Here is a 101,353-nt window from a genome sequence, read left to right as displayed (position 1 = left end):
TCAATATGCCATCGGGTAATAATAGTTCGTAGCCTGTTTCCATAAAACAAAACTACTCCCTTTTTTCTAGCTCCACAACTTTACGGGGTGAGCCATGAAAATGGTGAGTGTTTCCAGAATTAGGGCAATAAAAAAAGGTCGCTTAAATAGCGACCTCTGTTGTTGCGGAAGCGGCGAGATTCGAACTCGCGGTACAGTTACCCGTACGTCAGTTTAGCAAACTGGTGGTTTCAGCCACTCACCCACACTTCCTTAAAAACCATAGCACTCATCGTTAGAATGCGCGGCAAAGATAGAGTTATATTTCTGAATAAACAAAGGTTTTTGGCTAATATTTCGCGAAAAAGATTGTACTTTTGTGGGCAATTCTGATTGTCAATGTGTTAAAAATATCATGAACAAACCGTTTCGTATTAAGCGTCTTTTGGGGATTATTGTTGTGTCTGTTTTGTTGCTATTAATGGCTCTGGCAGGTTACTGGGGGTATCGATTGGTCTATGCATCGAACTTTGAACCCAAAGAAACAGTCTACATTTATATAGATGAGAATAAAGATTTTGATAACTTATGCCGACAGTTGGCTGATTCGGCTAATTGTCAACATATTCAAAGTTTCAGACAGTTGGCGGAGATCTTGGATTATCCCTCTGCGATGTGGACAGGACGTTATGCGGTGAAGGGTGGAATGAATAATCGTATGTTATTAAATAACTTGCGTCGTGGGCAGCAGGAAGCCACCCGGGTGACGTTTAATAATATCCGTATTTTAGATGATTTGGCCGCCCGACTGGATGAGCAGCTTATGTTCGATCAAACGGATTTGTTGTCTTTGTTGAACGATCCGGCTTATTGTGACTCTTTAGGTTTTACCACAGAAACAGTCAAAGCGATGTTTATTCCGAATACCTATGAGGTTTATTGGAATATTTCGGCAGATCGTTTTATGCAACGGATGAAAAAGGAGTATGATGCATTCTGGACCGAGCAACGACAAAACAGCGCTAAATCAATCGGATTGACACCTTTGGATGTCTCTATACTGGCTTCTATCGTGGAAGAAGAAACAGCTGTTGCAGACGAATATCCGATTGTAGCTGGATTATATGTCAACCGTTTGCATCGAGGTATGCTGTTACAGGCTGATCCGACGGTGAAGTATGCTGTGGGTGATTTCACTTTACGACGTGTATTGTATGTCCATCTTGAAGTCGACTCTCCTTATAATACCTATATCTATGCAGGGCTTCCTCCGGCACCTATTCGTATTCCTACAATCCGGGGATTGGAGAGTGTATTGAATTATACCAAGCATAATTACCTCTATATGGTGGCGAAAGAGGACTTCTCCGGCCGGCATAATTTTGCCGTCTCATTGGCTGAGCATAATCGAAATGCTGACCGTTACCGGGCAGAGCTTAACCGGCGGAATATTCGTTAGTTTCATCTTTATTGCCGCAAAAAGCAGTATCTTTGCACGCCGGAGACATAGAGTCATTTGAAACAGATCATAATTAATAAACAAGATATGGAAAAACAGCTTTTTTTGGGGGATGAGGCTATTGCTCAAGCGGCTATTGACGCCGGACTTTCAGGGGTATATGCTTATCCCGGTACTCCTTCTACAGAGATTACTGAATATATTCAGGCTTCTCCGTTAGCACGGGAGAGGGGAATTCACAGTAAGTGGAGTTGCAATGAAAAAACAGCTATGGAGACGGCTTTAGGCATGAGTTATGCCGGAAAACGGACGCTTTGCTGCATGAAACATGTCGGGTTGAATGTTGCCGCCGATTGTTTTATGAATGCTGCTATGACCGGTATTAATGGCGGAATGATCATTATAACGGCTGATGACCCTTCTATGCACTCTTCCCAAAATGAACAAGATAACCGTGTGTATGGTAATTTTGCGATGATTCCTATATTTGAACCATCCAGTCAGCAAGAAGCTTATGATATGGTTTATGACGGTTTTGAACTGTCTGAGAAATTGGGCTATCCGATTTTGATGCGTATTACGACCCGTATGGCTCATTCGCGTGCAGGTGTGATCACTCGTCCGTTGAGAGATGAAAATAAAATGAATACTCCGGCAGATGGCCGTCAGCGTTTTGTTTTGCTTCCGGCATTGGCTCGGAAAAGATATAAAACGTTGTTGGATGCACAATCTGTTTTTACGATGGAATCGGAAAAATCAACGTTTAATCAATACATTGATGCTCCGGATAAATCGTTGGGTATTATTACTACTGGTATTGCCTTTAACTATCTTTCCGAGAACTATCTGGATGGTTTTGAACATCCTGTTTTAAAAATTACACAATATCCTCTTCCTCGCAAACAGGTGGAGAAATTGGTGAATGAATGTAAAGAGATTCTGGTCTTGGAAGAGGGTTTCCCTATCGTAGAGGAACAGTTAAAAGGTTTTCTTGGAAAAGGCTTGGTGGTTCACGGTCGATTGGACGGCACTCTTCAACGTGAAGGTGAATTAAATCCGGATAGGGTTAGTCAAGCTTTAGGTAAACAGGTAAATAGCTTTTATCCGATCCCCGAAGTGGTCGAACAACGTCCACCTGCCTTGTGTCAGGGATGTGGACATCGTGATGTGTATGAAGCATTAAACGAGGTGTTGCTTGAATACAACGGATCAGCAAAGGTGTTTAGTGATATCGGCTGTTATACTTTAGGGGCATTGCCTCCTTTCCGGGCGATAGATACCTGTGTAGATATGGGTGCTTCTATCACCATGGCAAAAGGAGCAGCTGATGCCGGACTATATCCGGCTGTAGCAGTGATCGGCGACTCTACGTTTACCCATTCGGGTATGACTGGGTTATTGGATTGTGTGAATGAGAATACACCTATTACAATTATCATTTCTGATAACGAGACAACGGCGATGACCGGTGGTCAGGATTCAGCAGGAACAGGTCGTTTGCATGCCATATGTGCGGGACTGGGAGTGGATCCGGCGCATATCCGTGAAATGGTTCCATTGAAGAAGAATTTTGAGGAGATGAAGAGTGTTATTCGTCAAGAGGTTGAATATAAAGGAGTTTCGGTGGTAATACCTTGTCGTGAATGTGTTCAAACATTAACAAGAAAGAAAAAAGCAAACAAAAAATGAGAACAGATATTATACTATCAGGAGTAGGAGGGCAGGGGATTTTATCCATTGCTGCTGTGATTGGAGAAGCTGCTCTGAAAGAAGGTTTGTATATGAAACAAGCTGAAGTTCATGGAATGAGTCAGCGTGGAGGAGATGTACAATCCAATCTTCGTTTATCCGATAAACCGGTTGCTTCAGACTTGATCGCATTGGGACAGGCTGATCTGATTATTTCTCTCGAACCGATGGAGAGTCTGCGCTATTTGCCTTATCTGAAAAAGGAGGGTTGGCTGGTGACTAACTCTCAACCTTTTATCAATATTCCCAATTATCCGGAAATTGAAAAAGTATATGCTGAATTAGATAAACTGCCGCATAAAGTTGTATTGGATGTTGATACGATAGCGAAAGAGATCGGTTCAGCGCGTGCCGCTAATATTGTCATGCTTGGAGCTGCTACTCCATTTGTCAATATTGAATATGAAAAGATCGAAGAAGGAGTCCGCCGGATATTCGAACGGAAAGGAGAGGATATTGTTAGTTTGAATTTGAAAGCATTGCGAGCTGGCTATGATATAGCCCTTCAAAATCAGGCAAGTAAGGGTTGAAATAGCTGTTTTAAAGTCTCTGAGAATTGAATATTTGAAAACAGTTTCAGAGTTGTCCGGAAATAGAATAAGGAAAAAGGGGGTTGTCCAAAGTCGGACAAACCCCCTTTTTTATGTAAAAATGGAAAATCAGACTGTATAGTCCTCAAATATCTTCTCTCTGGCTGTACCAAACCGGATCGTATTCCCTGTTTCGGTCTTTGAGTTATTTTCCGCTTTTCCGATAAAACCTGGGACAGGATATGATTTTCCTTCCCGGATCATTTTTATGGCTTCCAGCAGAGTTACATCATTTTGCAGGAATATCGGATAAAAGCCGGCATCATCGAAGAAATTGCGTACAATATAAGCATGTAACTGCTCTTCGATCAAGGAGGATGAAATCTCAATTAGCGTAGGTCGTTTACGTATGCCTTTTGATGCAGCAAAGTTGGTGAAGTTCTGTAACAGGGGTTGACTTTTCAGGTAAGTATACAACTCTTCCCATGATTTACAGGAAGACAATCTGTCCCTGTTGTGATCAGAATATTCTAACGCATATAAATAAAGTGTCCCGGTATTGATCACGGTTGAATAATAAGAGGTAATACCACTGGTATCACGTGGAATAAAAATATCAGGCATAATACCTCCGCCACCATATACCGTTCGTCCGTTTATTGTTTCATATTGTAAGGTTTCATCGAGTTTTATGCTATCGGCCGAGTCGAATTCACCATGCATATAACGGTTGTAAATATCCTGATCATACTCATCCGTTTTGCCTAATTCGTATAACTTCTGAATACTTCGGCCAGAAGGGGTATAATAACGTGCAATGGTCAGACGCAATTCAGATCCGTCACGCAAAGGAATAGGAGTTTGTACCAGACCTTTTCCGTAAGTACGTCGGCCGATAATCAATCCACGGTCATTATCCTGTATGGCTCCGGCAAAAATTTCACTGGCCGAGGCTGATCCTTCATCCGTCAGTACAACGATCGGAGACTCTTTACAAGTACCCGTTCCATTGGCATATACATCGGAACGAGGAAAGGCTTTTCCTTCGGTGTATACGATCAATTTGCCATCCGACATAAACTCATTGATCATATTAATCGCAGCATCCATATACCCGCCGGTATTTCCTCGCAGGTCAATGACAAAAGAGTCGCAACCGATTTGTTTGAGTTTTGCAATGGCTGTTAGAAACTCATTATACGTATTCCGAGCAAATTTACTGACTTTGATATAGCCGATACCTTTACTGGCTTCATAGGCGACATCGACCGAATTGACCGGTACTTCACCACGAGTTACATCAAAGTGAATTAATTGATCAGAAAGTCCACGTTTTATACCTAATTTCACGATACTGTTTTTGGCTCCGCGTAGAGTTTTCATAATCATATTCTGATTGGAATTATTCCCCGAATAGATCGAATCGTTAATCGTAATTATACGATCAAAAGGCAATAATCCGGCCTTTTCAGCAGGTCCTCCACTGATTACACTAATGACCAATATCGTGTCGGTTTGCATATTAAAAGTAACGCCAATGCCGCTGAAAGATCCTTCCAGGTCTTCGTTTGCCGCCGTTGCGTCTTCGGCTGTAATATAGACTGAATGGGGGTCTAATTCGTTGAAAATATGGGGTATTGTGGTTTCAACAAGCTGTTTCATGTCAACCGTATCCACATACTGTTTGTTGATAATATCCAGAACTGCATTGATCTTATTTCCGGCAGATGACGAGTAGGTCGGATTATTTCCTTTACTCTTGCCTATAGAAAGATAATAGTTTCCAATAAATATGCCCAAACCAATACTGATCGCAATAATTACCGGAAGCCATATGGCCAATCTCCTGTTTTTATCCATAATATTATGAAAATAGATGCTTTTATTCGTTTATCTCAATATAATCCACACAAATTTCAGCCCGTTTCAATAACTGGCAACCGTCGTCAATCCGATACTTTTCTGAATAGACTACTCTTTTTATGCCCGATTGAATGATTAATTTGGCACACTCTATGCAGGGGGCAGAGGTGACATATATTGTCGCTCCTTTACTGCTGTTAGACGAGGCGGCAACTTTGGTAATGGCATTTGCTTCAGCATGTAATACATAGGGTTTTGTTACATTGTTTTCATCTTCACACACATTTTCAAAACCTGAAGGAGTACCATTATAACCATCAGAAATAATCATTTGGTCTTTTACGATTAAGGCGCCCACTTGTCGCCGTTTGCAATATGAATTTTCTGCCCATACAGCAGCCATCCGTAAATATCGTTTATCCAATTCGTATTGCTTTTCCGAATTATCGTTCATTGTCGCTTAAATTCAATAGGGCAAAGGTAATATAAAACAATGGAAAATGGATTAAAGCCTATTTATAATTAAAATTAATTACTTGATACCATTTCTTTTTAGTAATGCCTCAATACTTGGTTCTTTTCCTCTGAATCGTTTATATAATACAGATGGATCTTCGGCTCCTCCCCGGGAAAGAATATGTTCGCGGAATAACCGGGCGATATCCTTATTGAAAATACCTGCTTCTTTGAAAGCCGCAAAAGCATCGGCATCCAAGACTTCCGCCCATTTGTATCCGTAATAACCGGCAGCATAACCTCCGGAGAAAATATGACTAAAACTACTGCTCATCAATGTTTCAGGCACATCTGGCAAGATAATCGCAGGTTCCCAGGCTTTTTTCTCGAATGTGATCACATCATCATTAAATGGTGAAGTGATGGTATGCCAGGCCATATCTAAAAATCCAAAACTTAATTGCCGACAACATAAATAACCTGTATTGAAATTAGAGGCATCCACCAGCTTACGCACAAGTTCTTCCGGTATTTTTTCACCCGTTTCGTAATGTACGGCAATCTGATCGAGAAACTCTTTTTCAGTCAGCCAGTTTTCCATGATTTGTGAAGGTAATTCAACAAAATCCCGATAAACATTTGTTCCGGAAAGACTACCGTATTTTCCTTTGGCCAGGATCCCATGCAGGGCATGTCCGAATTCATGCAGGAATGTATTTACTTCGTCGAATGTGAGTAAAGACGGTTTGTTTTCAGTCGGACGGGTAAAATTCATCACAATAATCACCTGTGGACGAATATCTTTCCCTTTTGCATCTCTATATTGTGAACGGATGTCATTCATCCAGGCTCCGGATTGTTTTCCATCCCGAGGGTGGAAGTCGGTATACAAAATAGACAAAAATTCTCCGTTTTCATCGTATATTTCGTATGTGTCAACTTCGGGATGATAGACTGGTATCTTTTTATTTGCTTTAAATGTAATACCATATAATTGGGTAGCCAGTCCGAAAACACCTTTTTTGACATTTTCCAGTTCAAAATAAGGACGGGTCATTTCGTCATTGACCTTAAACCGTATGTCTTTCAGTTTTTCCGAATAATAATTCCAATCCCATGGCATCACCTCTGTGTTTTCCTGCTCGATCCCTAAAGCAAAGCCTTTTACTGCATTATATTCGTTTATAGCAACAGGTTTATAGGCGACTAATAATTCATTCAATAGTTTGTAAACGTTAACAGGCGATTTTGCCATCGTATGTTCAAGCGCATAATCGGCATATGTCTTATGTCCCATTAATTGAGCAATTTGCAAACGTATATTGACAATGTTTTTAATGATCTCTTTGTTATCGAATTCATCTCCTTTGTTACCGACACTCATATACTCACGGTACATTTTTTCGCGAAGCGGGCGTAAGTCAGAATAACGTAAAAACGGCACATAACTCGGTGCAGAAAGATTGAATAGCCAACCGGTTTTTTCTTTGCTTTTGGCTAAAGTTGCAGCAGCTTCACGAATACTTTCAGGCAAACCGGCTAAATCGTCCTCATTCGTAATGAGCATTTCAAACCGTTTTTTATCCTTTAAATTATTCTGATCAAACTTTAAAGTGAGCATGCTCAATTGCGTACTTAATTGACGGTATGTCTCTTTATCATTCGGGTTAAGCGTCGCTCCTTTAATTTTAAACGATTCATACGTGTTTTCCAATAGTTTGGCATCTTCCGTTTGAAGTTTCAGTGTCTCTTTTTTATCGTATATCGCTTGAATACGTGAGAATAAGCGTTCATTCAGGTAGATATAATTGGAACTTTCGGATAATTTCGGTGAAATCCGTTCTGAGATATCCATCAACTCATCATTTGCTTCAGCGCTTAATACATTAAAAAAAGTGGAAGCAACCTTGTTTAATAGTTCCCCGCTACGTTCTAATGCGACTATCGTGTTTTCAAAAGTAGCCACATCGGTGTTGTTGGCTATCTGATCAACCTCTTTTCTGAATTGTTTGAACGCTTCCTCAAATGCAGGTTCGTAATGTTCCGCCTTGATTTTGTCAAAAGGAGGAGTTTCAAACGGAGTTTTATACTTCTGTAAAAATGGGTTGTTGGCTGCTTGTGTCATTAGAATGATATTTAAAGAAAAAACTATTACGTATACGAGTTTGTTCATGTGTCAATGCATTAAAAATTTATCAATCGAAATGCAAATGTAGGATAATCTGCGCATTTTTTTTGTATAGATTGGAACACTTTTCTGTTAGAGGTACGTCTAAAATGTTTTAGAGGTACCTCTAAATCGATTTACACGTACCTCTAAATTTGTTTAGACGTACCTCTAACAAAAAACAGACGTAGGTGTAATAAAAAAATGATCAGAATATTGTTGGAAAAGCACTTCATTCATGTATTTTTTTTGCCTCTATAAAAACGAAACATACTTTGAAGCGATTCGAAAAAAACGAGAGTTGTTGTTCTGTTTTTGATGTGTTTCATAACACATGATATACAAGGTGTGGTTTTAATATTGTGATTATCAGGCATACATTTGTAAGCGATCGCGTAAAATTCATATTAAAACGAAAACTCGACTTGTTTTTTTGTTAATTAAGTGATACATTTGATACTTATTAAAAAAATGGCATTTTGATACTAAAAAATCATAACTTAAAACCTATAGTCGTATATGAGTTATCTGAAGTTTGACAAAACAATAATGATTAACCTGGAAGAATCGCTAACTCGTGAAGTACTTCGAACCAACCAAAAAGGAGCCTATCACTGTACCACTGTTGTAGATTGTAATACTCGGAAATATCACGGTTTGCTTGTTATGCCGGTTCCCGAATTGGATGATGATAATCATGTCATTTTATCCTCTTTGGATGAGACAGTGATTCAACACAAGGCCGAATTTAATCTGGGGCTGCATAAATACGGAGGCGATAATTACAGTCCGAAAGGCCATAAATATATTCGTGAATATACATCAGACACTGTTCCACGAACGCTTTATAGGGTAGGAGGGGTTATTTTTTCAAAAGAAAAAGTATTCTCGACTTATGAGAATAGAATCATGATTAAATATACATTGGAAGAGGCTCATTCGGCTACTACACTTCGTTTTCGTCCTTTTCTGGCTTTTCGGAATGTGAATACCTTGACCTATGAAAATGGGAATGTGAATCGAAGTTATACGGAAATACCTAATGGAATAAAAACATGCATGTATCCCGGATATCCGGAATTGTATATGCAATTTAATAAAAAAGTCAATTTCGTATTTGACCCGCATTGGTATAAAGGGATAGAATATCCGAAAGAACAGGAGAGGGGATACCCTTATCAAGAAGATTTGTATGTACCGGGCTATTTTGAGGTGCCGATAAAAAAGGGAGAATCGATCTACTTTAGCGCCGGTGATACGCCGGCAACCACTACCAAGTTGAAGTTTTTGCATGAAGTAGAGATTGAATCCCGAACACCCCGAACCAGTTTTTATAACTGTCTGAAAAATTCGGCGAAACAATTTTATTTTCATCCAACGGAGAAAGGAGCCTATTTGTTGGCCGGTTATCCTTGGTTTAAGGTGAGAGCCCGCGATCTATTCCTGGCATTGCCCGGATGTACATTATCTATAGATGATCAGGCAAAATTCGAAGAAATAATGGATACGGCTATTCCGGCAGTTCGTAATTTTATGGAAAATGGAGCCTTAGACCGCATTATTCATGAAATAGAGGAGCCAGATGTGTTATTATGGGCCGTATGGACTATTCAGCAATATGCGCGGTCGGTCAATCTGGAACGTACCAAAGCGTTGTATCTGGATTTTGTTAAAGAGATCATTTATTATATCAAAGCGCAGAAACATCCGGATATGAAATTGATGGAGAATGGGTTGCTTTTTGCCAATGGAAAAGAAAAAGCGATCACTTGGATGAATTCTACGATAAACGGTAAACCTGTTGTGCCCCGTTCGGGTTATATAGTAGAATTTAATGCACTATGGTATAACATACTCTGTTTCTATACCGAATTGTCGGGAGGAGATCCCATTGAAGATATTGATCCGATAATCAAACAGATGGAGCAATCTTTTCAAGAGGTATTTGTGAATGGATATAATTATTTGTTTGATTCGTCGAGCGGATCAACGGTGGATTGGAGTGTAAGGCCTAATATGATATTGGCGGTCACATTGCCCTATTCCCCCCTGACCAAACAGCAGAAGAGAGCGGTATTGGATATTGTAACGAAAGAGTTGCTTATACCGAAAGGACTTCGTTCGTTAAGTCCTAAAAGTGAGGGATATCGAGCATATTATATAGGGGCTCAATATGATCGTGACCTGGCTTGCCATCAGGGAGTGGCTTGGCCCTGGTTGTTAGGACCCTACCTGGAAGCTTATTTGAATATCTACGGCAGGAGCGGAGTATCTTTTGTGGAAAGGATGTTGATTAGTATGGAAGAGGAGATGTCATTGCATTGTATTGGGACTATTTCCGAATTGTTTGATGGAAATCCTCCGTTCACAGGACGAGGGGCAATTTCCTTTGCATTAAGTGTTGCTGCTATTCTTCGGGTAGTGGAATTGTTGAAGAAGTATAATGGCGAATAAAAAGAGACGCTGATTATGAGAGCATTAATGTTTGGTTGGGAGTTCCCTCCGCATATTTTAGGAGGGCTGGGTACTGCCAGTTACGGACTGACAAGAGGAATGGCTATGCAACCTGATATGGACATCACATTTTGTATACCCAAACCATGGGGAGATGAAGATCAAAGTTTTCTTAATATCGTGGGAGTATGCAATGTGCCGGTTGTATGGCGGGATGTGTCGATGGATCATGTAAAAGGTGCACTATCAAAATTCAATACCAATCCTCAAAAGTATTTTGATTATCGAGATCATATATATGCCGATTTCACTTATCGGTATGTCAATGATTTGGGTTGTTTTGAATTTTCCGGACGTTATCCGAATAATCTGCTGGAGGAGATCAATAATTATTCGATTGTTGCTGGGGTTATTGCCCGGGCGGAGCAATTTGATGTGATTCATGCGCATGATTGGTTGACCTATCCGGCAGGTATTCATTCAAAGAATGTAACGGGAAAACCATTGGTTATCCACGTGCATGCAACCGATTATGACCGGAGTCGTGGGAATGTGAATCCGGATGTCTATAGTATTGAAAAGAACGGTATGGATAATGCCGATCATATAATTACGGTCAGTAATCTGACGCGCCAGACCGTCATAGAAAAATATCATCAGGATCCGGCGAAAGTAACTACCGTACATAATGCGGTGGAGCCTTTAAGTCCTGAGATTTTAGCCATTCAGGATAAAAAAGGGGTGAAGGATAAAATCATCACCTTCTTGGGACGTATCACTATGCAGAAAGGACCGGAATATTTTGTGGAAGCTGCTGCCAAAGTGTTGGCCAAAGCGCCTTATGCCCGTTTTGTCATGGCAGGAAGTGGTGATATGATGGATAAAATGATTCGTTTGGTGGCTTCAAGGGGAATGTCGGATCGTTTTCATTTTACCGGATTTATGAAAGGGAAACAGGTCTATGAGGTGCTTAAAGCAAGTGATGTATATGTGATGCCTTCTGTTTCCGAACCTTTTGGTATTTCACCATTGGAGGCGATGCAATGTGGTGTCCCTTCTATTATCTCCAAGCAATCGGGTTGTGCCGAAATCCTGGATTATGCGGTGAAAGTCGACTATTGGGATATTGAAGCTATGGCTGATGCCATGTATTCGATCATTAGTTATCCGGCCATGCACGAATTCCTGAAAGAGGAAGGAAAAAGGGAAGTGGATAATATTAAATGGGAATATGCCGGACAGAAAGTCCGTCATATTTATGATCAATTAGTAAATAAATAATGTAAGGAAAAACAATAAAAAAGATGATGAAGACAATATGCTTTTACTTTCAGATACATCAGCCGTTCCGGTTAAAGAGATATCGGTTTTTTGATATTGGGAACGAGCATTATTATTACGATGATTTTCAGAATGAGGAGATTATCCGGCGGATAGCCGAACGCTCGTATATTCCTGCTAATAGAGCGATATTAGAGATGATAAAATCGAGTGGAGGAAAATTTAAAGTAGCCTTTTCGATAACCGGTACGGCATTAGATCAGATGGAGATTTATACGCCGGAAGTTATCGACAGTTTTAAAGAATTGTTGGCAACCGGTAATGTTGAGTTTTTGTCGGAAACATATGCCCATTCGTTATCTTCTTTAGGTGACCCGGACGAATTTAAAAAGCAGGTCAAAGAGCATAGAGATAAGGTGTATAATATTTTCGGTGTTAAACCGAAAGTGTTCCGTAATACGGAATTGATCTATTCGGATGAGATCTCTGAATTGGTGTATGATATGGGGTATAAATATATGCTGACGGAAGGAGCCAAACATATACTTGGATGGAAAAGTCCGAATTATGTGTATACGTCGGATACGCAACCTCATTTGAAGTTATTATTGCGTAATAGTCGTTTTAGCGAAGATCTTTCGATGCGCTTCAATAATTACAGTTGGAATGAGTATCCTTTGACGGCGGATAAATATATCTCCTGGATTGCTTCAACTCCTGAATCTGAACAGGTCATCAACCTCTTTATGAATTATGAAGTGTTGGGCTCATTAAATGCGGCTGAGACAGGTATTTTTGACTTTTTTAAAGCATTGCCCCGTTTTGCGGCAGAGAAAGGGATCTCTTTTTCGACTCCGTCGGAAGTTTTTAGTTTGTTAAAACCGATTGATTCGATTTCCGTACCTTATCCCATGTCTTGGGCAGGAGAGGAAAAAGATTGTAATCTGTGGATGGGAAATGTGTTACAGCAAGAGGCATTCCGTAAAATCAACACGATCGGAGAACGTGTTCGTTTGGCCGAAGATCGCCGTTTGAAACAAGATTGGAACTATTTGCAAAGCAGTGATCATTTCTTTTATATGAGTACGCGAAACATCGGTAATTTCAGTCCATATGAAAATCCTTATGATGCATTTAATAACTATATGAATGTCTTATCTGACTTTATTGTGCGTGTCAATGCACAGTTCCCGGAAACAATCGAAAATGAAGAACTCAATTCGTTGTTGATGACTATTAAGAATCAGGGAGAGGAGATCGAAGATTTGCATAAAGAACTCAATAAATTAAAGAAAAAAGAAGTAAAAGCAAAACGCGTAAAAACTGAAGAAAAGCCGTTGAAATCGGTTAAATAGATAAAATAACTATTGTGCAAGATCTGTACCAACATAAAAAAGGCTTTCCAAACGGAAGGCCTTTTTTATGTTGGTACATTATATTTATTCGATTTAATTAGGATCGTTATATTCAGAAGAGGTCATGACAAACTTCATTAGATCTCCATCTTTACGGAATTTCCCTCCCCATGGGATAAAATAATTAAAAATACTTGTTGTATACGAACCATAATAATTTGATTCGGTTTTGCTGGTTATCGGAATAATGAGCATAGAGAGGTCTTTATCCGGAGCGTGTTCTTTCTGATATTTAATCAATTGGGAGATATTACCGAAATCATATTTAGATGTCAGGCTGTTGTATTGACTGACGTATGTCGTAATATTATCATCTACTTTATTATTTTCAAAAAATGTTTTAACAGAATCTTCCGGAATTAACAGTAGTTTGGGACGGGAAGATTTACTGATCGAATATTCCCACTCTTCTTGCGCCATAGCCGTTAACGAAAAAGGGAAAAGATTTATAATACGATTCTCGATAACCTGGTTCATTTTAGAAGTCGGGATGACTATCTTTGTTGTAACCCCTGCGGGAGACTTGATATACGTATGTTTATCACTTGGCTCTAACAGATTGTCTTCCTCTCCATTTTTAAACCGGATAAGCTGAATAACTTCTTTTGTGACATTGAATATTTCTGTTGCGTAAACCAACGAATCTTGTCCCAGTGTGTCTTTTTCAGCATAATTATAATGAATCGTTAATTCGGTATCATACACTCCAACCATTCCTCCTGTTCCAAAAGTATTTGTGATATACAGACCAGGGAAAAACTCATTGAATGCTTCCTGGCTGGCAAAAACGGACGGATCATGGAGTGTTTTATCATAAAATGTCTGTCCAAGTTCCTGAGGCAATCGTATCGTAATCCTATCATAATAAGGATCTAAGTCGTCATAACGTGCCGAGTCGGAAATGTTACGGTCATAGATGGTATACGTCTGTTGCCCCAATGAATTTTGCATGTCACAATATTCGGTCGGATCAATATTGGTATAGTAGTTTTTTTCCAGTGATTTAATCACAGGAAATGCTTCGGCTCGCATTGGAAGATATATATCTCCAATGTGGCTGTAGTGGAATATACGTAAGTCTATGGAGTCTATTTTCCCATCAATAGGGGTGTGTTTAAAAACAAATCCGGGTGGACATCTGAATTGGCAGATATAATCGGATTTCAATGTTCCGTAAACCGGGTCATAATATTCACCGAGTAAGGTCGTATCCGATTTCGCATATATCGCCTCCATCAAAACAGTAGACGCTTCAATCTTAAAAGTATCTTCGTATACTACGACTTTATCCCCCTCTGGTTGGATACTGGATCCAATGCTCGTCAAATCATCATTACAACTGCTCAGGAGTAGTGATCCTAAGCCAAGTCCAAGTATAAAAGGTCTGAATCTCATTTGATTGTTGTTAATTACTTGTATCTAATATTACATCATAAAATGCATTAAATTCATCAATATAACTGTCAGGCGCTTGATAGGGTAAAAACGGTAAATCCTTTTTTGTTTTTATATAATCCAGCAATTCCTGATCGATTGTTTCACTTCCCTGGATAACTCCATCCGCAAAATCAATGGCCAATTTAGTTAAACCGACAAAGCTTGTGTCAGATTTCAATGCTTTTATATCGCTTTCTTTGGCTCCATCCATTTTCAGTTTATTGGGAAACTCCTTTCTGAACGGGATTTGGAAGTTATCATTGTATATGGAGTATACAATTTTAGCATCTTTAAGACAAGGATCATCGACATACATTCTTTTGATATACAGAGCAGTTAATGCAGACATCCAACCGTGACAGTGAATTACATCCGGTATCCAACGCAGTTTTTTGACTGTTTCAAGGACTCCGCGCACATAAAAAATCGAACGATCATCATTGTCTTCATATTCGTTGCCACTTTCGTCTTTGATGGTCTGTTTGCGTTGAAAAAAATCTTCATTATCAATGAAATAGACCTGCATTCTTGCAGACTGGATAGAAGCCACCTTAATGATTAACGGATGATCGGTATCATCAATAATCAGGTTCATTCCAGATAAACGAATCACTTCGTGCAACTGGTTCCGTCGTTCGTTGATATTACCAAACTTAGGCATGAACGTTCTGATTTCTCGGCCACGTTCCTGAATTCCTTGTGGTAAATTTCTGGATATTGTTGCAATCTCTGATTCGGGGAGGTAAGGTGTAATTTCTTGAGCTATAAACAAGATCTTTTTCGCATCCATTCTACGCATTTGTTTTTTTAAGACGGTACAAAGATAATAAATTTCTTTCATTTATGGTAATTATTTATTTGCTTTGCACCTCCGTTAGCGCATGTAAAATGGAAATTTTAAGCAGTATTAAAGAAATAAAACAAACTCTTGATAAAGAGCGGCAAAAGAACAAGACGATAGGGTTTGTTCCGACAATGGGAGCCTTGCATCAAGGACATTTGAGTTTAGTCGACCAGTGTGTACGGGAAAATGAGGTCTGTGTAGTTAGCATTTTTGTTAATCCGACGCAGTTTAATGATCCGCGTGATTTGGACACGTATCCCCGGACATTGGAGGCCGATTATGCTCTGTTGGAGCGGGAAGGGTGTCATTATGTTTTTGTCCCTTCTGTCGAAGAAATCTATCCGGAACCGGATACCCGTGTGTTTGAGTTCGGTCGCTTGGCTGAGGTCATGGAGGGGAAGTACCGCCCCGGACATTTTAACGGAGTAGCCCAGGTTGTCAGTAAACTATTTGATATCGTTGAGCCAACCAATGCCTATTTTGGAGAAAAAGATTATCAGCAGGTTGCAATTATCCGTAAAATGGTCAGTCAATTACAATTGCCGGTGATTATTCATGCCTGTCCTATTCTTCGTGAATCCGACGGATTGGCGATGAGTAGTCGTAATGTGCGTTTGTCTGCCCTCCAGCGTCAAAAAGCACCCCTGATTGCACGTACATTAAAAGAAAGTACTAACTTTGTCTCCGCAAAAAGTGTTTCGGAAGTGATTGATTATGTCGTCCAAACCATTAACAAAGAGCCGGATATGCGGGTCGAATATTTTGAAATAGCAGATGCTTATACGCTGGAGCCAATCTCAAAGTGGTCGGATGCTGAAGCTGTTGTAGGTTGTATCACTGTTTATTGCGGTGAAGTTCGTTTAATTGATAATATAAGGTATCTTTAATTTGACTTATTAATTCTCAGGATTCCCATAAACCAGATAACATGTTCATAGAAGTTGTAAAATCAAAAATACATCGGGTGACGGTCACGGAGGCCAATCTGAATTATATCGGCAGTATCACGATTGATGCGGATTTACTGGATGCCGCCAATTTAATTCCGAATGAAAAAGTCTCCATCGTGAACAATAATAACGGCGAACGATTTGATACCTATATAATCAAAGGTGAGCGTGGTTCGGGAGTTGTCTGTTTAAATGGCGCTGCCGCCCGACGAGTCCAACCGGGTGATGTCATTATTGTCATGTCCTATTGTATGATGGATTTTGAGGAGGCGAAAACATTTAAACCTTCAGTGATATTTCCGGATACAGCAACAAATAAACTAATCTAAATGTAGCGGTTGAAGCTTAAAATATATCGTAAAAAGATACAAAAAGCTCACCTAACTCATTAGGTGGGCTTTTTTAGTAATAACCAGACAAAAAAGAACAATTATATATGTATACCAATAAACAGATATGGAACGTTAGTTATCCTATCTTTCTCAGCCTATTGGCACAAAATATTATTAATGTGACCGATACCGCTTTTCTGGGTCGGGTCGGAGAGGTAGAGTTGGGAGCCTCTGCCATGGGAGGACTCTATTATATTTGTGTTTTTACAATTGCTTTCGGATTTAGTACAGGTTCACAGATTGTTATGGCTCGCCGTAATGGTGAGCGTCACTATTCGGCTGTTGGTCCGGTCATGACTCAAGGGGTTTTCTTTCTATTGGGATTGGCTGTGTTTATGTTTCTGTTTTCCCGATTGTTTTCCGGTAGTTTGATGCGTGTCATGATCTCTTCCGATCAGATATGGAATGCCACCAATGATTTTCTGAATTGGCGGGTGTTTGGTTTCTTTTTCTCTTTTGTCAATGTGATGTTTCGTGCTTTGTTTATAGGAATCACACGAACGAAAGTATTGACAATTAATGCCGTATTAATGGCGATGACCAATGTGTTGCTTGATTATTTATTGATATTCGGTCATGGCGGTTTCCCTCAATTAGGTATTAAAGGAGCAGCAATTGCCTCAGTGATAGCCGAGGCTGTATCCATTGTTTTCTTTTTGATTTACACAAAGTTAACGGTTGATATCCGCAAATACGGGTTAAATCATTTTCGATCATTTGATTTTCAATTATTAAAAAGGGTGTTGGGCATTTCTGTTTATACCATGTTACAGTATTTTGTCTCCATGAGTACTTTTTTTATGTTTTTTGTGGTGGTCGAACGTTTGGGACAACGAGAACTGGCAATAGCCAATATCGTGCGGAGTGTTTATATAGTGATGTTTATTCCGGTCAATTCGTTATCTACAACAACAAACTCATTTGTCAGTAATGCCATTGGTGCAGGGTATGTCGATCAGGTTATACCAATCATACGGAAGATCTCCCAAATATCCTTTTTGATCATGGCTGTTTGTGTGATCGTTCTGATTTCTATGCCTCAAACAATTATCTCTATCTATACGAACGATCCTTCGTTGATTGCCGATTCAGTGCCTTCCGTTTATACGATCGGTATAGCAATGTTGTTGAGTGCAGTGAGTAATATTTATTTTAATGGAGTTTCGGGTACAGGGAATACCCGTTCTGCATTGGGGATGGAGTTGATCGTATTACTATTCTATTGTGTTTATCTCTATATTATGGGAGTCGTTTTGCGTATGCCCGTTCATCTTTGTTTCACGACGGAGATCGTCTATTATGCTTTCTTGTTGGCCTTTAGTGTGTTTTATATGAACAAAGCTGCTTGGCAAAGTAAAAAGATTTAGTTAGAATCAAGGACGGCAACTCCAATTATAACCATGGCTTTTGAAAATCATGGCAATAGGCTATTGTTTTAATCCAACTATTTAATCGTCTACCAGTTGGTGCACTATCGTCTACCAGTTGGGTCACTATCGTCTACCAACTGTGTCACTATCGTCTACCAATTGGTAGACGATTAATTGTTGCTCATAAAATCGGTTTTAGATTTTGAACAAAAAGATAAGGCTATTGGATAAAAGTCGAAATCGAATGAATAGATAGCGCGATAGAATAATGTCTGTTTTACAACATACTTAACGTATTTTTAGATATATCTCTTGCTTATTATCAGTAGCTTATTATATTTGATTCAAATCTGAACTATTATTTCAAATATGGAAAAGCAGATTCCAAATATGGAAAAACCAGAAGAGAATTACAAGGTACCTAATCTTGAAAAAGGTATTGCTGTACTTGAATATCTGTCTCTTCGTTCGGAGGGGAAGACATTGCAGGAAATAAAAACAGATTTATCTATTTCACAAACAACAGCTTATAGAATATTAAATACCTTGGTGCGTTTGGATTATCTGACGTATAAGGAGGATAATAAACGGTATAAATTGTCTCGGAAATTGTTGACGTTGGGTTTCAGATCTTTGAATGAACATAACCTGATGGAGACCGTTTTGCCCCATTTGCGTGACTTGCGGGATCAGGTGGAAGAGACGGCCTGTTTTGGTGTTTTAGGCGATGAAAAGGGTATTTTTATCGAACAGGCACAGGGGCATCATACATTCAGGTTTATACTTTCACCCGGTAAATCGTTTGAGTTGCATTGTTCAGCTCCGGGAAAAGCGATTATGGCTTATTTACCCAATACGGTCAGAGAACGTTACCTGTCGTACATGACATTCACACGTTATAATGAACGAACATTAACAAATAAAGAAGATTATCTGAAAGAATTGGAAAAAGTGCGTCAAAAAGGGTATGCGCTTGACAATGAAGAAGAGTTGAATGGCGTAATCTGTATCGGAGCGCCCGTTTTTAATTATACCGGTTATCCGTGTGGGTCGATATGGATTTCGGGTCCGAAGGATCGTTTGTCGCCAGCGATGATTACCTCTTCAGCAGAAGCTATCAAAGAGATAGCCGGGAAAATATCAGCCGAATTAGGCTATAGTCGAATCGCCAGTAGTACAAGAAAATAACCGAAACTATGAAAACACACATACACTCAATGAAAAGCAATTTGTTTATTTGTCTGCTATGCGGTTTGATTGGAACCGCATGGGCAGGCAATAAGCCGTTTTTCACGACAGGCATTGCCCGAACCGCTCAAGGTGAACTTCTGTTCGCTCAAAAAGAATTGAAACGAGTAGATCTGTTTTCTTCCGATGGAAAGGAATTTTTTAGATCTTTTTCATTGGATGAAACCCCGACAGGTCTTTTGACGGATGGACGGTATGTGTATGTGACCACCTTTGAGACTAAAGGGCGATTAGAGGTTTTGTCCTTGGAGTCGGGTAGGGTAAAAGCCTCTATTCCAGTAGGTTCTGGAGCGTGTGCACCTGTTTTCGGTCCCGATAAGCGTTATATCTATGTGTGTAATCAATTTTCCAATACGGTTAGTGAGGTCGATCCGGTTTCGCAAAAAGTTGTACGAACAGTAGAGGTATTGCGGGAACCCAAATCGGCAGTATTCAGTAAAGACGGTCGTTTTCTCTATGTAGCTAATTTTCTTCCGGCTCAACGGGCGGATCTGGATGTGGTGGCTGCTTGTGTTTCTGTGATAGAAGTCAATAGCTTCAAGAAAATAAAAGATATTCAGTTGGCCAATGGCAGTAATGCTTTGCGTGGTATTTGTGTGACTCCTGATGGGAAATATATCTATGTGTCTCATAACCTGGGGCGGTTCACTGTTCCTACCTCGCAGCTGCAGCAAGGCTGGATGAATACCAGTGCTTTCAGTGTTATTGATACGGAGACACAACGTTTTGTCGGAGCAATCGTTGTTGATGAACCCGAGAGGGGAGCAGCGGGAATTTGGGAAATGGCCTGTAATGAAAAAGAGATTTATGTGTTGCATTCGGGTACGCATGAAGTTAGTGTGATCGATCATCCGGCTATGCGTGAAAAATTTGAGAAATATCCCGATAAAACGACATTGGATTACGACCTCACCTTTTTATATGGTCTGCGTGAACGTATCCCTTTAGAGGGGAATGGTCCTCGTCATATCTTACTGACGAACGACAAACTGATCATACCGACCTATTTTGCGGATATATTGAATACCATGGATTTGAATACCCGTATGATCACATCGGTTCAGATGAATCCGGGACGGACGGAGACAAAAGAGCAGTCTGGCGAGAAGTATTTTAATGATGCGATGAACTGTTTTCAGAACTGGCAAAGTTGTAATGGTTGCCACCCGGGTGATGGCCGGATGGATGCGATGAACTGGGACTTGATGAATGACGGAGTAGGTAATTCTAAAAATTGTAAGAGCTTATTGTTCAGTCATGTGACCTCTCCCAATATGATATCGGGTATTCGGGCATCGGCTGAAGTGGCTGTTGATGCCGGTTTCAAGTTTATACAATTCTACGAAATGGATCAGGAACGTCTCGATTGTGTAAATGCCTATCTGAAAGCGCTTCGTCCGGTGCCAAGTCCTTATCTGGTGGATGGAGAACTATCGGAGAAAGCCAAAGCCGGGCGTCTTGTGTTTGAAAAATTCAACTGTGGGGCATGTCATAGTGGCCCATACTATACCGATCTGAAAATGCACCGTATTGGTGAAGCGGTTGAATTTGAAAAAGGATGGGATACTCCCACCTTACGGGAAGTATGGCGCACGGCTCCTTATCTTTTTGACGGACGGGCAGCAACCATGCAGGACGTATTTGATACCTATAAACATGGCATCGACCGGAAGATCTCCAAGAAAGAGATCGAAGTACTTACTGAATATGTCAATTCCTTATGAGTAAGTAGGGAAAAATCAATAAAATAACTAACAATAAACACTTACAACAGATGAAAAAGAAGGAATATCTTAAATCTATTGCTCTGGGAATCATCCTTTGCGGGATGGTTGCTTGCACGGAAAAAACAACACAGACGACTACTGAAGAGAATAATACTAACCTACAAAATATAAAAGAGATGAAGTATTCTAAAAAGTACACAAATGCCGATTTTTACACCGACGGAAAGTTCAATGAGGATGTAGCGATTCAAGCATATAAAGATATGTTTGAATTTTATGGTGTTCCTTTTACTCCGCTTATGGAGAAAGATATGTGGGTCGTCGATTTTGGACTGGGTGATTTCGAACATATCGGTATGGGTGGAATCTTTTGGGTCAATGATGCGGAACACAATTATTTTGCCCATGCAATTTATTTGTTGCCCGACCAGATGATTCCTGAACACGCCCATGTAAAGACAGCGTATGCACCTAAATTCGAATCGTGGATGGTTACGAAAGGGTGGGCTTATAATTTTTCTGAGATCGGAGAAGAAACGCCCAATCCACCGACTATTCCGGCTTTGCATGGACCGATAAAAAGTAAAAATTTCATCAAACAAGAGCTGGGAGAAGTTGTTCACTTGAAAAAAGAAGCCTCTTTTCATTTCTTAATGGCTGGTCCCGAAGGGGCGATTGTCGACGAATGGGCCTCTTATCATGATGGAGCCGGATTACGTTTCAGTAATTCAAAGGCCTCTTTATAATTATACAAAAGTCCTTATAAAACGGAATATACCATGCGATATACAATTATTTTATCCATTTTTTTAGTTGTTTCGGTTATTGTACAAGGGCAATCAAAGAGTAACTGGATTGATGCTTCAGTTAAGCTAAAATCAGCTATACGAACAGCTTATCCGGATAAAGAAATCCCTATTGATTCGATTCGGATCAACATCAAAGAGGATGTTGCACAATTGGTGAGCAGTTATCCCAAAGAATTGAGCCGCTTCAATACCTATCTGGATCGGTTGGATAACTGGTTGGCTACGACAGATGCAACTGTCGAGAAAGATGTCGTCAGTCGGTTAGTGTCGCTTTTAAACGATCCTTCGTTTTATACCCGTGAGATCGATAAAATAGAGCAGGAGAGTGATCTTGATCTCCGGATAAAAAACTATCTGGAGTTGTATGAAGAACTTCAATCTCTTTATGATCTTCAGCGCGAATTGGCTTGGTTGAATATGGAATCCATCCAGTTGGCTTATGGGGATATGAAAAAGATGAAAGGGTTTAATGCGTCTGAATATCAGCCTGTGATGGATGAATTGAATCAATTGGTAAAAAAAGGGTTTGCCGGTATTTACAAAAGAGAGAAAGAAGCTTTTTCCAATGCAGAAAAAGCCTTGAGAAATAAGCAGACCATTTTGTTGGCCAATCCGTTACTGGATGGTGATAAGATTGTTGCCACCCGCTTTAAACTTGGAATAAATGCACATAAAGCCATGGCTCCCGAGTTGGGAACACAGGCGAATAACTGGAGTAATCAGGAGTCGGCTCGACGGACAGGTTTTGATGCCGAGATTGTAGAACTCAGCCGTTTACGAGACAATGAACCGTCTCTACGTACTGTGTATAAACCAGACAATATGGCCTCTATTGCTGATCTGAAGATCCATTGGGAGGGAGATCGGGTGATGTTTACTTCTTTGATGCCCGATCAGCGCTGGAACTTGTTTGAGGCAAAATTAGACGGATCTGGTGCTCGTCCTTTGATGAATATGTTGGAGCCAGACCTTGAGTTTTATGATGGTACATATTTGCCGGATGGTCGTTTGATCGCGAATTCCAATATCGGTTATCATGGGGTACCTTGTGTCAGCGGATCTGATCCGGTAGGCAATATGGTGTTATATAATCCGAAAGAGAAAAATATGCGCCGATTGACATTCGATCAGGATGCCAATTGGAATCCTGTAATAATGAATAATGGTCGCGTAATGTATACCCGTTGGGAATATACGGATCTTACCCATTATTACTCGCGTATTGTGATGCATATGAACCCTGACGGAACAGAAAACAAAGCGTTGTTCGGCAGTGGCTCGATGTTTCCAAACAGTACGTTTGATATTCAGCCTTTGCCCGGACATTCATCAGCCTTTGTCGGGATTATTTCAGGGCATCATGGTATTGCTCGTTCCGGACGGCTGATATTGTTTGATCCGACGAAAGCTCGTAAAGGGGCTGCGGGAATGTTGCAAGAGATCCCTTTCCGTAACCGTCCCATCATCGAATTGGTCAAAGATGAACTTGTCAATGATGTTTGGCCGCAATTCGTCAAACCAACACCATTGAGCGATACCTATTTTCTGGTCTCTGCCAAACTGGATGAACATGATCTTTGGGGATTGTATTTAGTCGATATCTACGACAATGTCACTTGTTTGCAAAAGGTTGAAGGTGAAGGGTATATTAGTCCGATATTAGTTGGCAAGCGAAATACACCTCCGGCGATACCTGACCGGGTCAAGTTGGAAGAGAAGGATGCCACAGTCTTTATACAAGATGTCTATGAGGGAGAAGGATTACGTGGAGTACCTCGGGGTACGGTTAAAGCGCTTCGTATACATGCGTATGAATATGCGTATGTGAAAACGACTTCCGACCATAACTGGCATGGTATTCAGAGTGGTTGGGACATCAAACGTAACTTGGGTACTGTTCCGGTGGAAGAGGATGGTTCCGTAATTTTTAAGATTCCGGCCAATACTCCTGTATCCATACAGCCGTTGGATGAAGATGGTGCGGCTATTCAATGGATGCGTAGCTGGTTTACAGGTCAACCGGGTGAAATCGTTTCATGTGTCGGTTGTCATGAAGATCAAAATCAGATACCTATTCCCAAACGCGTCATAGCCTCTCAGAAAACTCCGGTAAAACTGACGCTTCCTGAAGGAGGAGTTCGTTCGTTTACTTTTGATCTGGAAGTTCAGCCTGTTTTGGATAGAGCTTGTATTGCCTGCCATACCGGAGAAGGCCGGGCTTTTGATCTGCGTGGCGGCAAAAAAGACGAAAAAGGGTATGGTACGGCTTACCTGAATTTGCATCCTTATGTGCATCGTCAAGGACCGGAAGCGGATATGATCGTGTTGCAACCTTATGAATATCATGCGAATACAAGCGAACTTATTCGTGTTCTGAAAAAGGGACATTACAACGTCACATTGACAGCCGATGAATGGAAAGTCCTCTATAACTGGATCGATTATAATGCTCCGGATAAAGGTTACTTCAATGCGGATACGATTACCAGTTTCCCCTATAAAGGTTATCCTCAGATAACCCGTCGTATTGACCTGACAAACAAATATGGGAATAATGCCGGGGTCGACTGGCAAAAAGAAATAGCAGATTATGCCGCGTACCTGAAAGGCAAAGGTGAAATTACCCCGGTGCGTCCGGAACGATCAACACCTGTTACACAGAAAGCAATTAAAGTAAAAAATTGGCCATTTAATAAAGAGGCCGTATCTGCTTTGCTGATCAAAGAAACAGAAACCCGCAAAGAGATCGAATTAATACCGGGTGTGAAGATGACATTTGTCCGTATCCCAGCAGGTGAGTTTGTGATGGGGAGTTATCAGGGAGAAGCTGATGTTCGTCCGACTTCTAAAGTAAAAATTAATAAGTCATTCTGGATGGCGGAAGTCGAGGTGACAAATGCTCAGTATGAGGTGATCAACCCCGACCACGACAGTAGGTATGTCGACCAGTTATGGAAAGATCATACCCGGCCGGGATACGAAGCGAATCTGCCGCATCAGCCGGTTATTCGGGTCAGTTATGAAGATGCCGTTAAGTATTGCCAAGCGTTGAGCCTTCTGACAGGACTTCATATGACTTTACCGACTGAAGCACAATGGGAATGGGCCTGCCGGGCAGGCAGTGATGAACCGTTCTGGTATGGTAATCTCCATACTGATTTTGGGAAATATGAGAATCTGGCTGATGCTTCAACAACTGATTTTGCGGTGAGTGGTATCGATCCGCAACCGATGAAAAAAGAGGCCTTCTGGTACACCTATTACAGCTATTTACCTAAAGCCGAAAACGTAGACGACGGGCATATGATTCAAACTGATTCGAAAGTATACGAAGCAAATCCTTTCGGATTGTACAGTATGCATGGAAATATAGCTGAATGGACACGTTCGGATTATCTTCCATACCCATATTCTGAAAAAGTTAAAACTTCTTCAGATTATAAAGTTGTCCGTGGAGGTTCGTATCTTGAACGCCCAAAATTTTCAACCGCTTATGCCCGTAAAGCCTACTATCCATGGCAACGGGTTCATAATGTCGGTTTCAGGGTTATTATAGAAGATTAATTGGTCATTGATCGTGGATGATTGCCAATTATGAGGTGAACATCCACGATCAACAAATAATGAAATGAAGACGAAAATAGAAAGACTTCTCTCTTCTTATGTGACTACAATTGTACTATTGATTGTATATGCATTTATCTTAGCATTAGCGACTTTTATAGAGAAATACCATGGTACGGTGGCAGCCAAAGCGATGGTCTATTATTCGCCGGTGTTTTTCTTACTGCAACTGTTGTTGGTCATTAATTTTCTGATGGTTGCAATCCAATATCAACTATTGAAGCAGCGTAAATGGGGATTTTTGTTTATTCACTTTGCCTTTATCATTATTTTGACGGGAGCGATGGTCTCTCATTTTTTTGGTCAGGAAGGGATCCTTCATCTCAGGGAGGGGGAGAGTAGTCATCAAATAGCTGTAAGAACCTCCAAAGAAACTTATTATCATACATTACCTTTTACCGTAGAATTAGTCAAATTCAGATTGACCCGTTATCCCGGTTCGACAAGTCCTTCTTCGTATGAAAGTGAACTGATCGTTCATCTGGAGAATGAAGTGCTTCACGAACGGGTTTATATGAACAATGTATTAGATGTAAAAGGATATCGTTTTTTTCAGGCTTCTTATGATCCGGACGAAAAAGGTACCGTTTTGTCGGTCAATAAAGATGTGGCCGGACGAAATATAACATATACCGGATATATCGTATTGATGATCGGTTTTGTGTTAAGTTTTATCGGAAAACATTCACGTTTCAGGCTATTAAGTCGGGAATTGAAAAAAATAAGAAGTGAAGCAGTTATTGGACTAATAGTTTTCACATTGATAGTACCGGTGACTCTTCATGGGAAAGAGCAACCATCTCCTCTACTGGAGGCTGTCTGGAAATATACGGTTAATGAAGTACATGCTGCACAATTTGGCGCTTTGCCTATTCAGGCAAATAACGGCAGAATGTTGCCAATAAATACGTTTTCATCGGAAATTTTGCGCAAATTTCATCAATCGGAGACATTTGGTAAACTTAATTCTGATCAATTCCTCCTGAGTCTTTTGGCGATGCCGGATATGTGGATGCAGATACCGTTTATCGTTGTCGGAAACGATGATCTGGCCGATTATTTTGAATTAACGCCTGGAGAATGTGCATTTATAGAAGTGTTCGACAATAATGGAGCGTACAAATTACAGGAACGGTTGGAAAAAGCTTATCAGAAAATGCCGGCAGAACGGAGCCGGTTTGATAAGGATTTGTTGAAATTCGATGAGAAGATCAACATCTTTCATCAACTCATCAATCATCAGTTATTGAATTTGTTCCCCAAGGAAGATGATCCGGATCATACCTGGTATGCAGCGGGAGATGATCTTTCTTCATTTGCAGGTAAAGACTCCTTGTTTGTTTCTAAAATCATGGGATGGTATTTAGGTGAGGTACAAGACGCTTTGAAAAGTAATGATTGGAATAAGGCAGATGAAGTCCTTGGTATGATCAAAACCTATCAGCAAGCTAAAAATACGACCTTGAAGATCAGTGATAAAAAAATACAAACTGAAATGAAGTATAATCAGCTGGATATTTTCCGGAAATGTAAAATAGGTTATCTCATTCTGGGGGGAGTTTTACTGCTCTTATCATTTCTTTCTTTATTTAAACAAACAAGTTGGAACAAATCGTTTGCTGTAATTTTAACAGTTTGCATAATACTTGTTTTCGCGTTTCATGTTTATGGCATGGGAATGCGTTGGTATATAGGTGGGTATGCTCCATGGAGTAATTCATATGAAACGATGGTTTATGTCTCTTGGGCAACCGTTTTGGCGGGATTACTTTTTGTACGCCGAAGTACGATTACTTTTGCTTTGGCGACTTTATTCGGTGGAATCATTCTTTTTGTTTCGGGACTGAATTGGATGGATCCTCAAATAAATCCGTTAGTACCTGTTCTGAAATCTCCCTGGCTGATGTTTCATGTAGCGGTAATTGTTGCAGCCTATGGCTTTTTTGGTATTAGTTGTCTAATAGGTTTGACCAATTTGTTGACAATCAGTTTGTCAAGAGAAAAAAATACCGCTTTTATGTTGACTCGGATACGCGAGTTATCGATCGTCAATGAGATGTCTTTACTGATCGGATTAGCATTGATGACCATTGGTACATTTCTGGGTGCCGTATGGGCCAATGAATCGTGGGGACGCTATTGGGGATGGGATCCGAAAGAAACATGGGCTTTGATTACAATGGTCGTGTATGTTATTGTTATTCACGTAAGGTTGGTGAAAAAATGGAATAACTTATGGTTATTTAATCTGATGGCTGTTCTTGCATTTGCCTCTGTTCTGATGACCTATTTCGGAGTCAACTATTTCCTGAGCGGGATGCATTCATACGGACAGAATGATCAGGTAAATGACCTTTTTCTTTATTTATATGCGGCCGGAGCCGTTATTCTTCTTTTAAGTATTATTTCGGCGAATAAGTATAAAAAACTATTAACATTTAATTCTGACAAATCATGAGAACATTTAATCATGTGGGAATCGTTACCACAGAAAAAAAAGAAGGAGCCATGTACAACGATGTGTTGAGTGTATGGCTAACGGATTTTAGTCAAAGTGCGCATAAAATCGAGTGGCTGAAATTTGAAGAAGGCAGTATTTTACCTGAATTGGTACAAACACAAACGCATATGGCGTATACTGTTCCCGATATAAACAGAGAATTGGAAGGAAAGAAAGTCATTTTTCCTCCATTGGTGTGTGATGAACATCTGACAATTGCCTTTATTGAAGAAGAAGGTATTCCGGTAGAGATCATGCAGATAAAATAAGAAAACCTTTATATACAAAAATACCATGACTGACATTAAAACAAAATTTATAAATGATCCGATGCAGGTAACTCCAGAGTTACTGGAAGGGTATGTATTGGCCTACGGAGATCAAGTAAAATTGGGCGGGGAGAATATCATTGTCCGGACAACTCCGAAAAGTGAAGATAAAGTAGCTATTGTGACATTGGGAGGATCAGGGCATGAACCGGCTTTGAGTGGTTTTGTCGGTGAAGGAATGCTCGATTGTTCGGTAGTCGGAGATGTTTTTGCTGCTCCCGGTGCTCAACGGTTATTTCAGGCATTGCAATTGATGAAACGTGAAGCCGGTATATTGTTGGTCGTGTTGAATCATGCCGGAGATGTTATGAGTGCCAATATGGCCTGTCAGTTGGCTGAACGTGAAGGAATTAAAGTGAAACGCATTCTGACACACGACGATATCAGTGCAGGATTGGATACTCCAGACGACGACCGCCGTGGATTGGCTGGATGTGTACCTTTGTTTAAAATTATCGGAGCAGCAGCAGAGGAAGGCAAGTCGTTGGATGAACTGATTGAAATCGGTAACCGTTTTAATGAACGTATAGCTACATTAGCTGTAGCGATGGGAAAATGTACGCATCCACAGAATAATGCCACGATTTCAGAACTTCCTCCCGGTATTATGGAAATCGGAATGGGGCAGCATGGTGAAGGCGGAGGGGGACAAACTCCATTAATCTCAGCGGATGATACTGCTACCCGGATGATAGATCAGCTTTGCCGCAAACTTAAACCTCAGAAGGATGCACAGATGATGCTTATTATAAATGGGGTGGGGGCTACGACGCAAATGGAGTTGAATATCGTTTTCCGTAAAGCATACAGAGAATTACAGGCCAGAGGTCTGAATATCGCTTTTTCCCGTATAGCGGAAATACTGACAGTGCAGGAACAATCAGGTTTTCAGATGTTATTAGCTATTTTGGATGACGACCATGTGAATTATTTGAAGAATAAACAAGCGGATACTCCTTATTGGACGACTATCGGTAAATAAGAATTATGAAAATATTGACTATAGAGGTTTTCAAAGCCATGCTGCAACATGCATTGGTTTGCCTCAAAGCCCGTGAAGATGAGTTCTCCCGGTTAGATGCTGTTATTGGAGACGGTGATCATGGTACAGCAATTGTCACAGCGTTTACGGTTATTACGAATGTGGCTCAACAGGGAGTCACATTCAAATCGATGCTGGGTGATATGGGAATGCGTGTCATGTTGGAAGTCAGTGGTTCAACCAGTACATTGTTGGGTGCTTTTTTCCTGGGGATGAGTGATCATGTTCAAGAGGATACGGTATTAGATGCCGCAGCGTTGAAGCGGATGTTTGCCGGAGGATTGGCTAATGTGCAACAGCAAACAAAGGCCACCATTGGTGATAAGACCATGATGGATGTACTTATTCCGGCAGTCAGAACGATGCAGGATGTTACTTCGGAAGAGATACATATCCTATTTTCAGAGGCTGCCAACGTTGCTAATGGAGGAGCGGAGCAAACGGTCCATATGCAGGCGAAGTTCGGTCGTGCCCGTAATTATGGGGAACGTTCGGTTGGAACAATGGATAGTGGAGCAGCTTCCTGGGCCTGTATGTTTTCCGCTTTTGCAGAAGAATTAAACAAAAATCAATAACACTATGGCAGATTTAGATGACTTAAAAGACGGATCAGATTTTGGTTTAGGTGTGGATGTTTCACATCAGGCGTTTCATGTAAAGGGTGCTTCCAATTTACCGTGGGGGATGAAAGACCGCTTGTCGCGTATTTTTCATCCTACAACCAGAAAGACGGTTATGCTCGCTTTTGATCATGGGTTTATTATGGGACCGACTTCAGGATTGGAGCGTATAGATCTCAGTATTCTTCCTCTGATTGAATACGCCGACTGTATCATGTGTACACGCGGTATTCTGCAAACGACAGTGCCTCCTCATATCAATAAACCGGTTTGTCTTCGTTCGGATGGGGGTACCTCTATCTTGACGGAGTTGAATGATAATGTGTTAATGGATATTGAAGATGCCATCCGTCTGAATGTTTCAGCCATGGCAGTGATGCTGGCTATTGGTGACCCCGCTTATGAGGCAAAAACTGTTGCCAATCTGTTTCAGGCAGTAGATAGAGCCAGTCGTTATCATATACCGGTAATGGGTGTGACTGCTGTTGGAAAAGAGATGATACGTGATGCACGCTATTTTGGCCTGGCCTCCCGTATCTGTGCCGAAAATGGAGCAAGTATAGTGAAAACGTATTATTGCGAAGGTTTTGAGAAAGTGGCAGCAGCATGTCCTGTTCCCGTCGTTATTGCTGGAGGGAAAAAACTACCGGAAAAAGAAGCGTTGGAGTTATGCTATTATGCGATCAATGATGGTGCAGCCGGTGTAGATATGGGTAGAAATGTCTTTCAGAGCAGTTCTCCTGCAGCGATGATTCAGGCTGTCCATGCTGTTGTTCATGAACGACTGACTCCCGTGCAGGCCTATGAGCTATTCATCGATTTATCCAATAAAGAGGAATAACCCAAGAAGGTTTTCCTTCGCTAACCTCTATACGCCAAAAACGTTATTTGGTTGAAGAAAAAAACTTCTTCATTGATCTTTTTTTTAGTTGGCTAATCTGGGAAATACATTTGTTCCCAGATTTAGTAAATTAGAATTAAACACTATGAAGTTGAAGTATTCTTTGATCAATGCTCTATGTATTTTCTCGTTTTTGATTATCCCATATGCTTTCGGCAGCTGTGATAAGGCTGAAACATCCGACTCTTCAGGTTCTTCATCCGGTAGTTCTTCAACACCGGATGATAAACAGGATCAAGTCGACAATTCGTATTTTTCAACTCTCGTAACCATATCATGGGATTCTACGCCAATCGTAAATAATCCATTAGAAAATAATGGCGTCGATATTCAGACCAATGGTGACGAGGTCGTCATTAAATCAACAGCAGAAGAAGTTGAGTATCTTTTAACTGGGACAACGACATCCGGTTTCGTTAAAATTTACAGTGATTATAAGTTTAAATTGACCATGAATGGGGTTGATATCACGAACCCTACAGGTCCGGCTATTAACATACAATCGCATAAACGTGTTTTTGTCGAAATAAAAGACGGGACGGTAAACAAACTGACAGACGGAATCTCGTATAAAACGGTGTCAGGAGAAGATATGAAAGCTGCTTTTTTTAGTGAAGGACAGTTGATTTTTAGCGGGGAAGGTCGTTTACAGGTAACAGGAAATTATAAACATGCGATATGCAGTGATGATTATATACGCATTTATAAAGGAAATATTACAGCAATAAGCAATGTCTCTGACGGAATTCATACCAATAGCGCATTTGTGATGGATGGCGGAACATTAGACATTGAGTCACAGACCGATGGTATTGAATGCGAAAAAGGTTATATCGAAATTTTTGATGGTACGATTACAATAACGAGTGGAGACGATGGCATTGCTGCATCTTACGAGGAAAATGACACCTCTATAGATCCCTATTTAGTGATTCATGGGGGTACAATCCAGGTGACCACTTCTGGTATTTCAGCAAAAGCAATAAAAAGTCGCAGCCATTTGACGATCCACAATGGAGACATAAAGGTTAAGACTTCCCAGCGCGAGGCAGAAGGGATTGAGAGTAAAAAAACATTGGTTATCAATAATGGAACCATAGTCGTAGAAGCTTATGATGATTGTCTGAATGCTGCGACACATATTGAAATTAACGGAGGTGATATCTATTGTTACAGTCAGGCCAATGACGGAGTAGATTCTAATGGGACACTGTTGATTACAGGGGGAAGGATTATTGCAGTAGGAACATCCTCACCGGAGGAGGGATTTGATTGTGACCACAATACATTTAAAATAACAGGTGGAACTATTCTGGGTATTGGAGGCTCAACAAGTACCCCGACATCCAATACCTGTACGCAGCGATCGGTTCTTTATGCAGGAAGTGGCACAGCAAATACATTGTTTCATATTGAAACATCAGAAGGTATTAATCTCCTGACATATGAACTTCCACGAACGCTCTCATCAATGACCGTTTTATATAGCAGTCTGGAAATAATAACAGGAAGTTATTCCATATACAGCGGCGGATCTGTATCCGGTGGATCTGATTTTTATGGCTTGTATGAAAATACATCGTATACCCAGGGCACTCAGCTAACGACCTTTCATGTAAACTCGATGGTCACTACCGTAGGGCGCACAGGTGGAGAAAATGGAGAGCCGAACGGAGGGCCGAACGGACCTGGTGGCTGGTGGTAATCTGAATCCGTTGTTTTATTACACGCACGATATGGAATACAAGGATATCTCATTTGTTTTGAATCAGTTTTCTCCCGTCTCATTGGATTAAATGGCTGCTGTCCGGTTGATGAATCGGATAGATACCAAATACCTTATTCGACGTGATGTTTTATATAAACTCCTCTGGGAAATGAAAGACCGGTATTATGTGCAGGAGATAAACGGTCATCGGGTAAGCCTGTATCATACCACTTATCTGGATACGGAAAATATAGCCATGTACCTGGCGCATCAGAGCGGGCGGAGGCCACGTGAAAAGATACGTCTACGTAGTTATATCGATACCGGTCAGACATTTCTGGAGATAAAAGATAAAAACAATAAAGGACGAACCCGGAAAACCCGTATTCCGATAGAAGATATAAACCAACTTCAGACAGCAGATGTACAAGGCTTCATCACAGAAAAGTCGCATTTCAGTCCCGGAGATATTTTCCCAAGGTTGAAAAATTCCTTTTATCGCATAACGTTGGTGAACGTGGAAATGACAGAGCGGCTGACGATTGATTTGGATATCCGTTTTCTGAACGTTTATACACAGCAAGCCTGTAAAATAGAAGAATTAGTGATTGTCGAACTGAAGCAAGACGGTAACTATACATCATATGCAAAAAAGATTTTATCGCAGCACCAGATACGTCCGGCCAGTATCAGTAAATATTGTTTAGGCTCAATTCTGACAGACGATACGATCAAATATAATCGATTTAAAAAGAAGATCAGATACATAAATAAATTAATAAACACTTAAGATGGATATGGATTTACTTGTTGATATGACAGGAGAGATGATGGCTATTGGAGCCTCTTTGGAAGAGACGGAACCACTTTTACAATTAATATTCCGTTTTCTCTTCAATTTTGTGGTAGTCGGTATTATTATACATTTCTTTTATTACCCGAAAAGCCGTAGACGCGACTATTATTTTACGTTTTCTCTGATCAATGTTAGTGTCTTTTTATTGATTATGCTGATGGGAAGTGTCAAATTAAAGATCGGATTTGCATTGGGGATATTTGCGATCTTTGGAATCATACGCTATCGAACGGAATCGGTACCTATCCGGGAAATGACTTATCTTTTCTTGATTATAGCTATTTCCGTGATCAATGCATTATCCACGCAGATTACATATGCAGAAATGCTGGTGACCAACCTGCTGTTTGTGTTATGTACCTGGCTGTTGGAAAGTGAACGGTGGTTGAAACACACTTCCTGCAAACTTATTTTGTATGACAAAATACAGTTGATCGTACCGGACAAACGGGCGGATTTATTGGCTGATTTGCGTTTGCGTACCGGACTTGATATAAACAAGGTAGAGGTAGGGCATATCGATTTTTTGCGTGATGCCGCTTTTATTAAAATCTATTACGAATCGGATAGCCGGGAGATTAATGGGGTTGATCAACTGACCCGTTTCCCCAAAGAAGGAGAGTGAAAAGTGATGAAGAATTATCTGTTTATAGGGGTTGTAGCTTGTCTTATGTTGTCTGTTCGATCTTTTGCACAGGATGATTTCGGATCATCGATGTCTGTGGAACTGACAAAGAAGATACTTCCAGATTTTCATATTTCATTGGAAGAAGATTTCCGTATGCGTGATAACTTGCAGACAGTCGACCGTTTTTCAACAACAGTCGAATTATCTTATCGTTTTAATTCTTTGCTAAAAGTAGGCGGAGCATATAATCTGATCAATTACAATCATCCCAAAAAATCGTGGGAGGTCAGACATCGTTATTACTTTTACGCAACAGCAGCTTATCGTATTGAACGTTTTACACTATCTTTACGTGAACGTTTTCAAAGCACATATCGTGTAGGTATATCGGAGACTGAAAAACGGGCTAATCCGAAACATTATCTCCGCAGTCGATTGCAGATTACATACGATATCCGTAAATCGAAATTTGAACCGTTTGCTTCGATCGAACTATATCATACATTGAATGACCCAACCGGTAATGGATTGGATCGTGTACGTTATACAGGAGGGAGCGCATATAAACTAAACAAACAAAATGAGTTAAGTCTCTATTATCGCTATGTTAGTTATGCGGATGACGAAGAGAATTCCCGGCACATGATAGGGTTAGGTTACTCTTTTAAATTCTGAAGACAATGAAAAGAGCAGAACGAAAACAAGTTATACTCGAAAATCTGATATATCTTATTATCTGGTTGACGGTCTTTATTACTCCATTGTTAGACTATTGGTCAGGTAACAACCATGAACAGATCCAATGGAGTGATGTTTTTCGTGTCTGGAAGATGATCTTACCCTTTTTTGTCTTATTCTTGGTCAATAATTATTTCCTGGTTCCGTATTTATTGATCCGCAAAAAATACTGGCCTTATCTTCTTCTGTTGATCACAGCAATCGGACTGGTGATGATGTTGAGTCCGGAACGTATGAGTTTCAATCCAAGATCGGAGAGAGCCCCTTTCTCCGAACACCATATGGAGAGGGATAAAATGGAAAATACCCCCCAAAGAGTCCCTCCACAGAATAATGGTTTTCCCAATAAACCTCCACGAAATGAGACCTTACGGAATCAGCCTCCTCGTCCTCCCATAGGCGAGTTTCCGGAGGAGAGACGTCCGCCTATGTTCCGTTTTCCGGTGATGATGGCACCTGTTTTCAACTTTGTATTGTTAGCAATTCTTGTCATAGGGATAAATATCGCGATTAAATTGCTGTTTAAATCACTGCGTGATGATCAGAAAATGAAAGAATTAGAAAAACACAATCTACAGACTGAGTTGGAATACCTGAAACATCAGATCAATCCGCATTTTTTTATGAATACGTTGAACAACATTCATGCTTTGGTCGATATTGATACGGAAAAGGCGAAAGAAACGGTGCTTGAACTATCCAAAATGATGCGTTATATCCTGTATGATGCTGCACAGGCCTCTTTACCATTGATACATGAGATACAGTTTCTGACCAACTACATCGAACTGATGCGGATCCGATATACCGATCAATTGGATATCCACTTTCATGTACCGGAAGAAATTCCAACGGTTAAAATACCTCCTTTGTTATTTATATCGTTTATTGAAAATGCTTTTAAGCATGGAGTTAGTTACCAGCAAAAATCGTTTATCCATATCTCCATGGAGATTAAAGAAGAAGAACTTCACTGTCTGATTATCAACAGTAGCTTTAATGATGTTCAGGGAAAACAACAGGGGATCGGATTGGAAAATGTCAGAAAACGGTTACATTTGTTGTATGGAGAGCGGTATACGCTGACAATCCGCAATGAAGAAAACGAATACAAAGTTCTACTTATTATACCGTTAGGCACATGATACGCTGTATTGCTTTGGATGATGAGCCGTTAGCGCTTGCACAGATTACATCATACATTAACAAGGTTCCGTTTCTTGTATTGGTCAAGGCCTGTTCAAGTCCCTTTGAGGCTATGTCGGTCTTATCCTCGAATTCGGTTGATCTCATTTTTGCGGATATCAATATGCCCGATTTAAATGGGATGGATTTTGTTAAATCTTTAGTTCACAAGCCGATGGTGGTCTTTACTACCGCTTATTCCGAATATGCGGTAGAGGGGTTTAAGATTGATGCATTGGATTATTTACTTAAACCGTTTGGATTCAATGACTTTCTTAAAGCGGCTAATAAAGCGCTTCGACAGGTTGAACAAAGCCAATCTCTTCTGCCGGAAAAAGAGGAAGAAACGAATAACCTTTTTATTAAGACCGATTACAAAATGTTGCGACTCGATATCGATCGGATTCTCTATATCGAGAGTCAGAGCGAATATGTCCGGATATTTATGGAAGATTCAAAACCGATCATGACATTACTCAGTATGAAGTCGCTGGAAGAAAAACTTCCGGAGGATAAATTTATGCGTATTCACCGATCTTATATCGTCCATTTACAAAAAATATATGCGGTCGCTCATAACCGGGTAGTCTTTCATAAAGAGGTTTATATCCCCATTGGCAATCAGTATAAAGACCGTTTTAACAGTTATATTGAGAAACATTTTTTGGGGAAGATCTAATCCCAATGATCAGTACGGAACGGTATAACTGCCAAATTACGATGATTCCTCAGATTCCCGGGTTGAAAGTTTTTAAAACAATAACGCACGGCTACCGGTACAGATACACTCTCTGATGAAACCGTTATTGTACGTTCCGATTGATTGATAACCGCCTTGGCCGGATGGAACACCTTATCTTCACCGGAAATCTCGAATCCCTCGATGCCAGTCCATGGACTGAATCCCTCGTTGGCATGGTCGAATGTGAGAATGATTTCATGCGCTTTTATCTCCATACTTTTATAAGCCGGAGATTCGGCAACAATAGAGCGATAACCATACGTTTTGTTTAATGCCTGATAAGCCAGGCGGTCACCGATCTCTTTCTTATTCCACGGGTGAATCTGATCACTTTCGTAAGGCTCCACCAGATCGTTCGTGGTTATCATTGCGCTATGAGGGATTAGCTTTTGTGCTTTGAATTGTGCTTCACGAAGAAGTGCCCCGCTAATTCCTTCGCTGTTGTTCTCATAGTTGTAGGGAGCAATTTCCACATAATAGAAAGGAATTTCTCCCAGATTCCATAATGTTCGCCAATGGTCTACCATCGTTGCCAATCGTTCGGCATAGGTATCGGCATGGCCGACATTACTGCATCCCTGATACCAAAGGAAACCTTTAATGGTATAATTGACACAGGGATACAACAAGCCATTATACATAATCATCGGCTGTAGATATTCCGGACTTTTATCCTTGTTGCCAACCTTACTGAGGTCTTCATCTTCATAAGTTTGGAGTATCTCTTTGGGCAACCATCCTTCGACTCTTGAGCCTCCCCAGGCACAGGATATAATCCCTACCGGTACCTGCAATGTCCGCTGAAGTGCTAAGGCATAAAAATAGGCCGTTGCACTGAAAGAAGGAGCATTTTCAGGGTTAGACACTTTCCACGTACCATTGGCATAACGCTGTGGAGTCGATGCACCTTTGCGTTCGATGGTAGCCATCCGTATACCCGGATGATTCCCGGCATCAGCGATGGTGTGATTGGCCTCTTTTATCGGAGAGTTCCAGAACCCGTTAAGTGGCATTTCCATATTGGACTGTCCTGAACAGAACCAGACTTCTCCGATTAAAATATCGTGAAGGGTTACCGGCTCGCCGTCACTGATCGTCAGGGTATATGTCTGAAAACCGGCACTCGGTGTATTTATTTCTGTTTGCCAGTACCCGTTTACATCGGCTTGGGTCTCTGTGGCATCATTAGACCAGGATGGTTGGATTGTCACGGTGGCGTTAGGGGTGGCTTCACCCCATAACCGCACATATTCTTGTTGTTGCATGACCATATGGTCGCTGATCAATTGCGGTAGTTTTATTTTTGCAGAACCATTGACGGCAAAAAAGCACAGGATACACCAATAAATCAATTTTTTCATGATGATCTGACGGGTTAAAGTGATTGATATCTTATTTAAATGAAGTAAAAATATAGCTGTTTGGCGCATGCGTAGTGATCTGTCCCATTCCGGTTTCCGGAATATGCATTCCTGCAACAGGAATCTTGTTTTTAGTCACAAACTCAAGGATCTTTTTTCTGTATACGACCGCCGTTTCCGGATCGACATCATAGGTTACGGCGACATCCGGATAGGGCATCTGGATCGCCATAGCATGTGTCAGGTCTCCCCAGATAAGTAGTTGCTGATTGGTTGATTTCAGTAAGAAACCGCTATGCCCCGGTGTGTGTCCATAGGCGGCTATTCCTTGAATACCAGGAAGTATTGTCTGTGTGTTTGTTCCTATTTCTTGTGGCTGAAATAGATGGATCTGACCTTTATAGGCGTCGATCATTTTTTGTGCATTCAGAAATCCGCCCCGACGGTTTTCCGGTTGTTTATTCATTTCAGCCTCACTGGTCCAGTAGTCGTATTCCGGTTGGGCAATATAAATTTCGGCATGGGGAAACGAACGTTTATCCTCGCGAAGCATACCACCGATATGATCGCCATGCATATGGGTGATTAATACGATATCTATTTGCTCGGCAGATACTCCAAGTGTTTTTAGGTGGTCAAACAGATGTGTACCGTATCCGGCATCCACCAGGATGTTTTTTTCAGGGGTACGGATGAAAAAAGCATTGACGGCATTGGGAAAGGTGCCGTTCGGTATTGTTTCTTGTTTCATTTCCGGAGTTGCTCCGATCAGAATTGTACTGGATCCGTCACGCAGCACTTCATTGAGCCGGCTGATCTCGGCGGTTCCTATTTTATAGGTGAACACTTGTGCCGTCTCTTGTGCCGATAAAAACAGAGGAAGAGCAATACAACAAAGGATAGAAAGGATGAACTTTTTCATACGATATTTTTTTACAGCATAAAACTTCATAAACAGCAAATATAGTGATAATTCGGTAACATATCAACACGCTATTTTGAAACAATCAGCACAAAAAATAAAAACGATCCATCGGTTTATTTACACCTCTTCGATCACTTTTCTGTTAGAGGTACCTCTAAATGATTTTAGAGGTACCTCTAAACAGATTTAGACGTACCTCTAAATTGTTTTAGACGTACCTCTAACAAAAAAGAGAGGTAGGTGTTACAGAAAAACAGTCTGCATATTGCAAAAAAAGGAGTAGTATGCTTTTTTATTTTCATCGCATGAAGTAGAAAAATAACAGCTGGATTTTTCAAAAAACGGCCGATGGGCAGAACATAGGTGAAACAGAACCTCAAAATAGATGTTTGATAAACTCATACAATTTGACTCATTCTGACAAGTGAAAATGGTGTATCTCACAAAAGCAACACAAAAAGAAAATTATCGATTATAGGACTAGTCAATTTTACTTTTTATGTCAATAATAATGCGCGAAAGGGGAGGTAATATCTGTTTTTAGTTTTCGATTGGCTATCTTTTTTACTTAAAATAAGGAACAATGTATCGTATCTTTGAAATGCCTAAAATGATGAGTTGAAACACCGTTTTACAGACAACAGAAAAAGAAAAGGGATTCTTTTTATCGTTTAATGATTGTATATATATAAATGTACTTAAAGTGCGTCTTAGTTGGGAGATATTGACATGATATTAGTCGAAAAAAAATTAGTACAGTTCAAATTCATCTTATTTATTCATTTGATAATAGGAGTAAGTAGTTGTTCCGTTCTTGGAGACGATCTGGGATCATGTGACGGAAAAGTGCGTATCCTTTTAGATTGGGAAACAGAAAGATGTTATGATGACATTTATTACTGCTTTTATCAGGAAGGTCAATCGACTCCGATAATTCATACTGGCAGCCATATGGGGTATGAGGGCTATTTGCCAACGGGGAATTACCAATTGGCGATCGTAAATGCCAATCATAAGAATATAGATGTGCAGATGGATAAAGGATTTAGGAATATATATGCTTTTGCTCAAACAGACACTCGGGGGACGGATTTACGTATTCTAGGTCCCGAAAATTTTTATGGAACCGGTTTAACCGATTTGGTCGTGAAACATGGAGAAGATGTCAATTATGAAGTGAAACCGAAGAAGTTGGTAAAGAATATCCGTATTAATCTGCATCTGAACAATATCTTTAATATCTCATCTATTTCCGGTGAGTTGAGAGGTATTGCTCATGGGGTGCATATACCGACAGGGAAAGTGTTGTTCGACCAACCCTCTTCAGTGGTATGTGTATTCGATCAGGTCAAAGAAAATCAATACAATACATCATTGAATCTTTTTGGATTATGTTCAGCGGATAAAATCGTACCTGTCACTTTACAATTGACGGTCGACCGGTTATCCGGACCTACTATTCGATCTTCCTTGGAAATAACAGAAGAGATCCATGACGCTTTTATTAACGATCGGATCGGATATGTCGAACTCGATCTGGAAGCGTCGATCGGAGAGATAGACGGATTGACCATAAAGATAACAGACTGGCGTGAGGGCACAGGAGAGGCTTGATAATCATAAATTGACCAAAACCTTAATTATGAATTAAGATGAAAGTAGAGCGTTTAATAGTGTGTGCATTTTTTATATTCTTCTCTTGTTCACCGGAACAAGAGGAGCAACCCTCTCCTTCACACCAGGAAATCAGATTATATACACAAGCTGCTATCTTTGAGAAAACGGATCAGGCCGTAGATTTAGAAGAGTATGTGGTCTATTTTGCAAAAGGTACGGAAAGTGGCTGGTACGACGATCGGTGGAGTGCAAACGTACAGCCTGGTGGCTTAGCCGTTTTTTCCGAACGCCATTATTATCCGGAAGACAACAGCGCTGTTTATTTAAGGGGGTATTCACCGAAAGCAGCAATAAATGAGAATAAAATAAGCTATCAGCTTGATGGCTCTCAGGATATTATCCTCACAGCAGAGAGAGAGGGGAGTTTAGATGATACGTTTGAAAGTAAGGATAAAATATTTGTATTCAATCATTTGTTGTGCCAGCTTCGTTTTCGTATCCTTTCAGATCCGACCTTCCCGCAACAGGTAAAATTGAAGTCTCTGATGGTAAACGGAAGCCGAACGGCAGCACAAATGAATTTAGCCGACGGACTATTACAATTTAATGGTCAACCCTCTACAGTAAAGGTGTATAAGGATGAAAACTCGAAAGAGATAATCAATATAACAAGCGAGCCGGTCACCTTGAACGAATTTGTCATGGTAGAGCCGGAGAGTCCCCTCTCGCTTCAGTTGGTGGTAGAGTCGCCGGAGGGCGAGGAAATACTTTATCAGGATTTGCCGGTCTTGTTTCATGAAGAAAATGGACATTCGAATGCCGGAACATCTTATTTAATCACTGTTATTTTATCCTTAAGGGATAAACTGACTCTTCAGACAAGTGTATCGGCATGGATCGATGGACTGGAGGGAGTCGGTATTGTATATGATTAATTATGAATAGATCTTTTGTTCTTGTGTGCCAACAGCTTAATGTATTAACAAGACCGTTTTAAATAAAATTATTACCATAATTATAAATCAAAACAACAGAATTATGAAGAATGTATGTTTTGCTATTGTATTTGCAATAGCAGTGTTAGCCGGTTGTACAAATGATGAATCATCACCGGCAGATCATAATGAAATCATGGTAGGGGCAACAGTGTATGCCTCAATCACAAAGGCTCCGGTAAAAACAGGGGATGAGTTTTCTGCTGCGATTACGGCTTTTGAAGGTATCGCTGCTCCGACAGACTGGACAGTTACTCCTGCCTGGAAAAATTCAGTGACGATTACGGCGGCTGAGTCGGGAAGTCCACGTGTACCGTTGAACACTTCTAAAGTATATCCCGCAACAGGGAATGTCTATATGCGTGGATGGCATCCCAATATCCCTTCGGTCAATGGCGTGGTTCAATTTGCGGCTGACGGAAAAGAGGATATTATGTGGGGAGGAGAAGTGGAAGGAAATAAGAGTAATCCGGTAAATGCATTTGTTTTTACACATTCACTCACGCAGTTGAACTTTCAGATTCAGGCTACAGCAGAATTTCTTGCAAGCAATCCGACTAAACGGTTAGAAAAAATTGAAGTATTAAATGTCGGACTACCCACTTCAATGCAGATCGGTAATGGAAGTGTAACCTATTCCAATCGGGCACAGTTCAATCTTCCCGGATTCTCCGGCTCATTCCTCTCCACCAACCTGACCAAAGTGGGTGAACCTTTGATGATTCAATCTGTAAATGCTTTGTCTGTCAAAGTATGGTATACAGGTGAAGCAAATGGAATTACTGTTCCTATTTTGGATGAGAACAATAATCCGTTGAATGCGGAAACCGGTAAATCACATCTGGTTACTCTCTATTTTAAAGGGACGAATGAAGAAGTCATCAAAGCAACAGCCAGTGTGACACCATGGGAAACCGGAGCAGCCGGAACAGGTACTATTGAATAAAGTTTTTATAATCATATCATAATTAAAACGTAGGAACTATGAAAGTAATGAAGTTTTTAGCAGTCCCATTGACAGTAGGGCTTTTTATGGCAAGCTGTTCGGAAGATGAAGCAAGACCGGAACAGGGAGACGCTTCCAAAAAAATTGAACTAAAAGCAGGAATTGGCGATGAAACACGTGCCGTGATTGATGCGGATTACGATTTGCCGTTAGAACTCTCTTTTGCACGACTAGACCGTCCGGCTACATCCAATGCCTGGAGAAAAATAGATGGCGTGAGAGCGGCAGGAAGCGGGAATACATCTATCGGTTTTACGACAGAAGAAAATTATTTACCCGCTACAGAAACTTCTGTTTTGGTCGGTTATTATCCGCAGGCGCCATTAACATTATCCACCAATCCGGCATTAGTGGTTTATACCATTACCGGTGATGAGGATCTCATGGCTACAACAATGCAAGAGGGCAAATCCAACGATGAATTCGACTTATTTACATTTAAACACCTGTTGGGTCAATTGCAGTTTAAATGCCTCGGATCGGCAGAAGCCAAGACGAAATGGGGGAATATACGCTCCATTAAATTGAAAAATGCAAAAACAAAACTGACATTGACATTTGATAAAGGACAAATAGATGGTCTACCGCCATTAACAACAGATGGATCTGTACAAGATTTAGCGGTTAATCAGGTACCGACCGAAATGTCATTGACGAGTGTGCTCGATCCTCAAATCGGTTATTTGATGGTGTATCCGGATAATGATATGGGAACTAATCAGGCACCAATCGAATTGGAGGTATTGACCACTTATAACGGTGACGGAGTAACACCTATGTCTACTCCGCGGACGATACAGATACAGAATATCTCAGGAGGAGTAAAAGCCGGTCAATCCCATATGATTTCACTGACATTTACAACATCAAACGAAATCTGGTCTGAATCGACTATCGCTCCATGGAAGCCAGGCAATAGTGGCAGTCAGGTGATTCGTCCATAATAACCAAACAGGAGATCGTATAATATCAATTAAAAATGCCAAGAGTTTCATCCATATTAGCAACAATCCTCTTCCTCTTTCTGATCGCTTGTTCGGAGAAGGATATACCTGGAGTCGAAGTACCTAAAAATATCCAGTTGTATGGGGCTATCGGTACCACGACACGTAGTGTGATTGATGCGGATTATCCATACGATCTCCCATTGGGTTTTGTGCGACGGGATGAGATTAGTTCCGGGAATTATGGCCTGTGGCATCTCTCCCCGGCAGTACGCCAGGGAGGAACAGGAAATAAGCTGATTCTTTTTTCTGAGACACAGGAATATCCGGAGGATGATAAGCAGTTACATCTGTTAGGGTATTATCCGGCAGATGCTCATCTTCACTTAGCTCAGGGATATCTCTCATTTGATATTGACGGCGAAACCGATATCCTTTCTACTGGCCGGTTGACAGGCTGTATGTCTTCACCTTTCAATGCGTGTGTACTCGAACATCTGTTGACCCAATTACAATTTGTTTGTTATACAGATGATCTGCAGGCGTGGGGAAATCTGATCCGGATAGAGGTCGACAAAGTAAAGACTCCGTTAGTATTAGATCTGGAAAATCCGACACAGTTAAAACCTGGTACAACAAGCCAAGAAGTTTCAGTGCCGGTTAAAAATCTGGACAATCTGCAGATACCTTTTTTCAACCAGGGTAAAAAGCCGGATCCTCAGGGTTATGTTTTACTTCCGGTCTCTATCGGAGGTCAAGATATTCCTATTCAACTGAAACTTATCACCTCAAAGAACGGACGAGGAGTAGTGGGTGAAACGACCCATAATACCGAGATCTATATCGAAGGAGGTGTTCAGGCCGGGTTTACGCATAGGGTTGAATTACTGTTTTCCGGCGAGGGTGAATTGAAGATACATATTGTATCTGTCGAAGAATGGATCCCGACTCCCGGAGGAATGATTAAAATATAAAACAGTTTTTAGCAAAATAGATTACAAACAGGGAGTGTTCAACTCCATAAAACAAACCGATTATGAAGAGATTTATTTATTTAGCCGCAATAGCGGTAGTCGTATCAGCCTCCAGCTGTTCGGAAAGTGAAGAGGTTATCAGACCTCCGAAGGCCAGAATGGATGGTTCCTTGGGTATACATACCGGAGTGATCCAGACGAATACACGTGCTGTAATTGAGGGGACAAATATTACTTATGACGCAGCAAATTATGCAACAGATGCAAAAGGTTTAGGGATAGTTACCTTAAACAATGACGGAACAGCGCTTTATACACCGTACAACTCCGGTACACAGGCCGATGAGTATGAACAAGGAAAACCTGTCTGGTTCATGGGGAGTGCGGATGGTAAATCGTGGAAAGCCATTTCTGCAAAAGGAACCAGTTTTGCCGATGCGACAGCAAAACCTTATTATCTGACGGAAACGGTAGGCACATTGTATGCCTATTATCCGTATACTGCTTCGTTTGAAGGAACGACAAAGGATAATGTTGCCATTGCTGCTCCTATAGCAAAAACAGGTACGATCGATTTTACAGGAGTTGTCAGTAATGCCGATATGGTATGGGATAATGGACAAAGTAAGTGGGTGTCTAATTCAGCAGGAGCCAACCGTAACAGTACTAAATTAGTGGGGGATCTTGCCGAAACAGATTACCTCTATTTCTATTCTGATCCGACAACTCCGGCTCGATATATAAATAACGGACGGGCTAACCTGGATGAACCGGGTGGAAATATGGATGCGGTGAATCCGGGGAATGAAATAGACCTCTCTATGCAACATGCCATGTCGATGCTCTCTTTCCGAGTGTACAACGATGGAACAATGGATGGACAAGGTGTACTTTCAAAAATCGTGATAAAAAATGCAGATGGCAAACAACTGTTGAAAACAGGAGGAACGCCTAAAATGAAACTGGCAGATGGTGTGATTACCGGACTGAATAATGAAACTAATCTGGCTGATGAAACGATTACCCGTACAATTACCGGATATACTATACCTCGTGAAGTCAAAGCAGGAGAAACACAAGACGAAACGCATTTTATTGCTAGCGGATCCGGCTCTACACAGGTCACAGGCTCACGAGTTGCCCGCAAATTGAGTATGATCGTTTATCCGATCGAATTGGCTCCGGGTGCATCCGATGAAGATAGCCGGTTGATTGTTACATTTACAATCGACGGAACCGATTATGAAGTATTCCTGCCTTTGCAAGAAACAAGTGCATGGGAGCAAGGGAAAAACTACCTCTATACAGTATGTGCATCACGTAGTGCATTAACAGTACGGGCTGTCTCTGTAACAGAATGGGATACAGTGCCGGTTAATGAAGAAATTAAGATTTAAAAAAAGTAAAACTATGAAACGACTCCTTTATATGCTGGCAGTCGTGGGAATGGTTGCTTGCACGGCAGATGAAAAAGGATATCCTCCCGCGGTTGAGGAGGATATGCCTTTGCAAATAAACAAATTGAATATGTCTGTCGATACCAGAGCTGTTTTTGAACAGGTAGGAAATGACGCTCCGAATAAGTTGGATGCCATTGGCGTATTAGTGACTAAAGGATCCGGATCTTCTATTGCCTACTATAATAGTGAAGTAAAAACACAAGAATATCGGTATGCAAGTGGCTTATGGTCCCCAGACCAGCAATTGAATATGGCCAATGTCGACGGAACGGTTTATGCCTGGGCACCGTCGGGCTATGGTGCTGATTTCTCACGAACGAATCCGAAGTATCCGATCATCAAAAGCATATCTATTCCTGCCACACAGACCTTTAATTATGGCAATGAATGGGATACTACCCAAGATGATCTCTTATATGGAAGTGACAGTGAAGCGACGGGAAGTGAAACCCATCATACCGTCAATAAATGGGAGCATCAGATCGAACATCTCTATATGCAACATGCGTTGGCAAAAATCAGTTTCCGGATTATTAAAGCCAAAGGACAGGCGATAACCGAACTCGATTATGTCAAGAAAATTGAACTGACCAGCCAGAATGGCAATCAGCTTTTGGCTAAAGCCAATACGCAAGTGACGATGAATCTGGAAGATGGATCACTACTCGGACTGGATCAAGTCGGAACCATCACCCTTCTGGGTGATGTGCAAGGACAAATTGCCGAATGGCCGGTCGGTGCTGATACACCGGACTATATGGCTTTACCCTGTGCACAGGCGTATGGATTGGTCGTACCGCTTGAAACACCTGTGGCCGAACTCTCGCTTAAACTGACGTTAGGACCGGAAGGTAATCTGAGTCCGTCGGAAGACCGTACCTATCAAACCCCTCAGGGTGTTACGGTATTACAAAATATAAAATGGGAAAAAGGAAAGCATTATCTCTACACCATGAATGTAACCGACCAAGGATTGGAATTTGATGATATTCAGGTTGTCGGTTGGGACGATACGACCCCGATTCATGTACCTGTAGAATAATAACCTCTCTGCATACGGAATGGATGTAAAAAGGAAACCATTTCCATTCAACTAATAGAAGAAAATGAGGTGATGTTCATGAAACGATTATATACATACTTCGAAAGGCTTATAATAGGTTGCTGCTTGCTGGTAACAGGTTGTACGTATGCCGAGCTGGAGGGAGAACCTCCAACAGTACCGGCATGGGTAGAACTTCGTTTCGAGGCGGCCAAGCTGGAGTCTTCCATTATCTCCCGGACAACAACCCGTGCCGGGCAAAACGAACCGGTACAGGAGGGGACGACCGTGCGGATCGCGGCTTATTATAAAGGCAAATTAGGAGAGTATAATTCGTCGCAGGTTGATTATTTAACAACTCCACCGGATCATGAAGCAACCTATCGCATCAATCAGGAAGGGAAACTGATCCCATGTATTGTTGATCTGAATGGAAATGTGATTGAATCTGCCGAACAGGCCAAAGGACTCTACGTGCGTGAAGGTGGGTATGACTTTTATGCCATCTCACCGGCTCGTCCATTGGTACAAGGGACGAAAGACAATCGTTGGCAAACAAGACAGATTCCCCATAAAGAGGATGTGATGACCTCCTATGCGACGAACATTGAAGTAAAAGCAAAGTCGCTTTATACCATTCCTCTGGCAGTTTTTCAGCGCAAATGTGCACAGGTTGTATTTCATGTACAACCATCTGATAAAGCAGAGAATATCACTCACTTGAAAGGTTCTCGTCTTGAAATGACTCAAATTTCCAGTGCCGGTGCTTTTTTATGGGCTGGTGTTTCGCAGCAGATCGCCATGACGGGGAGTGATCCGAGTAGTGCCGGACGGGTCGTTTTGGAGAATTTTGAACCGGTAGCCGAAGGAGCTGATCCGAACGGACTGGGATTAAACAAAGCGACAACAGTCGTACTGCCTAAAAACGGTGATCCGTTTAAAGTAGCAATAACTGTCGGTCGGAATAGTGCTTTGGCAACGTTACAGGCTAAAATAGAACGAGGGATTCTTTTTGAACCGGGCAAACGGTATGTGTTCACCTTGGAGGTCGGAGATGAAGATACCAGCCGGTTGTTTTTACGCATCCTTCCATGGAACCGTATCCTGATACAGGATGATAATGTAGGCGGACCGGGAGGAAGTGGTGCGGTATACGAACCGCAGGATCCGGATATCAATGAAGGAGTCGGTACCACTTTTATGATTGCTCAATGGAGTCATATCGATTGGAGTGGAGATGTCGGAGGAGAAAACTAAAATGGACAAGTGATGAAAGGGATAAACAATTATAAAAAAATCAGTTGGCAGTATCTGTCTTATCCGGCAGTATTGTATTTATTGACCGTATGGTTCGTATTGTTGGGTTGTTCGCAGGAGGAGATTACGGTTGGACCGCCACCGTCACCTTCGACAAAAGAGGTCGATGTGCGATTCTATATGAATGTATTGTCTCCCTCTTCACCTGTGACACGTCAATTGGTATTAAATAGTGACGGTACGGTCGAAACGGATACATTAACAACGTTCCAAGCATCGGAGTCCACTATGATTCAGACAAGAGCCGGAGATGCACTGACCTCCATCGAAGAACGTCGGATCAGTCAGCTTTGGGTCGGACAATACAATGAACAGGGGCAATGTGTCAAAAAAGTGTATCTCGACCCGCTGCAACTGGAATATATCGATATCCGCCTGAATGCGATAACAGGGGATAGTAAAGTCTATTTTATCGCAAATGCGGGTGATCTCGGTATAAAAACAGCATCAGATACTGAAAGCGGATTGAAATCATTGACCACATCAATGACCTACGATGCCAATGGTGTACCTACCAATAAGTTATTGATGATGACCGGTTATTGGGAAGGTGAAATCAACAGTGATCAACCTGAAGTAGTATTCGAACATACCATTCAAATGGAAAGGGTTGTCGCCAAAATATCGTTTACTTATCAGTTTGGCGGTACGAATTTCTCTTTTGAACCGGATGAAGTACGTTTATGTCAGGCACCGGTCAATACCCTTTATCTGAAAAACGAGGGACAACGTATCACAAATAGCTACCGCGTACATCCGGGCATTGTTGCATCCTCGGGAGCAACTTCCACCTGGTATATCCCCGAGAACTTGGCAGGTCAGGCCACGGGAGAACATATGGTAAGTATGGATAAGGAAAAAACCGGACAAGGTGTTACCAATGCTTCCTATATTGAATTAAGTGGAAAAGCGACTCAGAATGGAATCGTTTTTCCCAATGTCACATTCCGTCTTTATCCAGGTGAAGGTATGAATGACTATAATCTGCGACGTAACAGTCATTATATGATTCATATTACACTGACTGGAATAGATATTTCGGATAAACGAATCACGGCAGGGGATGGCCCCGGACCGTCGGATCCGAATATCTTAGCTGCGGCAAAGGGATCTATCGAATCGTTTCAGATTAGTACCCGTCCGGGTGTCAACTGGGCCTTTATATTGCCATCGTGGCTTTCGGCGATGATCAACGGGCAGACTTTTGCACCGGCGAGTGAAGTTTCCGGAACAGGAATCCAGCAGGTTGATCTGATTGCTGCGGAGGCTAACCCCTCTTCCTCGCAGCGGCATGAGACATTGGCGGTAAAGACAGGGAGTATCGCAGCACCATTGGGAACTATAGGAGATATAACCGTCAACCAGCAAGGCGCAACGCTTACTGTTGATAATCCGGTAACGATACCTGCAGCGGCTTCCAATAGCCATACGGCTCGTTTTACTTCCACCAAAGGGCTGTCGTGGAACGCAGCATCTAATACAGATTGGATCACACTGACAGGAACGACCAGTGGAACAGCCAATACAACAGGTGAAATGCAAACAGTAGGATATACAGTTCCTGTTAATCCCAAAGAAGCGGCACGAAGTGGAAATATAACCATCAAATCGGGGAATGGTATTACGGGAACGGATGCCAACCTGACAAAAAATATCTCGATCACACAAAATGCTTCCTCACTGACTATATCCGGAAACCCGACCATGTTAAGCCCGGCAAAGGATGCCGCGGGAACATTGACTTTAACAGGAACTCCAGGACTGAGTTACAACTCATCGGTCACCGGCGGATTCCTTACGTTAAGTGGGGCTACCTCCGGAATAACCAATGGAAATGATCAAGCAATAACTTATAAGACTGTTTCGATAAATCCCAACTCATCGGAAAGATCGGCGATAATTACAGTAAAAACAAATGATAATAATATCTCAAGAGAGGTGAATATAAGACAAGAAGGATCAACATTAACGGTTTTTCCGGCTTCGGTCAATGTGCCAAATACATCTTCATCAGGAAATTATACAGTGAATGGGACAAATGGATTGCAGTTGGCATATAGTTCTGATCAGGAATGGCTGACGCTGGGTGTGCAGCCGATGCTGGCCAATGGAGGGGATCAGTCGGCTACGTACTATGTAACATCCAACCCCGGAGCAGCACGGAGTGCAACGATTACAGTCAAAGGAACAGGAGGAAACCTTTCCAGAAAGTTGACTGTCTATCAAGATAGTGGGCCAGTAGTCTTTGATGTAAATCCCAAAGATGTAGTTTTGCCGATAGCTTGGATAGGAGATTTCTATGTTACTGCTAATGATAGTGATACTTGGATTGTTGAGAATGTCGGACCTGGAATAAATATCTTATCACAACAGACTGGTTCTGGCTGCGGAATTATTAAAGTTGAACTTGTTATCATTGGCAGACTATTCTTCGATGTTCGTTTAACAGTTCCTCCATATACAACACATCGGGTTTATATTGATGCTAATTAGTTAGTTAATTTTTAACAAAAATGAAGAGGAAATACGTTTTATCGTTAGAAAAAAATATAATACAAATATGTTCCGAATAGAATGTTTTTATGTTATTATATCTAATTTCACATCCTGCCATTTTCCGGCAATCAACTCACGGGTGGTTTTAAACCCGGCTTCTTTTAATAAAGAGAAAGCCTCTTTCCGTCCGTCGTTGACCAGGTCAGGGAAATGGCAGTCGGAGTTGACCATTACGGGGATACCCAACTCTTTTAAGAGCGAATAGTATTGTACGTGTGGGAATGACTGTTGTTTGCGGGTCATGTTTTTGGTGTTGATCTCGACCATTATTCCTTTTTGAGCAATCAGGTCGAGACAGGCCAGAAACGGCTCCTGGTACCAGTCGGCCTCAAATGAAAATCCCGGATAGCGGTAGCCATTCTGATAGATTTTATCCATGTGGCCGACAATATCGAACCCTCCGGCTTCAACCATCTGCATGGTTGATTCGTAGAAGCGCTTAACCAGTTTCCGGATGTCGCCGTCAAAGAGAGCATCTACCGCTCCGGCATATTCAGCGTATGGTCCGTCGATACACACCATATTATTTTCTTCCAACCGGTCGGAAAGCGGCAGGAAATGAACGGAGCCAATCCGGTAATCCAAAGGCAATTCCTGGAAATAGGGGATAGAAGGATTATAGGTTTGATCGAGATAATCGATCTCCAGACCCGCATAAACCTCGATCAAATCGCTATATTTATTCTTTAATCGGTCAATTTCCTGCAAGTATTCCACCATATCCTCTTTCGACATATTCCAGAACGTTTCGAAAGGCAGGGGAGAGTGGGAGGAAAACCCATAAGCCCGAAACCCTTGAGAGATGGCAAACTTCAGAAAATCCTCCGGGTGACTTCTTCCGTCACAAAATGTACAGTGACTATGATAGTTGCTTTGTTGCATATAATTCTATTTTTAAGGGCATTAAGGATCTTAAAGCCTTTAAAGCCCTTAAGGCCCTTAACTCCTTTAAATAACTGATAACTGTTTCCCCACTTTGATAAACGCCTCAATAGCTTTATCCAGATGCTCGCATTCATGTCCGGCAGAAAGCTGTACACGGATCCGTGCTTCGCCTTTCGGTACGACCGGATAATAGAAGCCAGTCACATAAATACCTTCTTCCTGCATCAGTGCAGCAAAATCTTGTGAGAGTTTGGCGTCGTACAACATCACGGCGCATATAGCCGATTGAGTCGGTTTAATATCAAAACCTGCCGCAATCATTTTATCACAGAAATAGTTCACGTTATTCATTAACCGGGTATGCAGTTCATTACTCTCTTTCAACATACGGAACATCTCCAAACTGGCGCCTACAATCGCCGGAGCCAGTGAGTTGGAGAACAGGTAGGGGCGGGAACGTTGGCGTAACATATCGATAATCTCTTTCCGGCCGGTCGTGAATCCGCCCATTGCTCCCCCGAAAGCTTTCCCTAACGTCCCGGTGAAGATATCGATACGATCATAACAGTCGAACTGTTCGGCTACTCCATGTCCGGTAGCGCCTACCACCCCTGCCGAATGTGATTCGTCGACCATTACTAACGCATCATATTTTTCTGCCAGTTCACAGATCTGATCCAAAGGAGCCACATTGCCGTCCATAGAGAAAACCCCATCGGTGGCTATGATCCGGTGGCGTTGAGCCTGTGCCTCTTTTAGACAGCGTTCCAAATCAGCCATATCGGCATTGATATACCGGTAACGTTTGGCTTTACATAGCCTGACCCCGTCGATGATCGAAGCGTGGTTCAATGCATCGGAAATGATCGCATCTTCTTCGGAGAAAAGCGGTTCGAACAGGCCGCCATTGGCATCAAAACAAGCGGCATAAAGAATAGTGTCTTCTGTTTGAAAATAATCGGCTATAGCCGCTTCCAACTGTTTATGCAGGTCTTGTGTGCCGCAGATAAAACGGACGGAAGACATACCGTAACCATGTGTCTCCATAGCCTTTGTAGCGGCATCGATCAAACGCTGATTATCAGATAATCCCAGGTAGTTGTTGGCACAGAAATTCAACACATGTTTGCCAGCGTTCACCTGAATATCTGCTCTTTGAGGGGTGGTGATAATCCGTTCGTTCTTATATAAACCGGCGGCTTCGATCGCGGCCAGCTCGTTTGTCAAGAAGTCTTTTAGTTTTCCGTACATAACTTATGGTGTTTTAGATAATTATTGAACGTGATAACATTTCATATAAAAACCGATAGGCATACGTCATACCAGTCGGAAGACAAAGGTCATCTTTTTTAATGAAATCAGATGAAAAAAAGGGAGAAAATAAACAGGAAAAACCGAATTCTCTCTACCTTTGTCGCGGAAAAACATTAAACACGAAAACGCAATGAAAAATGTATTGGTCATAGGCTCTACAGGGCAGATCGGCTCGGAACTTACTATGAAATTAAGAAGCCTGTACGGCGGAAACATTGTCGCCGGTTATATCCCCGGATCAGAACCTCATGGCGAACTATTGGAATCAGGACCTTCGGCGATTGTCGACATCACCAATGAACAACAAATAGCAGAAACCGTCTCGAAATACCATATCGATACAATCTACAATCTGGCAGCCTTGTTATCGGCCGTAGCTGAAATAAAAACCCAACTGGCTTGGAAAATAGGAATGGACGGACTTTTTAATGTATTGGAAGTAGCCCGTGAACATCATTGTGCAGTCTTTACACCCAGTTCTATCGGTGTGTTTGGCGACAATTCACCGAAAGATAAAACACCGCAAGACACCATCCGTAACCCCCGGACGATGTATGGCGTCACCAAGGTAGCCGGTGAACTATTGAGTGATTACTATTTTATCCGTTTCGGGGTAGATACCCGTTCGGTACGTTTTCCCGGCTTGATCTCGCATGTGACCCCTCCGGGCGGAGGAACCACCGATTATGCGGTAGATATCTTCTATTCGGCGATTCGTGGCGAGGTGTTCGAATGCCCAATTGCTGCCGGTACCTATATGGATATGATGTATATGCCCGACGCCGTAAGGGCGGCGATAGAGATCATGGAAGCCGATCCGGCCGGATTTGTTCATCGCAACTCGTTCAATGTCACGGCAATGAGTTTTGATCCGGAAGGTATAGCGGCTAATATCCGCAAATATATCCCCGATTTCCGGATGTCCTATCAGGTCGATCCGATGCGCCAGGCGATAGCCGATTCATGGCCGAACTCTTTGGATGATACCTGTGCCAGGGCAGAGTGGGGGTGGCATCCCGAATACGACCTGGACGGTATGACACAGGATATGCTGGAGAAATTACGCCTGAAGCTTGGATAGACTTCTTAGATCTGCTCCTGAAATGTTCTGGAAAGCAACCAGATCGAATTCAGGGATTACAGCCAGGATATGATCGAATATATCGGCCTGTATGTTTTCATAGAGCACCCATGTCTTTTCGGATAGAAAGAAATAGAGTTCGATAGGAATTCCTTTTTCTGTCGGTTGTAGATGTCGTACCATGCAAGTCAATTCTTTACTGACCACCGGATGGTTGCGCAAATAACGCTCCAGATACGCTCTGAACACTCCTAAGTTGGTCTGACGTCTGCCGTTTACGCGGATGGAATCGTCTATTTGATGCATTTCATTGTACTGTTGCAACTCTTTTTCTTTGAGCTCAATATATTCGGTCAAAAGGGCAATTTTTTGATATTTCTCTAACATTTCCGGGCTACAGAAACAGACACTGTTCATGTCGATATTGACCGAACGTTTGATGCGTCGTCCCGGCGATTCACTCATCCCCCGCCAGTTCTGAAAAGAGTCGCTCACCAGCGAATAAGGAGGGATGGTGACGATGGTATTGTCGAAGTTGCGCACTTTGATGGCATTCAGAGTCACTTCGATCACCGTACCGTCGGCGCCATACTTGTTCATCGTGATCCAGTCGCCTGGGCGGAGCATATCGTTGGTAGAGAGTTGGATACCGGCGACAAATCCGAGGATAGAGTCTTTGAATACCAGCATAAGTAAAGCGGCAGAAGCGCCCAGACCGGCAAACAGGCTGACGGGTGACTTGTTAATCAGAATGGCAATGATCAGAATGATGCCGACAAACACGACGATAATCTGTATGACCTGTATAAACCCTTTAATAGATTTCCCGCGTGAAGCCGATTTTTGATCATAAATATCATTGACAAGATTTAACAGGGCATTGATAAAACGTAATGAGACACCAATAATGTAGATCACACACAGCTTCTGAAAGATTGTCAGCCAGGTCGGATGATCGGTTGCCGAAAAGGCTAACGGGAGCATCACGTAGATAAAAATAGCCGGGAGAATATCGATAACCCGGTGAATGATCTTCCGGTCGAGAACCAGATCATCCCATTGATTGGTTGTTCGTTTAGCCACTCGTTTGAATGTGGCGAGCACGATATTCCGGCAAATATAATCGATACCGAAAGCGACGATTAGAATAACACACAAAAGGATAAAATTATCTAACAGATTGGCTGTGTCGGCATTTAAGCCAAGATGGACTAACCCTTTATTGATCCATTCCTGAATGATTTGCATTTTTTTATTGATTAACGGTTTGAATGAGATACAAAAATAGAAAAAAATGGAACAATTAACTATTTTATCCCTTTTGAGATTCGAATATTTGAAGCCATAGGCGAAGCTGTCCGGAAAAAACGCAAGGATTTGGGCTTTGTTTTTGCATTAAGTGTTGATTTTCATCTTGTATTGCTAGTTTTTTTGATATTGAAAAAATAGTGATTCTGGAATTGCTCTCTCTTTTTTTACTGGATGCGTTATGTTTTTTATCTCGATATCCGAACTGTTTTTTGTGAATCAATTAATCGTCTACCAATTGGTAGACGATTAGGCAACAGTTGGTAGACGAAAGTGCACCAACTGTTAGACGAAAGTGACACAGCTGTTAGACGATTAATTGATCTATAGAAAAAAACCGATGATTGGAACGCTTGGGAGAAGCGATTGCCTCATTTTTTGAACGTAATTAATATGAGTTCGATATAACACACAAGCAAATAAGGCTAAAATAGACCGAACCTTCGGTACTCCTTGGAAATCAAGTACTCTGCCATTCGAAACTTGTTTTTGCAACTTACATTAACTGACATACTCTTCGTTTTTTTGCAGGAAAATCCCGTTAGGGATTCATATGCGTAACCGCGGGTTTGCTTCGCTACACCCGCGGTTGTTGAAAATACTCCATACGAATCAACGCCGGAGGTGTTGAATCATTCCTTCCATCCGAACCCCGTTTTTTATAACTCATGTTAGAATTAATCGCCTATTTCATTAAAAATGGTCAAAATACAGATTCGTTGAAAATTGATTTTTCTTGATTGGGTCGCCAAGAAGTCCGTTTTAATAACAAAAATAAAATGATCGACCCGCCGTAAATGAGGGTGTTTCGTTTAATTTCTGATTGAGATGAATCGTAGAAAAACAGGATGAAATGATAGGTTTATTGTGATTTTTTTATTATATTTGTGTGTGATAAGGTGTTGGATGCCAGTGTTGTTATGGTGTTTTGACAAAAAGAGTTGTTTGAAATATTATGATCTCTTGTATATCATGGTATGTATAGGGTCGGAATAAGTTGTGTTGTAGAAACATCAGACAAACCAAAACCGTAATTAAACGTATGGAAAAGAAGTATAATCCACCAATCAAAGAAATTAAACTGATGATCGGAAAGTCATTTGATGGACATTTTCAGGACGACCGTTTGATTTTTGTGATTGAAGGGGTTATTCATCTTTTATTGGGAGAGGCAATTACGCAAAAAAATATTGAAAAAAAAATGTTTATCATTTCGAAAGGGACTACTTATAACATATTAGCCAAAGAGGAGTCTGTTTTACTCTTATTCAACTTTCAGGGATATAGGCGTTTGTTCGAACACTTTTTTTCTTCTATTGATTCACCGCCTAAAAAATACAGATTTTTAACCCTATCGATACATGAAAAAATCGGTTGTTTTATGGATACGATTCGGGTATGCCTTTTACAAGAGGTATTGAAAATGGATTATTATTACGTAAAGTTATATGAATTAATACTTCTGTTAACGAATTATTATGAAGAGAAAGAGTTGCAGGAATTTTTTCTTCCTTTCAGGTATAAAAATCATACGTTTTCAAATTTTGTGATGGAAAATCATGAAAAAGTAAAGAGTGTCAAAGAGTTAGTAGCACTATCCAATTATAGCCTATCGGCATTTAAAAAGCATTTTTATGAGACATTCGGACAAGCGCCTTACCAGTGGATGAAAACACAAAAAGCGATCCGTTTATATGCTGGTTTAACTCTGACTGATAAGAGTTTAACGGAGATTTGTGACACATTTGGTTTTTCCTCACTGTCGCAGTTGGCCGCTTTTTGCAAAAGTAATTTCGGTAAATCACCAAGTATGATCCGTAAAATGAAATAATAAAGAAAATAAATGATTCTAAAAATCAGTATTAAAACAGCCAAACGAATAAACTTTCATTAGGCGCTATTTGTTGAAAAGTGTATCTTTGTCATGTAATTAATATAGAAAAGATTTCATGAGATATCTATTCCCCGTTATGATGATGTCGTGTTGTACAAATACCCTTCCAGCCCAGATCGCCAAATCTCTTCATGTGCAAGAGCATGTATTAAGCAACGGATTAACAGTCTGGTTAAATGAAGATCATACCCAGCCCAAAGTATTTGGTGCGGTACTGGTGAAAGCCGGGGCAAAAGACTCCCCGAATACCGGTATTGCTCATTATTTTGAGCATATGATGTTTAAGGGGACAGATAAGATCGGTACGGTAGATTATATTTCAGAAAAGGTTTATCTCGATTCAATAACAGCAGGTTATGATAAACTGGCTCGGACGGAAGATCAGAAAGAGCGTGAGATCATCCAACAAGAAATCAATGAATTAAGTGTAAAAGCTGCCGATTATGTTATTCCCAATGAATTCGATCGGCTGATATCCAAATACGGCGGAACAAAGTTGAATGCGGGAACATCGTATGATTATACCGTCTATTTCAATACTTTTTCTCCTCAATATATCCATCATTGGGCTGAAATAAACAGCGAACGGTTGATTAATCCGGTATTTCGTCTTTTTCAGAATGAACTTGAAACGGTCTATGAGGAGAAGAATATGTATGGTGATTTTGTCGGTAGCCAGGCGATAGAGAAATTGACAGAACGCTATTTTCATCCCCACCCTTATGCCTATCCGATTATAGGGAGTACCGAACACCTGAAGAATCCCAGTCTGACAGAGATGCGTAAATTTTTTGAAACCTATTATGTTGCATCTAATATGGGGTTGATTCTTTCGGGTGATTTCGACAGTCAGACGGTTTTACCTATTCTGGAACAGACCTTTTCACGGATACGTGAGGGGCAGGTGCCGGATCGTCAGCCGGTCGAATTACCGCCTTTTGAAGGCCGGGAGAAGATAGAGGTGAAAGCGCCTATCCCTTTTGTGGGGGTGATGGGTTTTGCTTTTCGGGGAGTACCGGCCAATCATCCCGATCAGGCAGCACTGAATATTGCCGTGACGTTGTTGAATAATTCGAACGGGACCGGTTATCTGGATCGGTTGACGGTCAATCATAAGGTTCTCTCTTCTATGGCATTGAATGAAAGCATGAATGAGGCGGGTATCTTAGGGGTCGTTGTCGTGCCCAAAATGGTGATACAAACCTATAATGCGGCGGAAAAACTGGCCTGGGCGGAAATTGAACGGATAAAAAACGGAGATTTTGATGAAGAATTCTTCCAGAGTCTTAAATTGGAGCAGTTGCGGGAGTATACTTCCGGTTTGGAAGATATTGCCTCGCGGGCGCAGGTGATGATGCGTATCTTTTCGCAGGGTAAAAGCTGGGAGGAATATATGCGTGAAGTTGCCAGGATAGATGCTATCACGAAAGAGGATGTGGTGGCTGTTGCCCGGAAGTATTTTAGCGACAATTACCTATATGTGACAAAAAAAACCGGAAAATATCCGAAAGAGAATTTGCCTAAGCCCAACTATAAACCGGTAACGCCTAAAAATACGGATGTGCAGTCCGAATATGCCAAACAGCTGGAGCAAATACCAGTCAAACAGGTACAACCTCATTTTCTTGATTTTGAAAAGGATGTACAATCAACCTCTTTGAATGCATTGGTGACCTTGTACGCCACATCTAATCCGGTGAATGATATTTTTACATTAAAAATAGCCTATGGTATTGGATGTATAGAGAAACCCGAATTATCTTTATTAGCTTCCTATATGAATTTCCTGGGGACTGAGGAGTTGACATTTGAAGAGTTTCGTCGGCGATTACAAATCGTAGGAAGTACATTGTCGTTTGAAACGAATGATACAGATTTTGTAGTTAAGATCACCGGATTTGACAGTCATTTCAGTGAAACGATGAAGTTGATCGGGACGTTTTTGCGAACGCCCAAAGCCGATGATAAGAAAATGCGGCAGGTGATTGATGAAGCGAAGGTGATGGAGAAAACATTCCTGAAAACCGGTGATCAGGTGGCTGCAGCATTGCTCGAAAAAGTGAAATTCGGTGATCAATCGCGTTATTTGACCCGTCTGCCGTTAGCTAAGATCAAAAAGTTGAAAGGGCAACACCTAATTGATCAGTTTGAACGGGTCAAACAAGTGGAGTCGACCATTCATTATTGTGGAAAATTACCTCTCGAACAGATAGTAGAACAGATCAAACAATCTATTCCTATAGAACAGGTTGCAAGGCCGTCGCAATCGCCTTATTACCGAGAGACCAGACAGTATGATAAACCGACAGTCTTTTTTCTGGATATGTCGGATCTGACACAAAGTATTATCTATAGTTATGTCAAAGGGGGGGTGTTGCCGGATGAACGTTCGTTGTATACCTCCAAATTGTTTACAGGCTATTTTGGAGGGGATATGTCGTCATTGATGTTTCAGGAAATCCGCGAATTCCGGTCGTATGCTTATCGGGTGAGTGCCCGATACAATCAACCTCCGTTGAAATTATTGCAACAACCGGGTGATTTTGTAACTATGTTGTCCACACAGGCTGATAAAACACTGGATGCACTTGGTGTATTAAATACATTGATTCAAACAATGCCTGAGCGGCCGGACAGGGTGGAGGCGATCAAACAGTCGATTCTTAACCATGTCAATAATGAATATCCGTCTTTCCGTAATTTGTCTTCTAAAGTAGCCTCTTTCAGGCGTGATGGGTATTCGGAAGATCCGAATAAGTCTTATTTGGAAAGTATACGTGCGATGGAAATGGGTGATATTACCCGTTTTTATCAGGAGAATATCAAGGGTAAACCGATTGTATATGTGGTTGTTGGTAATTCAAAACGTATAAATATGAAGGAGTTGGCAGCCTTCGGTACGATCGTGGAATTGAAGAAAAAGGATATTTACAATAAATAATAGATGTATAGTAAAGAGGAACTGAAAAACCTCAAAACGGAATTTTGGGAGAGTTTTGCGGCCTACTGTGAAGTACAGCCTTACCTGCGTGGAAGAAAGAAAATATGGGTATTGTATAATACCAAAGTGAAAGCGGTTGAACTTAAATTTGATATCGTCCGAAAAAAGACCATGGTGATGATAGAGGTCAACCATCGTCAGGAAGATTCTCGTCTGGAGATGGTTGAGAAATTGACCTGGTATAAAGAAACACTTGAACGAGACCTTGAAAATGAACTTATATGGGATATTTGTTATCGGCGTGAAACAGGGCAGGAGGTCGCCCGGATTTATATACTAAAAGAAGGGGCAGACCTGCACCGGCGAGAAGATTGGGGTGAACTGTTTGCCTTTATGGCTCAAAAAATGTATCTGTTGGAACGTAATTTTCTTGAAATAGCAGCCTACTTAAAGGAATAGGAAAATCAGAAAGGATCAATCATAAATATAACCCCGGGTTGAATTGAACTGCACCCGGGGCAAATGACTATTATTTCTTCAGGAAGCAGGTTTTTAATACAATACTGCTACCATCAATTTTACAGTCTACTTCTTCCGGGTTTTCAGTCAGGCGGATACTTTTTACTTTGGTGCCGCGTTTGATAACCATGGATGAACCTTTTACTTTCAGATCTTTGATAACAGTCACACTATCGCCATCTGCCAGTTCGGCACCATTGCTGTCTCTGGGGGTATCATCTGCGGTTTCATCGGTGTTTGAAGACCATTCACTGCCACAGTCCGGACAGATATACATTGTTCCGTCAAAATAGGTGTTGGCAGAGTCGCATGCCGAACAATTTGGAAAATCACTCATCTGTTTATTTGTTTTTTGATTACAGGCTACAAAGGTAGTAGTTATAATAGGAATTGACAAATTTACCCGTTTGAGGTAAAATAATGTCACTGTTATTTGCAAATTCAATAATTATTGTAACTTTGTAGCGTAAAATACGAAACAAATGAAATTTGCAGTAAATCATCATCACCATCATCATTATATCGGACAGTTGTTCGGTGGGCGTTGATGTGCAAATAAAAGAAATAGCATATAAAGAGAAGGCTTGCCGTACATACGGTGAGCCTTTTGTTTTTTTGATAGTCAACTTTAACACATAAAACAAGATAAATTATGTTACGGATAGCAGTACAGTCGAAGGGTCGTTTATACGATGAAACCATGCTTTTATTAGCAGAAGCTGGCATTAAATTGAACAGAGGGAAACGCATTTTGCTTTTATCGGCCAAAGGATTTCCGGTGGAGTTATTGTTTCTTAGAGATGATGATATTCCTCAGTCGGTAGCCAATGGGGTGGCGGATGTCGGTATTGTGGGTGAAAATGAATATGTTGAAAAAGGTGCTGAAGCAAAGGTGGTTAAACGGTTGGGATTCAGTAAATGCCGACTGGCACTAGCTATACCCAAGAATGAAGTGTATCATGGTGTTGAATGGTTTGAAGGCAAAACGATCGCAACTTCGTATCCGGAGATTCTGAAAGATTATCTGAAAAAGAAGGGTGTAAATGCCGGATTACATGTGATCAGCGGATCGGTTGAAATTGCTCCCGGAATTGGATTGGCTGATGCTATTTTTGATATCGTCAGTTCGGGTAGCACATTGATCAGCAACCGCCTGAAAGAGGTGGAGGTGGTCTTGAACTGTGAAGCACTATTAATCGCCAACAAAGCGCTGACGGAAGAAAAACAAGCGATTCTGGATGAATTACTGTTCCGTTTTGAAGCTATTCAAACGGCTGAAGGGAAAAAATATGTACTTTTGAATGCTCCGAAAAATAAGCTGGATGAAATTATTGAGATTTTGCCGGGAATGAAGAGTCCGACGATCACCCCGTTAGCGGATGAAGAGTGGGTATCCGTCCAGTCTGTTATTGCCGAATCGCATTTCTGGGAGATCATTGGACGTTTGAAAGCATTGGGAGCACAAGGCATTCTGGTTATTCCTATTGAAAAAATGATAATTTAATATGGAGATCATCAAATATCCTTCGCGGGAAGAATGGGCATCATTAATGGAAAGGCCGGCATTGGATGTCTCTACACTGTTTGATACGGTACGAACGGTATTGGAAGAAATCCGGGTTGAAGGTGATCAGGCCGTTAAACGGTATGGTGAAAAATTTGACAAGGTCAAACTTTCGACTTTGGAGGTTTCTGCAGAAGAATTAAACGAAGCCGCTTCTTTCGTTTCGGATGACTTGAAAAAAGCGATAAAAACAGCTAAGGCAAATATTGAAAAATTTCATCGTTCACAGCAGTTTGTTGGGCGTAAAATCGAGACAATTTCGGGTGTTTTTTGTTGGCAAAAGGCTCTATCCATCGACAAAATCGGACTTTATATTCCGGGAGGTACAGCGCCGCTGTTTTCTACGGTATTGATGTTGGCTGTTCCTGCTTCTATAGCGGGTTGTAAGGAGATAATTCTCTGTTCGCCTCCGGATCAGGAAGGCAAGATACATCCGGCAATACTGTATGCCGCTTCGATAGCAGGGGTAAATAGGGTGTTTAAGGTCGGTGGAATACAAGCCGTTGCGGCGATGAGTTATGGCACGGAATCGATCCCGAAAGTCTATAAAATATTTGGTCCGGGAAATCAATACGTGACAGCAGCCAAGCAGTTGGTCAGCCTGAAAGACGTTGCTATTGATATGCCGGCGGGTCCATCGGAGGTTTTGATAATTGCCGATGAGAAGGCGGATTTTGGCTTTGTGGCTTCCGATTTTTTGTCTCAGGCAGAGCATGGGGCAGACAGCCAGTCGATATTAGTGACCACTTCCGAAAAAATCGTAGAGCCGGTTGTTCAGGCCATCCATGAACAGCTGAAACAGCTACCGCGAAAAGAGATTATTGAGAAATCGTTGGCTCATAGCCGTATAATCGTACTGAAAGAACAACAGGATGTTATTGACTTTACAAATGCTTATGCACCAGAACATCTCATTGTGCAGACAGAAGATTATATGTATATTGCAGATCGGATAGAAAATGCAGGAAGTGTATTTTTAGGACCTTATACACCGGAAAGCGCCGGTGATTATGCTTCGGGAACGAATCATACCTTGCCGACAAATGGGTATGCCAAATCATACAGTGGAGTCAATCTGGATAGTTTTATCAAAAAGATCACTTTTCAGGAAATTACTTCCGATGGTATTAACGGGTTGGGAGAGACCATACAGGTGATGGCTCGGAATGAGCAGTTGGAAGCGCACTGTAATGCGGTAACGCTTCGAATGAATAAGAAATGAAACTAAAGATGTAGTATGAAAAACCTGAAAGATTTAGTAAGAACAAATATATGGCAGTTGAAACCTTATTCGTCTGCTCGTGATGAATTTCATGGAGAAGCGTCTGTATTTCTGGATGCTAACGAGAATCCGTGGAACTTACCGTATAACCGGTATCCGGATCCTTTACAATGGAAATTAAAGACACGGATTGCGGAGTTGAAAAAGATCGATCAACATGCTATCTTTGTGGGGAATGGCAGTGATGAAGCGATAGATCTGATTATTCGTGCTTTTTGTGAACCAGGTATAAATAATATCGCCACCATATCACCTTCGTATGGGATGTATGAGGTTGCAGCAGATATAAATCATGTTGCTTGTTTGAAGGTGCCGCTAACGGAGAATTTTGAACTGGATGGAAAAAAGTTGCTCGAAAAGACCGATATTTGTACAAAAGTTATCTTTCTTTGTTCTCCGAATAATCCCTCCGGAAATCTTCTGGAGAGGGAGGAGGTATACAAAGTGTTGAATACTTTTCAGGGGATAGTGGTGATCGATGAAGCGTATATCGATTTTGCGTCTGAACCGTCTTTTATTCGCGATTTATCGTATTATCCCAATCTTGTCGTATTGCAAACTTTATCGAAAGCTTGGGGAGCAGCAGGTATTCGCCTGGGAATGGCTTTTGCTTCGCCGGAGATTATATCTGTACTGAATAAGATTAAATATCCTTATAATGTGAATCAATTGACACAGGAGTATGCGTTGAAAGTCTTATCCGACACTCGTCGTATGCAAGAGCAGTTGAAACAGATATTGAACGAACGTGAGCGGCTGACAGAACTGTTTAGTCAATCGCCTTTCAATTATAAAATTTATCCATCGGATGCTAACTTTATATTGGTAGAGGTTGGAGATGCCGATCGTATGTATCAGACATTGATCGGAGAGGGGGTAGTTGTTCGGAACCGGAATAATGTCACTTTGTGTAAAGGATGTTTGCGGATAACGATTGGTACTCCTGATGAAAATGAAAAATTATTAAAAGCAATGAAACGTTTGATTATATGAAACGAAAAGTACTTTTTATCGATCGTGACGGGACTTTGGTAAAAGAGCCGCCCGAAAATTTTCAATTGGATAGTCTAGAGAAACTACAATTCTATCCGAAAGTAATTCGTAACCTGTATTATATATGCAAGAATCTTGATTTTGATCTGGTTATGGTAACCAATCAGGATGGTTTGGGTACTCCTTCTTTTCCAGAAGAGACTTTTTGGCCATCTCATAAGTTGATTGTCATGACATTAGCAGGAGAGGGTATCAAGTTTAAAGATATTTTTATCGATGATTCGCTTCCGGAAGATAAATCACCGAACCGCAAACCGGGTACGGGTATGTTGAAGAAGTATATGACCGAAGAATATGACCTGGAAAACAGCTATGTGATTGGTGACAGGCTGACCGATATCGAATTGGCGGAGAATTTAGAAGCGAAAGGGATATGGTTACACCCTCAGGAGGGTTCGGAACAGGAGTTACTTAATTATCACAGAAACCTTTGGCCGGTGCTGGTGACTGACGATTGGGATAAAATTACCGAATTCTTATTGAGTGGAGAACGTGCTGCTATTATTGAACGTAAGACAAAAGAAACGGATGTTTTTGTAGAATTACGTCTGGATGGAAAAGGAGAGACGGAGATAGAGACTGGATTGGGCTTTTTTGACCATCTGTTGGAACAGATCGGAAAACATTCGGGAGCAGATCTGACCATACGGGTGAAGGGAGACTTGCGTGTAGACGAACATCATACGATGGAAGATACGGCTATTGCATTGGGAGAAGCATTATATAAGGCTTTAGGAGATAAGAGAGGTATTGAACGGTATGGTTTTATGTTGCCGATGGATGATGCTTCCTGTAGTGTGGCTCTTGATTTTGGCGGACGTCCGTGGCTGACTTGGGAGGCAGACTTTTTCCGTGAACGGATAGGGGATGTGCCGACTGAGATGTTTCATCATTTCTTTAAGAGTTTGAGTGATTCGGCACGGATGAATTTGTACATAAAAGCGGAAGGAGCGAATGAACACCATAAGATAGAAGGTATATTCAAAGCATTGGCTCGTTCGATAAAAATGGCGATTAAAAGGGATATTTATCGCTATGAACTTCCAAGTACAAAAGGGGTATTATGAGTCGGTACCTGATAATTCTTTGTAGTATTCTTTTATTGATGATTTCCTGCAAAAAAGATCAAAAAGATGATCTGGAAGGGAAATGGCAATTACGGGAAAAAATATGTGCGGATGGAATGAGTTATCAGGTGGATACGGTGTGGTATAATTTTCAAAACACCCTTTTTGCCTATCAGATCTATGATCCGACTTATGAAAAATATGATGGCTACCGACGGTGTCATGGTATCAAACAGTGGATGGATGATAGACAGTCGCTATTGAAAATCAGGCTTGTATCGGATCAGCAGTCAGTAGAGGACTTTTTACCTTATACGGATTGGTGGTCGGAAGAGCAGTTTTTTTCTGTTGAGAAAGTGAATAGTAAGGAGTTGATACTTATCCGCGAAACAACCAAATACATTTTTCGCAAATTTTAGACAGTTCCATTTGAACCTGTTTATTAGTTGTTGATAACCTGTCATTGATTACGGTCAGTTGACGGATACTTTTTATGTATCTTTGGTGTCCTAAATAAAATACGACATGGCTGAAAGAGCAAAAAATACCGGAAAAAGTAAACAAAGAGCAATTGTTGTTCCTGACATGGGGCGTTTACAGCCTCAGGCTCGTGAGTTGGAAGAAGCTGTTCTCGGTGCATTAATGTTGGAAAAAGATGCATATTCTATTGTTAGTGAATTGCTGAAACCGGAATGTTTTTATGAAAAGGCGCATGAAATGATTTATGGCGCCATCGTTGATTTGGCTGTAAGTCAGCGACCGATTGATATGTTGACGGTTACCGAGCAGTTGAAAAAACGAGGCGAACTGGATGCTGTTGGTGGACCGTTTTATATCTCACAATTAACCAGTAGAGTAGCTAGTAGCGCTCATATTGAATATCATGCCCGTATTATTGCACAGAAATATTTAGCACGTGAATTGATCTCTTTTACGGCGTTGGTTCAGAATAAAGCGTTTGATGAAACGATTGATGTTGATGATTTGATGCAGGAAGCAGAAGGGAAGCTGTTCGAGATCTCTCAACGGAACGTTAAAAAAGATGTGACTCAAATCAATCCGGTGATTAAAGATGCTATTGAACTGTTGGAGAAGGCGGCAAATCAAAAAGAAGGGTTGAGTGGTTTGCGTACCGGATTTACGGCATTAGATAAAATTACGTCGGGCTGGCAGAATTCCGATTTGGTGATTATAGCTGCTCGTCCGGCGATGGGGAAAACGGCTTTTGTGCTTTCAATGGCTAAGAGTATGGCTGTAAACCATAATATACCGGTGGCCTTATTCTCATTGGAGATGAGCAATGTGCAGTTGGTTAATCGTTTGATCGTGAATGTGTGTGAACTTCCCGGTGAGAAGATTAAAAGTGGGAGATTGGAAAAATATGAATGGGAACAGTTAAATTTCAAGCTGAAAGACCTCTATGATGCGCCTATTTTTGTAGATGATACTCCCAGTTTGTCAGTCTTTGAATTACGGACAAAGGCGCGTCGGTTGGTGCGTGAGCATGGTATCAAATGTATTATTATCGACTATTTACAGTTGATGAATGCTAGTGGGATGACTTTTGGTAGCCGTGAACAAGAGGTAAGTACAATTTCTCGCTCTTTAAAAGGGTTAGCTAAAGAATTAAATATACCTATTATTGCTTTGTCGCAGTTGAATCGTGGGGTGGAGAGTCGCCAGGGGGTAGAGGGTAAGCGTCCTCAATTGGCCGATTTGCGTGAATCAGGTGCAATTGAGCAGGATGCTGATATGGTTTGTTTTATCCATCGTCCGGAATATTATAAAATTACAGAGGATGAACGGGGAAACTCGTTGATCGGTTTGGCAGAAATTATCATTGCTAAACATCGTAACGGGGCGACGGGTGATGTCAGGCTGCGATTTAAAAATGAATATGCTAAATTTATGAATGTGGATGAAGATATTGCCATAAAAGAATTTTCTTCTGGTATGAATGCCGATGAACCAATGCCTCCTATCCCTCCGGCAGGAGTCGATTTTTTAAATGTGGAAAGTAGTAGTGAAGTGCCGTTTTAATCGATTAAAACGATGTTTGTTGTTGGTGCTACTCTATGTGTTCTAATATTTAAGAAATGACCTCTCTTCTGTTGATTCCCAATTCGGAAAATTACTTCGGAGAGATAATTTCTCTCTTTGTTGCTTTGTCGTGGACAATTACAGCTCTATGTTTTGAGGTTGCCGGAAAACGGATGGGATCGCTCTCTCTTAATATTATTCGTTTGGGGATGGCTATCATTATGCTTGGAATTACACTCTATTATTTCACAGGCGAAGTAGTTCCTTTAAATGCGGGTTCAAAAGCTTGGTTCTGGTTGGCGATATCCGGTTTTATAGGGTATGTTTTAGGTGATTATTGTCTGTTTAGTTCTTACATTTTAATAGGTTCCCGTTTTGGACAATTGTTTATGACCTTAGCACCTCCGTCAGCAGCCATAGCGGGTTTCTTTATATTGGGCGAACGCCTCAATGGGTATGCGGTGTTAGGTATGTTGGTGACTATGTTAGGAATCGCTCTTTCTATTTTTGGTAAAAAGGGAGTTGAATCAAATAAATGGAAAGTCAAACTGCCATTAAAAGGGATACTGTTTGGTGTTGGAGCAGGAGTAGGCCAGGGGGTAGGTTTGGTTTTTAGTAAACTGGGAATGACTTATTACTGGGAACAAATAGGTATGCAGGATACAATTGCTATGCAAATGATTCCTTTTGCTTCCACTCAGATACGGGCAATAGTCGGACTTGTTGGTTTTCTTTTTATTATGTCTTGGACCCGACAATGGAAGAATCTGATGCAATCGTTAAAAGATCAAAAAGCGATGGTTGCTACTTTGGGAGGTACTTTTTTTGGGCCATTCTTGGGAGTTTCTTTTTCATTAATGGCTGTCCAGTATACTGAAGCCGGGATTGCATCGACATTAATGGCGCTTACTCCTATAATCATATTAGCTCCTGCCTATTTCATTCTTAACCAAAAAATTACAGTTCGGGAGGTTATTGGCGCAATTATTAGTGTAATAGGGGTTTCGTTATTTTTTATTCCGGTTTAATGAGATTTCTTTTTGTTTTACAGCTGTTCTAATAAAATAATTTAGTACTACTGTTGATGGTTTGAACGCCTATCAAACGATCATAGCGGTCGCGCATTGAATGGTAGTAAACATAAATGATATATTCGTTTTCCGATTCAGAATAATCTCCTTCGAAGGGGGCAGTTAATCCGGTGTTCGTCTTGTCGGGAACAAACAAGTATTGGTAGTTGTAAATACCTTGTTTGATTAATGCTATTTTTTCATAACATCCTGTTTGCGCATTGTAAGTCATTTGGCTCTGTTCGTTCAGTATGTTATTGTATATATCGCTGCATAAATAAACGTTTCCATCGTTAATTTTGTGACTTTCTAATGCAAAGTGAACAACGTTGTAATCTGCTTCGGTATCTGGATTATTGCAGTTGTTACAATTGATAAAAAAACGTCCGTTCTGATCCTGATCGTATTGATAGCTACCATTTGCTCTTGATTGGTCAATCGCTAATTCGACATGATAATAAGGATTGTGGAATGACATATTTTCGACATGTAGTCCATTGTATCGGTTATTCAGAAATTCCATTCGACGATATTCGTTTCCTGCATGAAAAATCAACTCACGCATATTGGAATATTCGATTTCATTGGCTCTGATATTCATCGGGTTTATGATGTTGACACTGTTGTCACGGCGATTATTTTGATAGACCCAGATTTTCAGATCATTTTGCGGATTGGTAATGGGGAAATTCTTATGGTTGATAACAAAACTTACCTGTTGATGGGAGCGATTGGTGTCTATATTGGTGTTTCCACTTACTGCAGCAGAAAGACTTATCATAGGCTCTACTATAGAAAAACAAGCTGTCAAGACAATTTCAGAAGGATTATCTTCATTATAAACCTGTACGGCATAATTGCCGGACACTTTCAGTTGCATCTCTTCGTTGGGTAATAACAACCTGTAATTCGTATATTGGACAGTCGTACCCATTGAATTGGCAAAATCTTCAATCGGTTGATTCTGAAAACCATTCAAATATTCGATGGGAGAGAGCATCGATTTACTCCAATCAGCATTACAATGAATGATAGAATAAGCATAACGTGTATAACCTGAGGTTAATGCATCAAAATTGATTTCAATCTGCTTCTGATTATTTATCTCAATATACGGATGAGAAATCATTTCGTCTTCAACTCTAACTTGTAGGCTTTTGATCAGTTTGTTGCTGATGGTGGTATAATATGTTTCCTGCGCATAAACAGAACAGGCAAAAAACAAACAGAAAATAGTTATGTATTTCGCTAAAGTGCTCATTTTCTTTACTCTTTTATTGATTCGACAAAATTATGGATTTTTTTCTTTAATTATTTGTTATCTTCTGCTTTAAAGCATAAAAAAATGTTTACTTTTGCGGGAAATTACACAAAACAACGTTTGAAGTAACGAGAGTAGAATCCAAGCTTGCTTGGATTATGTCGAGTTATGCCAAACGACTAATTTTAATGAATTTTAGTTGTATCATGGCAAATGTGATTAAGATTAAAAAAGGTTTAGACATTAATCTGAAAGGTAAGCCTTCGGATGTACTGTTAGCCGGGAAAAAAAGCGTTACGTATGCGATTGTTCCCGACAACTATAACGGTATTATTCCTAAAGTTGTTGCCAAAGCAGGTGATAAGGTCAAAGCCGGTTCCGTTCTGATGTACGATAAAAATCGCCCGGAAATCAAATTTGTTTCCCCAGTCAGTGGTGAGGTTCTTGCCGTAAACCGTGGAGCGAAGCGTAAAGTACTTAGTATTGAAGTACAGGCAGATGCGGAGGTCGAGTATGTAGAGTTCGGAAAAAAAAATGTATCTTCCCTAAAAGCGGAAGAAATCAAGGAAGCAATCCTGGAGGCTGGGTTATGGCCATCTGTCAGACAACGTCCGTATGATATTGTCGCTACACCGGGGGATGCACCTCGTGATATTTTTGTGTCGGCATTCTATTCGGCGCCTTTGGCTCCTAATTTTGATTTTATCTTGCGGGGGCAGGAGGTTGATTTTCAGACAGGGTTGGACGCTTTAGCTAAATTAACTTCAGGTAAAGTCTATGTCGGAGTGCGCAAAGGTTCGAATGTAAGTCCGAAAGGCGTAGAACTGATAGAGGTTGAAGGCCCTCATCCGGCAGCCAACGTAGGTGTACAAATTAATTACATTAAGCCAATCAACAAAGGTGAAATCGTTTGGGTAGTAAATCCAGATGAAGTCATAATGATAGGCCGCTTATTTAATAAAGGTATTGCCGACTTCAGCCGTATGGTAGTTTTAACAGGTTCAGAGATCTCAGAAAAAGGATATGTAGAGACAATAGCTGGTTGTTCCATCAAAAGTCTTGTAGACGGAAGAGTACAGCAATCCAATTTTCAGAATGGATTTCAAGGATTATCTGATACGCGTATAATTAGCGGAAATGTTTTATCGGGCACCAAAGTTGACCGGGACGGTTACTTAGGTGCTTATGATAATCAGATCACTGTAATTCCGGAAGGAGAAGATGTATATGAACTGTTTGGTTGGATTATGCCGCGCTTCAATGATTTTAGTGTTAGCCGAACCTATTTCAGTTGGCTGATGGGTAAAAAGAAAGAATATACAATAGATGCTCGTATCAAGGGAGGAAAACGTGCGATGATTATGTCGAATGAATATGATCAGGTATTCCCGATGAACATCTTGCCGGAATATTTATTGAAGGCTATTATCGCTTTTGATATCGATAAAATGGAAAATCTCGGCATCTATGAAGTTGCACCGGAAGACTTTGCCTTATGCGAGTTTGTGGATACTTCCAAGATTGAAATCCAAAAGATCGTTCGTGACGGGTTGGATTTGTTGTATAAAGAAATGAATTAATAACATTAAAATTTAGAATACATTGAAAGCGTTAAGGAATTATCTCGACAAGATTAAGCCCAACTTTGAGGAAGGCGGAAAGCTGGCGATGTTCCGTTCTGTGTTCGACGGGTTCGAAACATTTTTGTTTGTTCCGAATGAGACTTCGAAATCAGGCGTACATATTCATGACAGTATAGATTCAAAGCGAACGATGACTATTGTGATCATCGCTTTGATACCGGCTTTACTTTTTGGTATGTACAATACCGGATATCAGCATAATCTGGCGATCGGTGCAAATCCAGGGTTCTGGATGACTTTTATTTATGGTTTTTTGGCCGTATTGCCTAAAATCATTGTTTCATATGTCGTAGGGTTGGGCATCGAATTTGTCGTAGCTCAATGGAAAAATGAAGAGATACAGGAAGGTTTTCTGGTTTCCGGAATTCTTATTCCTATGATCGTTCCTATCGACACTCCTCTTTGGATGATAGCTGTTGCAACAGCATTTGCCGTAGTTTTTGCTAAAGAGGTATTTGGCGGAACAGGATACAATATATTTAATGTGGCATTAGTTACACGTGCGTTCCTGTTTTTTGCTTATCCGGCTGCGATGTCGGGAGATTCAATCTGGGTACGTACAGCAGACACCTTTGGTCTTGGAGCAGGACAGACTGTAGATGCTTATTCAGGAGCAACTCCGTTAGGTCAGATCGGTATTGCCGGAAAGGAATTAATCGATTCATTTCAAACGGTTGATATCTTAGGAAATCCATTGACCACATGGGATTATTTCATTGGTTTGATCCCTGGCTCTATTGGTGAAACATCTGTTTTAGCCATTTTGATAGGAGCAGCAATACTTCTTTTTACCAAAATTGCCAGCTGGAAAACGATGTTTTCCGTATTTGTTGGTGGTGCTTTTGTGGCGGCGATCTTTAATCTGGTTGGCACTACAGTAGCTATGACCGTATCACCTGTTGATCATTTGTTTTTGGGAGGTTTTGCTTTTGGAGCCGTCTTTATGGCTACCGACCCGGTTACTTCTGCACGAACAGAAACAGGTAAATATATCTATGGTTTCTTAGTCGGCGCAATGGCTATTCTTATCAGAGCATTAAACCCAGGTTATCCGGAAGGTATGATGCTTGCAATCTTACTGATGAATACATTTGCTCCGCTGATCGACTATTATGTCGTGGAAGGAAATATTAACCGTCGTTTGAAAAGAGCAGTCAAATAACTTATAAGAAGTCGAATTATGAATAGAGATAGTAATACATATACTGTAATCTACGCTTCTGTCATGGTTGTGTTGGTGGCTGTTCTGTTAGCCTTTACTTCACAGTCGCTGAGAGAGTTTCAGAAGAAGAATGAAGATAATGATAAACGCCAACAGATTTTACGGTCTATAAATATAGAAGCAAAAGCGGATGTGGCTGAATCGAAGTATAATGAGTTGATCAAAGAAGCTTTTTTGGTCAATGATAAAGGTGAAAAAGTGGAAGGTGACGCTTTTGCCGCTGATGTTGTAAAGGCTTTCGCTGCAAATCAATATCCTGTATTTGTAGCCAATGTCGATGGACAGACCAAATACATTATGGCTTTGCAGGGTGCCGGACTTTGGGGGCCGCTTTGGGGATATATCTCATTGAATGATGATAAAAACACGGTATTTGGAGCTGACTTCAGCCATGCCGGTGAAACTCCTGGTTTAGGTGCTGAAATTACCACTAAATCTTTTAGCGGCCAGTTTGCCGGTAAGAAGGTTTTCATGAACAATGAGTTTAAATCCATTGCTGTAGTAAAACCGGGTAAAAGCGCCGTAGGTCAAGATTATGTCGATGGAATTTCCGGAGGTACAATTACCAGCCAGGGAGTCGATGTGATGATCTCTGGTAGCTTGAGTGGTTATCTTCAATTTTTAAACTCTAAAAACCAATAAGAAGATGGGATTATTATCAAATAAGAATAAAGAAGTATTGTTTAGCCCGATAAGCAAGAACAATCCGGTAATCGTACAGATGCTCGGTATTTGTTCGGCGCTGGCTGTAACATCCAAGTTGGAGCCGTCTATTGTCATGGGACTTTCGGTAACGGCTGTCATTGCATTTGCCAATGTGATTATCTCATTGCTTCGTAATACGATTCCTAATCGTATCCGTATTATTGTTCAGTTGGTGGTGGTTGCTGCATTGGTGACGATTGTGAGTGAAGTGTTGAAAGCATTTGCCTATGATGTCAACAAACAGCTTTCGGTGTTTGTCGGTTTGATTATCACAAACTGTATCTTGATGGGACGTTTGGAAGCCTTTGCTTTGGGTAATGGTCCTTGGGAATCATTCCTGGATGGTATAGGAAACGGACTTGGGTATGGAGTGATCCTGGTCATTGTCGGTTTCTTCCGCGAGTTATTGGGATCTGGGACTTTATTAGGTTTTCAGGTTATCCCACAAGGATTCTATGAGTTTGGATATGTGAATAATGGGTTGATGATTCTGCCTCCGATGGCGCTTATTGTCGTAGCGGTCATTATCTGGGTTCACAGGGCCAAGAATAAGGAACTTCAGGAAAATTAATGTTGAATCAATAAAAAAGAAAATAGAATGGAAGAGATGTTAAGCACATTCGTACGGTCGATTTTTGTTGAAAACATGATTTTCGCATACTACTTGGGTATGTGTTCTTATCTGGCTGTTTCCAAAAATGTAAAGACTGCGTTAGGTTTAGGTATTGCTGTTACATTTATTTTAGTTTGTACGCTGCCTATCAATTATATGCTTGAAAATTACGTATTGAAAGAAGGAGCGCTTAGTTGGTTAGGGGCTGAATATGCCACTGTCGATTTGAGCTTCTTGTCATTGATCATATTTATTGCCATTATTGCCTCCTTTGTGCAATTGGTGGAGATGATCGTGGAAAAGTTTGCTCCGGCACTGTACGCTTCTTTAGGTATCTTTTTACCTCTGATAGCTGTAAACTGCGCTATTTTAGGGGGGTCTCTGTTTATGCAACAAAAAGCGTTTGCTAATGCGGGCATTGCTACTGTGTATGGTTTAGGATCGGGTATTGGTTGGATTTTAGCCATTGTAGGTATGGCTGCTATCCGTGAAAAATTAGCTTATTCGGATATTCCCAAACCATTGAAAGGATTAGGTATTACATTTATCATTACCGGTTTGATGGGTATTGGATTTATGTGCTTCTCCGGTCTAAACATTTAATATTAACGCATAAACAACAAAAAAGATGATTATATTGATGTCAGGCGGATTAACAATTATGGCCGGAGCGGTGATATTCCTTGTAATAACACTGATTTTGGTAGGAGCCTTGTTGTTCGCTAAAGCAAAGTTGATACCATCCGGAAATATAAAGATGGTGGTTAATGGGGAAAAAGAATTTGAAGTACCGATGGGAGGTACGGTTCTGGGTACACTTCAGAGTCAGGGTATCTTTCTTTCGTCAGCCTGTGGTGGTGGCGGTAGCTGTGGTCAGTGTCGTTGCCAGATTCCTGAAGGGGGAGGTAATATTCTTCCGACAGAGGTTGGCTTTTTCTCTCGTAAACAGATTAAGGATAACTGGCGCTTAGGGTGTCAGACCAAGGTTAAGGAAGATATTAAGGTGCAGGTGCCGGAAGAGGTCTTTGGGGTAAAAGAGTGGGAGTGTACTGTTGTTTCCAACAAGAATGTTGCTTCATTTATCAAAGAATTTACGGTAAGACTTCCGGAAGGTGAAGTGATGAATTTCCAGCCGGGTAGCTACGCTCAGATCAATATTCCTAAGTATAACCTGAAGTTCACCGAATTTGATGTCGATGACCGTTTCAGACCGGAATGGGACAAATTCAAAATGTGGGATCTGGCTTGTAAGAACGATGAAGAAACAGTTCGTGCCTATTCCATGGCGAATTATCCAGCCGAAGGGAATATTATCACATTGAATGTACGTATTGCAACTCCTCCGTTTGATCGGAATAAAGGAGGTTGGATGGATGTAAAACCAGGTATTGGCTCTTCATACATCTTCAACTTAAAACCAGGCGACAAGGTTATGATGTCTGGACCTTACGGAGACTTCCACATTCTGGATACCAAGCGTGAAATGTTGTATATCGGTGGTGGTGCCGGTATGGCTCCATTGCGTGCGCATTTGTTACACTTATTTAAAACATTGAAAACAACAGATCGCAAGGTCTCTTATTGGTATGGAGCTCGTTCGAAAGCTGAAATTTTCTATGAAGAAGATTTCCGTGCGATTGAAAAAGAATTCCCGAACTTTACGTTCCATATTGCCTTGTCGGAACCACGTCCGGAAGATAACTGGACAGGTCCTGTAGGATTTATTCACCAGGTGATTCATGATAATTACCTGAAAGATCACAGTGATCCTGAAGATATTGAATACTACATGTGTGGTCCGGGTCCGATGGCAAAAGCTGTAGAAGGCATGCTGGATAGTCTGGGTGTACCTCGTGAGATGTTACATTTTGACGATTTCGGAGCATAAAACATAATTGAAAAGGGAAAGTTTTTTCTTTCCCTTTTCTTTTTTAATGCATGGATTAATTTTCTAGTATTCAGATGTAATAACGCTCTACTTTTCACGTTTAATATGTGAAGATTAAAAATATACCTTTAGTTTCTAAAATATTCTATACAATCCATGCAGCATTTTATATAGATATTTCATCTTATTAATAGTATTCATGAAAATAAACCTAAAATGAAGCCTTTGATTTTATCTTTTTTCGCTGTGATTCTTTTTTATTCGATTTTTTTGGATAAAAACGAACAAACGCAGCAAACTACCATTGAACCTATACCACCCACTCAAGCCAAACAAATGAAATCTTCAGACCTTCAACCCAATACAGACTCTCTTTATTTCTATGCCAATAAGAGACATTCACTATATTAACAACCTCATATTCTCGATCAATTCGTTGTTTTTTATTCTATTTATAGTGAACCAAGGCCTAAGTTGTCTAAACCCAAAACCGGTTTTCGCACTGGAGTTGGAAACTTAAAGACAATCCATCCTTTAAAAATCAGGACTGTTTAATTCGGTATAGTGGGGTATATCCGATAAAAAAGAATAAGACTGTTTTTCAAAATCAATTTTACAGCATATATGTTCAAGTCCGTTACTCACGATCAGATAACGAACCTGCAGCACCCTATTATATCTTGCAATCTGTTCAAAAACAGCTTGGTTTATGGTTACATGAGGTGCTTTATATTCTAAAATCATTAGAGGTTTTAAAAAAGAGTTGTACACAACCGTGTCACAACGTTTGGTGGTGCGGTTTAAGTGAATTGTTATTTCATTGCCTACAAAGCCGGCCGGATATCCTTTACTGTTTATCAGATAGTGCACAAAATGTTGCCTGACCCATTCTTCCGGAGTCAATCTAATATATTTGAGGCGTATCGGATCAAAAATCAATCGCTTACCATTTTTCTCAATGACTTTCGGTGCATAAGGAGGTAGGTTTAACGAGAGCATTGTGTATATTTGTTGTGTAAAAAAATTATTGCTTAAACTATCCGACTATTGACAGATCGATGATCCAAAGGTAATTATTTATGAAAACAAAACAAGAAATTGTCGAAAATTGGCTGCCTAGATATACCGAACGCAAACTGGAAGAGTTCACGGAGTATATTTTGCTGACCAATTTCACCAAATATGTAGAACTCTTTTCGGAACATTTTCAGGTACCTATCCTAGGGCTTAAAAGTTCAATGCCGAATGCATCGGCCAATGGTATTACAATCATTAATTTTGGAATGGGTAGTGCCAATGCTGCGACTATAATGGATTTGCTCTCGGCTATCAAACCGAAGGCTGTCTTGTTTCTTGGAAAATGCGGCGGTATAAAAAAAGTAAACAACTTGGGTGATTATGTAATGCCCATCGCTGCTATCCGTGGTGAAGGGACATCAAATGAATATCTTCCTCCCGAAGTACCCTCTTTACCCGCTTTTTCTATGTTAAGGGCGATTTCATCGGCTATTCGGGATAACGGGAAGGATTATTGGACAGGTACGATTTATACCACCAACCGGCGTGTGTGGGAATATGATACCCATTTTAAAGAGTATCTGGAAAAGACGCATGCAACAGGTGTTGATATGGAAACCGCCACTTTATTTACGGCCGGTTTTGCGAACAAAATTCCTACCGGCGCCTTATTGATGATTTCAGATAAGCCACTGGAAGAAGATGGAGTCAAAACAGAGAAAAGCGACAAAATGGTCACACAGATGTTTGCGCACGAGCATGTCATGTTTGGCGTTGAAACACTTCGACAAATTATTGATGAAAAGAAAACAATTCAGCATATCCGTTTTAGCTGGTAAACATACAGATGGCAAAGAAAACGTATACATTTGAAGAGATATGCCGGGATATCCGGGGAAGAAATTTTCAGCCGGTCTATGTGTTAATGGGCGAAGAGCCCTTTTTCATGGATCAGATTACAGAGTTGTTATTGAAAGATGTGTTAACTGAAGAGGAAAAGGATTACAATCAACTCATTTTTTATGGTGCCGATACCGATGTGGTGACTATAATCAACGCTGCCCGTCGTTTTCCTATGATGTCGGAATATCAACTTGTTGTAGTCAGGGAAGCACAGATGATCCGCAATATAGAAATGTTGACTAACTATGTGAAAAACCCGCTGAAATCGACTATTCTTGTCATCAATTATAAATATAAGACGCTCGATAGACGAAAAGCTTTAATATCAGCCGTAGAAGCCAATGGTGTTTTATTTGAATCACAAAAAATAAAGGATTATAAGATGCCGGGATTTATCGTTTCTTTTATGCAGGAGCGATCCATTGGCATTGATGCAAAAGGAGCACAAATGCTTTCGGACTATCTGGGTAACGATTTAAGCCGGTTGAATCAGGAGTTGGAAAAATTGGTTTTGGTCTTGCCCGAAAACGGTCCGAAACGTGTTACTCCGGAGTTGATAGAACAGAATATCGGATTAAGTAAAGAATACAATAACTTCGAACTTCTAAAGGCTCTTTCTCTTAAAGATATTCTTAAGGCAAATCGGATTGCCCAGTACTTTGAAAAGAACCCTAAAAACAATCCGATTCAGATGACCCTTCCTGTATTATTTAACTATTTTTCTAACCTGTTGATTTGCTATTATTCGAAAGATAAATCTGAAAATGGGATCATGGCAGCTTTAGGTCTTCGCAACAGTTTTCAGGCAAAAGATTATCTTTTCGGATTGAAGAATTATTCGGCCATGAAAGTTTTTCAATTGATCGGAGATATCCGGATCACCGATGCGCGTTCAAAAGGAGTTGACAATTCCTCCGTCAGTGATGCTGATTTATTGAAAGAACTTTTGTATAAAATCCTACATTGAAAATGATGGCTTCAAGTGAAAATCTTGGGGCACATATATACTATCCATATTCATCCGAATAAACAGTCCATTTTTTCGAAATACCCAACTACAATTTACGACCATTTCTAAGCACTTTTTGCTTTTTCTGGTCGTTTTTCTGTTTTTGCTCTAATTCAAGAAAAAAGCAACTTTACAAAAGCAGTTTTATTGTTTAATTATCAATTCATTAAACCCTAATTAATGCGTCTGAGATTTTAATATTTAAATTGAATCGCCTCTTTGTACGTAAAAATGGCAACAATTCGAAGTTTTATGATCCCAATGGATAGAAGGGGATATTAGGAAGATAATAATAAATGTATATGAACACTTTTTTGTTAGAGGTACGTCTAAAATATTTTACACGTACCTCTAAATTTGTTTACACCTACCTCTAAATAAATTTAGACGTACCTCTAACAGAAAATACATTCAGACAATCGTAGCATTCGTTCTGTATTCTCTCAGAAAACCTTTTAGTTCATATAATAAAATGTATAGATAATATATGACATTATGTCATGCGATGAGAAGTGATTCAAAGTAGGAGGGAGAGTATGTTTATTTTTGTAGACTATAAAAGGATTGTTTTTCAGGGATACATATGTAAATAATTACATATGTGTAGTGATTTGTCGTATGAGTGCATTTGTATACAAATATAAATGATTACAAAAATAATCAGATTACAAAAGTAATATATTATATACTGTATATAGTTGTATTTTAGAATAAATGGTTGTATACCAGTAGTATAATCGTGTGTTTTAAAGTAAAAGGTGAATATAGATGCTAATTCCAGATCGTTTTGTAAACTATACTGTATTACCCATATAAATCTAGTATATATATGAATGTATGCAAGTCAATTATTCCTATTTGTTTAAGTTTTTATTTAACCTTTATTTCGTGCGTTTACATCCGTAAAATACTAATGTAAATTATAAATTGTTACATTTGTATCTGTTTATTGTTATAAAAATAAATTGCACAATTGGATATTATTGTTTATATTTGTACTCATTTAGATTTACAGAAGGAACACAGTCAAAATGTCATAATATCAGATTATATAATTCTTATTTCTATGTTAGACCGGATAAAAAAAATTATGGAGAAAGAGAACCTCTCTCCCTCTAAATTTGCAGAAGCGATCGGCATTCAGCGATCAGCCATGTCGCATATTTTATCAGAGCGTAATAAACCTAGTCTTGAGGTGATTACGAAAATATTGGATCGGTTCACTTATGTAAATCCTGCCTGGATGCTTTCTGGCAAAGGTGAGATGTTTACAACTATTTCCTCTTCCAGAGAGCCGGATTTGTTTTCAAATACGCTAATAAAACCGAATATAGATACCAATCTACCGGAAAATCGCAAAGAAATCGAGGTTAAACTACCACAAAACACGATTCAACAGCCAGTAAAAGAGCAAATTGTATATAAAGAGTCGCCAGCTAAGCGAATTACTAAAATAATGGTCTTTTATTCGGATGATACGTTCGATACTTTTACATCGGAGAAAAATAAGAAGGACTAATCATTAAATCCACCTTATTCATGTATCTTTGTATGTAAATTGAGTGAAAGATATATGAAGAAGTACATAATGGATATGAAAGTTACGGATAATATCCGTCTTCATACAAATTACTGTCTGCTAAAACTAACCTCAGATCAACAGTTGCCGGATATGCTTCCCGGGCAATTTGTCGAGGTTCGCGTAGATAATTCCCCTACCACTTTTCTGCGTCGCCCGATATCTATTAATTATGTGGATAAGTCAACGAATACTTTATGGCTGCTTATACAGATTATTGGAGATGGCACGCGTAGAATAGCTGACTATCAACCGAATGATGTTGTAAATGTTATTCTGCCTTTAGGCAATGGTTTCTCGTTGCCGACTCTGGTTTCGGAGAAACTGCTCTTGGTTGGCGGAGGTGTCGGTACGGCTCCTTTATTATATTGGGGGGCTGTATTAAAAGATAAAGGGTTTACTCCATCCTTTTTATTAGGTGCCCGTTCAAAAGATGATATTATGCAATTGGGTGATTTTCAGAAATTTGGGCAGGTGTATATCACTACAGAAGATGCTTCATTGGGCGAAAACGGGTATGTTACGGATCATAGTGTGTTAACTAATAACTCGTTTGACAGGATCTACACCTGTGGACCCAAGCCGATGATGATGGCTGTTGCCAGATATGCAGCTCAACAATCTATTTTTTGTGAAGCTTCTTTAGAAAACACAATGGCCTGTGGGATAGGCGCTTGCTTGTGTTGTGTGGAAAAAACAAAAAGAGGCCACCATGTATGTGTGTGCACGGAAGGGCCTGTATTTAATATCGATCAATTGTCATGGCAAAATTAAACGTAAATATAGGAGACTTATCGTTGAAAAACCCGGTAATGACTGCTTCCGGCACATTTGGGTATGGCATAGAATATGCTGATTTCATGGATATTAGCCGAATTGGTGGGATTATTGTAAAAGGGACGACTATTCAACCTCGTGAAGGCAACGATTATCCCCGTATGGCAGAAACACCGGCCGGCATGCTCAATGCGGTAGGCCTTCAGAACAAAGGAGCGGATTATTTTGCCGAACAGATCTATCCGGAAATCCAGAATATTGATACACATATGATAGTCAATGTTAGCGGATCTTCTGTAGAAACCTATGTTGAATGTGCCGAAAAAATCGCTTCGCTGGAAAAAATCCCGGCTATTGAACTGAACATTTCCTGTCCCAATGTGAAAAAGGGAGGTATGGCTTTTGGAGTTACTTGTAGTGGAGCAGCTGAAGTTGTGAGAGCAGTTCGCAAGGTTTATCCCAAGACCCTTATTGTAAAACTTTCTCCAAACGTAACCGATATAACGGAGATAGCCAAGGCGGTCGAAGCAGAAGGTGCAGATGCTGTTTCTTTAATCAATACGATGCTCGGAATGGCGATAAATATCCATAAACGAAAACCGAAATTATCTACAATAACTGGTGGGCTTTCCGGGCCATGTGTTAAGCCGGTTGCCCTGCGGATGGTATGGCAAACTTATAAGGCAGTAAACATACCCGTGATAGGGCTTGGGGGAATTTCAAGTTGGCAGGATGCGGTAGAGTTTATGTTGGCGGGTGCTACCGCTATTCAGATAGGAACCTCTAATTTTATTGATCCGACTATTGCCGTAAAAGTGATAGACGGACTCAATATGTATTGCGAGCAAAATGGGTTCAGTTCGGTTAGCGAATTGACCGGAGCCTTGCAGGTATAAAAAACACAGACTTACATTTTGTTGTGTATGCGGCTTTAATTTGAAACTTATTGCCGCATATTTTCTTTATTTTGTAATAAAACGTTATTTTTGCGACTTAAAATAGTTAAAGAACAAACTTTATGAGTACTGCAAAATTGTTATTACATTGTCCGGATATGCCGGGCATTTTGGCTGATGTAACAAGTTTTATCACTGTCAATAAAGGAAATATCGTTTATCTCGATCAATATGTCGATCATGTAGAGAATATATTCTTTATGCGTATTGAGTGGGAATTAAAAGATTTTTTTATTCCGAAAGAGAAGATTTTTGAATACTTTGATACATTGTATGCCCAGAAATATCAGATGAACTTCCGGTTGTATTTCTCTGATGATAAACCGCGAATGGCTATTTTCGTTTCAAAAATGTCGCACTGTATATATGATCTTTTATCGCGTTATACGGCAGGTGAATGGCATGTGGAAATTCCTTTAATTATAAGTAATCATCCCGATCTGGAAACTGTAGGGCGACGTTTTGACATACCCTATTATCATATACCGATCACCAAAGAGAACAAACAGGAGCAGGAACACAAAGAACTGGAATTACTGCGGCAGCATAAGGTTAATTTCATCGTATTGGCTCGTTATATGCAAGTTGTTTCGGAACAGATTATAGAAAAATATCCTAATCGTATCATCAATATTCACCATTCGTTTTTGCCGGCTTTTGTGGGAGCTAAACCTTATCATGCGGCATTTGAAAGAGGTGTAAAAATCATCGGAGCCACCAGCCATTATGTGACTTCTGAGTTGGATGCCGGTCCGATTATAGAACAGGATGTGGTTCGTATCACCCATAAAGATTCTACCAGCGAGTTGATCAATAAGGGGAAAGACCTGGAGAAAATAGTATTATCCCGTGCCGTACAAAAACATATTGAACGAAAAATACTGGCCTATAAGAATAAGACGGTGATATTCAGTTGAAATATGTTTAAACCGTCATTTTCAAAACAGCAGGGCAATGGTCGGAATGAACCACCTCATTCAGGATATAAGCTTCTGTTAGTTGAGACTTCAGAGGCATACTGGCCATACAGTAATCCAATCGCCAGCCTTTATTGTTGGCTCTGGCATTAAAACGGTAACTCCACCAGCTGTACGCTTTTTTATCCGGATTTAAAAGTCGAAAGGTGTCCAGGTATCCGGCAGCGAGAAAACGGGTCATCCAGGCTCTCTCTTCCGGAAGGAATCCGCTGTTTGTCGCATTTCTGACCGGATCGTGTATATCTATCGGTTCATGACAAATATTATAATCTCCGCAGATAACCAGTTTAGGTCGCTTTTTCTGTAATTCCACAATATAGGTCTGAAAATCCTCCAGCCACTCCATTTTAAAGGCTTGCCGTTCTTCACCGCTGGTTCCCGACGGGTGATAAACACTGATAACAGAAAGATCGCCAAAATCCGCACGAATGAATCGTCCTTCCTGATCATACTTTTCAATCCCCATGCCATACTCTACATGATCAGGCTTTTGACGGGAAAGGATAGCTACTCCGCTATACCCTTTTTTTTTGTGCGCACAAAAGAAAAGAGTGGTATCCAAGGGCATTAAATGTGTCCATGGGGTATTGTTCGGATTGTAGTTTAGTTTCCTGCAGACATAAAACGTCAGGTAATTCATTGGCTACCCATTGAGGAAAACCCTTATTGATGGCGGCTCTTAAGCCATTTACATTATATGTTATAATTTTCAACATCCGGACTGTTTTTAAGGTTTGCACTATTTTACAATCCAAAGGTATGACTTTTTCAAGAAACATACATGGTCTTGACTTTTTATGTAAGTTTGTGCTCCAATTAAGATAGTATGACTATGATTGATATCCGACAAATACCTTCTCCCAGTTATGTCTTGGAGGAAAAACGTTTAAGAGAAAATCTCGCATTAATAAAAAGTGTCAAAGAGCGTGCCGGAATACAGATTATTCTGGCATTTAAAGCATTTGCCCTATGGAAAGCTTTTCCGATCGTTCGTGAATATATTCCATATTCGACAGCGAGTTCCATTTATGAAGCGCAACTGGCATATGAAGAGATGGGGAGTTTGGCGCATACCTATTCGCCGGCCTATACGGAGCAGGAATTTCCGCAGATCATGCAGTACAGTAGCCATATCACCTTTAATTCGTTGAGTCAATACAAACGTTTTTATCCACAGGTAAAAGCTTCGGAAAGACCTATCTCTTGTGGGTTACGTATAAATCCGGAATACTCTGTTGTAGCGACCGATCTTTACAATCCGACAGCACCAGGTTCCCGTATGGGAGTCGTTAGGAATTTATTAGGAGATGAGTTGCCGGAAGGTATAGAAGGGCTTCATTTTCATACACTATGTGAATCCTCTTCATTCGATTTGGAAAAGACCCTGGCGGTGGTTGAAGAGCGTTTCGGCTGTTTTCTGTCTCATCTGAAGTGGCTGAATATGGGAGGAGGGCATTTGATGACGCGAAAGGGGTATGACATTGAACATCTGATAGGTTTATTAACTGCATTTAAAGCTAAATATCCGAATCTGGAGATCATTCTGGAGCCGGGAAGTGCTTTTGCCTGGCAAACAGGTTTTCTACTGACAACTATTGTCGATATTGTTGAAAACCACGGAATAAAAACTGCTATTATTGACGCATCATTTACCTGTCATATGCCTGATTGTCTGGAAATGCCTTATCAACCTGTTATCCGTCAGGCTGTCCCCAAAGAGGAGGGTACGTTTACTTATCGTATAGGAGGAAATAGTTGTTTGAGTGGAGATTTTATAGGGGATTGGCATTTTACACAACCATTACAGATTGGTGCTCAGTTGATTTTTGAGGATATGATCCATTATACGATCGTAAAGACGACCATGTTCAACGGAATAACACATCCAGCCATTGTTTTGTGGAACAATAACGATGAATTGGTGGTTTATCGTAAATATGGTTATTCGGATTATAAAAACCGGATGAGTTAAAACTAATCGCTTATAACCTGTGAAAATTGGTAATAAAATATTACTTTCGCAGTCTGATTCAAATCATTAAGAAAATCAACAAATCGCATATGGCATTTTTTAATTTTTTCAATAAGGAAAAAAAAGAAACATTAGATAAAGGTCTTTCAAAAACAAAAGAGACTGTTTTTTCGAAAATAGGCCGCGCTATTGCCGGTAAGAATAAAGTCGACGATGAAGTACTGGATAATCTGGAGGAAGTACTGATCACGTCTGATGTCGGTGTTGAAACAACACTGAAAATAATCTCTCGTATCGAAGAAAGAGTAGCCAGGGATAAGTATGTGAATACGGAGGAACTGACCGCTATTTTGAGGGATGAAATCGCCCAATTATTAACCGAGAATCATACGGAAGATAATGAAGGTTTTGAGTTGCCTACGGATAAAAAACCATATGTCATTATGGTGGTAGGCGTAAATGGGGTGGGTAAAACGACGACAATAGGCAAATTAGCCTTTCAGTTTAAAAAAGCCGGAAAAAACGTATACCTTGGTGCTGCCGATACATTCCGTGCAGCAGCTGTTGAGCAGCTGGTGATTTGGAGTGAACGAGTTGGAGTGCCGATCGTCAAACAAAAGATGGGTTCGGATCCGGCCTCAGTAGCTTATGATGCTTTAAATTCGGCAAAAGCGAATGAAGCAGATGTCGTCATAATTGATACAGCAGGACGTCTACATAATAAAATAAACCTGATGAATGAGTTGACAAAGATCAAGAATGTCATGAAAAAAGTTGTTCCTGATGCTCCTCATGAAATATTGTTGGTTTTAGACGGATCCACCGGGCAGAATGCCTTTGAACAGGCCAAACAGTTTACAGCTGCAACAGAAGTGAATGCGTTGGCTGTTACCAAATTGGATGGAACAGCCAAAGGTGGTGTGGTCATAGGCATATCTGATCAATTTCATATTCCGGTGAAGTATATTGGTTTGGGGGAAGGCATGGAAGATTTACAGGTTTTCAATAAGAAGGCATTTGTAGATTCATTATTTGGCGAATAAAAACGGCCTGTTTGTTAGATGTAGAAGCACAAAATAATTTAACGTTTGTGGTTCTACGTTTTGTTGTTTTTAAGTGTGTTACATGAAAAAAAATAAAATAGATATTATCACATTAGGATGTTCTAAAAATCTAGTTGATTCGGAACAACTGATGAAACAGTTTATAGCGAATGGATATCAGATAGAACATGATCCGCCGATTATAGATGGTGAAATAGTGGTGGTGAATACATGTGGTTTTATCGGAGATGCCCAAGAAGAATCTATAAATATGATTTTAGAACTTGGAGCAGCAAAGAAGAGTGGGAAAATAGCCAGGTTATTTGTCATGGGATGTTTATCAGAACGATTCATGAAAGACCTGACCCAAGAACTGCCTGAAGTTGATAAATTCTATGGGAAGTTCAACTGGAAAGAGATGTTGAATGATCTCGGGAAATCATATAATCAGGATCTGGCTGTTGATCGTATCTTAACCACTCCTTCCCATTATGCCTATCTGAAGATAGCGGAAGGATGTAATCGAACATGTTCATATTGTGCCATTCCGCTTATAACAGGCCGTTATCAATCACGTCCAATAGAAGAACTGATTGAAGAGGCGAAGATCCTTGTTAAAAAGGGAGTCAAAGAATTTCAGTTGATCGCACAAGATCTCACGTATTATGGACTGGACAGATATAAAAGATTGGCATTACCTGAATTGGTTGAACGCCTTTCGGATGTTCCGGGAGTAGAATGGATCCGTTTGCATTATGGTTATCCTGCACAGTTTCCCTATGAATTGTTGCGGGTAATGCGCGAACGTGAAAATGTCTGTAAGTATATGGATATAGCCTTACAACATATCAGCGATCCGATGCTTCAGCTTATGCGTCGTCGGATAAAGAAAGAAGAAACATACGAATTGATCGAGCAAATTCGAAAAGAAGTACCAGGAATACATTTGCGCACGACTGTTATGACAGGACATCCCGGGGAGACGGAACAGGATTTTGTAGAACTGGTCGAATTTGTAAAAAAGGTTAAGTTTGAACGACTTGGCGCTTTTATTTACAGTCATGAACAAGGTACTTATTCGCATAAACATTATATAGATGATATTCCACAGGAGATCAAACAGGAGCGACTGGATTATATCATGCGAATACAAGAAGGTATTTCCGATGAAATCAGTCATAATAAAATCGGACAAACCTATAAAACAATTGTTGATCGTGAGGAAGAGGACTTCTATATCGGAAGAACCGAGTTTGATTCTCCGGAAGTTGATCCGGAAGTGCTGATCCGGAAAGATAAACAACTGACATTTGGGGATTTTTATAGTGTGCGTATAACGGATGCTCAACCCTTTGAATTATATGGTGAAATCTTGATTTAATTTAAAAACTGTCAATATATTTGTCAATTTACAAAAAAATAACTAATATAGCCGCAATATTCTAAAATAAGATTAATGAAAAGCAAAGAACTAATAAAAGAGTTAGCAAAACGTATGGAATGGACTACTCAGGAGGTAACAGACACAATGGTCCTTTTAAGTTCGATTGTTAGTACCCGATTAGTTGATACCGATTCCGTTTATTTACAAAAATTAGGTCAGTTTGAAGTCAGGAAAAAAGCTGAACGTATTTCGGTGAACCCGGTAAACGGTAAACGATATTTAGTTCCCCCCAAATTAGTACCCGTATTTAAACCAGGGGCTACCGTGAAAGCTAAACTTAAAGAATTGGACAATAAAGAATTAGACAATAATGAATGATCGATATTCCATACAGGAGTTAGCCGCCTTATTATCTGCGGAGAGTGGAAAGACAAAAAAGGAATCGGAGTTATTCCTTAGAGAATTGGTCGCAGTAATCACAAAAGGTGTTTTTGAGGACAGGATTGCTAAAGTAAAAGGGTTTGGTACCTTTAAAATTATTCTTGTCGAAAAACGTGAGAGCATTCATGTGAATACAGGTGAACGTTTTATCATTCCTGCGCATTATAAGTTTACGTTTCTCCCGGATAAAGACCTGAAAGTATTGGTAAATAAGCCATTCTCTTTCTTTGAAACTACTCAGGTTGGCGATGAAGTTGAAATAGAAGGGGTTGAAATTACGACTCAGAAAGGTATAGGTCTAGAAACACTTGAAGAGGAAGAGTTGGAATTAACAGAAGAGATAGAAGAAATAATTGAAGAAGTTGTTGTAAAAACAGAGTCAACAGCAGCTAAAGTTTCACAGGATGCAGAAAGTGTCATCCCTGTTCCTGTAGAGACGGAGGTTGAAATTCCTGCAAAATTGCCGGAAGAGATTCCTGTTGTGGAAGAAGTGTCAGAGATTCCTATAGAAGAACTTGTACCTGTTGTAGAAGAACGAAAAGAGGAGTTACAGGCCGAAATAGCTGTAGATGATGTCGTAGCGGAAGAACCTGTTAAAGAACAAGAAGAACCAGCGCCTTTAGTGGATAGTCAGAAAAAAACAGCAGACACCGTTGCTGTAGAGTCGGTTGAAAAGGTTGCTTCGACAGTTACTACTCCGGTAGAAAAATCATCCCCTTCACCATCTGTTAAGGAGAAGGCTAAGCGACCAGAAAAAAAGGTTGCTAAAGTTCAGAAAAAGAAAAAAGGAAATAATTCAAAAAGAATAGGTCTAATAATCGGTTCGGTTGCTGTTCTGTTGCTTATTATTGGTGGTTATTGGTATATGACAGGAGGATCATTTACATTCTCTGCTCAGAAAACTCCAGTTCCACAAGAGCAAATAGCAATGCCTGGATATGAATCTTCACAATCGGATCAATCGGATGATCTGTCAGAGCCAGAATCTACCACAGAAGAAGAATTGGTTTCTCCTTCGACTTCAGACGCAGAACAACCTGCCGTTCGAACAAATGAACCATCTGTAGTAGCGTCATCATCGTCAGCTGACAACTCCTCTGACGTAATAGGAAAAATCGAAATAAAGTCAGGAGACAGACTGACACTATATGCTGAAGAATATTATGGAAATAAAATTTTCTGGGTATATATTTATGATTACAATAAAGTACTTATCGGTGATCCAAATAACCTTTTAATAGGGTCGGAACTATCAATTCCTGCTGCTCATGTATACGGAATTGATGCCAATTCAAGAGAATCTGTAAATAAAGCGACAGCCTATCAGCGAGAAATTTTAGCGAAATACAGATAAATTACCCGTTTTTTTTAAAATAAAATAAAAGCGCTTTTGTCAGTTAGAATTATTTAACTGCAAAAGTGATGTATACCTTTTTAACATTTCTAATTTTGTGGATCAAATGAAGAAATATAACTCTGGTAAAAATAATAATGTATAATTGATTAATTCTATGAGTCAGACAGTAGACATTCGTGAGTTGAATGAACGAATTGAAGGTAAAAGTTCGTTTGTAAATATGATTGCAATGGGAATGGACCAGGTGATTGTTGGTCAGAAACATTTAGTGGAATCGTTATTGATAGGTCTGCTTTCGGATGGGCATATTCTCCTTGAAGGGGTACCGGGATTAGCAAAAACATTGGCGATAAAAACATTGGCGTCATTGATTGACGCAAAGTATAGCCGTATACAGTTTACTCCCGACTTACTTCCGGCAGATGTAATCGGAACGATGATTTACAGTCAGAAAAGCGAAGAATTTATGGTTAAACAAGGACCAGTCTTCGCTAATTTTGTATTAGCAGATGAGATCAACCGTGCACCGGCTAAAGTACAAAGTGCATTACTTGAAGCGATGCAGGAACGACAGGTAACGATCAGTGAAAAAACGTATACATTACCAAAACCTTTCCTGGTAATGGCTACACAGAATCCGATCGAACAGGAAGGTACTTATCCGTTGCCGGAAGCGCAGGTAGACCGTTTTATGTTGAAAGTAATCATCAATTATCCTAAAAAAGAGGAAGAGAAATTGATTATCCGGCAGAATATTTCCGGTATAAAACCTGAAATAAAGCCGGTTTTAACCAAAGAAGAGATCCTGGATGCCCGTAATATAGTACGTGAAGTTTATCTGGATGAAAAGATAGAACGGTATATTGTTGATATTGTTTTTGCAACACGTTTCCCTCAAGAACATGGATTGAGTAACCTGACCAATATGATCTCTTTCGGAGCATCTCCTCGTGCTTCCATTAATCTGGCATTGGCAGCACGCGCATATGCATTTATAAAACGCAGAGGGTATGTGATTCCGGAAGATGTACGTGCCGTATGTCATGACGTGATGCGACACCGTATCGGATTGAGTTATGAAGCAGAAGCAAATAACCTGACATCGGAAGAAGTGATCAGTGAGATTTTGAATAAAGTAGAAGTACCTTAATAATTGACAATGGATAATTAACAATTGACAATTAGACGTATGGAAACTAGTGAACTCATCAAAAAGGTTCGGCGTATTGAAATAAAAACCCGTGGTTTGTCCCGCAATATTTTTGCAGGGCAATATCATTCCGCTTTTAAGGGAAGGGGTATGGCTTTTAGTGAAGTACGCGAATACGAATATGGGGATGATATTCGTGATATTGATTGGAATGTAACAGCCCGTTACAACCGTCCGTATGTGAAGGTGTTTGAAGAAGAACGTGAACTAACGGTGATGCTTTTGATTGATGTTTCCGGCAGCCGTGATTTTGGCTCTGTAAATGTTATGAAAAAAGAGATTATCACAGAGATAGCGGCGACATTAGCATTTTCGGCAATTCAGAATAACGATAAAATAGGCGTGATCTTTTTTTCCGATAAAATCGAGAAATTTATACCTCCGCAGAAAGGGAAAAGGCATATTTTGTATATTATTCGTGAATTGATCGATTTTCATCCGGAAGATAGTCAAACCGATATTAATTTAGTTCTGAAATATCTGACCAATGCGATAAAAAAGCGGTGTACGACTTTTCTGATTTCCGATTTTATCAATAAAGGGAGTTTCAAGGATGCCCTGACAATTGCAAACCGGAAACATGATGTGGTTGCGATTCAGGTTTATGATCAAAGAGAAATGACATTGCCTGCCGTTGGATTGATGAAAGTGAAAGATGCGGAAACAGGAAAAGAGCAGTGGATTGATTCTTCTTCCGGCCGTGTTCGTGAAGCTTACAAAGAGTGGTGGGATAAGAGACAATCAGCTATGAATGATGCGTTTAAAAAAAGCCGTGTAGATTCTGTCTCTATTCGTACTGAAGATGATTATGTGAAGTCGTTAATTGCTCTTTTTGAAAAACGTAATTGAAGATTACAATGAAATTGATAAGTAAATGTATACTACTCTTCATATTGACAGTCTTTATTACAACAGGAAAAATGTATGCTCAGCGTACATTGATTGATGTTGCGATTGATTCGACTGCTATACTGATCGGAGAACAGACCAAGTTACATCTTACCATTACTACAGATAAAGAGAAGCAGGTACAAATTCTTGTTCCTATTGATACGTTGATGCGTGGGGTTGAAGTGCTACACACTTTCAGACCTGATTCTAGTATCATTGAAAATGATCGTTTGGTGATCAAGCAGGATATACTGATCACCTCATTTGATTCGGCTCTTTATCTGCTTCCTCCTTTTAAGGTTATTGATGGGATAGATACGATACAATCCGGACAGCTGGCTTTAAAGGTTTCTTCTGTTCCAGTAAATGCTGATGAGCCGGAACAGTTTTATGATATTAAACAGGTATGGAAACCTCCTTTTGTATTAGCTGATTATTATCCGATCATATTTGGATTGTTATTAGCAATACTCTTAATCGTTTTGGCGGTCTATCTGATAAAACGTTTACAAAGCAAGAAGTCGATCCTTCCATTTAAGAAAGAAGAGCCTAAATTACCGCCGCATGAACAGGCGCTTAAAGAGTTGGATGAAATCAAACAGCAACGTCTCTGGCAGCAAGGTCGTAATAAAGAATATTACACTTTGATTACGGATACGCTCCGTAAATATATGGTCGATCGTTTCGAGATGAATGCGATGGAGATGACATCAAGTGAAATTCTTGATTTTATAAAACAAGAGAGTGAAGCAAATTCGGTGTATGAAAACCTGAAACAAATTCTTCAATTGTCTGATTTTGTAAAATTTGCGAAGATGCATCCGTTGCCTGATGAAAACGATTTGAGTATGATGAACGCTTACCTGTTTATCAATCAAACCAAAGTGGAAGAGATTCCCGTTTCAACTGTAGAAGCGGAGGAGAAAGAACAAAACACCCTTCAGGTTGATGAAATTAAAGATCAAAATGATCATCAGATTAAGCCTGATTGATCGTATGCGGTCATTTATCATGTTGTATTGATGATTTAAATAAAAAAGAAATGGTATTTGCGAATCCAACATATTTATATTTATTAGTATTACTGATTCCATTAATAGCCTGGTATATTTATAAATTACGGAAAAGCCAGGCGAGTTTACAGGTTTCTTCAACAGAGGCTTTTGAAGTTCCTAAGGCTGCTTCATGGAAAATCTATTTACGCCATGTGCCCTTTGTGTTGCGTATGTTTGCTATCACATTACTTATTCTTGTACTGGCACGGCCACAGTCGACAAATAGTTGGCAAAATTCGTCAACAGAAGGGATCGATATCATGCTGGCTATGGATATTTCAGGAAGTATGTTGGCAGAAGATTTAAAACCTAACCGGTTGGAAGCAGCCAAAGATGTGGCCGCTTCATTTATCAACGGGCGTCCGAATGATAATATCGGATTGGTTGTTTTCTCAGGAGAAAGTTTTACGCAATGTCCTTTAACAACAGATCATACTGTCTTATTAAACCTGTTCAGGGATATACAAAGTGGCATGATACAGGATGGTACAGCCATCGGATTAGGACTGGCTAATGCTGTTAGCCGGATAAAAGATAGTCAGGCGATATCCAAAGTCATTATATTACTGACTGACGGGGTTAATAATATGGGTGAAATAGCACCTGTTACGGCCGCCGAAATAGCCCGTAGTTTTGGAATACGCGTATATACGATTGGGGTCGGTACACGAGGAACAGCGCCTTATCCCTATCAAACACCTTTTGGTATACAATATCAGAATGTGCCAGTAGAGATTGATGAAGCTGTTTTACAACAGATTGCAGTTATGACAGGCGGTCAGTATTTTCGTGCGACCGATAATGCGAGTTTAAAAGAGATCTATACAGAAATTGACCAGTTGGAAAAAACAAAGATCAGTGTTCAGGAGTTCAGCAAAAAACAGGAAGAATATAAAAACTGGGCATTATTAATTTTTGCTTTATTGTTGGTTGAGATCTTGTTGAGAAATACGTTGTTGAGAAATATACCATAAAAATAGAAGGAATATGTTTCGTTTTGCAAATCCTGATTTTTTATACTTGCTTTTTATACTTCCGGTATTGATTGGATTTTATTTTTATACCATTATTCGGAAGAAAAAAGCGATCAAGAAATACGGTAATCCCGAATTATTAGCTGCATTGATGCCTGAAGTATCTTCTAAACGGCAGCATCTGAAATTCTGGTTATTATTCGGAGCAATTACTCTGATTATATTTGTTATTGCCGGTCCGCAGTTCGGATCAAAACTGGAAACAGTTAAGCGTCAGGGGATCGAAATTATGGTGTGTCTGGATGTTTCCAACTCGATGATGTCTGAAGATGTTGCTCCCAACAGATTGGAGAAAGCGAAACAGATGTTATCCCGGTTGACAGACGGACTATCCAATGATAAGGTAGGATTGATTGTTTTTGCAGGAGATGCTTTTACACAATTACCGATCACCTCTGACTATATTTCAGCCAAGATGTTTCTTTCATCGATTAATCCGTCAATGGTCTCTTCACAAGGAACATCTATTGGTGCTGCGATCAACCTGGCTGCGCGATCGTTTACTCCAAATGAGACTTCTGATAAAGCAATTATTCTGATTACTGACGGAGAGAATCACGAAGATGATGCGGTTGGTGCCGCCCAAAAAGCGTCGGAGAAAGGCATTTATGTCAATATTGTTGGAATCGGTTCACCACAAGGAGCACCTATTCCGGCGGGAGGAAATAATAATTACATGAAAGATCGTGACGGGAATGTGGTTATCACCAAGTTAAACGAGCAAATGTGTCAGGAGATCGCTGCTGCCGGTAACGGGATGTATGTTCGGGCAGATAATACCAATACGGCATTAAAAGCATTACAGACTGAGTTGGATAAGATGACTAAAGCTGAGTTGGATAGCAAGATCTATTCAGAATACGATGAACAGTTCCAGTTATTAGCCTGGATTGTTTTGGTTTTATTAATCGCTGAATTCCTCACATTGGATCGAAAAAATCGTATTTTCAGAAAAGTAAAATTATTCTCTTAATTCGATTAGATGATGAAACGTATGCAAAAATCAATGATATGGACAATGGCATTTCTTTTATGCCATGTCGTTGTGTTTGCTCAAAAAGCAGAGCGTAAGAACGTAAAAGAAGGAAATAAACTCTATTTGGAGGAGAAATTTACAGAGTCAGAGATTGCTTACCGAAAAAGTCTGGAAGTAAATCCTCGTTCTGTAGAAGGAACCTATAATCTGGCGAATGCCTTATATAAGCAAGGGAAGTTACCGGAAGCAGCCGAACAATATCAGTTGCTTTCCAGTCAGCGGGACAGATTACTGGAAACCTCGAATGGCAAAGAGCGGCTTTCTCAGGTTTATCATAATATGGGAAACATTCTGATGCAAAATAAGGATTATCCCAAAAGTATCGAAGCTTATAAAGAATCGCTTCGGTTGAACCATACCGATGATGAAACGCGTTATAACCTGGCTTTAGCTCAGAAACTGTTGCAAGATCAGGAAAATGATGATCAGGGACAAGATCAACAGAATGAAGATCAACAACAGGATGAAAACCAACAAGATCAACAACAGGATCAGCAGCAACAACAACCCGATGATCAAAAGGAGGATAAAACTCAGGAAGAACAGCAGCCGAATGAGCAGATGAGTCAGGACAATGCACAGCAGATCCTGGATGCATTCCTTCAAGATGAGAAAGATACGCAGGAGAAAGTAAAAAAAGCGCAGCAGCAACAACAGCAACGTCGTAGAACCGACAAAGAGTGGTAATCTATTTTGAGGCAAATGGTAAAACAAAAAATAAGATATAAAATAATGAGAAAATTGGTTTTCTTATTCTTTCTATTCACATCAATAGGGGTACAGTTAAAAGCTCAACAGGTAGAGTTTAAGGCTTCTGCTCCCGAAGCTGTCGTTTTAGGTAATCAATTTCGATTGACTTATACTGTCAATGCTGAAGGAAAAGAGTTTAGGATTACGGAAGAGATTGCCGACTTTGATGTACTGATGGGACCTTCCGTATCTACTTCTCATAGTACCCGGATTGTGAATAATCAACGATCGAGTGAAACAACGGTTACTTATACCTATGTGTTACTCCCGAAAAAAGAGGGTACGTTTAATCTCCCTCCGGCAACAATTAAAGTAAATAATGCCAATTATTCATCCAATGCAGTTGTTGTCAAAGTGTTACCGCCCGATAAAGCAGATGAAGCAGCTGCAGCACAGGCTCAGGGAGGAACATCCAGTGCAGCGGCTATAACGAACGAAAGCCTTTTTGTTCAGATGCAATTATCCAAGCGGTCAGTATATGAACAAGAACCTATTCTAGTAACGTTTAAACTGTATTCTTTGCATGATATAGCAGGCATAACCAATGTGAAATTTCCTGATTTTGAAGGATTTTTAGTACAAGATATCGAACAACCGTCTGAAGCTCAAATCAAACTTGAGAATTATAATAACCGTAATTACAGAACGATTGTTCTTCGGCAGACCATGTTGTATCCTCAGCGTTCAGGGAAGATCACTATTGATCGTGGAAGTTATGATGTTGTTGTCCGAATAGCCACTCAACAGCGGGTGCAGAGTATATTTGATGACTTTTTCAATATGACGAGGGATGTGAAGAAAACATTGGCAAATAATGCTGTAACAGTAGATGTTAAGCCATTGCCTTCCGGAAAACCGTCATCTTTTGCCGGATCAGTAGGTGATTTCACTATGTCGTCAAGTATTAATACCGATCAACTGAAAGCCAATGAGGCAGTGACGATCACAGTAAAGATTTCAGGAACAGGAAATGTTCGTCTTGTAAAGAATCCGGAAGTACAGTTTCCTAATGATTTTGAGGTATATGATCCTACCGTAAAATTGGATAGCCGTACAACAACAACTGGGGTTACCGGTACTAAAACGATCGAATATATGGCGATACCCCGATATGGTGGTGATTTTGAGATTCCTGCGATCACATTCTCTTATTTTGACTTGAAAAGCGGCTCTTACAAAACACTCTCTTCCCAACCGTACAAATTACATGTAGAGAAAGGGGAGGGAGGGGATGCAACTTCTCCGGTTGTCTCTTCTTTTAATAACAGAGAGAATGTGAGGTACTTAGGACAAGATATACACTATCTTAAAATCAAAGGAGTAAACTTTATTAAAAAAGAAAACGTATTCTTTGGTTCATGGATGTTTTATCTCTGTTACCTGATTCCAGCGTTGTTGTTTATTGTCTTCTTCTTTGTCTATCGCAAGCAGATCAAAGAAAACGCCGATATCGCCCTTGTGCGAACAAAGAAAGCCAATAAAATGGCAGTAAAACGCTTGAAGAATGCAGGTAAACTAATGAAAGAGAATCAGAAAGAAGCATTCTATGAAGAAGTCCTGCGGGCATTGTGGGGATACCTTAGTGACAAACTGAGTATACCTCAGGCCAATTTATCCAAAGACAATGTAGAGACCGAATTATATAAATACGGAGTTGATCAAACATTGATCGATGAGTTTATGGAGATATTGAACACCTGCGAATTTGCCCGTTATGCGCCTTCTCAAGCTTCTGATGCAATGGATAAATTGTATGGATTAACTGTTGATGCTATTGGTAAAATGGAGAATACAATTAAAAAGAAATAAACCTATGAAAACGATCAGATATATATTCTTTTTTGTACTGTTGCAGCATTTTGCTTTTACTCTTAATGCACAGGATACTTCGATTAAAGAAGCAGAAACTGCATACGCCGGCGAGGATTATTCAAAAGCCATTGAACTTTATGAATCTGTTCTGAAGGAATATGGCGAATCGGCTGAAATTTATTATAACCTGGGTAATGCTTATTATAAATCAGGGCAGGTAGCCCCTTCGATTCTGAATTATGAACGTGCATTATTATTGGATCCCGGCGACAGTGATATCCGCTTTAATCTTCAGATGGCTAAGATGCGTGCAGTTGATAATATAGAACCGATTGGTGAGTTTTTTCTTGTCAAATGGTTTGATACTGTTCAGAATATGGGAAAGGCTGACTCTTGGGCTAAGGTAGGGATTAGTTGTTTCATCTTATTTATCGGTTGTTTAACTCTTTTCTTTTTTTCTCGGTGGATTCGTTTAAAAAAGATCGGTTTTTATGTAGGACTTGTATTATTGGTATTGGTTGTTTTTGCGAATATTTTTGCGAACAACCAAAAGAAAGAGATGATAAACCGAACAGATGCAATTGTTTTTTCTCCCACAGTGACAGTAAAAAGTTCTCCTGCCACAAGCGGAACAGATCTGTTTATCTTGCATGAAGGAACAAAAGTATCTATTAAAAGCACATTAGGTGATTGGAAAGAAATCGAATTGGAGGATGGAAATGTCGGATGGATGCCAAGTAAAGATATGGAAATAATCTAATTAGATGCTGGAAAAAATATTAGAATACGAGCGTGATGTCTTCTTTATGCTTAATGGTAGCGATTCTGCTTTTCTGGATCGCTTCATGTGGCTTTATTCCGGAAAAGCGGTATGGCTTCCTTTAGCTGCTTTTATTGTAATTACACTGATCTATAAAAAAAACTGGAAAGAATGGCTGTTGATCTTTCTGGCAATAACCTTGGTTGTTACGCTTTGCGACCAGTTTGCTTCACATTTACTTAAACCTCTTTTTACCCGTTTTCGCCCCACACATCATCCCGATTTTATGAATGATGTGAAAACAGTATTCGATTATAGGGGAGGACTGTATGGTTTTATCTCAAGTCATGCGGCCAACTCATTCGGCTTTGCCATGTATATGGCGTTACTTTTTCAGAATCGTTTTTTTACGTGGACTGTATTTATATGGGCAACATTGACTGCTTATACGCGTATTTACCTTGGTGTTCATTTTATTTCAGATATTGTACCGGGACTTATAGTAGGCTTGATCTTTGGATCTTTAGTTTATTTCATATATGTACAATGTCGGACATTAATTTGGAAGAATAGGGGGGGAGAGTTTGTACTTTCTTCCAAGATCTATTCCCCTCAAAGAATTAAGCTAATTGTTTATGCGATAATCATTAATATCATATTATTGATGATTTTTAATGTACAATTAGCCTCCTTACTTCATAATTAGCCTTTTAGACATGCCGTAAAGCATGTTTATTTCGATCTGCATAATTTGCTACAATAACTTTTAATCACTAAGTTAGTGGCATCATATTAACTTAATTATTAACTTTCAAATAGTAAAATATCATGACAAAGACAATCACATTTAACGAACTGCGCAAGCTCAAAGACAGTTTGCCCGACGGAAGTACTCATCGTATTGCAGACGAACTGGGTATGTCTGTCGAAACAGTGAGAAACTATTTTGGAGGCCAGAATTTCAGGGATGGAAAGAGTTGTGGGATACACATCGAGCCAGGACCTGATGGTGGTTTAGTCGTTTTAGATGATACGACAATATTTGATCGTGCTATGGAGATACTCGAAGAAAATCGGGTTGTCTCAGAAGCACCTGAAGCGTAAACAAGTTTACAGGATATCTTGAAAATCCCATAGCAAGTAGAAAAGCTCTGGGATTTTTTCATTCATAAAACATTCATAAACAACAGATTGTTTAATATATAAAACGATAATAATTATGGAAGACAAATTAATCACGTTGGCGATTCATACATTTGAGAAAGCCCAGATCTTAAAAACAATCCTTGAAACAGAAGGTATTGATGTCTATTTACACAATGTAAACCAGATACAACCTATTGTATCTGATGGAGTTAGAGTGCGTATAAAAGAAAGCGATCTGCCTCAGGCAATTCGCATTATAGAGGATAGCAATTGGTTGGAAGATAAGGCTGAAGGAGATAAACCTAAAGAAAAAAAGATATTAATTCCAATCGATTTTTCAGAGTATTCGTTTAAAGCGTGTGAATTAGGGATCAATCACGCCCATAAAGTTGGAGCGGAAGTGATGTTAATGCATGCCTATTTTAGTCCTTATTTTCCGTCGGCCATACCATTGTCTGATACATTAGCTTATCAGGTGAATGAAGAAGAAACCGTTCAACATGTGCTCAAAAGGGTACAAACAGATATGGAGAATATATGCACACAGATCAATAGACGAATGTCGTCGGGTGAACTTCCGGAAGTAAAATTCAATTATATATTGCGTGAAGGTTTGCCTGAAGATGAAATACTGGCTTATAGTAAAGAGTTTCATCCCACTTTAATAGTTATGGGAACACGTGGTAAGAACCAGAAAGAGATGGATTTGATAGGTAGTGTTACCGGAGAAATCATAGAAGCCAATAAATTTCCGGTATTAGCTATACCTGAAAATATTCCGTTCAACGATATGTCGAACATCAAAAATATAGCTTTTGCAACTTCATTCAATCAACGGGACTTGGCTGTATTTGACCAGTTTATGGAAGTGATGGATGGTTATGACGCGCAGATTCATCTGTTTAATATTTCGACAAGCAAAGACGAATGGAATGAAATTCGTTTATCCGGTGTTCGTGAGTATCTGAGTAAACAATACCCGGATTCCACAATCTCTTATACTGTGTTAAACGATGGAGATCTGTTGATGGCTATCGAAGATTTTGTCAGAGATAAGCATATTGATATGCTTGCATTAAGTACGCATCGACGGAATATTCTGGCAAGAATGTTTAATCCGAGCATTGCAAGAAAAATGCTATTTCATGCAGATACACCGCTGTTAGTTATGCATGCATAACGGGAAATGTACTTTTTTAGAAAAAAATAACCTTTTCTTTGAACAAAATCATGTGAGTCTTGTTATATAATCAAAGAACATTGTAGTAGTATTTGTTTTTTCATATAAGTAGAGTTTGTTATTTGTTGTCCGTATGTAACTGTGAAGTTGTATACGGGCTTTTTTATTGTGCCATTTTGTTGATCTGTGAAAATTATCATTAGATTATTATAATCATGATTATGTTTAATAGGCTTTAGGAAAACTACTGAAGATCCCCCAAATCCTTTTCAAATTATATCCTTTACCCTTATCGCATCAATTCCAAATAAGAATTCGTTTGACAACTGTCAAATGATCATTCTATAATTGTCAAATGATTAAAAGACAGTTGTGTAATAATCATTTGACAGTTGTCAAACGAATCTTCTTTTTGCATGTTTGACTTATCCTAAAATTGGTTGTCACATTTCGTCACTGTTTACTATAAAAGTTGACACAACCAAAACTCATCCCTAACAAGGTTGTCATTTTG

85 protein-coding genes, 1 tRNA gene and 1 pseudogene are annotated in these 101,353 nt (G+C 40.3%); 72 read left to right on the top strand and 15 right to left on the bottom strand.

The features are described from left to right. Positions 1–165: 165 nt before the first annotated feature. Positions 166–252, bottom strand: a tRNA-Ser gene (locus M2135_RS10945). A 142-nt stretch (positions 253–394) separates the two neighbouring features. Here M2135_RS10945 and mltG point away from each other — a divergent pair. The 3 genes from mltG (at position 395) to M2135_RS10930 (ending at position 3,717) form a co-directional block, all read left to right on the top strand. Continuing rightward, positions 395–1,438, top strand: coding sequence for an endolytic transglycosylase MltG (gene mltG, locus M2135_RS10940; protein ID WP_280748543.1), 1,044 nt, complete (start codon positions 395–397; stop codon positions 1,436–1,438). Between the two features lie 87 nt (positions 1,439–1,525). Continuing rightward, on the top strand, positions 1,526–3,127 hold the full coding sequence (locus tag M2135_RS10935; RefSeq protein ID WP_280748542.1) for a thiamine pyrophosphate-dependent enzyme: 1,602 nt from the start codon (positions 1,526–1,528) through the stop codon (positions 3,125–3,127). After that, positions 3,124–3,717, top strand: coding sequence for an indolepyruvate oxidoreductase subunit beta (locus tag M2135_RS10930; protein ID WP_280748541.1), 594 nt, complete (start codon positions 3,124–3,126; stop codon positions 3,715–3,717). Before M2135_RS10935 ends, M2135_RS10930 begins: the two co-directional genes overlap by 4 nt. A gap of 129 nt (positions 3,718–3,846) precedes the next feature. On the opposite strand, the gene M2135_RS10925 is transcribed toward M2135_RS10930, so the two are convergent. From M2135_RS10925 to M2135_RS10915, 3 genes are all read right to left on the bottom strand, one after another. Beyond that, entirely contained in the window at positions 3,847–5,577 is a 1,731-nt protein-coding gene (locus tag M2135_RS10925) for a S41 family peptidase (RefSeq protein ID WP_280748540.1), read from the bottom strand. A gap of 22 nt (positions 5,578–5,599) precedes the next feature. After that, entirely contained in the window at positions 5,600–6,034 is a 435-nt protein-coding gene (locus tag M2135_RS10920; RefSeq protein WP_280748539.1) for a dCMP deaminase family protein, read from the bottom strand. Between the two features lie 78 nt (positions 6,035–6,112). Then, positions 6,113–8,161 (bottom strand): M3 family metallopeptidase, encoded by a 2,049-nt coding sequence (locus M2135_RS10915; RefSeq protein ID WP_280748538.1) that lies wholly within the window; start codon positions 8,159–8,161, stop codon positions 6,113–6,115. A gap of 561 nt (positions 8,162–8,722) precedes the next feature. Between M2135_RS10915 and M2135_RS10910 the strand changes: the two genes are divergently transcribed. The 3 genes from M2135_RS10910 to M2135_RS10900 are packed head-to-tail and all read left to right on the top strand — an operon-like array spanning position 8,723 to position 13,293. Further along, positions 8,723–10,657, top strand: coding sequence for a glycogen debranching enzyme N-terminal domain-containing protein (locus M2135_RS10910; RefSeq protein WP_280748537.1), 1,935 nt, complete (start codon positions 8,723–8,725; stop codon positions 10,655–10,657). Positions 10,658–10,672: 15 nt separating this feature from the next. Further along, positions 10,673–11,938, top strand: coding sequence for a glycosyltransferase family 4 protein (locus M2135_RS10905; protein WP_280748536.1), 1,266 nt, complete (start codon positions 10,673–10,675; stop codon positions 11,936–11,938). Positions 11,939–11,964: 26 nt separating this feature from the next. After that, the gene (locus M2135_RS10900) at positions 11,965–13,293 is read left to right on the top strand and encodes a glycoside hydrolase family 57 protein (RefSeq protein ID WP_280748547.1); all 1,329 of its coding nucleotides are present in this window, start codon (positions 11,965–11,967) and stop codon (positions 13,291–13,293) included. A 93-nt stretch (positions 13,294–13,386) separates the two neighbouring features. Here M2135_RS10900 and M2135_RS10895 read toward each other — a convergent pair whose 3' ends face one another. Then, complete coding sequence (locus M2135_RS10895) at positions 13,387–14,748, bottom strand: DUF4270 domain-containing protein (RefSeq protein ID WP_280748535.1); 1,362 nt, start codon at positions 14,746–14,748, stop codon at positions 13,387–13,389. A 10-nt stretch (positions 14,749–14,758) separates the two neighbouring features. Further along, complete coding sequence (locus M2135_RS10890; RefSeq protein WP_280748534.1) at positions 14,759–15,580, bottom strand: glycogen/starch synthase; 822 nt, start codon at positions 15,578–15,580, stop codon at positions 14,759–14,761. A gap of 98 nt (positions 15,581–15,678) precedes the next feature. Here M2135_RS10890 and panC point away from each other — a divergent pair, with 98 nt between their 5' ends. From panC to M2135_RS10800, 18 genes are all read left to right on the top strand, one after another. Next, positions 15,679–16,521: a pantoate--beta-alanine ligase gene (panC, locus tag M2135_RS10885; RefSeq protein WP_280748533.1), complete on the top strand. Its 843-nt coding sequence runs from the start codon at positions 15,679–15,681 to the stop codon at positions 16,519–16,521. Between the two features lie 41 nt (positions 16,522–16,562). Next, complete coding sequence (gene panD / locus M2135_RS10880) at positions 16,563–16,913, top strand: aspartate 1-decarboxylase (protein WP_280748532.1); 351 nt, start codon at positions 16,563–16,565, stop codon at positions 16,911–16,913. Positions 16,914–17,020: 107 nt separating this feature from the next. Beyond that, positions 17,021–18,343: an MATE family efflux transporter gene (locus M2135_RS10875; RefSeq protein WP_280748531.1), complete on the top strand. Its 1,323-nt coding sequence runs from the start codon at positions 17,021–17,023 to the stop codon at positions 18,341–18,343. 372 nt (positions 18,344–18,715) lie between these two features. Further along, positions 18,716–19,534, top strand: a complete 819-nt coding sequence (locus M2135_RS10870) for an IclR family transcriptional regulator (protein WP_280748530.1) — start codon at positions 18,716–18,718, stop codon at positions 19,532–19,534. Positions 19,535–19,542: 8 nt separating this feature from the next. After that, positions 19,543–21,318: a YVTN family beta-propeller repeat-containing protein gene (locus tag M2135_RS10865; RefSeq protein ID WP_280748529.1), complete on the top strand. Its 1,776-nt coding sequence runs from the start codon at positions 19,543–19,545 to the stop codon at positions 21,316–21,318. Positions 21,319–21,368: 50 nt separating this feature from the next. Then, on the top strand, positions 21,369–22,067 hold the full coding sequence (locus M2135_RS10860) for a hypothetical protein (RefSeq protein ID WP_280748528.1): 699 nt from the start codon (positions 21,369–21,371) through the stop codon (positions 22,065–22,067). A gap of 33 nt (positions 22,068–22,100) precedes the next feature. After that, positions 22,101–25,694 carry an SUMF1/EgtB/PvdO family nonheme iron enzyme gene (locus tag M2135_RS10855; protein WP_280748527.1) on the top strand — a complete coding sequence of 1,198 codons (3,594 nt, stop codon included), beginning with the start codon at positions 22,101–22,103 and terminating at the stop codon, positions 25,692–25,694. A gap of 64 nt (positions 25,695–25,758) precedes the next feature. Next, entirely contained in the window at positions 25,759–28,212 is a 2,454-nt protein-coding gene (ccsA, locus tag M2135_RS10850) for a cytochrome c biogenesis protein CcsA (RefSeq protein WP_280748526.1), read from the top strand. After that, positions 28,209–28,523, top strand: coding sequence for a hypothetical protein (locus M2135_RS10845; RefSeq protein ID WP_280748525.1), 315 nt, complete (start codon positions 28,209–28,211; stop codon positions 28,521–28,523). Before ccsA ends, M2135_RS10845 begins: the two co-directional genes overlap by 4 nt. A gap of 25 nt (positions 28,524–28,548) precedes the next feature. Beyond that, a complete protein-coding gene (locus tag M2135_RS10840) occupies positions 28,549–29,565 on the top strand; it encodes a dihydroxyacetone kinase subunit DhaK (protein WP_280748524.1) in 1,017 nt (338 codons plus the stop codon). Positions 29,566–29,570: 5 nt separating this feature from the next. Next, positions 29,571–30,200, top strand: a complete 630-nt coding sequence (locus M2135_RS10835) for a DAK2 domain-containing protein (protein ID WP_280748523.1) — start codon at positions 29,571–29,573, stop codon at positions 30,198–30,200. A 4-nt stretch (positions 30,201–30,204) separates the two neighbouring features. Next, a complete protein-coding gene (gene lsrF / locus M2135_RS10830; protein ID WP_280748522.1) occupies positions 30,205–31,086 on the top strand; it encodes a 3-hydroxy-5-phosphonooxypentane-2,4-dione thiolase in 882 nt (293 codons plus the stop codon). Between the two features lie 145 nt (positions 31,087–31,231). Further along, positions 31,232–32,851, top strand: a complete 1,620-nt coding sequence (locus M2135_RS10825) for a carbohydrate-binding domain-containing protein (protein ID WP_280748521.1) — start codon at positions 31,232–31,234, stop codon at positions 32,849–32,851. Positions 32,852–32,960: 109 nt separating this feature from the next. After that, entirely contained in the window at positions 32,961–33,644 is a 684-nt protein-coding gene (locus tag M2135_RS10820; protein WP_280748520.1) for a polyphosphate polymerase domain-containing protein, read from the top strand. A gap of 25 nt (positions 33,645–33,669) precedes the next feature. Beyond that, on the top strand, positions 33,670–34,335 hold the full coding sequence (locus M2135_RS10815; protein ID WP_280748546.1) for a DUF4956 domain-containing protein: 666 nt from the start codon (positions 33,670–33,672) through the stop codon (positions 34,333–34,335). A 6-nt stretch (positions 34,336–34,341) separates the two neighbouring features. After that, positions 34,342–35,013: a DUF2490 domain-containing protein gene (locus tag M2135_RS10810; RefSeq protein ID WP_280748519.1), complete on the top strand. Its 672-nt coding sequence runs from the start codon at positions 34,342–34,344 to the stop codon at positions 35,011–35,013. Positions 35,014–35,018: 5 nt separating this feature from the next. After that, on the top strand, positions 35,019–36,221 hold the full coding sequence (locus M2135_RS10805) for a histidine kinase (protein ID WP_280748518.1): 1,203 nt from the start codon (positions 35,019–35,021) through the stop codon (positions 36,219–36,221). Continuing rightward, entirely contained in the window at positions 36,218–36,940 is a 723-nt protein-coding gene (locus tag M2135_RS10800) for a LytTR family DNA-binding domain-containing protein (RefSeq protein ID WP_280748517.1), read from the top strand. Before M2135_RS10805 ends, M2135_RS10800 begins: the two co-directional genes overlap by 4 nt. Here the strand turns inward: M2135_RS10800 and M2135_RS10795 are convergent. Next, complete coding sequence (locus tag M2135_RS10795; RefSeq protein ID WP_280748516.1) at positions 36,937–38,364, bottom strand: sialate O-acetylesterase; 1,428 nt, start codon at positions 38,362–38,364, stop codon at positions 36,937–36,939. The genes M2135_RS10800 and M2135_RS10795 overlap by 4 nt on opposite strands. Before the next feature lie 31 nt (positions 38,365–38,395). Continuing rightward, on the bottom strand, positions 38,396–39,286 hold the full coding sequence (locus tag M2135_RS10790; RefSeq protein ID WP_280748515.1) for an MBL fold metallo-hydrolase: 891 nt from the start codon (positions 39,284–39,286) through the stop codon (positions 38,396–38,398). A gap of 732 nt (positions 39,287–40,018) precedes the next feature. Between M2135_RS10790 and M2135_RS10785 the strand changes: the two genes are divergently transcribed. From M2135_RS10785 to M2135_RS10745, 9 genes are all read left to right on the top strand, one after another. Next, the gene (locus M2135_RS10785; RefSeq protein WP_280748514.1) at positions 40,019–40,903 is read left to right on the top strand and encodes a DUF5119 domain-containing protein; all 885 of its coding nucleotides are present in this window, start codon (positions 40,019–40,021) and stop codon (positions 40,901–40,903) included. Positions 40,904–40,941: 38 nt separating this feature from the next. Then, on the top strand, positions 40,942–41,841 hold the full coding sequence (locus M2135_RS10780) for a fimbrillin family protein (protein ID WP_280748513.1): 900 nt from the start codon (positions 40,942–40,944) through the stop codon (positions 41,839–41,841). 103 nt (positions 41,842–41,944) lie between these two features. Then, positions 41,945–42,847: a fimbrillin family protein gene (locus M2135_RS10775; RefSeq protein WP_280748512.1), complete on the top strand. Its 903-nt coding sequence runs from the start codon at positions 41,945–41,947 to the stop codon at positions 42,845–42,847. Between the two features lie 38 nt (positions 42,848–42,885). Continuing rightward, positions 42,886–43,851: a fimbrillin family protein gene (locus tag M2135_RS10770; RefSeq protein ID WP_280748511.1), complete on the top strand. Its 966-nt coding sequence runs from the start codon at positions 42,886–42,888 to the stop codon at positions 43,849–43,851. Between the two features lie 35 nt (positions 43,852–43,886). Then, entirely contained in the window at positions 43,887–44,825 is a 939-nt protein-coding gene (locus M2135_RS10765) for a hypothetical protein (protein ID WP_280748510.1), read from the top strand. Positions 44,826–44,887: 62 nt separating this feature from the next. Then, positions 44,888–46,222 (top strand): fimbrillin family protein, encoded by a 1,335-nt coding sequence (locus M2135_RS10760; RefSeq protein WP_280748509.1) that lies wholly within the window; start codon positions 44,888–44,890, stop codon positions 46,220–46,222. Between the two features lie 13 nt (positions 46,223–46,235). After that, positions 46,236–47,327: a fimbrillin family protein gene (locus M2135_RS10755; RefSeq protein WP_280748508.1), complete on the top strand. Its 1,092-nt coding sequence runs from the start codon at positions 46,236–46,238 to the stop codon at positions 47,325–47,327. A gap of 78 nt (positions 47,328–47,405) precedes the next feature. After that, positions 47,406–48,584: a fimbrillin family protein gene (locus M2135_RS10750; protein WP_280748507.1), complete on the top strand. Its 1,179-nt coding sequence runs from the start codon at positions 47,406–47,408 to the stop codon at positions 48,582–48,584. 12 nt (positions 48,585–48,596) lie between these two features. After that, positions 48,597–51,137 (top strand): BACON domain-containing carbohydrate-binding protein, encoded by a 2,541-nt coding sequence (locus M2135_RS10745; RefSeq protein ID WP_280748506.1) that lies wholly within the window; start codon positions 48,597–48,599, stop codon positions 51,135–51,137. Between the two features lie 87 nt (positions 51,138–51,224). Here the strand turns inward: M2135_RS10745 and M2135_RS10740 are convergent, their stop codons facing one another. Beyond that, positions 51,225–52,082: a histidinol-phosphatase gene (locus M2135_RS10740; RefSeq protein ID WP_280748505.1), complete on the bottom strand. Its 858-nt coding sequence runs from the start codon at positions 52,080–52,082 to the stop codon at positions 51,225–51,227. 66 nt (positions 52,083–52,148) lie between these two features. Further along, positions 52,149–53,336, bottom strand: coding sequence for a glycine C-acetyltransferase (gene kbl, locus M2135_RS10735; protein WP_280748504.1), 1,188 nt, complete (start codon positions 53,334–53,336; stop codon positions 52,149–52,151). A gap of 193 nt (positions 53,337–53,529) precedes the next feature. Between kbl and M2135_RS10730 the strand changes: the two genes are divergently transcribed. Beyond that, positions 53,530–54,480 (top strand): NAD-dependent epimerase/dehydratase family protein, encoded by a 951-nt coding sequence (locus M2135_RS10730; RefSeq protein WP_280748503.1) that lies wholly within the window; start codon positions 53,530–53,532, stop codon positions 54,478–54,480. Here the strand turns inward: M2135_RS10730 and M2135_RS10725 are convergent. After that, a complete protein-coding gene (locus M2135_RS10725; RefSeq protein WP_280748502.1) occupies positions 54,460–55,728 on the bottom strand; it encodes a mechanosensitive ion channel domain-containing protein in 1,269 nt (422 codons plus the stop codon). The genes M2135_RS10730 and M2135_RS10725 overlap by 21 nt on opposite strands. 1,102 nt (positions 55,729–56,830) lie before the next feature. On the opposite strand from M2135_RS10725, the gene M2135_RS10720 reads away from it, so the two are divergent. The 3 genes from M2135_RS10720 to M2135_RS10710 all read left to right on the top strand — a co-directional run bounded on the left by M2135_RS10720 (position 56,831) and on the right by M2135_RS10710 (position 61,082). After that, positions 56,831–57,619, top strand: coding sequence for an AraC family transcriptional regulator (locus M2135_RS10720; protein WP_280748501.1), 789 nt, complete (start codon positions 56,831–56,833; stop codon positions 57,617–57,619). A 118-nt stretch (positions 57,620–57,737) separates the two neighbouring features. Continuing rightward, positions 57,738–60,623, top strand: coding sequence for a M16 family metallopeptidase (locus M2135_RS10715; protein WP_280748500.1), 2,886 nt, complete (start codon positions 57,738–57,740; stop codon positions 60,621–60,623). Positions 60,624–60,626: 3 nt separating this feature from the next. Continuing rightward, positions 60,627–61,082: a DUF4268 domain-containing protein gene (locus M2135_RS10710; protein ID WP_280748499.1), complete on the top strand. Its 456-nt coding sequence runs from the start codon at positions 60,627–60,629 to the stop codon at positions 61,080–61,082. Positions 61,083–61,152: 70 nt separating this feature from the next. On the opposite strand, the gene M2135_RS10705 is transcribed toward M2135_RS10710, so the two are convergent. Beyond that, positions 61,153–61,479, bottom strand: coding sequence for a zinc ribbon domain-containing protein YjdM (locus M2135_RS10705; protein ID WP_280748498.1), 327 nt, complete (start codon positions 61,477–61,479; stop codon positions 61,153–61,155). Positions 61,480–61,794: 315 nt separating this feature from the next. On the opposite strand from M2135_RS10705, the gene hisG reads away from it, so the two are divergent. The 7 genes from hisG (at position 61,795) to M2135_RS10670 (ending at position 69,176) form a co-directional block, all read left to right on the top strand. Continuing rightward, the gene (gene hisG / locus M2135_RS10700; protein ID WP_280748497.1) at positions 61,795–62,646 is read left to right on the top strand and encodes an ATP phosphoribosyltransferase; all 852 of its coding nucleotides are present in this window, start codon (positions 61,795–61,797) and stop codon (positions 62,644–62,646) included. 1 nt (position 62,647) lies between these two features. Further along, positions 62,648–63,928: a histidinol dehydrogenase gene (gene hisD / locus M2135_RS10695; RefSeq protein ID WP_280748496.1), complete on the top strand. Its 1,281-nt coding sequence runs from the start codon at positions 62,648–62,650 to the stop codon at positions 63,926–63,928. A 15-nt stretch (positions 63,929–63,943) separates the two neighbouring features. After that, a complete protein-coding gene (hisC, locus tag M2135_RS10690; RefSeq protein ID WP_280748495.1) occupies positions 63,944–64,981 on the top strand; it encodes a histidinol-phosphate transaminase in 1,038 nt (345 codons plus the stop codon). Then, positions 64,978–66,108, top strand: a complete 1,131-nt coding sequence (hisB, locus tag M2135_RS10685; protein ID WP_280748494.1) for a bifunctional histidinol-phosphatase/imidazoleglycerol-phosphate dehydratase HisB — start codon at positions 64,978–64,980, stop codon at positions 66,106–66,108. Before hisC ends, hisB begins: the two co-directional genes overlap by 4 nt. Then, the gene (locus M2135_RS10680) at positions 66,105–66,527 is read left to right on the top strand and encodes a lipocalin-like domain-containing protein (RefSeq protein WP_280748493.1); all 423 of its coding nucleotides are present in this window, start codon (positions 66,105–66,107) and stop codon (positions 66,525–66,527) included. Before hisB ends, M2135_RS10680 begins: the two co-directional genes overlap by 4 nt. A gap of 106 nt (positions 66,528–66,633) precedes the next feature. Further along, complete coding sequence (gene dnaB / locus M2135_RS10675; protein ID WP_280748492.1) at positions 66,634–68,148, top strand: replicative DNA helicase; 1,515 nt, start codon at positions 66,634–66,636, stop codon at positions 68,146–68,148. A 56-nt stretch (positions 68,149–68,204) separates the two neighbouring features. Next, positions 68,205–69,176 (top strand): DMT family transporter, encoded by a 972-nt coding sequence (locus M2135_RS10670; protein WP_280748491.1) that lies wholly within the window; start codon positions 68,205–68,207, stop codon positions 69,174–69,176. Positions 69,177–69,204: 28 nt separating this feature from the next. Here M2135_RS10670 and M2135_RS10665 read toward each other — a convergent pair whose 3' ends face one another. After that, positions 69,205–70,479, bottom strand: a complete 1,275-nt coding sequence (locus tag M2135_RS10665) for a DUF5103 domain-containing protein (RefSeq protein ID WP_280748490.1) — start codon at positions 70,477–70,479, stop codon at positions 69,205–69,207. A 206-nt stretch (positions 70,480–70,685) separates the two neighbouring features. Between M2135_RS10665 and M2135_RS10660 the strand changes: the two genes are divergently transcribed. Genes M2135_RS10660 through nqrF form a run of 6 tightly spaced genes read left to right on the top strand, consistent with a single transcriptional unit; the run spans position 70,686 to position 76,550 of the window. Continuing rightward, positions 70,686–72,059, top strand: a complete 1,374-nt coding sequence (locus tag M2135_RS10660; protein WP_280748545.1) for a Na(+)-translocating NADH-quinone reductase subunit A — start codon at positions 70,686–70,688, stop codon at positions 72,057–72,059. Positions 72,060–72,081: 22 nt separating this feature from the next. Beyond that, positions 72,082–73,284, top strand: coding sequence for an NADH:ubiquinone reductase (Na(+)-transporting) subunit B (locus M2135_RS10655; RefSeq protein WP_280748489.1), 1,203 nt, complete (start codon positions 72,082–72,084; stop codon positions 73,282–73,284). Between the two features lie 18 nt (positions 73,285–73,302). Continuing rightward, a complete protein-coding gene (nqrC, locus tag M2135_RS10650) occupies positions 73,303–73,986 on the top strand; it encodes an NADH:ubiquinone reductase (Na(+)-transporting) subunit C (protein ID WP_280748488.1) in 684 nt (227 codons plus the stop codon). 4 nt (positions 73,987–73,990) lie between these two features. Next, positions 73,991–74,620: an NADH:ubiquinone reductase (Na(+)-transporting) subunit D gene (locus M2135_RS10645; RefSeq protein ID WP_280748487.1), complete on the top strand. Its 630-nt coding sequence runs from the start codon at positions 73,991–73,993 to the stop codon at positions 74,618–74,620. A 27-nt stretch (positions 74,621–74,647) separates the two neighbouring features. Next, positions 74,648–75,265 (top strand): NADH:ubiquinone reductase (Na(+)-transporting) subunit E, encoded by a 618-nt coding sequence (gene nqrE, locus M2135_RS10640; protein ID WP_280748486.1) that lies wholly within the window; start codon positions 74,648–74,650, stop codon positions 75,263–75,265. Between the two features lie 25 nt (positions 75,266–75,290). After that, positions 75,291–76,550 carry an NADH:ubiquinone reductase (Na(+)-transporting) subunit F gene (gene nqrF / locus M2135_RS10635; protein WP_280748485.1) on the top strand — a complete coding sequence of 420 codons (1,260 nt, stop codon included), beginning with the start codon at positions 75,291–75,293 and terminating at the stop codon, positions 76,548–76,550. Between the two features lie 534 nt (positions 76,551–77,084). Here nqrF and M2135_RS10630 read toward each other — a convergent pair. Next, on the bottom strand, positions 77,085–77,549 hold the full coding sequence (locus M2135_RS10630; protein WP_280748484.1) for a type I restriction enzyme HsdR N-terminal domain-containing protein: 465 nt from the start codon (positions 77,547–77,549) through the stop codon (positions 77,085–77,087). Positions 77,550–77,629: 80 nt separating this feature from the next. Between M2135_RS10630 and M2135_RS10625 the strand changes: the two genes are divergently transcribed. The 6 genes from M2135_RS10625 (at position 77,630) to purU (ending at position 83,708) form a co-directional block, all read left to right on the top strand. Then, the gene (locus M2135_RS10625; RefSeq protein ID WP_280748483.1) at positions 77,630–78,406 is read left to right on the top strand and encodes an AMP nucleosidase; all 777 of its coding nucleotides are present in this window, start codon (positions 77,630–77,632) and stop codon (positions 78,404–78,406) included. An 8-nt stretch (positions 78,407–78,414) separates the two neighbouring features. After that, positions 78,415–79,437, top strand: coding sequence for a DNA polymerase III subunit delta (gene holA / locus M2135_RS10620; RefSeq protein WP_280748482.1), 1,023 nt, complete (start codon positions 78,415–78,417; stop codon positions 79,435–79,437). 1,108 nt (positions 79,438–80,545) lie between these two features. Beyond that, a complete protein-coding gene (locus tag M2135_RS10615) occupies positions 80,546–80,998 on the top strand; it encodes a helix-turn-helix transcriptional regulator (protein ID WP_280748481.1) in 453 nt (150 codons plus the stop codon). Between the two features lie 54 nt (positions 80,999–81,052). Next, on the top strand, positions 81,053–81,832 hold the full coding sequence (locus M2135_RS10610) for a dihydroorotate dehydrogenase electron transfer subunit (RefSeq protein ID WP_280748480.1): 780 nt from the start codon (positions 81,053–81,055) through the stop codon (positions 81,830–81,832). Next, a complete protein-coding gene (locus M2135_RS10605) occupies positions 81,820–82,731 on the top strand; it encodes a dihydroorotate dehydrogenase (RefSeq protein WP_280748479.1) in 912 nt (303 codons plus the stop codon). Before M2135_RS10610 ends, M2135_RS10605 begins: the two co-directional genes overlap by 13 nt. A 122-nt stretch (positions 82,732–82,853) precedes the next feature. Continuing rightward, positions 82,854–83,708, top strand: coding sequence for a formyltetrahydrofolate deformylase (purU, locus tag M2135_RS10600; protein ID WP_280748478.1), 855 nt, complete (start codon positions 82,854–82,856; stop codon positions 83,706–83,708). Positions 83,709–83,715: 7 nt separating this feature from the next. Here the strand turns inward: purU and M2135_RS10595 are convergent. Continuing rightward, positions 83,716–84,481, bottom strand: a pseudogene (locus M2135_RS10595) (exodeoxyribonuclease III). A gap of 119 nt (positions 84,482–84,600) precedes the next feature. On the opposite strand from M2135_RS10595, the gene nspC reads away from it, so the two are divergent. The 16 genes from nspC (at position 84,601) to M2135_RS10515 (ending at position 100,839) form a co-directional block, all read left to right on the top strand. Then, positions 84,601–85,740 (top strand): carboxynorspermidine decarboxylase, encoded by a 1,140-nt coding sequence (gene nspC / locus M2135_RS10590; RefSeq protein WP_280748544.1) that lies wholly within the window; start codon positions 84,601–84,603, stop codon positions 85,738–85,740. A gap of 89 nt (positions 85,741–85,829) precedes the next feature. Then, positions 85,830–86,783: a signal recognition particle-docking protein FtsY gene (gene ftsY / locus M2135_RS10585; RefSeq protein ID WP_280748477.1), complete on the top strand. Its 954-nt coding sequence runs from the start codon at positions 85,830–85,832 to the stop codon at positions 86,781–86,783. Between the two features lie 82 nt (positions 86,784–86,865). Continuing rightward, positions 86,866–88,164 carry a 30S ribosomal protein S12 methylthiotransferase RimO gene (gene rimO / locus M2135_RS10580; protein WP_280748476.1) on the top strand — a complete coding sequence of 433 codons (1,299 nt, stop codon included), beginning with the start codon at positions 86,866–86,868 and terminating at the stop codon, positions 88,162–88,164. 75 nt (positions 88,165–88,239) lie between these two features. After that, positions 88,240–88,545, top strand: coding sequence for an HU family DNA-binding protein (locus tag M2135_RS10575; protein WP_280748475.1), 306 nt, complete (start codon positions 88,240–88,242; stop codon positions 88,543–88,545). After that, positions 88,538–89,962 (top strand): HU family DNA-binding protein, encoded by a 1,425-nt coding sequence (locus M2135_RS10570; RefSeq protein WP_280748474.1) that lies wholly within the window; start codon positions 88,538–88,540, stop codon positions 89,960–89,962. Before M2135_RS10575 ends, M2135_RS10570 begins: the two co-directional genes overlap by 8 nt. Positions 89,963–90,119: 157 nt before the next feature. Next, complete coding sequence (locus tag M2135_RS10565) at positions 90,120–91,115, top strand: MoxR family ATPase (RefSeq protein ID WP_280748473.1); 996 nt, start codon at positions 90,120–90,122, stop codon at positions 91,113–91,115. Positions 91,116–91,154: 39 nt separating this feature from the next. Continuing rightward, positions 91,155–92,024 (top strand): DUF58 domain-containing protein, encoded by an 870-nt coding sequence (locus M2135_RS10560; RefSeq protein ID WP_280748472.1) that lies wholly within the window; start codon positions 91,155–91,157, stop codon positions 92,022–92,024. 8 nt (positions 92,025–92,032) lie between these two features. Continuing rightward, complete coding sequence (locus M2135_RS10555) at positions 92,033–93,058, top strand: hypothetical protein (RefSeq protein ID WP_280748471.1); 1,026 nt, start codon at positions 92,033–92,035, stop codon at positions 93,056–93,058. A gap of 50 nt (positions 93,059–93,108) precedes the next feature. After that, the gene (locus M2135_RS10550; RefSeq protein WP_280748470.1) at positions 93,109–94,095 is read left to right on the top strand and encodes a VWA domain-containing protein; all 987 of its coding nucleotides are present in this window, start codon (positions 93,109–93,111) and stop codon (positions 94,093–94,095) included. A 13-nt stretch (positions 94,096–94,108) separates the two neighbouring features. Beyond that, positions 94,109–95,128 (top strand): VWA domain-containing protein, encoded by a 1,020-nt coding sequence (locus tag M2135_RS10545; protein WP_280748469.1) that lies wholly within the window; start codon positions 94,109–94,111, stop codon positions 95,126–95,128. Between the two features lie 12 nt (positions 95,129–95,140). Further along, positions 95,141–95,878, top strand: coding sequence for a tetratricopeptide repeat protein (locus M2135_RS10540; RefSeq protein WP_280748468.1), 738 nt, complete (start codon positions 95,141–95,143; stop codon positions 95,876–95,878). 45 nt (positions 95,879–95,923) lie between these two features. Then, positions 95,924–97,750 (top strand): BatD family protein, encoded by a 1,827-nt coding sequence (locus M2135_RS10535; protein ID WP_280748467.1) that lies wholly within the window; start codon positions 95,924–95,926, stop codon positions 97,748–97,750. 4 nt (positions 97,751–97,754) lie between these two features. After that, positions 97,755–98,513: a tetratricopeptide repeat protein gene (locus M2135_RS10530; RefSeq protein ID WP_280748466.1), complete on the top strand. Its 759-nt coding sequence runs from the start codon at positions 97,755–97,757 to the stop codon at positions 98,511–98,513. 4 nt (positions 98,514–98,517) lie between these two features. Next, positions 98,518–99,219, top strand: coding sequence for a phosphatase PAP2 family protein (locus M2135_RS10525; protein WP_280748465.1), 702 nt, complete (start codon positions 98,518–98,520; stop codon positions 99,217–99,219). 122 nt (positions 99,220–99,341) lie between these two features. Then, positions 99,342–99,617, top strand: coding sequence for a DNA-binding protein (locus M2135_RS10520; RefSeq protein WP_280748464.1), 276 nt, complete (start codon positions 99,342–99,344; stop codon positions 99,615–99,617). 115 nt (positions 99,618–99,732) lie between these two features. Then, a complete protein-coding gene (locus tag M2135_RS10515) occupies positions 99,733–100,839 on the top strand; it encodes a universal stress protein (protein ID WP_280748463.1) in 1,107 nt (368 codons plus the stop codon). The last annotated feature ends 514 nt before the right edge of the window (positions 100,840–101,353 follow it).

The sequence above is a fragment of the Parabacteroides sp. PF5-9 genome (assembly GCF_029893105.1).
GTDB lineage: Bacteria > Bacteroidota > Bacteroidia > Bacteroidales > Tannerellaceae > JARXWG01.
This window is presented reverse-complemented; position numbering and strand designations above follow the sequence as displayed.

What these genes read in the sequence shown, in the direction of transcription:
- M2135_RS10815 (WP_280748546.1), top strand. Translation starts at nt 33,670, where the DNA reads ATGACAGGAGAGATGATGGCTATTGGAGCCTCTTTGGAAGAGACGGAA.
- M2135_RS10550 (WP_280748470.1), top strand. Translation starts at nt 93,109, where the DNA reads ATGGTATTTGCGAATCCAACATATTTATATTTATTAGTATTACTGATT.
- holA (WP_280748482.1), top strand. Translation starts at nt 78,415, where the DNA reads ATGGCAAAGAAAACGTATACATTTGAAGAGATATGCCGGGATATCCGG.
- M2135_RS10800 (WP_280748517.1), top strand. Translation starts at nt 36,218, where the DNA reads ATGATACGCTGTATTGCTTTGGATGATGAGCCGTTAGCGCTTGCACAG.
- M2135_RS10905 (WP_280748536.1), top strand. Translation starts at nt 10,673, where the DNA reads ATGAGAGCATTAATGTTTGGTTGGGAGTTCCCTCCGCATATTTTAGGA.
- M2135_RS10530 (WP_280748466.1), top strand. Translation starts at nt 97,755, where the DNA reads ATGAAAACGATCAGATATATATTCTTTTTTGTACTGTTGCAGCATTTT.
- nqrC (WP_280748488.1), top strand. Translation starts at nt 73,303, where the DNA reads ATGAATAGAGATAGTAATACATATACTGTAATCTACGCTTCTGTCATG.
- hisB (WP_280748494.1), top strand. Translation starts at nt 64,978, where the DNA reads ATGAAACGAAAAGTACTTTTTATCGATCGTGACGGGACTTTGGTAAAA.
- mltG (WP_280748543.1), top strand. Translation starts at nt 395, where the DNA reads ATGAACAAACCGTTTCGTATTAAGCGTCTTTTGGGGATTATTGTTGTG.
- M2135_RS10845 (WP_280748525.1), top strand. Translation starts at nt 28,209, where the DNA reads ATGAGAACATTTAATCATGTGGGAATCGTTACCACAGAAAAAAAAGAA.
- M2135_RS10540 (WP_280748468.1), top strand. Translation starts at nt 95,141, where the DNA reads ATGAAACGTATGCAAAAATCAATGATATGGACAATGGCATTTCTTTTA.
- M2135_RS10765 (WP_280748510.1), top strand. Translation starts at nt 43,887, where the DNA reads ATGCCAAGAGTTTCATCCATATTAGCAACAATCCTCTTCCTCTTTCTG.
- nspC (WP_280748544.1), top strand. Translation starts at nt 84,601, where the DNA reads ATGATTGATATCCGACAAATACCTTCTCCCAGTTATGTCTTGGAGGAA.
- dnaB (WP_280748492.1), top strand. Translation starts at nt 66,634, where the DNA reads ATGGCTGAAAGAGCAAAAAATACCGGAAAAAGTAAACAAAGAGCAATT.
- M2135_RS10785 (WP_280748514.1), top strand. Translation starts at nt 40,019, where the DNA reads ATGATATTAGTCGAAAAAAAATTAGTACAGTTCAAATTCATCTTATTT.
- M2135_RS10715 (WP_280748500.1), top strand. Translation starts at nt 57,738, where the DNA reads ATGAGATATCTATTCCCCGTTATGATGATGTCGTGTTGTACAAATACC.
- M2135_RS10920 (WP_280748539.1), bottom strand. Translation starts at nt 6,034, where the DNA reads ATGAACGATAATTCGGAAAAGCAATACGAATTGGATAAACGATATTTA.
- M2135_RS10780 (WP_280748513.1), top strand. Translation starts at nt 40,942, where the DNA reads ATGAAAGTAGAGCGTTTAATAGTGTGTGCATTTTTTATATTCTTCTCT.
- lsrF (WP_280748522.1), top strand. Translation starts at nt 30,205, where the DNA reads ATGGCAGATTTAGATGACTTAAAAGACGGATCAGATTTTGGTTTAGGT.
- M2135_RS10915 (WP_280748538.1), bottom strand. Translation starts at nt 8,161, where the DNA reads ATGACACAAGCAGCCAACAACCCATTTTTACAGAAGTATAAAACTCCG.
- M2135_RS10855 (WP_280748527.1), top strand. Translation starts at nt 22,101, where the DNA reads ATGCGATATACAATTATTTTATCCATTTTTTTAGTTGTTTCGGTTATT.
- rimO (WP_280748476.1), top strand. Translation starts at nt 86,866, where the DNA reads ATGAAAAAAAATAAAATAGATATTATCACATTAGGATGTTCTAAAAAT.
- M2135_RS10535 (WP_280748467.1), top strand. Translation starts at nt 95,924, where the DNA reads ATGAGAAAATTGGTTTTCTTATTCTTTCTATTCACATCAATAGGGGTA.
- M2135_RS10935 (WP_280748542.1), top strand. Translation starts at nt 1,526, where the DNA reads ATGGAAAAACAGCTTTTTTTGGGGGATGAGGCTATTGCTCAAGCGGCT.
- M2135_RS10545 (WP_280748469.1), top strand. Translation starts at nt 94,109, where the DNA reads ATGTTTCGTTTTGCAAATCCTGATTTTTTATACTTGCTTTTTATACTT.
- ccsA (WP_280748526.1), top strand. Translation starts at nt 25,759, where the DNA reads ATGAAGACGAAAATAGAAAGACTTCTCTCTTCTTATGTGACTACAATT.
- M2135_RS10560 (WP_280748472.1), top strand. Translation starts at nt 91,155, where the DNA reads ATGGAAACTAGTGAACTCATCAAAAAGGTTCGGCGTATTGAAATAAAA.
- hisG (WP_280748497.1), top strand. Translation starts at nt 61,795, where the DNA reads ATGTTACGGATAGCAGTACAGTCGAAGGGTCGTTTATACGATGAAACC.
- M2135_RS10760 (WP_280748509.1), top strand. Translation starts at nt 44,888, where the DNA reads ATGAAGAGATTTATTTATTTAGCCGCAATAGCGGTAGTCGTATCAGCC.
- M2135_RS10630 (WP_280748484.1), bottom strand. Translation starts at nt 77,549, where the DNA reads ATGCTCTCGTTAAACCTACCTCCTTATGCACCGAAAGTCATTGAGAAA.
- M2135_RS10555 (WP_280748471.1), top strand. Translation starts at nt 92,033, where the DNA reads ATGAAATTGATAAGTAAATGTATACTACTCTTCATATTGACAGTCTTT.
- M2135_RS10705 (WP_280748498.1), bottom strand. Translation starts at nt 61,479, where the DNA reads ATGAGTGATTTTCCAAATTGTTCGGCATGCGACTCTGCCAACACCTAT.
- M2135_RS10670 (WP_280748491.1), top strand. Translation starts at nt 68,205, where the DNA reads ATGACCTCTCTTCTGTTGATTCCCAATTCGGAAAATTACTTCGGAGAG.
- M2135_RS10750 (WP_280748507.1), top strand. Translation starts at nt 47,406, where the DNA reads ATGAAACGATTATATACATACTTCGAAAGGCTTATAATAGGTTGCTGC.
- M2135_RS10665 (WP_280748490.1), bottom strand. Translation starts at nt 70,479, where the DNA reads ATGAGCACTTTAGCGAAATACATAACTATTTTCTGTTTGTTTTTTGCC.
- M2135_RS10895 (WP_280748535.1), bottom strand. Translation starts at nt 14,748, where the DNA reads ATGAGATTCAGACCTTTTATACTTGGACTTGGCTTAGGATCACTACTC.
- M2135_RS10720 (WP_280748501.1), top strand. Translation starts at nt 56,831, where the DNA reads ATGGAAAAGAAGTATAATCCACCAATCAAAGAAATTAAACTGATGATC.
- ftsY (WP_280748477.1), top strand. Translation starts at nt 85,830, where the DNA reads ATGGCATTTTTTAATTTTTTCAATAAGGAAAAAAAAGAAACATTAGAT.
- M2135_RS10860 (WP_280748528.1), top strand. Translation starts at nt 21,369, where the DNA reads ATGAAAAAGAAGGAATATCTTAAATCTATTGCTCTGGGAATCATCCTT.
- purU (WP_280748478.1), top strand. Translation starts at nt 82,854, where the DNA reads ATGAGTACTGCAAAATTGTTATTACATTGTCCGGATATGCCGGGCATT.
- M2135_RS10870 (WP_280748530.1), top strand. Translation starts at nt 18,716, where the DNA reads ATGGAAAAGCAGATTCCAAATATGGAAAAACCAGAAGAGAATTACAAG.
- M2135_RS10520 (WP_280748464.1), top strand. Translation starts at nt 99,342, where the DNA reads ATGACAAAGACAATCACATTTAACGAACTGCGCAAGCTCAAAGACAGT.
- hisD (WP_280748496.1), top strand. Translation starts at nt 62,648, where the DNA reads ATGGAGATCATCAAATATCCTTCGCGGGAAGAATGGGCATCATTAATG.
- nqrF (WP_280748485.1), top strand. Translation starts at nt 75,291, where the DNA reads ATGATTATATTGATGTCAGGCGGATTAACAATTATGGCCGGAGCGGTG.
- M2135_RS10810 (WP_280748519.1), top strand. Translation starts at nt 34,342, where the DNA reads ATGAAGAATTATCTGTTTATAGGGGTTGTAGCTTGTCTTATGTTGTCT.
- panD (WP_280748532.1), top strand. Translation starts at nt 16,563, where the DNA reads ATGTTCATAGAAGTTGTAAAATCAAAAATACATCGGGTGACGGTCACG.
- M2135_RS10725 (WP_280748502.1), bottom strand. Translation starts at nt 55,728, where the DNA reads ATGCAAATCATTCAGGAATGGATCAATAAAGGGTTAGTCCATCTTGGC.
- M2135_RS10775 (WP_280748512.1), top strand. Translation starts at nt 41,945, where the DNA reads ATGAAGAATGTATGTTTTGCTATTGTATTTGCAATAGCAGTGTTAGCC.
- M2135_RS10840 (WP_280748524.1), top strand. Translation starts at nt 28,549, where the DNA reads ATGACTGACATTAAAACAAAATTTATAAATGATCCGATGCAGGTAACT.
- M2135_RS10660 (WP_280748545.1), top strand. Translation starts at nt 70,686, where the DNA reads ATGGCAAATGTGATTAAGATTAAAAAAGGTTTAGACATTAATCTGAAA.
- M2135_RS10610 (WP_280748480.1), top strand. Translation starts at nt 81,053, where the DNA reads ATGAAGAAGTACATAATGGATATGAAAGTTACGGATAATATCCGTCTT.
- M2135_RS10890 (WP_280748534.1), bottom strand. Translation starts at nt 15,580, where the DNA reads ATGGATGCGAAAAAGATCTTGTTTATAGCTCAAGAAATTACACCTTAC.
- M2135_RS10755 (WP_280748508.1), top strand. Translation starts at nt 46,236, where the DNA reads ATGAAACGACTCCTTTATATGCTGGCAGTCGTGGGAATGGTTGCTTGC.
- M2135_RS10575 (WP_280748475.1), top strand. Translation starts at nt 88,240, where the DNA reads ATGAAAAGCAAAGAACTAATAAAAGAGTTAGCAAAACGTATGGAATGG.
- M2135_RS10805 (WP_280748518.1), top strand. Translation starts at nt 35,019, where the DNA reads ATGAAAAGAGCAGAACGAAAACAAGTTATACTCGAAAATCTGATATAT.
- M2135_RS10680 (WP_280748493.1), top strand. Translation starts at nt 66,105, where the DNA reads ATGAGTCGGTACCTGATAATTCTTTGTAGTATTCTTTTATTGATGATT.
- M2135_RS10865 (WP_280748529.1), top strand. Translation starts at nt 19,543, where the DNA reads ATGAAAACACACATACACTCAATGAAAAGCAATTTGTTTATTTGTCTG.
- M2135_RS10740 (WP_280748505.1), bottom strand. Translation starts at nt 52,082, where the DNA reads ATGCAACAAAGCAACTATCATAGTCACTGTACATTTTGTGACGGAAGA.
- panC (WP_280748533.1), top strand. Translation starts at nt 15,679, where the DNA reads ATGGAAATTTTAAGCAGTATTAAAGAAATAAAACAAACTCTTGATAAA.
- M2135_RS10515 (WP_280748463.1), top strand. Translation starts at nt 99,733, where the DNA reads ATGGAAGACAAATTAATCACGTTGGCGATTCATACATTTGAGAAAGCC.
- M2135_RS10645 (WP_280748487.1), top strand. Translation starts at nt 73,991, where the DNA reads ATGGGATTATTATCAAATAAGAATAAAGAAGTATTGTTTAGCCCGATA.
- M2135_RS10900 (WP_280748547.1), top strand. Translation starts at nt 11,965, where the DNA reads ATGAAGACAATATGCTTTTACTTTCAGATACATCAGCCGTTCCGGTTA.
- M2135_RS10820 (WP_280748520.1), top strand. Translation starts at nt 32,961, where the DNA reads ATGAATCGGATAGATACCAAATACCTTATTCGACGTGATGTTTTATAT.
- M2135_RS10795 (WP_280748516.1), bottom strand. Translation starts at nt 38,364, where the DNA reads ATGAAAAAATTGATTTATTGGTGTATCCTGTGCTTTTTTGCCGTCAAT.
- M2135_RS10730 (WP_280748503.1), top strand. Translation starts at nt 53,530, where the DNA reads ATGAAAAATGTATTGGTCATAGGCTCTACAGGGCAGATCGGCTCGGAA.
- M2135_RS10615 (WP_280748481.1), top strand. Translation starts at nt 80,546, where the DNA reads ATGTTAGACCGGATAAAAAAAATTATGGAGAAAGAGAACCTCTCTCCC.
- M2135_RS10745 (WP_280748506.1), top strand. Translation starts at nt 48,597, where the DNA reads ATGAAAGGGATAAACAATTATAAAAAAATCAGTTGGCAGTATCTGTCT.
- M2135_RS10770 (WP_280748511.1), top strand. Translation starts at nt 42,886, where the DNA reads ATGAAAGTAATGAAGTTTTTAGCAGTCCCATTGACAGTAGGGCTTTTT.
- M2135_RS10925 (WP_280748540.1), bottom strand. Translation starts at nt 5,577, where the DNA reads ATGGATAAAAACAGGAGATTGGCCATATGGCTTCCGGTAATTATTGCG.
- hisC (WP_280748495.1), top strand. Translation starts at nt 63,944, where the DNA reads ATGAAAAACCTGAAAGATTTAGTAAGAACAAATATATGGCAGTTGAAA.
- M2135_RS10910 (WP_280748537.1), top strand. Translation starts at nt 8,723, where the DNA reads ATGAGTTATCTGAAGTTTGACAAAACAATAATGATTAACCTGGAAGAA.
- M2135_RS10625 (WP_280748483.1), top strand. Translation starts at nt 77,630, where the DNA reads ATGAAAACAAAACAAGAAATTGTCGAAAATTGGCTGCCTAGATATACC.
- M2135_RS10565 (WP_280748473.1), top strand. Translation starts at nt 90,120, where the DNA reads ATGAGTCAGACAGTAGACATTCGTGAGTTGAATGAACGAATTGAAGGT.
- M2135_RS10875 (WP_280748531.1), top strand. Translation starts at nt 17,021, where the DNA reads ATGTATACCAATAAACAGATATGGAACGTTAGTTATCCTATCTTTCTC.
- M2135_RS10835 (WP_280748523.1), top strand. Translation starts at nt 29,571, where the DNA reads ATGAAAATATTGACTATAGAGGTTTTCAAAGCCATGCTGCAACATGCA.
- M2135_RS10825 (WP_280748521.1), top strand. Translation starts at nt 31,232, where the DNA reads ATGAAGTTGAAGTATTCTTTGATCAATGCTCTATGTATTTTCTCGTTT.
- M2135_RS10930 (WP_280748541.1), top strand. Translation starts at nt 3,124, where the DNA reads ATGAGAACAGATATTATACTATCAGGAGTAGGAGGGCAGGGGATTTTA.
- M2135_RS10710 (WP_280748499.1), top strand. Translation starts at nt 60,627, where the DNA reads ATGTATAGTAAAGAGGAACTGAAAAACCTCAAAACGGAATTTTGGGAG.
- nqrE (WP_280748486.1), top strand. Translation starts at nt 74,648, where the DNA reads ATGGAAGAGATGTTAAGCACATTCGTACGGTCGATTTTTGTTGAAAAC.
- M2135_RS10525 (WP_280748465.1), top strand. Translation starts at nt 98,518, where the DNA reads ATGCTGGAAAAAATATTAGAATACGAGCGTGATGTCTTCTTTATGCTT.
- M2135_RS10790 (WP_280748515.1), bottom strand. Translation starts at nt 39,286, where the DNA reads ATGAAAAAGTTCATCCTTTCTATCCTTTGTTGTATTGCTCTTCCTCTG.
- kbl (WP_280748504.1), bottom strand. Translation starts at nt 53,336, where the DNA reads ATGTACGGAAAACTAAAAGACTTCTTGACAAACGAGCTGGCCGCGATC.
- M2135_RS10605 (WP_280748479.1), top strand. Translation starts at nt 81,820, where the DNA reads ATGGCAAAATTAAACGTAAATATAGGAGACTTATCGTTGAAAAACCCG.
- M2135_RS10570 (WP_280748474.1), top strand. Translation starts at nt 88,538, where the DNA reads ATGAATGATCGATATTCCATACAGGAGTTAGCCGCCTTATTATCTGCG.